Raw genomic sequence first — 114,420 nt, 5'->3', positions numbered from 1 at the left:
TCGAGGAGCGCGGGCAGGAACACGACTTCGCCGATGTCGGTCATGCCGATCGTCAGCGTGCGCGTGGCGCGCAGCGGATCGAAACCGGTCTCGGGATTGAGCGCGGCGTGCAGGGTCGCGAGCGCGTGCGACACGGGTTCCGCCAGGCGCAGCGCGAACGGCGTCGGCACCACGCCGCCCGGCCCGCGCACGAACAGCGGATCGCCGAGCCGGCGGCGCAGCTTCGCGAGCGCGTTGCTCACGCCCGGCTGGCTCATGTTCATCTGCTCGGCGACGCTCGACACGCGCCGTTCCTGCATCAGCCGCTGGAACAGCAGCAGCAGGTTGAGGTCGATATCGCTCAGTTCCATGGGTTTTGCCTCGCCCGGTTCATTGCATCCGGTGATGATGCAGATTCATTTCATTTTATTGTGGAATGAAAGTCGGCTCCCGAGAATACCGATACGGCCCATGCAATCGGCATGGCCGCTGCGCACGTCGCACACCCCACATCGGAATATCGGAGACACCTTCATCATGCAGACGAACCTGAAGATTGCGATCGTCGGCGCCGGGATCGGCGGCCTGACGCTCGCGCTCGCGCTGCGCGAGCACGGCATCGACGCGCAGATCTACGAACAGACGGAGGTGCTGCGCGAAGTCGGCGCGGCCGTCGCGCTGTCGGCCAATGCGACGCGCTTCTACGAACGCATGGGCCTGCGTGCGGCCTTCGACGCGGTGTGCGCGGACATCCCGGGGCTCGTCTATCGCGACGGCCGCAGCGGCGCGGTGATCGGTCATCATCGCGGCGAGCCCGACTATCGCCGGCAATTCGGCGGCGCGTACTGGGGCGTGCATCGCGCGGATCTGCAGGCCGTGCTGTCGAAGGCGGTCGGCCTCGACAGCATCCATCTCGGCCACCGGCTGACCGATCTCGTGCAGCACGCCGATCGCGTCACGCTGGCGTTCGACAACGGCGTGCGCATCGACGCCGATCTCGTGGTCGGCGCCGACGGCGCGCGCTCGATCACGCGGCGCTGGATGCTCGGCTACGACGATGCGCTGTATTCGGGCTGTTCGGGGTTTCGCGGCGTGGTGCCGGCCGCGCGGCTGAGCCTGCTGCCCGATCCCGAAACGCTGCAGTACTGGATCGGGCCGCACGGGCACCTGCTGCACTATCCGATCGGCGACGGCGGCGACCAGAATTTCCTGCTGGTCGAGCGTCATCCGTCACCGTGGCCGTCGCGCGACTGGGTGATGCCGTCGGAAGAGGGCGAGCAACTGCGTGTATTCAGGGACTGGCATCCGGCGGTGGTGCAGATGATCACCGCGGTGCCGATCAGCCAGCGCTGGGGCTTGTTCCATCGGCCGCCGCTCGGCCGCTGGAGCCGCGGGCGCGTGACGCTGATCGGCGACGCCGCGCATGCGCTGGTGCCGCACCACGGGCAGGGCGCGAACCAGTCGATCGAGGATGCGGTGGTGCTGGCGGCGCAACTGGCGCTGGCCGGGCCGGGCAACTGGCGCGAAGCGCAGGAAGCGTACGAGCGGCTGCGTCGCGGCCGCACGCGCAAGGTGCAGTACGCGTCGATTTCCGTGGCTGACGTGCTTCACCTGCCCGACGGGCCGGCCGCGCAGGCACGCAACGCGCGTCTGGCCGAGCGCGACAGCGTGCTGCATCACCTGGACTGGATTCACGATTTCGATGCGCTCGCCGGGGAGCCGGACGAGCGGCAGGGCGGCACGTGGCTTTGAGCCCGCCGTCAGGCCCGGGCGCGCCGGGACGGCGTGCGCAGCGCATGGGACGGGGCGACGGCCTGCGGCCGGCCGGTCACCGTCCGGCCGGGTGAAAACGGGCGGGGTCGCGCCCGCGCGCGATCACTTCACGCACTCGAGCGCGTACTTCAGTCCCGTCCCGAGCAGCCCGCGCCAGACGTCCCACGTATGCCCGCCGTCGACGATGCGCAGTTCGGCCGGGTTCTGCGCGCGGCGCAGGTGCGTGTACAGCACGCTCGATTCGGCCTGGATGGTCAGGTCGTCGTCGCCGGCCGCGATGAACATCGGGATTCGCCAGCTGCGCGCGAAATAGCCGCGCATCAGCGCCGGGTAGTTGAGTTCGTGCCACACGCGCGGATCGAACTGCCGGTCGCCGAACACGCCGACGTAGCGCGCGGCGGAATTGAGCGGCGGCTCGTTCGCGTAGATCGCGGGGCTCAGCAGCATCGCGCCGCAGAACAGCCCCGGTTCTAGCAGCGAGAAGCGCAGCGCGCCGAAGCCGCCCATCGACACGCCGCCGATCGCACGGCCCGCGCGCTGGTTCGACACCGCGAAGTGCGCTTCGACTTCGGGCAGCAGGTCGTTGAGGAACGCGCTCTGCATCTTCTCCTTGCGGTCGACGTACCAGTCGGTGCCGCCTTGCGGCATCACGATCACGACGGGCGGAATCTCGCGGCGCTCGATCAGCGTGTCGGCGGTGGCCTGCAGCCGGCCCTGCGTGACCCAGTCGTTCGCGTTGCCGGCATTGCCGTGCAGCAGGTACATCACCGGGTAGCGCGCGCCTTCCGGGTTGTAGCCGGGCGGCAGGTAGACCGTGTACGACCAGTCGCGCTTCAGCGACGCCGACCGGAACGTGCGCAGCACGACGCTGCTGCCCGGATTGAGCGCGGGCTCCTGGGCGGCCGACGGGGTCGTCGCGGTCTGGACGGCCGGCGGCGGCGCGGGCGGTGCCGCCGGCGCGGGCGGCGTGGCGCGGGCGGTGGCGATGGAGCCGGCGATCAGGGCGAGGGCGAACGGAAGGGCGAGTCGGCGCATGTCGAATCGTTTCAGGAGAGGCGCCGGCTATCGTAGCAGCGGCGCATGACGGCGCGGCGCGTCATCGCCGCGATCGGAACGGCAGCCGCGCGACGAGCGGCCCGTAGAGTTTGGCGACGAGATACAGCAGGCCCATCGCGACGACGTCGGCGGTCAGCCCGAGTTTCACGTCGAGATAGCCCTCGGTCGCCTGGTAAAGCAGCGAATCGACCGCGAGCGAGATGCCGGTGCCCGCGACGAAGCACAGCAGCCCCTGCCGGCCGATCGTGCCGATCCACGGCATCGCGTGCGCGACCTTCTTCATCCAGCCGAGGTGGACGAGCTTGGCCGCGAGCCACGCGATCGCGAGGAAGTTCGCGAGCCGCAGCGCGCCGAGGTTCTGCTTGATCGACGGATCGGTCGGGAACGGTTCGATGCGCAGCCGGTAGTACGCGCCGGCCGCGACGATCGCGAGCGACACGGCCGTCAGCAGCCAGCCCTGCGGCTTGGGCGCGAGCGTCTGGTAGACGGGCTGGCAGCGCGCGATCACGCCGAGCACGAACAGGAACTGCCACGCGAACGGGTTGAAGTCCCACGGCGCGCCTTCGACGGTCGGCAGGAAGCGCGCGACGTGCGGCGCCGCGAACCACAGCGAGCCGCTGAACGCGAGCAGCAGCCACGGCTGCGTGCGTGCGAGCGGCAGCGTGAGCGGGACGAGCAGCGCGAAGAACGCGTACATCGGCAGCACCGACGCGAGGTACGGCTGGCGGCGGAACAGCAGGATGTCGCGCAGCGCGGCGAGCGGCTTGTGGAGCAGGCCGTCGAGATCGTTGGTCGGCATGTTCGGGCCGTCGATCGCGAATGCGTTCAGCACGGCCGTGATCAGCAGCATCAGGCCGGCCGTCACGAGGAACGCACGGTAGATCTCGAACGCGCGCCGGATGAAGCGCTGGCGCGCGGCGGCTTCGTCGTGCCGCTCGGCGAGCGAGTTGTACGCGATCGCCGTCGCGAAGCCGCCGAGGAACACGAACACCTCGGCCGCGTCGCACAGCGCGTACGCGTGCAGCGTCACGCGCGACAGGATGCTGCCGCCGATGTGGTCGACGACGATGACGAGCAGCACGAGGCCGCGAAAGAAATCGAGCTCGGCGTAGCGGCCGGCCCGGGCCGGCGCGGTCATCGGGCCGCCTTCCGGCGCGGGCCGCGTGCACGGCCGGTGCGCGCCGCACATGAATCGGGGTGAAGCATGACTTCGTGAAGAAATGACGAACGGATGCGCATTGTGCCACCGATGCGCCAGGCCCCGGGTTTACGCGGATGGCGGCGCGTCCCGCCGCTGCCGATAAGCCGGGTCAGGTTGTCCGCGCGGCGGGGCAGTTGGACGAGCGCAACGTTTTGCGCAGGGTTCACATGCCCCGATGGACGGACGGTTTGCGACGTGACACCATTTTGTCCTCACGCGGCCGCACACCGCGTCGTCCGCCCTGCGGGCCACCCATACAACAGATCAAACATTCGCCGGGCGCGCGACTCGCCCGGCCCCGGCTCCGGAGATCCGTCATGAAGAAGCACGTCATTTTTGCCGCCGCGCTGGCCGCTTTCGCCGCGCCGGTCTTCGCCCAGAACAGCGTGACGCTGTACGGTGTGATCGACGAAGGCTTCAACTACACGAACAACGTGAATGTGAATGGGGTCGGAAAGTCGAACTACCAGCTCACGAGCGGTTATGCGCAGGGCAGCCGCTGGGGCCTGAAGGGCAGCGAGGATCTCGGCGGCGGGCTGAAGGCGATCTTCACGCTGGAAAACGGTTTTGACGTCAACAACGGCCGGCTCGGGCAAGGCGGCCGCATGTTCGGCCGCCAGGCGTTCGTCGGGCTCTCCGAGTCGCGCTTCGGCACGCTGACCTTCGGCCGCCAGTACGACTCCGTCGTCGACTACCTGGCGCCGCTCACGGCCAACGGCAACTGGGGCGGCACGCTGTTCTCGCACCCGTTCGACAACGACAACACGGACAACTCGTTCCGCGTCAACAACACGGTCAAGTATGCGAGCGCCGACTGGAACGGCCTGACGTTCGGCGGCACGTACAGCTTCAGCAACAGCACCGGCTTCTCGAACAACCGGCAGTACAGCCTCGGTGCGCAGTATTCGCTGGCCGGGCTGCAGGTCGCGGCCGCGTACCTGCAGGCGAACAACCCGGGGGTCGGCAACGCGGGCGCGATCGCCGCGGATGACGCGAACTTCGTCGCCGACCGCCTGCGGATCTTCGGCGGCGGCGTCAACTACACGTTCGGCCAGGCCACGGTCGGTTTCGTCTACACGAAGACGGACGTGAAGAATCCGGTATCGACGGTCTACCTGCCGGCTTCGACGTTCGCCGGCCTCGGGCTGACCGCGACGAAGTTCCAGAACTTCGAGATCAACGGCAAGTACCAGCTCACGCCCGATTTCTATCTCGGCGCGCAGTACGTGTACACGGACGGCAAGTTCGATGCCGCGGCCGGATCGTTCAAGCCGAAATACCACACGGTCGGCCTGATGGCCGACTACAGCCTGTCGAAGCGCACTGACGTTTACCTGCAGGGCGCATGGCAGAAGGTTGCGGGCGACAAGACCGGCACCGCGGCCGACGGCGGCTACGTGGTCGGGACGGACGGGCCGTCGGCATCGTCGAACCAGTTCGCGGTGCGCGCCGCGATCCGCCACAAGTTCTGAGCGGTTCGACCGGCCGGGGCCGGCGCCCCGGCCCCAGCCCGCGTCAGCCCGCCCGGTACGGGCCGCCGAGCGTCTCCGCGAGCCAGTCGACGAAAATCCGCACGCGCGGCGCGAGATGCCGCCCGGTCGGAAACACCACCGACACGGGCAGCGGCTCGGCATTCCATTCCGGCAGCACCTCGACCAGCGAGCCGTCCGCCAGCAGCGGCCCGAGCCCTTCGCGCGGCGCCTGGATCAGCCCGAGGCCCGCGAGACAGCACGCGAGATACGCCTGCGAGCTGTTGACCGACACGACGCTGCGCATCTTGACCGCGTGCAGCTCGCCCGTATCCATGTCCGCATATTCCCAGTCCAGCTCACGGCCCGTTCGGCTCGAGAAATAGCCGACCGCGACGTGGTCCGGCAGCTCGTCCGGCGAGCGCGGCGTGCCGTGGCGCGCCAGATACGCGGGCGCCGCGCAGTTGATCTGCGCCAGCTCGCCGATGCGCCGCGCGACGAGCGACGTGTCGGACATCGTGCCGACCCGCACCGCGCAGTCGATGCCGTCGGCGACGAGATCGACGAAGCGGTCGGTCGTGCCGATCACGACGCGCAGGTCGGGGTAGCGTGCGTGGAAATCCGGTAGCGCCGGAATCATCTGGTTCACCGCGAAGCGCTCGGGCAGGTCGACGCGGATCGCGCCGCGCGGCGTCGCGCCGGCGTCCTCGAACAGCGTTTCCGCATCGTCGAGATCGGCCAGCAACCGCATGCAGCGCTCGTAGTAGGTCGCACCCTCGGCCGTCAGCGCGACGCGCCGCGTCGTGCGCTGCAGCAGGCGGACCTTCAGGTGCTTTTCCAGATACTGGACGGCGTTGCTGACCGTCGGGCGCGGCAGTTGCAACTGCTCGGCCGCCTTCGTGAAGCTGCCGAGATGGGCGACGCGCGCAAAGATGCGCATTGCATGCAGATGATCCATGCGGGGCGGGGGTGTGGGCGGATGGACAGGCTCCATTGTTAATCAGCGTCGAATGGTTTGGTGGAGTGTTTCGCATTTATCGTGCGTCGCGATGCGCCCAGAATCCTGCCTGTTGATTCATCACTCGAGGAAACGGACATGGATAGGCGTGAACTGGGCCGGTCGGGCCCGCGGGTATCGGCGCTCGCGCTGGGCTGCATGGGAATGTCGGACTTCTACGGGCCGGCCGATCGCGCCGAGAGCATCGCGACGCTGCACGCGGCGCTCGACCACGGCATCACGATGCTCGACACCGGCGATTTCTACGGAATGGGCGACAACGAGATGCTGATCCGCGATGCGCTGCGCGGCCGGGCACGCGACCAGGTGCTGATCAGCGTGAAATTCGGCGCGCTGCGCGATCCGTCCGGCGGGTTTGCGGGCTACGACGCGCGGCCGGCGGCGATCCGCAACTTCGTCGCGTACTCGCTGAAACGGCTCGGCACCGACTACATCGACATCTACCGGCCGGCGCGCGTCGATCCGGCGGTGCCGATCGAGGAGACGATCGGCGCGATCGCCGATCTCGTGAAGGCCGGGTACGTGCGCCATATCGGCCTGTCGGAAGCCGGCGTCGACACGATCCGCCGCGCGGCGGCCGTCGCGCCGATCTCCGACCTGCAGATCGAATATTCGCTGCTGTCGCGCGGTATCGAGGCCGGGATCCTGCCCGCGTGCCGCGAACTCGGGATCGGCGTGACGGCCTACGGCGTGTTGTCGCGCGGGCTGCTCGGCGGGCGCTGGAGCACGGCGCGGCAGGGCGAGCGCGATTTCCGCGCGGCAAGCCCGCGCTTCCAGGGCGAGAACCTCGCGCACAACCTCGCGCTCGTCGATGCGCTGCGCGCCATCGCCGACGAGAAGGGCAGCAATCCCGCGCAGGTCGCGATCGCGTGGGTGCTGTCGCGCGGCGGCGATATCGTGCCGCTGATCGGCGCGCGCAAGCGCACGCAACTCCAGGACGCGTTACAGGCGGCTGAAATGCAACTAACGGTCAATGACATCATGCGCATCGAAGCGGCGGTTCCCGCCGGGGCGGCTGCCGGTGAGCGCTATCCGGCCGCACAGATGGCTCACCTCGACAGCGAGCAGTGACGGGGGGGCATTTCACGGGGACGGATCGGTCGGGCCGATAGCCGGCGCACGCGACCTGCGTTGAACGAAGGCGGGCGTGCGCCGGACGGTGGCGCGGTGTGCGAATGCGCACGTGCGCCGGCCGCGCCGGCTCCGCGCGGCAGGCCCGAGCCAGCCTCAGGCAAAGCCAGATGGCGGGCGGCGCGATCGGGGTTCACCATCGGCGCCGTACTCAACCGGACGGAATGCCTTTCATGCACATTCACACGCTGACGATCGTCGCGGTGGTTTTCCTGCTGGCCGGCGCGGTCAAGGGAATGATCGGGCTCGGCCTGCCGACCATCGCGATGGGCTTGCTGACGCTCGCGATGCCGCCGTCGGCCGCCGCGAGCCTGCTGCTCGTGCCGTCGTTCATCACCAACGTGTGGCAGTTGTGGCTCGGCCCGTCGTTCGGGCCGTTGCTGCGCAGGCTGTGGCCGCTGCTCGCCGGCCTGACGATCGGCACGCTGACGGGCGGACTGCCCGCGCTCGCGGCCGGCAGCACCTGGACGCATGCGGCGCTCGGCGTGGTGCTGATCCTCTACGGACTGTGGGGGCTCGCCGCCGCGCGGCTGCCCGCGCCGGGGCGCCACGAAAAATGGCTGTCGGCCGTGGTCGGCTACCTGACGGGTGTCGTGACGGCCGCGACCGGCGTGTTCGTCGTGCCGGCCGTGCCGTACCTGCAGGCGCTGCGGCTGTCGAAGGACGACCTGATCCAGGCGCTCGGGCTGTCGTTCACCGCCTCGACGATCGTGCTCGGCCTGCAGTTGCGCGTGACGGGTGCGCTGGAGACGGTCGATCTCGGCGTGTCGGCGCTCGCACTCGTGCCGGCGCTGGCGGGTATGGCCGGCGGGCAGTATGCACGGCGCGTGATGAGCGAGAAGGCGTTCAAGCGCTGCTTCTTCGTCGGGCTGATCGCGCTCGGCGCGTACATGGCGGCTTCGGGGTGGCGGTGAGCGGGCATCGCCGGCGAGCGTGATCCCCGCTGTCCGTGACGATCCCGAAGCCGGCTGACGAAACCGGCTTCGGGCGCATTCACCGGGCGCGGGTCACCCCGCTCAGGCCGGGTCGGCGTACTTCAGCGTCCATCCGAACGTACGGGTCGCGCCCGCGCCGAGTGCGAACGGCTTCGTCGTGCACGCGAAGTTCGAATGCAACTGGCCGATCGGCGTCGTCGACAGCGGATTCGTCGTGCCGTTCACCGTATCGAAGGCGGACAGCGCGCAGTTGTCGAACCCGGCCGCCGCATAACCGGTCGCGGGGCTGTTCGCGTACGCGACCGACACGCCGTCGCCGTTGGCCTGCGTCGACGCGAAATCCGCGAACGACGTGAAGTCCGTTTCGACCGACAGGTTGCCGGTGAGCGTGCCGGTGCTCAGCGTGTCGCTGCGCGCCACCGAGCCGTGCGCGAACGTCAGCACCGTGTGCACCTGGAGGTCGAGATCCGTCGTGTACGCCGCGTTCTTCGATGCGAGCCGGAACTTCGCGGTATCGAACGACACGATCACCTGCCCGTTGACTTGCTGGACATTCAGGTTCTTGTAGTACGTGACGGGAATGTAGGTCTTGCCGTTGTACGACACCTGCGGAATCAGCAACGCGTAGCCGAGATCGGTCGTGCCGTAGGTCAGCTTGTCGGAGGACGGCACCGGGTAGTACGGCGTGAACGAGTTGTAGTCGGGCGCCTGGCTGAGGTTCAGGTTGATCACGCGCCGGCCGTCGCGCACGGTCACCAGCGCCGCGCTGTACGGATGCGCGGGGTCGTTCGGCTGGTTGTACCAGGTGAGCGTGTAGTGCGGGCGCGCGTCGAGCCATGCGTTGTAGTCGGCGTCGGCCATCGGTGCCTTGCCGCCGAAGCCGAGCTTGTTCCACCACGCGTTCACGTACAGGTACTGGTGCAGCAGGCTGAAGTTCTCGCCCATCACGCGCGGCTTGCCGCGATACGCGTCCGTGCCGCGACCCTTGACCCACATGTTCACCGAGGGCGTCGGCAGCGACGGGTCGTACCAGAACGTGTCGAAGCGATGCGCCGCCTTCGTGATGAACGTGTAGGCGACCTGCTTCTCCTGGTCGGACAGCACGCCGGCGTTGGCCGCGGCCGTCAGCACTTCCATGAACGCGGAATCGCCGTACGGGCCGATCGAACGGCCGTAGTTGAAGCCTTCGCCGTCGCCGTTCAGCTGCGGCAGGATCAGGTCGACGGACTTGCGCAGATACCCCTTCAGTTCAGGCGTGAAATTCGCTTCGTTGCCCATCTCGAACGTGCGCTCGGTCACTTCGCCGATCAGCAGCGTGCTGTAGCGGTCGAAGCGCGCCTGGTCGTAGTAGGTCGTGTGCGTGTTCGACGCTTCGTCCGAGAACCCGCCCGACGAGTCGTTGCGGATATGGTTCGTGAGCGTGTACAGCAACGCGTCGCGCGCGCCCATCGTCGCGACCGACGGATCGGTCTTCGATGCGAACGACGGGCTGCTCCAGCCGAGCTTCTGGCGCAGCCCGGCGATTCCGTAGGACACCGCATAGTAGTTCTGTGCGGTGTTGAGCGACGCGATGTCGATCGGCGTGCCGGCGGCCGGGCACGTGTCGACCTTGCCGCTCGCGTCGGGGCCGAACATGTCGCAGAACCGCAGCCGCTGCTGCAGCGTCGCGAGCATCGCGTCGCTGAAGACTTCGTTGAGCATCCCGTGCGCCTGCAGGTTGTTCAGCGCGACGAGATAGTAGTACTCGCCCCACGACGTATTCGCATACGTATAGTTGCCGCCCGACTGCGCCATCATCGCGGTCGTGATCTTCTGGTAGGTCGCGAGGTAGCTCGCGTATTGCGGATCGTTCTTCGACTTCATGTCGATCAGGATGTACGACAGGCCGAGCGCGAGCTTGCCGGGCAGGAATTTGTCGCCGGTGTTCGTGTCGAGCACGTGGACGGGCGTGCCGTCGCCGAGATCCATCACGACCTGCGTGAAGTCGGGCGACTTCCGGATCAGGTCGAACAGCGCGCGCATCTGGCCCATCATCGTGATCGGCGTGTCCGTGCCGGCCGGCACGCTCGTGTCGGCCGCGCCGTAGACGAGCGCCTGCAGCGAGTTCGCCGCGAGCGCGGGCGGGGTGGACGAAGCGGGCGGCGACGGCGTGGCGGTCACGTCGTTGCCGCCGCACGCGCTGACGAGCACGACGGAAAGGGCGCTGAGCGCGGCGCCGAGCGCGAATCTGCTGCGCGAATGCATGGTGTCTCCAGTTTTGAATAGTGGTGAAGCACGGGCACGTGTGGCCGATACCGCGCTCGATGCCCGTACCCGGCCGTCGTCCTGCCACCTGATTCCCTGGGGACGGACGGCCTTGATTCACGGTCGAGCGGGCAAGCGTTTCCCCTGCACGGGCCGTGGCCGGCCTCGCGCGCAAGCAATGGAAAACGTTTTCCAAATTTAGGCATCGACCGGCGTGATGTCAATGAACTTTCACATCGGATGCGCCGGTAGAAACCCGGATGGCGGGAGCAGAGGGCGTGGGAGGGGAATCGGAATGATGCGTGAATCGCCGGGATTTTCCTGATGGTCGAGCGGTCATCGCGCGAGAGCGATCGCGCGTTGGCGTGGCGGGCGGAGCATGACACGGAAACGGGTTCTCGACACGTAATGAGAGAAAACGTTATCCATAAGAATCGAAGTGCATGGAGTCACCCCTGACCACCGGCCACCGCACGCCACGACCCGTCGTTTCGACGACGTTCAAAGCTGCTTTTCGATCGCCGCCTTGTCGATCACCGACCACACCTGGCGGATCTTGCCTGCGTGAAACTCGTAGAACACGTTCTCGGCGAACGTGACCTTGCGGCCGTCGACGGCGAGCCCCATGAACGTCCCTTTCGGCGAACACGCGAAGCGAAGGCGGCACGCGACGCGCGGCGGCTCGCACACGAGCAGCCGGATCTCGAAACGCAGATCGGGAATGTCGCGGAAATCCTGTTCCAGCATCGCGCGGTAACCGGCGAGGCCGAGCGGCCGGTCGTTGTGGATCACGTCGTCGGACACGTACTCGCCGAGCGACGTCCAGTCCTGCCGGTTCAGGCAGTCGATATACGCGCGATAGCGGGTGGCGAGATCGGTATCGGTCATGGCCAAGTCTCCGTCTGTCGATGGGGCGAGTCGGGCGCGGCGCGCGTTACGGCGGCGGTGCGTCGCCCGACAGAAACGCCACGAACTCCCGCGTGTACTTCGGCAGCGCGTCGAACGACCGCGCGCACAGCTTCAGGCGGCGGTGGCTCCACGGATCGGACAGCTCGACGAGCCGCACGTCCATCGTCTGCATCGCGCGCTCGGCCGCATGGCGCGACACGATGCCGATGCCCACGCCGCTGGCGATCACGCGGCAGATCGCGTCGAAGCTCTTCAGCTGCACGCGGTAGCGGATCCGCTTGCCGAGCGCGCGCGCCTGGTCGGCGAGATGCACCTGCAGCGCGCTGCCGTCGGTGAGGCCGATGAAGTCGGCGTCGGCGATCGTGTCGAACGCAACCTTGTCGTGTGACGCGAGCGGATGCGCGGCCGGCACGACGACGATCAGCCAGTCCTCGCGGAACGGCTTCTGTTCGAGCCCGCCGAGCCCGACCGAATCGGCGACGATGCCGACCTCGGCTGTCTTGTTGCGGATCGCATGCACGATCTCCTGGCTCGAGCGCTCCTCGACGCTGATCGACAGCTTCGGGTGATGCGGCAGGTAGTCGGCCAGCGCGTCGGGCAGGTATTCGCTCAGCGACGCCGTGTTGCACAGCAGCCGGATATGCCCGCGCAACCCCTGGCCGAATTGCTGCAGTTCGCCGCGCATGTGGTCGATCTGCTGCAGCACGGTGCGCGCGTGGTGTTCGAGCGCGCGGCCTGCGTCGGTGGCCTGCGCGCCCGCCTTGGTCCGGTGCAGCAGCGGTACGCCGAGCTCGTCCTCCATGCCGCGGATGCGTTCGCTCGCGGCCTGCAGCGTGATGTGGGTCCGCTCGGCCCCGCTCGTGATCGTGCCGGCCTCGCAGATGTTCAGGAAGAGCCGCAGGTCGGTCAGGTCGAAGCGCATGAGGGTGGGGGTGATCGTGTTGGAATGGCCGATAAGTTAGCAGGGAACCGCGGCCGGGGTCTCAGGCTTGGCCTGAGGCCCGATTCGCCGGTTCCGAATTTTCGGGGCACGATCGATGACGGATCATGGCCGCACATCAACCGGGGGAGCCTGTCATGCGGATCGATCCATCGTGGGGCGTGTCGTTCAAGATCGCGCTGCACGTGCTGTTCCTGTGCATCGGCATCGCGTGGGCCTGTTCCGAACTCGCCGCGTGGCTGCGTTGAGCGTCGCGGCGCGCCGCATTGGCACGCTGCGGCGCCTATCAAAATGAGTTCACCATAGTTTTATAGAACGAAAATTCTTCCGTTCCCGCGCGAAAAGACCATCAAGTTTTTCCGAATCGGACCGTATTACCGGTAGCGAATGCCGGCCGACATCCAGTTCGTGATCGTTTGTCATCATTGTTTTCATCCGGTTACACGTCGGCCGTTCCGTTTTTGAGATGCTTGAAAGATTGTCAAACCGGAGTCGGATCGTCCATGAAATCGCGCGAGATTCACCGTCACGCGGCGTGGCTGCCGGGCCTGGCCGCCGTGCTCGTCATGGCCGGTTGTGCAAGCACGCAGTCCGTTCCGCCGAGCGACACGCTGGCGGCACAGTCATTACCGTCGAGCCCGCCGGCCGTTGCGCCGGCGGCCGTCACCCCGCCTCCCGCGCCGATTCTCGTTGCGCAGAAGTACATCGTGAAGCGCGGCGACACGCTGACGGGCATCGCGTCCGCGAACGGCTGCAGCATTGCCGACCTGCGCACCTGGAACAAGCTGGGCGCGAACGGCAGGCTGTGTATGGGGCAGGTGCTGCGCATCGTCAGGCAGCAGCCGTTGCCGCCGCCGGGCGCAGCCGGCATGCAGGCCGCGTCGTCGGCTGCGAGCAATGGCGCGGGGAGCAGCCCGGCATCGGCGCAGGCCACCGCGTCGACCGCGAGCGATCGTCAGGTCGTCAAGGAAACGAAGCGGCATGCAGGCGGTGTCGCGCTCAAGTGGCCCGCCAACGGCAAGATCGTCGACGGGTTCCGGCCGGGGCAGAACCGCGGCATCCAGATCGCCGGCCGGCCGGGCGACCCGGTCCGCGCCGCGGCCGACGGCCGCGTGATGTACGCCGGCACCGGCCTGAACGATTACGGCAGCCTGATCATCGTCCAGCACAACGCGGATTTCCTGACCGCCTATGCGCATAACCGCAGGTTGCTCGTGAAGACAGGCGACATCGTGCGACAGGGCGACGAGATCGCCGAGATGGGCGACCTCGACAACTCGCGTGTTGCGTTGCTGTTCGAAGTGCGGCGCGACGGCAAGCCGGTCAATCCGATGCCGTACCTGCCTTCGTCGCAAGGGTGAGGCAGGGTCGTTTCGCTGGAACGTGGCGGCGGTCGCTGCTACGCTAGGGCCTGTTCATGCGAATCCCGTGCTTCACGCGGGGCCGACGGCCATCTTCAGGGGATGCGCGGTGAATGCCGTCGCGGGCCGGCCGCCGGCGCGAACGCGGGCGCTTCGTTGAAGCGCGCCCGCGTTGCTTCGTGCCACCGTTTCCGACAGAAGACAGAACACACCTCATCCATGGAACACTCTCCGACACGCCGCTCGCTGTTGCTTGCCGCCGTGGCCGCGCCGTTCGTCGCCGCGTGCACGTCCGCGCCGGTCGCCGACCAGGGGCGCGCCCATACCGCCCAGGCCGAATTGACCGCGCTCGAGAAGGCGTCGAACGGCCGGCTCGGTGTCGCCGCGCTCGATACGTCGAACGGCGTGCGCATCGCCCACCATGCGCGCGAACGCTTCCCGCTGTGCGGCACGTATGCGGTCGTCGCGGCTGCCGCGATGCTCGCGCGCGGCTCGCTCGACGCGTCGCTGCTGCCGCGCCGAATTCTTTACCGCCGCTATGAAATCGTGTCGGGCTCGCCGGTCACGGAAAGCCACGTCGACACGGGCATGACGATCGAGCAGCTGTGCGTGGCGATGCTGCAGTCGGGCGACAAGGGGGCCGGCAACCTGCTGATGGGTGTGCTGGGCGGCCCGCAGGCCGTCACGTCGTTCGCGCGCGCGAGCGGCGACACGTCGTTCCGCCTCGATCACTGGGAACCCGAACTGAATCACGCGGCGCCCGGCGACGAGCGGGACACGTCGACACCGGTCGAGATGATCGACACGCTGCAGCGGCTGCTGCTCGGCAACACGCTGCCCGAACCGCAGCGCGCGCAGCTGACGGAATGGATGGTCGGCGGCGCGCGCGGCGCGACCGGCATCGCGGCGGGCGTGCCGCCCGGCTGGCGCATCGCGGACAAGGCCGGCACGGGCGGTTACGGCACGACGACCGACGTCGCGGTGCTGTGGCCGCCGTCGCGTGCACCGATCGTGATGGCCGTGTCGTTCACGCAGCCGCAAGCCGCGGCGGCGGCCCGCGCGGACGTCGTCGCGTCGGCGGCGCGCATCGTGGCGGGCGCGCTCACCGCGACGGCCTGAGCGCGTCGCTCCTCGCGCAAAACCGGCGTTTGGCTTATCGTGTCGGACAGCGCGCGCCGGAGCCGGCGCGCGGCCCTTCCGCGCCGTTATTGCGTTTGCCTTCTTCATGCGCCGACTTCCGCCCCTGCACGCACTGCAGATCTTCTCGACAGTGGCCCGCCACCGCAGCTTCACGCGCGCGGCCGAACAGCTGTGCATCACGCAGGGCGCGGTGAGCCGGCAGATCCAGACGCTCGAGGCGCATTACGGCTTTCCGCTGTTCAAGCGGCATGCGAAGGGGCTCACGCTGACGGCGGAGGGCGAGCAGTTGCTGCCGGTCGTCAACGAGAGCTTCGCGCGGATCGAGGACATCTCGATGAAGCTCACGCGCCAGCGCACCGATCTCGCGCTGAAGGTGCCCACCTGCGTGATGCGCTGGATGCTGCCGCGCATCATGCGCTTCCAGGGCGAGCATCCCGATCTCCATGTGCAGATCACGACCGCGTGGCAGCACGTCGTCGATTTCTCGACCGAGCCGTTCGATGCGGCCGTCGTCTACGGCACGGCGCCGGGCCCCGGCGTGTTCGCACTGCCGCTGTTCGACGAGCGGCTGACGCCCGTGTGCGCGCCCGAGCTGCGGCAGGCGTCGCCGCTCGATGCGGTCGGCGATCTCGCGCGCCATACGCTGCTGCATCCGACGCGAGACCATCGCGACTGGCGTGCGTGGCTCGATCATGCGGGCGAGCGCAGTGTCGATCCCGCGCGCGGGCCGACGTTCGACACGCTCGATCTCGCGACGAACGCGGCGATGCAGGGCTTCGGCGTCGCGATCGGCGACGTGACGCTCGTCGACGACGACGTCAGTGCACACCGGCTCGAACGGCCGTTCGACATCGTGCTCGAAACCGGCGCGCGCTACTTCTTCGTGTATCCCGAGACCATCGGCAGCCAGCAGAAGATCCGCGCGTTCAGCGACTGGATCGCGCGCCATCGCGACTGAGCGGCGACGCGCGCACGTTCACCGAACCGGCGTGCGGAACCCGCCGTGCGTCGCGCCGGCGAACGGCTTTACTGGTATGTCACGACCGCGATCATCGGTGCGTGATTGTTGCCGGGACGGTTCGGTAAAACGATTGCGCGCGAGGCCTGAGTAAAGGTCGTGGTCTTGATCGCCTGCTGGCTCGCCGCGTCGACGAACGCGATCTGGCCGGTTGCCGGGCGTGGACAGTCGGCGCGTACGCGCCCGTTGGCGACATCGGCCGTATCGAGCGCGAACGAGCAGGGCGGCTCGACGATCATGCCGGAGAAGTGGATGATGCCGGACGCGCCGGCAGCGAAGGACGAGGAAGTGGCCAGAAGCGAGGCAGCCAGGGCGAACGAGGCGGCGATATGGCGATGCTTCATGACAGGCTCCAGAGAGGAAGCGCGTCGCAGCGGGGCCGCTCGGGTGGCAGTCCGTCAACGCCGCGATGCTGTATGCGTAAACGGCAGAACCATCGGACCTCTTGAATGAAAAAATCGAAATAATGGCTATGGGCAAACGATTGCGAATTGCTTGAACCAATGTAGGCCGAATCTGCGCAATCGCAAGTCAGGGAAAAGCCGGGGGAGATAAGATCGAACGGCGAACGGTCGCCGCGACCGTTGTGCGGGCAACGGCCTCGCGCCGCCCGGAAAGCAAAAACGCCGCTCGTCTCGAGCGGCGTTTTGCGTTGGGGCGAAGGTGCGCGGTTCAGTTCATGCGCTTGCGTACCGCGCCGACGATCACGAGCAGCACGATTGCGCCGACGATCGACGCGATCCAGCCCGCGCCCTGGCCCGGCGCATACCAGCCGGCCGCACGGCCGACGTAGCCGGCGACCAGCGAGCCGACGACGCCGAGCACGACGGTCATCAGGATACCCATCTTGTCGTCGCCGGGCTTGAGCGCGCGGGCGAGGAGGCCGACGATGAGCCCGACGACCAGGGTTTCGATGAATTGCAGCATGAACGCCTCCCTATTGCTGTTGAGCTGTTGACGAAAGTAAATTGACCCGTGCAGTGCACAAGGGTTCCATGCGGCGGCAAGCCGGCGCGCGGCCCGCCGAGTATCGCATGGCGGCGCGACGTGCGGATGTCACGCGGCCGGCGCGTCAGGCGCCGGCTCGAGACGGCGATAGCCTTCGGTCGCATTCAGCAGCGTGCGCGTGTAGTCGCGCGCCACTTGTCCGGCCCGCACGTCCTCGATCCGCAACTGCTCGACGATCTCGCCCTGCTGCATCACGGCGACGCGCTGGCACAGGAAGCCGATCACCGCGAGGTTGTGGCTGACGAGGATCATCGTCAGGTTGCGTTCGCGATGCAGCCGGCGCAGCAGGTTCAGGATCTCGGCCTGCACCGACACGTCGAGCGCGGACGTCGGCTCGTCGAGCAGCAGCACGCGCGGCTCGACGATCAGCGCCCGCGCGATTGCCACGCGCTGCCGCTGGCCGCCCGACAACTGGTGCGGATAACGAAACCGGAACGTGGGGCCGAGCCCGACCTCGGACAGCGCGCGTGCGATGCGCGCATCGGTGTCGCGCATGCCGTGGATCGACAGCGGTTCGCGCAGCGTCTGGTCGACCGTGAAGCGGGGATGCAGCGACGCGTAAGGGTCCTGGAACACCATCTGCACGTGGCGGCGAAATGCACGGTCGGGCGTGCCGCCGACCGGCCGTCCGTCGATCGACAGGCTGCCGGCCGCGAGCGGCACGAGGCCCGTCAGCGCGCGCAGCAGCGTCGACTTGCCGGAACCCGATTCGCCGACGAGCCCGAACACCTCGCCGTCGCGCACCGCGAAGCTCGCGTCGCGCACGGCGTCGACGTGACCCGTGCGGGTCGGGAAACGGATCGATGCGTGATCGACGTCGATCATCGTGCGGCCTCCTGTCGATCGGCGGGCGTGCCGGCATGCGGCGCGGGTTCGAGCCACGCCGGATCGCGCCGCAGCACGGGCAGTTCGTCCGGCGGATTCGCGAGCGGCGGATTCGCCGCGAGCAGCCCGCGCGTATAGGGATGGGAAGCGTTGCGCAGGTCGCGCGCGGCGCAGGTTTCGACCACGCGGCCCGCGTACATCACCGCGACGCGATCGCAGAACGACATCACGAGCGGCAGGTCGTGGCTGATGAACATCAGGCCCGTGCCATGGCGCGCGATCATCGCGTCGAGCACCGCGAGCACCTGCATCGACACGGCGACGTCGAGCGCGGAGGTCGGTTCGTCGGCGATCAGCAGGCGCGGGCCGGTCGACACCATCATCGCGATCATCACGCGCTGGCCCATGCCGCCCGACAGCTCGTGCGGATACGCATCGGCCACGCGCGCCGGGTCGCGGATCTGCACGGCCTCGAGCGCCTCGACGATCCGCTCGCGCAGCGCGCGGCCGCGCAGCCCGGGCTCGTGCAGCCGGAACGCTTCGCCCATCTGCTTCGCGACCGTCATCACCGGGTTCAGCGAATATTTCGGGTCCTGCAGGATCATGCCCATCTGGCTGCCGCACAGCCGCCGGCGTTCGCGCGGCGACATCGCGAGCAGGTCGTGGCCCGCGAAGCGCATCGTGCGCGCCGACCAGCGCGCGGCGTCGGGCAGCAGGCCGAGCAGCGCGCGGCCCGTCAGCGATTTGCCGGAGCCCGATTCGCCGACGATGCCGAGGCGTTCGCCGGGTGCGAGCGTCAGCGACAGGTCGCGCACGGCATCGGTGACGGTGCCGTCGTGCCCGCGAAAGCCGATCTTCAGCCCGTCGATCTCACAGAGCGGCGCGGGCGCGGTGGCGGTATTCGTCGGCATGTCACGCTCCATGGCGGGGATCGAAGACGTCGCGCAGCCCGTCGCCGAGCAGGTTGAACGCGAGGCTCACGAGCAGGATCGCGATGCCGGGCAGCGTCGCGACCCACCATGCGTCGAGCAGCACGTTGCGGCCCGACGCGACCATGAAGCCCCACTCGGGGCTCGGCGGCTGTGCGCCGAGGCCGAGGAAGCCGAGGCCCGCGACGGTCAGGATGATGCCGGCCATGTCGAGCGTCGCGCGCACGATCACCGACGACATGCACAGCGGCACGATGTAGCGCAGCAGGATGCGCGGGCCCGACGCGCCTTGCAGGCGGGCGGCGTGGATGAAGTCGGCCTGCGCGATGCGGATCGTCTCCGCGCGCGCGAGCCGCGCATACGCGGGCCATGCGGTGATCGAGATCGCGACGACCGCGTTGATCACGCCGGGCCCGAGCGCGGCCGCGAATGCGAGCGCGAGCACGATCTTCGGGAACGCGAGCGCGATGTCGGTGATGCGCATCAGCACGCTGTCGACGAAGCCGCCGCAATAGCCGGCCGTCGTGCCGATCGCGAGGCCGATTGGCACGACGATCACGACGACGAGCAGCGCAATGCCGAGCGTGAGGCGCGAACCGGCGATCAGCCGCGAAAGGATGTCGCGGCCGAGCTGGTCGGTGCCGAGCCAGTGCGACGGCGAGCCGGGCGGCAGCAGCCGGTCGGACAGCACCTGGCGCAGCGGATCGTGCGGCATGATCAGCGGGCCGACGATCGCGACGACGATCAGCGCGACGAGGATCGCGAGCCCGAACAGGTTGAGCGGGTTGGCGGCGAAACGGCGCCAGCGGCGATACGCGAGGCCGAGTGCGGCCTGCGAGCGCGACGCGGGCGCGTCGGACAGCAGCCACGCGCGCAGCGTGAGACGCTCGGCGTTCATGGTTGGACGACCTTCGGCATGGGCGATGAAAGAAGCAGGGTGGAAGCGGTCATGTCGTGTCGGCGCCTCAGCGCGCGCGCGGATCGAACACGCGGTACAGCGCGTCGGTCAGCAGGTTGACGGTGATGAACATCGCGCCGATCACGAGCGTCGCGCCGAGCACCGCGTTCATGTCGGCGTTCAGCAGCGCGCCGGTCAGGTACGAGCCGAGCCCCGGCCACGCGAACACGATCTCGGTCAGCACCGAGCCTTCGAGCAGGTTGCTGTACGTGAGCGCGATCACGGTGAGCAGCGGCACCGCGATGTTGCCGAACGCATGCCGCCAGATCACGCGGCGCTCCGGCAAGCCTTTCGCGCGCGCGGTGACGATGTATTCCTGGCTCAGCTGGTCGAGCATGAACGAGCGCGTCATGCGGCTGAGATACGCGACCGAGTAGTAGCCGAGGATCGCGGCGGGCAGCGCGATGTGTGACACCGCGTTGCGGAACACGTCCCACTCGCCGGCGAGCGCCGCGTCGATCAGCAGGCTGCCGGTGCGCGGGTCGACCATCCCGTCGTACACGGGATCGAGCCGGCCCGGGCCGCCGACCCAGTGCAGCCGCGCATAGAACAGCAGCAGCCCCATCAGCCCGAGCCAGAACACCGGCACCGAATTGCCGATCAGGCCGACGAAGCGTGCGATGTGATCGATCGGACGGTTGTGCTTCACGGCGGCCGCGACGCCGAGCGGCACGCCGATCGCGATGCCGATCAAGGTCGCGATCGTCGCCAGTTCGAGCGTGGCCGGGAACACGCGCTTGATGTCGTCGAGCACCGGGTTCGCGGTCAGCAGCGACATGCCGAGATTGCCGTGCAGCACGTCGCGCGCATAGATCAGGAACTGCGTGATGAGCGGCTTGTCGAGCCCGAGCGCAATGCGTTCGGCCGCATACGCGTCGGCCGACGCGCGATCGCCGAGGATCGCGAGCACGGGATCGATCGGCACCTTGCGGCCGATCACGAACGTCAGCGCGAGCAGCCCCGCGAACGTGACGGCGAGCGTGAGCGCCCAGCGCAGCACGCGCAGTGCCCAGCGCACGGCCGGGCGCCGCGCGGGCAGCGTGCGCAGGGCTTCGAGGGAGGAGGCGGGAGTCGACATGCGGTGAATCTCATTGCTTCTTCAGGTTGCGGTACGACACGAGATCGTTGATCGGCCCGACTTCGAGCCCGCTCACGCCGGGCCGCGTCGCGACCTGCGCGACTTTCTCGAACATGATCACGAACGGCGAGCGCGCGAGCATCTCCTTCTGCATCGCCTGATACCGTTGCGCACGTTTCGCGGCGGTCGGCTCGGCGAGCGCGGCGTCGGTTTCCTTCGTCAGTTGCGGAATGTCCCAGCTGTTGCGCCAGGCCAGCATTTTATAGCTCGACTTGTCGGAATTGTCGGGGTTCCACGCAAAACCCTGCGCGTTGCTGTGCGGATCGATGTAGTCGGCCGACCATTCGCCGATGTAGATGTCGTGCTGGCGCGCGCGGTATTTCGCGAGCGTCTGCTTGTTGTCGCCGGGGATCAGCTGCACCTTGATGCCCGCCTGCGCGAAGTTCGCCTGCACGGCCTGCGCGATTTCGGTGTACGGATAATCGTTGCGCACGTCCATCGTCACCGAGAAGCCGTTCGGCACGCCGGCCTTCGCGAGCAGCGCCTTCGCCTTCGCGCCGTCGAGCCGGTACGGGTTCGCGTTCAGCGTGCCGAGGAAACCCTCGGGCAGGAACGTCTGGTGGACCTTGTAGGTCGTCTTCACCACGTTGCCCTGGATGCCCGCATAGTCGACGAGCCACTTCAGCGCTTCCTGCACGTCGGGTTTCGCGAGCGTCGCGTTCTTCGTGTTCAGGCCGAGATACAGCAGCGTCGCCTGCGGCGATGCCGACACCTTCGCCTTGCCGGATTTCACGACGGACGCCAGATCGTCGGGGCTCAGGTCGCGTGCCGCATCGACATCGCCGTTCTCCAGCAGCAGGCGCTGGCTCGCGGCTTCGGGCACGTGGCGCAGCACGATGCGCTTCATCGCGAGCGGCAGCCGGTAGCCGTCGAAGCGCTGCAGCACGACGCTGTCGCCGGCGGTCCACTTGACCAGCTTGTACGCGCCGGAGCCGGCCTCGTTGGTCTTCAGCCACGCGTTGCCGAAGTCGCTGCCCTGCTGGTGCGACAGCAGCAGCTTGCTGTCGAGCACGGAGGCGGGCCAGGAGCCCAGCACATTCAGGACGAAGGTCGGCGCGTACTTCTGGTCGGTCGTGACCGACACCGTCAGGTCGTCGAGCTTCTTCACGTTGGCGACGACGTTCGCCTTCGTGAGCCCGATGCCGGTCAGCACGGCCGCAGGCCCCTTGTCGAGCAGCACCGCGCGCTGGATCGACCACGCGACGTCGTCGGCCGTCAGCGGGTTGCCCGAGTGGAACTTGAGGCCGGGGCGCAGCTTGAACGTGTAGGTCAGCCCGTCGGTGCTCACAGTCCACGACTGCGCGACGTCGCCGTTGAATTTCGACGGGTCGCGCAGGTCGACGCGCACGAGCCGGTCGTACGTGTTCGCGACGTATTCCTCCGGCACCAGCTCGTAGACCTCGCCCGGGTCCAGCGTCGTGAATTCGTCGAGCAGCGTGGCCATCACGAACATGTCCTTCGGCGTCTCCGCATGCGCGGCGGACAGCGGAACGGCGGCGAGAACGGATGCGGCGGCCAGCGCCGCGACGAGCCGGGATGTCAGGGGTTTCATCTGCGCTCCATGTGTCGTTGAAGTCGTTGAACGTGAACGTCGGGGGGGCATGCGCCGGGCCATCACATCAGGCGCCACGGGCCGCTTGCCGTATTGTCGATCTGCGGCAACGCGTGCGAGCCGGGCAGTTCGTAGTGCCACCATTCGCTGTCGATATGCGCGAAGCCGGCCGCGTGCATCACGCCGAGCAGCAGCAGGCGGTTGCGCTGCACGGCTTCGGGCAGCCCCGCGTGGAAGTGGCCGGATGCGGCGACCATCTCGTCGAAGCCGGTGCCCATGTCGAGCGGCTCGCCATCCGCGCCGACGAGCGTCAGGTCGAGCGCGGTGCCGCGGCTGTGATTCGAGCCGCGGCCGAGATCGGCGACGAAGTTCGGGTCGGGCAGGAAATCCCACAGCACCTGCTGCGCCTGCGGCGGCCGGTACGCATCGTAGATGCGCAGCGTGAAGCCGGCCTGCGCGGCGACGTTCACCGCGCGGCGCAACGCGGCCTCGGCCGGCGCCAGCAGCAGGCAGTGCGCGCGGCGGTAGATCGGCTTGCCGGTCAGGTTGCGGTCGGTCGCGTAGACGAGGTCGATGTCGACGCGATGGGTGGCGGGCGTGATTTCGACGAGGCGGTGGTCGTTCATTGGCGGTTCGGGTTCGGTCGGGCTCGCTCAGGATTCGAATTGGTCGAACGTGTGCTGCAGTTCGCGGTTGCGCGCGACGCGCCGGTCGATCGCGGGGCCGAGGCGGTCGACCACGGCCGTGATCAGCAGGTTGAACAGGCAGGTGAGCGGTGCGAGCGAATCCCAGAACTGGCCGACGTCGGTCTTCACCTGCAGCAGGTCGGCCGGCCAGTCGCGCGCCCACGGGCACGAGAGATCGGTGACCAGCGCGAACGGCTGCCCGCGCTCGGCGGCCGCCTGGCAATAGCGGCGCGCGCTGCGCGAATACGCGCGGGTGTCGGTGACGATGCAGTACGGCCGCTCGAATTCGGAGTTCAGCGAATCGACGTACGAGCCCGACTGGCCGTCGGAATAGAACACGCGCGGGCGCAGGTACTCGAGGTAGCTGCTGAACGCGTTGCTGATCCCGCGCGTCGACTGGATGCCGAGGATGAATACCGCGTCCGCATGCGCGATCCGGTCGGCCACCTGCGCGAACACCGGGCCTTCGGCGAGGCGGTACACGTGGCGGATCGCATCGAGCTCGCGCTCGAGCGAGGATGCGAGCGGGCTGTTGGCGGCATTGGCATTGCTGTTGCGGTGGGCCGGTTGCGTACCCGCGACGCGGCGGTATTCGTCGAGCCGGTCGGTGATCATCCACGGGCGATCGCCTCCGCCGCGCAGCTCGCGTTTCAGGTCGTCGAGATTGCGGTAGCCGACGCTGCGCAGGAAGCGCCCGACCGAGATGCCGCTCGTGCCGGCCTGCCGGGCGATCTGGTCGGCCGTTTCGAGCCCGAGCCGGTCGAGGTTCGCGAGCATGTAGCTCGCGATGCGCTTCGCGGTCGGCGTGAGCTCGGCGTAGCGGGATTCGACGGTACGGGCGAACGCACAGGTCATCGGCTGTTAGATCGTTGTCGTCTGATGATCGAATGTCATCCATCTAACGAAGCCAAAATCATTCGCGCCAGCGGATAAAAACTATGGTGTGAGGATAGGTGATAGGGTCGGAAGTGCGTTCGACGGCGGGGCGGTTCGCGCCGGAAGGGTATGGTTTTATCTCTGTCAGGCATATTTTGCGTTTATTCCTGACAGAGATAATTTGCGTTTATGTCTGTCAGGCATATACTGCATTTATTGTCTTCGGGGATCCATGCCGTGAACTTCATCGTCAATACGTCCGCGCAACTGGGCGAAATCCTGTCTTCCGCGCGTCAGGCAAAGGGCCTGACGCAAGCGGAAGCGGCCGGGAGAATCGGCGTGGGCCAGTCGCGCTTGTCGTCGCTCGAAACCACGCGTACCGAAAGCCTGTCGCTCAGCCAGTTGCTCGAGCTGACCGCGCTGTATGGTCTCGAACTCAGCATCCGCACGAAGGACGGACACGACGCAGCCGACGTCGAGTGGTAAGCGATGGGACGCAGAACGCACACGCGCGCCTTGTCGATCTGGACGAACGGCCAGCGGGTCGGCACGTGGCGGATTCCCGCGCGCGGCGACATGGAACTCCTGTACGACGCCGACTGGAAACAATCGGCCGTCGGCCGCCCGTTGTCGCTGTCGCTGCCGTTCGGTGTCGGCGAAGCACCGCTGCGCGGCGAACGCGTGAATCACTTCTTCGACAACCTGCTGCCGGACAGCGATGCCATTCGGCGCCGCCTGGCCGCCCGGTTCGGCACGGCGACGACCGAGCCGTTCGATCTGCTCGCCGCGCTCGGCCGCGACTGCATCGGCGCGGTGCAATTGCTCGGCGAGGACGATGCGCCGACCGGCCTGAATCGCATCGACGGTACGCCGCTGTCGGACGACGACGTGGCGCGCGTGCTCGATCAGGCGAGCGGGGTGGCGACGGCAGGCGGGGACGACGACGATTTCCGGCTGTCGCTGGCCGGCGCGCAGGAAAAGACCGCACTGCTGTTTCATGACGGGCGCTGGATGCGCCCGCACGGCGCGACGCCGACCACGCATATTCTGAAATTGCCGCTCGGGCTGGTCGGCAACAAGCGGGCCGATCTGACGGCCTCCGTCGAGAACGAGTGGCTGTGCCTCGCGATCCTGCGCGCGTACGGCCTGTCGGTCGCGCAGGCGGAAATCGTGCGTTTCGGCGCGCACAAGGTGCTGTCCGTCGCACGCTTCGATCGTGCGTTGCATCGCGATGGCGGGTGGCTGTTGCGCTTGCCGCAGGAGGACTTCTGCCAGGCGCTCGGCGTGCCGCCTCATCTGAAGTACGAGTCGCACGGCGGCCCCGGTGTGCCCGATCTCGCAGGCCTCCTGCGCCGCTCCGAAACGTCGCGGGAAGATCTCGACACGTTGTTCGCCGCCCTGATCGTGTTCTGGATGCTTGCCGCACCGGACGGGCATGCGAAGAACTTCAGCCTGCGCCTGCTGGCGGGTGGCCGTTTCCGGCTGACGCCGCTTTACGACGTGATGTCGATCTGGCCGGTCGAAGGCGACGGCGCGAACCAGTGGTCGTGGCACAAGGCGAAGCTCGCGATGGCCGTGCACGGCAAGCGCAAGCACTATGCGATGCGCGACATCACGCGACGGCACTTCAGCGCGATGGCCGAGCACTGCCTGCTCGGCGATATCGCGACGCCGATCGTCGAACGGCTCGTCGCGATGACGCCGCATGTGATCGAATCGGTCGCTGCGGCGTTGCCGCCCGGTTTTCCGGCACGGGTCGCGGAACGGATTCTGGGCGGCTTGAGGTTTGCCGCGCAACGGCTCGACGCGATGCCGCGAGAGTGAACCGCTTCCGGTCGCGGCGCAGGTCGCCGGGATCCGGCGTATCCGCATCCGCACGGGCCCGCTCGAAACGATCGGTGATTCGAGTCGCCCGCGTCGTTTCCCGATCGCGTGTTGTCGCCATGCAGGGTCGTCACGACCGGGCGCAATCGTCTCCCCTCATTCACCGAAATCCGTTCCCGTCCCGCCATCCCGCTGCACCGCAATAATTACAAAATTAAAGTCGATCAGCTTAAATCATTAATTCAGGTTAATAATTCATTTAATTTATTCGTCGAATTGTATTTAACTTGCGTGACGGGATGTTCGATTTTCGATAATCCGAAAAACGGCATGTGTTCCGTAATGGGAATTCACTTGATCGCAAGAATGAAGGAGAAGTCATGACGAATCTTTCTCGACGCAGGATGCTGGCGAATACGGCCGGCGCCATTGCCGCCGCCGGTATTGCGGTCTCGGCGAAGGCCGCCTCGTTCGGCAATCCGGACAGTCCGCCGGAAGGCGCGGTCAATGCGCGCAACCGCCAGAGCCTGACCGATCCGGGGCCCAAAAATCCGGCTATTGCCAACCAGTTTCCGTCCTTTCAGGATCCGCCGGCCACCGATGTCAACGGCATGCCGTTATTCTGGGCCTCGTTCAATAATGCGCATAAAAGAATTCAAAATGGCGGATGGGCGCGTGAAGTTACCCAGGACGATTTTGCGATTTCCGAAACCATTTCCGGCGTCAACATGCGCCTGACGCGCGGCGGCATTCGCGAGATGCACTGGCACCAGCAGGCCGAGTGGGCCATCATGCTCGACGGCCGGTGCCGGATCACGGTGCTCGACGAACTCGGGCGGCCATCGGTGCAGGACGTGAAAACCGGCGATCTCTGGTATTTCCCGCCCGGCCTGCCGCATTCGCTGCAGGGCCTCGGCACCGACGGCGCCGAATTCCTGCTCGCGTTCGATAACGGCCGCGCGTCCGAATTCAACACGCTGCTGCTGACCGACTGGGTCGCGCACACGCCGCCCGACGTGCTCGCACTCAACTTCGGCGTGCCGGCCGACGCATTCCGGAACATCCCGCTCGACAACCTGTGGATCTTCCAGGGCGACGAACCGGGCCCGCTCGCGGAAGCCCAGCGCGCGTCGGCGTCGGCGGCAGGGGCGCCGCCGCATCCGTTCATCTTCCCGCTCGGCGACATGAAGCCGGTCAGGAAGACCCGCGGCGGTGAAGTGCGGATCGCGGACAGCACGAACTTCAACGTGTCGACGACCGTCGCGGCGGCGCTCGTCACCGTGCATCCGGGCGGCATGCGGGAACTCCACTGGCACCCGAACGCCGATGAATGGCAGTACTACCTGCAGGGCGAGGCAAGGATGACCGTGTTCGACACGGGGCCGAAGGCGCAGACGGCCGATTTCCGCGCGGGCGACGTCGGCTACGTGAAGAAAAGCCTCGGGCACTACGTGCAGAACACCGGCAACACCGATCTGGTGTTCCTCGAGATCTTCAAGACCGACCGCTATGCGGAAGTGTCGCTGTCCGACTGGCTCGCGCATACGCCGCCGAAGCTCGTCGAAGCGCACCTGAACGTCGCGCCGGACGTGATCGCACAGTTTCCGCGCAACCGTCCCGACGTCGTGCCGCTGTAACGCCGCCGCGGGCGCCGCGGCCGGCAGCCGACATGCCGGCCGTGGCGCCTGACATTCAGGAATCCTTCCTCATTCGAACGGAACACCACCATGATTCCCGTCACGAACAAACCTGCCGGCGGCTTCGCGCTGCCGGGCCTGCCTACCGGGCACAACGACCAAACCGGCCACACCGACGGCGCGGCGCGTGCCGCGCTGGAAGGGCGCCGCACGGGCGTCGCCGCACTGCTGCCGTTCGTCGGCCCGGCCGTGATTGCGTCGATCGGTTATATGGACCCCGGCAACTTCGCGACCAACATCCAGGCCGGTGCCGCGTTCGGCTACCGGCTGCTGTGGGTCGTACTGGCCGCGAACGCGATCGCGATGCTGTTCCAGGCGATGTCGGCGAAGCTCGGCATCGTGACCGGCCGCAATCTTGCGGAGCTGTGCCGCGACCGGTTTCCCGCGCCGGTCGTATGGGGCATGTGGGTCGCGTCCGAGATCGCCGCGATGGCGACCGATCTCGCCGAATTCCTCGGCGGCGCGCTTGCATTCGGGCTGTTGTGCCACCTGTCGCTGTTCGCGGGGATGATCGCAACGGCGCTCGCGACCTGCGCGATCCTCGCGCTCGAAAAGCGCGGCTTCCGGCCGCTGGAAGCCGCGATCGCGGCGCTGGTCGGCGTGATCGGCGCGTGCTATCTCGGCGAACTGCTGATCGCGCCGCAGGACTGGCATGCGGCCGCGTTTCACCTGGTCGTCCCGCAGATTCCGGATCGCGCGGCGCTGACGATCGCGGTCGGGATCATCGGCGCGACGATCATGCCGCACACGCTGTATCTGCATTCGGGTCTCACGCAGGATCGCACCGCGCCGCGCGACGATACGGAGCGGCGGCGGCTCGTGCGCTTCTCGAATCGCGAGGTGGTCGTCGCGCTCGGGCTGGCCGGGTTCGTGAATCTCGCGATGGTGATGATGGCGTCGTCGGCGTTTCACGCGAGCGCGCCGGGCATGACCGACATCGGCGACGCGTATCACACGCTGATCCCGGTGCTCGGGCCGGCGGCCGGCGCGCTGTTTCTCGTCGCGCTGCTGACCTCGGGCGTGTCGAGTTCGGTGGTCGGCACGATGGCCGGGCAGGTCGTGATGCAGGGTTTCATCCACCGCCGCGTGCCGGTCTGGGTGCGGCGCGCGGTGACTGTCGTGCCCGCGTTCGCGGTGGTCGCGCTCGGCTGCGATGTCACGCGCGCGATGGTCGCGAGCCAGGTGGTGCTGAGTTTCGTGCTGCCGATGCCGATGATCGCGCTGCTGATGCTGTCGGCGCGGGCGGACGTGATGGGCGCTTACGCGATGCGGATGCCGCTGCGGATCGTCGCCGGCGCGGCGACGGTCGTGATCGTCGGGTTGAATGCGTACCTGGTGTGGGCGGCATTCCATTGACCGGCGGCGGGCCGCCGCCTGCTGCCTGCTGCCTATTGCTGCATGTCCGGCGCCTCGCGCAGCCGCCAGATCGCATCGCACTGCTGGCCGCCGAGGCTCGTCGAGCGCAGCGTGATGACGGTGCCGGGCGCGATCCGGTACGTGAAATGCGCCGTCAGCTCGGTGCCTTTTCGCTGCGGCTGCCCGTCGACCAGCACTTCGCACAGCAGCGGCGACGGCGACCCGGACGGGTGCGTGACGTAGACGTTCAGCCGCGCGATGTCGCGTGTCGCGGTGAACACGACCTCGTGGTTTCCGCTGCCGATCAGCATCGTGCCGCCGGGTTCGTCGATCGCCTGCAGGTAGGCGCCCGCGCTTGTCTCGATCGTTGCGGCCGCAACGGTCAGCCCGGCCGAGCGCACGTAGTCGGTCGCCGCGATGCGCGCGGCGACCGCGTCGGACTGTGCCCGCGTGCCGTCCGACAGCGCGAACGGCACGCCGTCGCGCAGCGCGGCGTCGACGTGGTTCGCGTAGTAGCGCCAGCGGTCGAGGAAGCGGATGTCGCCGGTCATGTGCAGCGCGCGGATCGGCTCGCCGTGATACCGGAGCGTCGTCGTGCCGGTGCCTGCATCGAATGCTTCGTGAATGCCGTACTTGCTGACGAAGTTCTGGACCGGATCGAGCAGCGCTGTTTCGCCCTGGGCGCTCCACAGGTGCAGGAACGTCGTATCGATTCCGAAGCATTCCTGGAAATCGGTGCCGATGCGGGCGGTGCAGTCGCGCAGGTGGCCGGCGTAGCGTGCCCACGCGTCGGCGGTCCCGGCGACGAGCCCGGCCTGCAACGCGCTGCCGTGGCGGGCGGAGACTTCGTCGACGACGAGGCGCCAGTGATGGTCGCGCCGCTCGCCGATCAGCGGCGTGACGACGAACGTGCAGAACAGCGGGTCGGGGCACGCGTGGAGCCGGTCGTCGCCGATCTGCGAGAACAGGTCGAACGGCGGCGCGCAGAACCAGATGTCGGCGTCGTACAGCGCGAGCTTGCGGATCTGCGGGTTGCGTGCGCAATACTCGGCTGCCTCGATGAAGCGGCCGACCGGCAGCGCATACGCGCTCGACGCGTCGATCACGTCGATCGACTGGCTCGCGAGGATCTGCCGCTTGCGTTCGGACAGCCCGTACCCGATCACCGCAATCCGGCCGTCGTAGCCGGTGTGCCGCAGCGACAGCAGGAACGGCACGAGCATCTCGTACCACGCGCGGTTGTTGTCGTTGATCGCCACGCAGACCGCGTGTTCGCTCGATTGCATGTTCGCCCCCCGTTGCGCGCGCCCGGCTCAGTAGCCGACGTGGCGCTCGCAGACGACCGCGCCGCAACCGCGGCTGTCGTGATACGTAATATGAAACTGCTTGTTGTCCCACAGCCACTGGAACACCGCCTGGTACACGCCGGCCACGGTCATGTCGTGCAGCACGATCTTCTTGCGCGCCAGCGGGCCGAAACGGTTCAGTTCGGCGAGCGTCTGCTCGTACGTGTGCGTGGTGTCGATGAACAGCAGGTCGGCGGCGAGCGGCTCCATCGCGAGATCGTCGGCGATCCGGAATTCGAAGTCGATCGACAGGTCTTTCGCCGCCTGCTCCAGTTCGGGCCGGATCTGGAAATACTCGTCGGAGATGTCGACCGACACGAGGCGCTTCGGCTGCGCGAGCAGGAAGGCCGTCGTGGTCAGCCCGGTGAACACGCCGAGTTCCAGGATGGTGTCGCATCCGGCGGCCGTTTGCGTATAGAAGTCGAAGCGGGAAGGGCTGTCGCCGAGCCAGCCGATCGGCTCGATCTTGTACTGAAGGAACTCCATTCGCAGTTGTTGTAGCGTGCGCATCCTGTTTTCCTTGGCGAAGCGGATTAGCGGATTCGGTGGTCCCCATCGTCGCCGGTCGCGGCCGGCGTCCGTGGCGTCGCGCATTGTAGATCGCCCGCGCCGCACGGCATAGCACCGCCGTGGCGGCCCGCGGCGATTACCCGCGCGCCGGCAGGGCCGGGCGCGCGGGCGGGCGCCATTATTTCGCGAGCGTGCGGTATGACACGAGGTCGTTGATCGGCCCGATTTCCGGCCCGGTCACGCCGGGGCGCGTCGCGACCTGCACGACCTTCTCGAACATGATGATGAACGGCGAGTTCGCGAGCACGGCCTTCTGCAGCGCTTCGTAACGCTGCGCGCGCTTCGCGGGCGACGGCTCGACGAGCGCGGCCTCGGTGTCCTTCGTCAGTTGCGGAATGTCCCAGCTGTTGCGCCACGCGAGCATCTTCGTCGGCGACTGGTCGGAGTTGTCCGGATTCCACGCGAAGCCGCGCGCGTTGCTGTTCGGGTCCATGTAGTCGGGCGACCATTCGCCGACGAAGATGTCGTGCTGGCGCGCGCGATACTTGCCGATCGCCTGCTTCGCATCGCCCGGAATCAGCTTCACGCGGATGCCGCCCAGCGCGAAGTTCGCCTGCAGCGCCTGCGCGATCTCGAGGTACGGATAGTCGTTCGGCATGTCCATCGTCACGTCGAAGCCGTTCGGCAGGCCGGCCTTGGCGAGCAGCGCCTTCGCCTTAGCGACGTCCTGCTTGTACGGGCGGGCGTTCGACGCGCCGAGGAAGCCTTCGGGCAGGAAGGTTTCATGCACCTTGTACGTCGTGCTGACGATGTTGCGCTGGATGCCGTCATAGTCGACCAGCCATTTCATCGCCTGCTGCACCTCGGGTTTCGCGAGGTTCGGGTTCTTCGTGTTCAGGCTCAGGTACAGCAGCGCGGACACCGGCCACGACGCGACCTTGATCTTGCCGGCCTTCGTCAGCGCGGCGAGGCTGTCGGGGCTCAGGTTGCGCGCGGCGTCGGCGTCGCCGTTCTCCAGCAGCAACCGTTGCGCGGACGCTTCGGGCACGTGGCGCAGCACGACGCGCTTCATCGGGTACGGCGTGCGGTATTTCTCGAAACGCTGCAGCACGATGTTTTCGTTGGGCGTCCACTTGACGAGCTGGTACGGGCCCGAGCCCGCGTCGTTGGTCCGGAGCCAGCCGCTGCCGAAATCGTTGCCCTGCTGGTGCGACAGCAGCAGCTTCTTGTCGAAGACCGATGCCGGGCATGCGCTCAGCACGTTGAGCACGAAGCTCGGTGCGTACTTGCGGTCGGTTTCGAGCACGACGGTCTGCGGGTCGACCGCGCGCACCTTCTGCGCCACGTTCGCTTTCGTGAGGCCGAGGTCGGCGAGCACGCCGGCCGGCCCCTTGTCGAGCAGGATGGTGCGCTGCAGCGACCACGCGACGTCGTCGGCGGTGACCGGGTTGCCGGAATGGAACGTGAGGCCGGGGCGCAGCTTGAACGTGTAGGTCACGCCGTCGGCGCCGACCGTCCACGATTGCGCGATCTGCCCGTCGAAGCGCGTCGGGTCCCTCAGGTCGACGCGCACCAGCCGTTCGTAGGTATTCGCGACGTACTCCGACGGCACCAGTTCGTAAATCCCGCTCGGGTCGAGGGTCGTGAATTCGCCGAGCTGCGTGGCGACGACGAAGATGCCGGGCGGCGTGGCCGCCTGCGCCGGCAGCGCCGGGACAAGAGCGACGAGCGCGGCGCTGACGAACAGCCGGGACAGCAGGTGCTTCATGCGGGCTCCGTTGAAAGGGAATCGTGGGTGCGATTCTCTCATCGACGGCCACCCGGATGAAAATATTCGGCGTGCGCGCCGGCGGGCCGGAGCGAGCCGGGCGGGCGCCCGGCATCGGCGGGGTTCGGATCAGATCAGGCAGCGTGCGAGCGCGAAGCGCATCGTTTCCTCGGGCGGCTCGCTGCCCGAGCCGCGCACGACCTTGACGACCGAACCGTTGCCCGACGGCGTCAGCGTGACGAAGTACGAGTTCGAGCCGACGGCGATATCGGTCACGCCGTTGTGCTGCGATTGCTCGGTGCCCGGCAGGCGGCTGTCGAGGCAGTTGGCGATCGCGTAGGCCGGACGTTGCGACGATACGTACATCATCGGCGCCGCGCCGGACGAGGCGGCCGAGTCGGACGACGGCGCGGAACCGCAGGCGGCGAGCAGGGCGGCGGGAAGGAGCAGCAGGAATCGTTTCATGGTGGGTCGTCGTGGGTCTCGTATCGAGGCTGGGGCGCGGGGTAGGCGAAACGCGAAGCTTCGCGACGAAACCGCCCGGAATCGGGCCATGTTTGACGGACGACGATGCGGCAGGCGGCTGACGACGGAGTATACCCGCAGCATTTGAAGCCGTTGGCGCGTTGAAACGATTCGATACACAACAAGCACCCGCTGCCGCACGGCGGCAGCGGGCGTTTCAGGTGGTGGCGAATGGGCACCTGCCGGTGTTGTCGATCTTATTGGCCGATCTGGTGGCTGACCGCATTTTCCTGCTGGTTCAGCACGTGCTGTTCGCTCTTCGTGATGTGGCTGCGGTCCTGCGCAGCCATGTCCCGCTCTTCCCGGCGGATCTTGCGGTCGTCACGGTGCAGGCGCGCGGCCTGTGCGTGCGACATCTCGCCTTCCTTCACTTCGTGATGGATCCGGCGATTCTGGTTTGCGAGGCGCTGGTTGACCTCTTCGCGGCGCGGATGCGCCTGTTGCCACGGCGTGTCGGCGAACGCGGTGCCGGTCAGTACCGACATCAGGGTGGCGGCAATCGCGAGATGGCGCGTCAAGGCTCGCATGGTGTTTTCTCCTGTCGTTGCGCACCCGGATCGTGAGCGCTTGTCCAGAAAACGCGGCGCGGGCACCGGCTGTTGACGTTTCCGCCTGTATCGATTGCAAGTCTTTATTACGCCGGCGGGTGACGACGCGAGGCCCGGCGTGCGCGACGCGGGGCCCGGCTGGCGCGCATGCGGATCAATGCGCGCCGGCCGCTGCCGCGTCGGCATCGCCGCCGCCCGAGCGCGACGGTTTCGTGATCCAGATCAGCGGAATGATCGCGACGAAGATGATCGCCGATACATAGAAGATGTCGTTCAGCCCCATCACGGCCGCTTGCGAATCGACCGACGTGTTGAAGAGCGCGAGCGCCGAATCGGGGCTCAGGTGCAGCAGCGAGCGCGTCGTGTCGACGTGTTGCGCGAAGGTCGGGTTGTCGATGCTCGCCTGTTCGGTGAGCCGCGCGTGGTGCAGGATCGTGCGGTCGTTCCAGGCGTTGCTGATCAGCGACGTGCCGACCGCGCCGCAGAACGTGCGGCCGAAATTCGACAGGCCGGCGGCGGCCGGGATCTTTTCCGGCGGCAGCCCGGACAGGATGATCGACGTCAGCGGCACGAAGAACATCGCCATCGGGATGCCTTGCAGCAGCGTCGGCAGCACGAGGTCCCAGCGCGACACGTCGGTGTAGAAGGTCGTGCGCATCATGAACACGACCGCGAAGCCGACGAACGCGAGCGTCGCGATGTAGCGCGGGTCGGTGCGCGGCAGCAGGCGCCCCATGACCGGCGTGAGCAGGATCGCGAACACCCCGAGCGGCGCGGTGGCGAGCCCCGAATCGACCGCGCGGTAGCCGAGATAGCCCTGCATCCATTGCGGCAGCAGCACGAGCGTGCCGAAGAACATCCCGTACGCGACCGAGATCGCGATCGTGCCGCCCGCGAAATTGCGCTGCGTGAAAAGCCGCAGGTCGACGATCGGGTTGGCCTCGTGCAGCTCCCACACGAGGAAGAACGCGAAGCCGATCAGCGCGACGATGCCGAGCGCGACGACGACGGGCGAGTTGAACCAGTCGAGATCCTTGCCTTTGTCGAGCATGATCTGCAGCGACGCGACCCACAGCACGAGCAGCAGCAGGCCGACCGTATCGATCGGCAGGCGGCGCGTGGCCGATTCGCGATCGCGGAACACGATCCACGTGACGGCGGCCGCGAAGAAACCCACCGGGATGTTGATGTAGAAGATCCACGACCAGTTGTAGTCGTACGTGATCCAGCCGCCGAGCGACGGCCCCGCGATCGGGCCGACGAGCGCCGTCATCGACCACAGTGCCAGCGCGCTCGACGATTTCTGCCGCGGCCACGCGCCGAGCAGCAGCGCCTGCGACAGCGGCGCGAGCGGCCCGGCGACCGCGCCCTGCAGGATCCGCGCGGCGAGCAGTGTCGGCAGGTTCGGCGCGATTCCGCACAGCCACGACGCGAACACGAACAGCAGGATCGACGTGACGAACAGGCGTACCTGGCCGAAGCGCTGCGTGAGCCAGCCCGTCAACGGAATCGACACCGCGTTCGCGGCCGCAAAGATCGTGATGACCCACGTGCCTTCGTCGACCGACACGCCGAGGTCGCCCGAGATGGTCGGAATGGCGACGTTCGCGATCGACGAGTCGAGCACGTTCATGAACATCGCGAGCGATACGGCGATCGTGCCGATCGCGAGCTTGCCGCCCGACAGCGGGGCGGGAGATGACGGAGTGGACATGGGTTTCCTGCGTAAGAAGCGTAAGGTGCTTGACGGCTGCGGCCCGTCGCGGCGGGCACGCGCCACCGCGCACGCACGCGTGCGAACGCGACGCAGGCGCGGCGCGGCTGCTGAACGGAAAGCGCACGGCGCGCGACGCGGCCCGGTAGCCGGGGCCGACGCGTGCGATGTGCGGCTCGATCGGATGCACGAAGCCGTGGCGGGCTTCGGAAGGCGGGATGCTGCCGGTCAGGAAGGCGGGACGCGCGTGACGCGTCTGCGGGCAGCGGTCAGGCGGCTGGCGTCGCCGGTGGAGTCGTTGTGCATCGCGACAGGCTAACGATGTGGCGAGCCGCCATCAACACGGGCCGGCTCATTAATCGATTTCGCACCGCGCAATAATCGGCGTGCGAACCGGGCCGAACGGTACCGGTTACGGGGCCGTTCGCCATGCGGTGAACAGTTCCGCGAGGAAATCGACGAACGCGCGCACCTTGCTGTCGAGCGTCGCGCGCCGCGGGTACAGCACGTGCAGCTCGACGTCGTCGGCCCGGTGCCAGTCGGGCAGCACGATTTCGAGTTCGTTCCGTTCGAGCCGGCGGGCCGTGTAGTGCGTCGATGCCAGCGCGATGCCACCGCCGCTCGCGGCCTGGCGCAGCACCGTCACCGATTCGTTGGTGATCAGCACCGGTCGCACCGGCACGTCGGCGACTTCGCCGGCCGCATTGGTGAGCCGCAGCGTCTGGCCGGGCGCGTCGCGGCCGACGAGCAGCAGGTCGTGCTGCGCGAGGTCCTGCGGCGTGGCGGGCCGGCCGACGCGGTCGAGATAGGCGGGGCTCGCCGCGAGCTTCGCCTGCGACCAGCCGAGCGAGCGTGCGATGTAGCTGGAGTCGGTCAGCACGCCCGCGCGCAGCGCGACGTCGAAGCCGTGTTCGACGAGATCGAGCGGGTTGTTGTCGTAGATCAGCACGAGCTGGACGAGCGGGTAGCGCCGGCGAAATTCGGCGAGCGCCGGCTCCAGTTCGAACAGGCCGATCGAGTAGGGCACCAGCACGCGCAGCGTGCCCTCCGGCGCCATGCGCAGCGCGCGGGCCTGGCGGTCCGCGTCGAGGAGGATGTCCTCGGCGCGCAGGCAGCGCTCGTAGTAGTCGCGTCCGGCCTCGGTGACGGACACGCGGCGTGTGGTCCGGTACAGCAGCTGGACGCCGAGATCGTCCTCGAGCTGCTTGACCTTGCGGCTCACGCGGCTGAGCGGCATGTCGAGTTGCGTGGCGGCGGCGGTGAAGTTGCCGCGCTCGACCACGCGCAGGAATATGCGGATGCTTTCGAAGTTCATACGGGGTGCTTCCGTGTTCGACCTGCGCGCATCTTACCTTCGCCGGCCGGATCGCTCCGTGCGGCGGCGATTATCCTGCCCGGTGCAATAACGCATCCCGTCCACGCGTCTTAGTGGCGGCGGCGCGCGCCCGTATGCTCGCCGCATGAAATTCGCCTTGCCCGATCTGCCGCCGCTTGCGGCCTTCCGCACCGTGCTGCGCGACGCACGGCCCACGCTGCCGCCCGGTGCGGTCGCCTTCGCGTTGCGCAACACGGCCGCGTCGCTGCTCGCGCTCTACATTGCCTTCCGGATGAATCTCGACGACCCGAAATGGGCCGCATCGACGGTGTGGATCGTCGCGCAGGGCAGCCGCGGGATGGGCTTGTCGAAGAGCCAGTACCGGATTCTCGGCACCGCGATCGGCGCGACCGTCGCGCTCGTGCTGACCGGTGCATTCGCGCAGACCCCCGAGCTGTTCCTGCCGGCGCTCGCTGCCTGGATCGGCCTGTGCGCGGGCGTCGCGACGTTCCAGCGGAATTTCCGCGCCTATGCGGCGGTGCTCGCCGGCTACACGGCCGCGATCGTCGCGATGGATGCGGTATCCGCGCCGCTGCACGCGTTCGACATCGCGGTCGCGCGGTTCCTCTACGTGGTGGTCGGCATCCTGTGCGGCGCGCTGTTCGATACGGTCTTCGCACCGGGCACGCCGCTGGACGATGTCCGTACGCGTCTCAGGCGCTATCTCGACCGCGCGGCGGCGGTCGGCGCGGGTGCGCTGCGCCGCGAGCCGAACGTCGCGGCCGTGCACCGGCTGTTCGCGGATGCGCTCGAACTCGACACGGCGGCCGAATACGCGGCCACCGGCGCGCCGCCGGTGCGCAACGCGATCGGCCATCTGCGCACGGCGGTGCTGGGCGTGCTGTCCGCGCAGGCCGCGGGGCAGGCGCTGCACGATCACGCGGCGCGCAGCGGCGGCACGCCGGACCCGCTGGTCGCCGAGGCCGCGCAGGTGCTCGACGGCGTGGCGGCGTCGGGCGAAGCGGGCGCCGCGCTCACCGCATTGCGGGCGCGCGTGGACGACGCGGTGCGCACCGAGGCCGCGGAGCCGTCCGGCCCGGACCCGTCGCGCCTGCTCACGCTCGACCGGCTGGCGGCGCTGCTTGCCGGGTTCGACGCCGCCTTTGCGGGCAACGCGCAGCTGGATCTGCCGAATCCGCCGGCGTCGCAGGTGCGTTATGCGTTCCACCACGATCCGGTGCTCGCGTGGCACAACGGGATGCGCGCGTTCATCGCGGTGCTGGTCGCCGCGGTGTTCTGGATCGTGACGGCGTGGCCGTCGGGCGCCGGGTTCGTCGCGATCACGGGGGTGGTCTGCGCGCTGTTCTCGACGCGCCCGAACTCGGTGGGCGCCACCGTCGGCTTCCTGAAAGGCGCCGCCTGCGCGGCGGTCGCGGGTGCTCTTTGCAACTTCGTGCTGCTGCCGGCGGTGTCGGGCTTCGAGATGCTCGCGTACATCCTCGGCGTGTTCACGATCGGCGCGGGCATCGCGATGCGCCATCCGCGTGCGGCCGGCATCGGCAGCGGCTTCTCGATCTTCTTCTGGAATTTCACGTCGCCGGACAACACGGCGCGCATCGGCGACGCCGCCTTTCTCAATTCGGCGCTCGCCACGCTGCTCGGCATCGCGTTCGGCGCGATGGTGTTCGCGCTCGTGTTCCCCGGCGATCCCGGCGCGAGCCGGCGGCGCCTGCATAGCGCGGTGCGCGGCGACCTCGCCCGCATCGCACGCAATCCGCGGGCGTGGCAGGCGAGCGCGTGGCTGAGCCGCACGGCCGACCGTCTCGGGCGCGAGCTCGGCTTCGCGGGCCGTCTGCCGGCCACCCTCATCGAGCGCGACCTGCGCGATTTGCTCGCGGCCTGGACGATCGGCGACAGCCTGTTGGCGCTGGCCGAACTGGCCGCGCGCGAGCCGGCGGCACGCCGTGCGGTCGCGTTGGTGCGGGGGCGGGTCGGGCGCGCGGATTTCGCCGGGCTGGAGCGGGCTTGCGGCGCGGCGGCCCGCGTGCTGCTGCGGCGCGTGACCGAGGTCGACAGCGACGACGGGCGCGCGCTGCTGCGCGGTGTCGTGCTGCTGCGGACGATCGCGGAGACGGCGGCCGCGCATGACCGCTTCCTGCGCGGCCGCCGGGATTGAGGGACTGAGGGACTGAGAGGCGGAGGGCGGACGGGCGGACGGGCGGACGGGCGGACGGGCGCGAGCGGCGGCCCGTGCGTCAACTGAGGCGATAGGCCTTGCCGGGCGTCACTTCCGCCGGTAGCGGCTCGCGGTTCAGTTCGAGCAGCGTGCGCTCGATCGTCCGCGTCATTGCATCGAGCGCGAGATGGTTCGGCCCGTCGCCGAACGGTTCGGCGATCGCATGCGCGATCGCGTCGAGCGCGATCAGCGTATAGGCGACGAACACGGAGACGAACGGCGTTGCCGCGCCGATCGAATCGACGAGGCCGAACGGCAGCAGCACGCAGTACGCATAGATCGTCCGGTGCAGCAGCACGTCGTACGAGAACGGGATCGGCGTCGACGCGATACGCTCGCAGCCGCTCACCATCGCGACGAGATCGTCGAGGCGTGCGTCGAGCATCCACAGTCGCGTATCGGCGAGACGCCCGGCGTCGGCGCGCGCGGCGAATGCTTCGCGCAGTTCGTGAACGATCGCGACCGGCGCATACCGGGCGGCGACGATGCGCGTACAGGTGGCGCCGTCGAGCAGCGTGCGCAGGTCGGCCGCCGGATCGGTGCCGCGCAGCTGATGCTTCAGCGCATAGACGAACGCGACGACCTTGCGCACGAACGCCTGCCGTGACGCGTCGTCGTCGTCGATCGCGCCGTAGCAGAGCGCCTGCGACACCAGCGTGCGCGTGGCGGTCAGCACGCCGCCCCACAGCTGACGGCCCTCGCGGTAGCGTTCGTAGCTCGCATTGTTGCGAAACCCTGCGAAGATCGCGAGCGTGAGGCCGATCAGCGTGAACGGCGTCGGGTTCAGCGGCACTTTCTCGCCGAGCACGCGGCCGCCGCCCCACACCGCGACGACGCTGATCGCGAGCGTCAGCACGAGTTGCGGCAGGATGGTCGGCAGCACCGACCCGTTCCAGACGAGCAGCATCCGCAGCCAGTGCTCGCGCGGACGAACGATCATCGCCGTGCTCCGTCAGGCGGCGATCGCTGCCGGCGCGGCCGCGCGATGCAGCAGCACGGGTACCGACTTCGACGTCGGCGTGTTGCACACGTCGCCGACGCTGTCGAGCGGCACCAGCGGGTTGGTTTCCGGGTAGTACGCGCCGATGCAGCCGCGCGGGATGTCGTATTCGACGAGCAGGAAACCGTCCGCGCGCCGCTCGATGCCGTCGTGCCACACGGTTTCCATGTCGACCCATTCGCCGGCCTTCAGGCCGAGCATCGCGAGATCGTCGCGGTTGGCGAACACCACGCGACGCTGGCCGAACACGCCGCGATAACGATCGTCGAGCCCGTAGACGGTCGTGTTGTACTGGTCGTGCGAGCGCGTCGTCATCAGCGTCATCAGGCGTTCGCCGTGCAGCGCGCGGGCGCGCTGGATCGGCGTGTCGGCGGGCAGCGGGTGCGCGATGAAGTTCGCCTTGCCCGTCGGCGTGAGCCATTCGCGGTCGCGCGACGCGACGCGCAGGTGGAAGCCGCCCGGCCGCGCGATGCGCGTGTTGTAGTCGTAGAAGCCGTCGAGGGTGGCCTCGATCGCGTCGCGAATCTTCGCGTAATCGTCCTTGTAGGCGAGCCAGTCGATCTTGCCGCTGCCGAACAGCGCATGGCCGATGTGCGCGACGATCGCGGGCTCCGACATCAGGTTCGGCGAGGCCGGCTTGTTCATCCCGTACGACACGTGGACCATGCTCATCGAATCCTCGACCGTCACGCCTTGCGCGACGTTGTCCTGCAGGTCGATCTCGGTGCGGCCGAGCGTCGGCAGGATCAGCGCGTCGCGGCCGTGGATCAGGTGGCTGCGGTTCAGCTTCGTCGTGATGTGCACGGAAAGATCGCAGCGGCGCATGCCTTCCCACGTGCGCGGCGTGTCGGGCGTCGCCATCGCGAAGTTGCCGCCGAGGCCGATCAGCACCTTCACGTGGCCTTCGAGCATGCCTTCGATCGTCTCGACGACGTCGTAGCCGTGGTGGCGCGGCGGTTCGAAATCGAACACGTGGCCGAGCCGGTCGAGGAACGCCTGCGACGGCTTTTCCTCGATCCCGACCGTGCGGTTGCCCTGCACGTTCGAGTGGCCGCGCACCGGGCACAGGCCGGCGCCGGGGCGGCCGATGTTGCCGCGCATCAGCATCAGGTTCGTCAGCATCTGCACGGTCGCGACCGAATGCTTGTGCTGCGTGATGCCCATCCCCCACGTCGCGATCACGCGTTCGCTGCGTGCATAGAGCTGCGCGAGGCTGTCGATCTGTTCGTACGGCACGCCGCTTTCGGCGGTCAGCGCGGACCAGCGTTCGTTGCGAAGATCGTCGGCAAACGCGTCGAAGCCGGCCGTGTGCTCGCCGATGAACGCGGTGTCGAGCACGCGCGGCGCACCGGCGGCGCGCGCGGCGTCGTCGAGTTCGAGCACGCGCTTCGCCATCCCCTTGATCAGCGCGAAGTCACCGCCGATCGTCGGCTGGATGAACGTCGATGCGATCTTCGTGCCCGACATCGTCAGCATCTCGATCGGGCTTTGCGGATCGGCGAAACGTTCGAGGCCGCGCTCCTTCAGCGGGTTGATCGACACGATCGTCGCGCCGCGCTTCGCGCATTCGCGCAGCTCGCCCATCATCCGCGGGTGGTTGGTGGCCGGGTTCTGGCCGAAGATCAGCAGCGTGTCGGCGTGCTCGAAATCGTCGAGCGTGACGGTGCCCTTGCCGACGCCGACCGACGGCGGCAGCCCGCGGCTCGTCGCCTCGTGGCACATGTTCGAGCAGTCGGGAAAGTTGTTCGTGCCGTACAGCCGCACGAGCAGCTGGTACAGGAACGCCGCTTCGTTGCTCGCGCGCCCGGACGTGTAGAACGCGGCCTGGTTCGGATCGGGCAGCGCGCGCAGGTGGCGCGCGATCAGTTCGAACGCGTCGTCCCACGCGATCGGCACGTAGCGGTCGGTCTGCGCGTCGTACACCATCGGGTCGGTGAGCCGGCCGTGCTGCTCGAGTTCGAAGTCCGTCTGTTCGAGCAGCTCGGTGACCGTGTGCGCGGCGAAGAATTCAGGCGTCACGCGTTTGCTGGTCGCTTCGGCGGCCACGGCCTTCACGCCGTTTTCGCAGAATTCGAACGTCGACGCGTGCTGGCGGTCGGGCCATGCGCAGCCCGGGCAGTCGAAGCCGTCCGGCTGGTTCTGGCGCAGCAGCGTGCGGTAGTTGCCGCCGGCGACCTTTTCCTTGATCAGGTTGATCGTGACGGCCTTCAGCGCACCCCAGCCGGCGGCCGGGTGGGTGTACGGTTCGATGCGCGCGGTAGCGGATTTCTTTTTCATGATGCAACGGGTGTCGGGGTCGATGGCCGCAGAGTACGCGCGGGCCCCGTCCGGCTGTGTGTACACCTGTTCGCTTCAAAAAAGAGTACAGTTGCGGCCATTCAGGCAGTGCGGATCGCAACTGTGTTGTTGAAGGGAAGTTGAAAGGGAGGCGCGTGAAGCGTTACGAACAACTGGCCGACGATCTCCAGGCGCAGATCGAGCGTGGCGTATACCGGCCGGGCGAGCGGATTCCGTCGGTGCGGCAGGCGAGCCGGCAGCAGCAGCTCAGCGTCACGACCGTGCTGCGCGCGTACCTCGTGCTGGAAAGCCGCGGCCTGATCGAGAGCCGGCCGCAATCGGGCTACTTCGTCCGTGCGCGCGCGTCGGCGCCCGCCGAGGCGGAGCTGCACATGTCGGCGCCGGCTGCGGAACCGTCGGCCGTGGACGTGAGCCGGCTCGTGCTGTCGACGCTGCGTTCGATCGCGCGCGACGACGCGGTGCCGCTCGGCTCGCCGTATCCCGATGCGTCGCAGTTTCCGGTGCAGCGTCTCGCGCGTTATGCGCAGACGATCGGCCGCCGCCGCACCCGCTGGGGCGTGATCGACGATCTGCCGCCCGGCAACCAGGAGCTGATCCGCCAGATCGCGCGGCGTTACGCGGAGCGCGGGATCGCGGTCGAACCCGGCGAGATCGTGGTGACGATCGGCGCGACCGAGGCGATCAACCTGTGCCTGCAGGCCGTCGCGCGGCCGGGCGACACGATCGCGGTGGAGTCGCCGACGTTCTACGCGATGCTGCACGCGATCGAGCGGATGGGCATGCGTGCGCTGGAAGTCGCGACGCACCCGGGTGACGGCATCGATCTCGACGCGCTCGAACGCATCCTCGAACGCGAGCGCATCGCCGCGTGCATGGTGATGCCGAATTTCCAGAATCCGCTCGGCTTCCAGATGCCCGACGCGCGCAAGCGCGCGCTCGTCGAGCTGCTGGCGAAGCACGACGTGCCGGCGATCGAGAGCGACGTCTATCACGAGCTGCACTTCGGCGACACGACACCGAGCGCACTGAAGTCGTTCGACCGCGACGGGCTCGTGCTGCATTGCGCGTCGTTCACGAAGAGCCTGTCGCCGCGCTACCGGATCGGCTGGGCGATGCCGGGCCGCTATCGCGACCAGGTCGAGAAGCTGAAATTCCTGAACACGCTCGCGACGCCCGCGATCGAGCAGCTCGCGATCGCCGAGTACCTGAAACACGACGGCTACGACTTTCACCTGCGGCGCATGCGCAAGCTGTATGCGCAGCAGGCGAGCCTGATGAGCGCGATGGTGCGGCGCTTCTTCCCGGAGGGTACGCGGCTGTCGCAGCCGCAGGGCGGGTATGTGCTGTGGGTCGAGCTGCCGAAGCAGGTCGACGCGATGAAGCTGTATGCGCTGGCCCTCGCGGAGCGGATCACGGTCGGGCCCGGGCACATGTTCTCGGCCGGCACCGATTACCGGCATTTCATCCGGCTCAACTACAGCTATCCGTGGTCGCGGCAGATCGAGGATGCGCTGAAGGTGCTCGGGCGGCTCGCGTCGGAGTGCGCGGCGCGGTGAGCGCCGCCATGCCCGGCGGCAGGCGGCCGATGACCGGCCGCCGTGTCGCGCGTCATCCCGCGTGCGGCGCCTGCAGCCCGGCTTGCACGGCTTGCCCGGCGCCGGCCATCTGCCGCATGTCGAAACCCGACGGGTGCTGGTACACGCGCAGCCCGAATTCCGGCAGCACCGCGATCAGGTGATCGAACAGGTCGGACTGGATGGCTTCATAGTCGACCCAGGTCGTCGTGTCGGTGAAGCAGTACAGTTCGAGCGGAATGCCTTCGGCCGTGAGCGGCAGTTGCCGCGCCATGCAGGTCATGTCGCGGCGGATGCGCGGATGGCCCTTCAGGTAGTTCGCGACATACGCGCGAAACGTGCCGAGATTCGTCAGCTGGCGGCGGTTCGCCGGGCAGTCGCCGGCCGCGCCGAGCGTGCCGTTCCATTGCTCGATCGCGTCGACCTTGTCCTCGAGATAGTCCTTCAGCAGCGTCAGGCGTTCGAGCCGTTCGATCTCGTCGTTCGACAGAAAACGCACGCTCGTCGCGTCGACGAACAGCGCGCGCTTGATGCGGCGCCCGCCTGCCTCGGTCATCCCGCGCCAGTTCTGGTAGCTCTCGGTGATCAGTTTCCACGTGGGCACCGTGATGATCGTGTGATCGAAGTTCGCGACCTTGACGGTATTCAGCGTGATGTCGATGACCGTGCCGTCCGCACCGGCCGACGGCATCGTGATCCAGTCGCCGATCCGCAGCATGTCGTTCGACGACAGCTGCACGCCCGCGACGAGGCCGAGCAGCGTGTCCTTGAAGATCAGCATCAGCACCGCCGACATCGCACCGATGCCGGACAGCAGCAGGCCGATCTGCTTGCCGGTTGCGTCGCCGATCACGACGAGCGCGGCCGTGATGAACATCACGAGCTTGACGAGCTGCATCGCGCCTTTCAGCGACAGGCGCGGCTGGTCGCGCTGGTACGTGCGATGCGCGTGTTCGAGCGCCGAAAGCGTCGCGCTCACGGTCATCGTCACGAGGAACACGATCAGCGCGAACAGCACCTTGTCGGCGACCTGCGCGGCCGTATCGGGAATGCCGGGCACCGCGCCGAGCCCGAGCTTGATCACGACGAACGGGACGATGCGGTTCAGCCACTTGAATGCGCCGAACTCGAACAGCGCGTCGTCGACGCGCGTGGCGGAAAGCCGCGCGAGCCGCGCGACCACGCGGAACAGCAGGAAATGGACGACGGCGGTGATCGCGCCGGCGGCGGCGAGCAGGATGAGGATGCCGACGAGCGGCTCAAACCAGGATTCGTTCAGGGTCATAGGGGCAAGCAGGGGCCTTCTCGTGCGTTGAATCGGCGCCGCGACGCGACGCGCGCCCGGTGAAGGGCACATGAAAGGGACCGTGATTGTGCCATCGGGTTCCAGGCACGTCGCCGTGAATGCGCGGCGCGCGGCTCCCGGATCGGCTCACCATTGCGCAGGTCTCCTCTGCAATCGGGGTGACGGCGGATGACGAAAGCGCGTCACCGCAAGCCGGTGCGCGTGCGGGTCCCCGGATGCGCCTCTGGTTCGTCCGGAATCGGCGCGACGCCGCTGCGGCGGGCCTGTGCGCTTCAGTGCGCGTGCACGGCGATCCATGCAATCATGCGGGCGTCGCAGGGTTGTCGACGTGCCGTCCGCCTTGGCGCGCGGGCCCTCCGTCGACGGTGAGCGACACGTGCCGCCTTCGCGCACTTGCCATGCGATGCCTGCCAGGGGCACGATGCGCGAACGACTTCGCGAACCACGTCACCCCGTATTCACGCACTTCACGCATGCAAGATTCCAACGAAAGCCGCCCGTCAGGCGTGCGGCTGCTGAAAGGCATCCTCCCGATCCGCCGTGGCGGGGCCGTCCGCGACATTCTCGCGGGCATTTCGCTCGCGTCGATGGACATCCCGCAGGTGCTCGGCTACGCGCGCATCGCCGGCATGCCTGCCGTCACGGGCCTCTACACGGTGTTCCTGCCGCTCGTCGCGTTCGCGATCTTCGGCGCGTCGCGGCATCTGGTGGTGGCCGCCGATTCCGCGACCGCGACGATCTTCGCGAGCCGGCTGTCGTCGATGGCGCCGGCCGGCAGCGCCGAATACGTGGCGCTGGCCGGCATGGTCGCGCTGCTGACCGCCGCGATGCTGCTGCTCGCGCGCATCTTCAAGCTCGGTTTTCTCGCCGATTTCCTGTCGCGCACGGTGCTGGTCGGCTTTCTCGCCGGCGTCGGCGTGCAGGTGTCGATCGCGATGCTCGGCGACATGCTCGGGCTGGCCGTACCGTACCCGGCGTCGCGCAGCCTCGCGCAGCTCGACTACGTCGTCACGCATCTCGTCCACACGAACCGGCCGACGTTCGCGCTCGCGGCGCTCGTCGTCGTCGCGATTCTCGCCGGCAAGCGGTTCCTGCCGCGCGTGCCGATGCCGATGATCGCGGTCGCGGGCAGCATCGCGGCGAGCGGCATGTTCGGATTCGCCGCGCACGGCATCGCGGTGCTCGGGCCGGTCGCGGGCGGGCTGCCGCCGTTGCGCTGGCCGTCCGTCACGTGGCAGCAGTTCCTCGATCTCGTGCCGGTCGCCGCATCGTGTTTCGTGATGATCATTGCGCAGAGCGCGGCCGCCGCGCGCGTGTTCGCGCAGCAGTATCGAGAGGACGTCGATACCAATGCCGACATCCTCGGCCTCGCGGCCGCGAACGCCGCGGCGGCGGTGGGGGGCGCGTTCGTCGTCAACGGCAGCCCGACGCAGACGGCGATGGCCGACGGCGCGGGCGTGCGCAGCCAGATCGGGCATCTCGCGTTTGCGGCCGTGGTGGCGGTGGTCCTGCTGTTCTTCAGTACGACGCTGCAGTATCTGCCGCATGCGGTGCTGGCCGGCATCGTGTTCACGATCGCGCTCGGGTTGATCAACGTGCGCAGCCTCGCCGCGATCCGCAAGGAAAGCCCCGGCGAGTTCACGCTTGCGCTGGTCACGGCCGTGGCCGTCGTGACGGTCGGCGTCGAGCACGGCATCCTGCTGGCCGTCGCGTTGTCGCTGATGCGGCACGTGCGCCACAGCTACCAGCCGCACACGATGGTGCTCGAACCGGTCGAAGGGAACGGAAGGTGGCAGCCGGTGCCCACGCGGCGGGGGGCGATGACGGCGCCGGGGCTGATCGTCTACCGGTTCGGCTCCGACCTGTTTTTCGCGAACGATCACCTGTTCGCCGCCGAAGTGACCGAGCTCGTCGATGCGGCGCCGGTGCCGGCGCGCTGGTTCGTCGTCGATGCGGGGGCCGTCACCGACATCGATTATTCGGCCGCACGCACGCTGACCGATCTCGTCAGGATGCTGCACGCGCGCGGGATCGGCGTGCTGTTCGGGCGTGTCAACCGCTACCTGCGCGCGGACATGGATCGCCACCGGATCACGGAGATCGTCGGCGCGTCGTGCATCTTCCCGACGCTGCACCAGGCGCTCGAGGCCGCCGGCACGACGCCGGCGCCGCAGGAGCCGGGCACCGTGTAGCGTCGGCCCTATGCGGCCGCACGCAAGCGCGCGAAGCCGTTGCGCAGGTGGCGCGCGAGTTCCGTCGCGGCCGGCGTGTGCTGGCCGCGCGGCAGATGAAGGTTGATCGCGAAGTTCGGCAGCACGGGCAGGCCGCTGCCGGCCGGCAGGATGTCGAGGTCGGCCGGCACGGTCGACGCGAGCCACGCGGTCACGGCGAGGTCGGAGCGCACGGTCGCGGTGGTGGCGTCGATGCTGCCGTTCTCGAACACGGTGCGCCACGCGCGATCGCAGCCGCGCAGCGCGTCGAGCACCGTCGGGCGGAACGCGCAGGTCGGCGCGACCATCGATACGGGCAGCGGCGTGTTCCGGTACGCGGTGCCGCCTTTCGCACCGACCCAGACCAGGCGGTCGACGGCGATGCACTCGCCGCGTGACGGCCCGACCGGCGCCTCGATCAGCGCGACGTCGAGTTCGCCCTGCGCGAGCCCCCGGTGCAGCTCCGGCGACGCCTCGCACACGAGCGTGAGCGCGACCTGCGGATGCGCCTGCGCATAGCCCTTCAGGATCGGCGCGAGACAGGTGCCGACGAGATCCTGCGGCGCGCCGAGGCGCACGGTGCCGTCGACCGCGCCGGCCGTCATGTCGGCCAGCAGCGCATCGTGCACGGCGAGCAGCCGGCGCGCCTGCCCGAGCAGCCGCTCGCCGTCCGCCGTGAGCAGCAGGTTGCGGTGCTCGCGGACGAACAGCGGGCCGGCCAGCGTTTCGAGCCGCGCAACCTGCTGGCTGATCGCGCCTTGCGTCAGGTGCAGCGCGCGGCTGGCCGCCGTCATGCTGCGATGATCGGCGACCGTGACGAAGGCGCGCAGCAGCGCGAGGTCGAGATGACGTGCCATGCGACGCATTATGAGCGCTAATGACAGGCATAAAAAGCTTTCGCTGTCGTAATGGCGGGATCGCGCGTAAAACAGGGCTTCGACGACGCCAACCGGGAGCTGCCGTGCCGTTCCGAGACTACCTGCCGCTGATGCTGTTCGTGATCGTGTCCACCGTGACGCCGGGCGGCGCGACGACGCTCGCCACTGCGTCGGGCGCGCATTTCGGCTACCGGCGTTCGCTGCCGATGATGGCGGGCATCGCGGCCGGCCTGGCGTCGATGGCCGCTGCGGCGGCGGCCGGGCTCGGCGGCGTGCTGCTCGCGCTGCCCGCGTTGCAACTCGTGATGAAGGCGGTCGGTTCGGTGTACCTCGCGTGGCTGGCCGTGCGCATCGGGCGCGGCGGCAAACCGCGGCTCGATGCCGAGGTGCACCGGCCGCAGGGATTTCTCAGCGGCGTCTGGATGCTCTGGCACAACCCGAAAGGCTGGGCGATGACGCTCGGCGCGGCCGCGTCGTTTGCCGCGCTCGCGTCCGGCCCGGCCCGCCTCGGCATATTGCTCGGGCTGGCGTTCGGCGTGGCCGCGATGGCGTCGCTGTCGCTCTGGTGTTTCGCCGGGCTGCTGTTCGCGCGGGTGCTACGCACGGAGCGGCAGTGGCACTGCCTGAATGCGGCGCTCGGCGTGCTGCTCGTGATCTCGATCGTGCCGATGTGGCTGCCGTAGCGGGTCGGCCGCACGTGTCGTGCGGCCGCCCGAAGGTCAGCGCGAACCGGCGCGCGCGGTGCCGGCCGGCTGCCCGCCCGCACCGGTCGACCACAACGGCAGGCGCAGCGTCGTGACGACGCTTGCCGCGTGCAGCACGCAAAGCAGGCCGAACGCCCACGCATACGCGTTCGCCGGCGTGCCGCCGCCCGCCGCCGATTCGACCTGCAGCCGCCATGCGAGGAACAGCGTGCACACGGTGGTGAACGTCGGGCCGCCGAGACGCTGCACGATATTGAGCGAGGTCGTCGCCATCGGCAGGTTGCGGCGCTCGACCGACGCATACGCGGCGGCGATCGACGGCGCGCCGATCGCGCTCTGGCCCATGCCGCGCAGGAACAGCGCCGGCACGAGCAGGTAAGGATCGTAGCCGGTCAGCGCGAGGAACACGAACGGCAGCGTCGCGGCGAGTGCGAGCAACGCGCCGGCCGAGGCCAGCCGGCGCACGCCGAACCGGCTCGTCAGCGCGCCCATCGACGGATACGTGACGAGCATGCCGAGGCCCATCGGCGCGAGCAGCCAGCCCATTTCGCCGGGCGTGCGCCCGCACGCCTGGATCAGGAACACCGGAATCAGCATCTGGCCCGCGAACAGCGCGCCGTTCGACAGGAACTGCGTCGACGCGGCCGCGCCGAACACCTTGCCGCGAAACAGCGCAAGGTCGATCAGCGCATCGTCGCCGTTGCGGGTCTCGACCCGCAGGAAGGCGGCGAGCAACAGCGCCGACACGACGATCGCCGCGACGCCGGGCGCTTCGTTGATCCGCTCGATGCCGTACAGGAACAGCACGAGCCCCGGCGACAGCAACGCGAGGCCGACCCAGTCGAGCGTGCGCCGTGGCGCGTCGTTACGGTCGGGCGGTAGGAACCGCGCGGCCAGCGCGAGCGCCAGCACGCCGACGGGCAGGTTCACGAGAAACAGCCAGCGCCACGACGCATGTTGCAGGATCGCGCCGGCCACGACCGGGCCGAGGATCGGCGCGAGCAGCACGGGCACGGCCGCGTAGCCGATCACGCGCGCCATCTGCTGGCCGGCGACACGCGCGATCATCATCTGCGCCATCGGCGCGAGCAGCCCGCCGCTGACCCCTTGCAGCACGCGGAACGCGATCAGCGACGGTGCGGACCACGCGAGCCCGCACAGCGCCGACGTGAGCGTGAACGCCGAGAAGCACCACAGATACAGCGCCTTCGCGCCGATGCGGTCGACGAGCCAGCCGCTCAGCGGCAACACCAGCGTCAGCGCGAGCAGGTAGCCGCTCGTCACCCACTGAATCGTCGACAGGCTCGCATGCAGGTCGGTCGCGAGGCTCGACAGCGACACGTTGACGATCGTCGCATCGAGCTGCGACAGCAGCGAGCCGAGCGTCGCGACCGTGCTGACTTTCCAGATCGACGGATCGAGCCGGCCGGCCGCGTGGCCCGGCGCCGGCTGGATGCGTTCGTCGCTCACGCGCCGCGCCGGTCGAGCAGCGCGACGATGTCCTGCGTCGTGCCCGTTTCGCCGAGGCGCGGGAACAGCCGCTCGACGCTGTTGACGTGGGCGTCCGCCTTGAGGTCGGTCATCGCGTCGATGGCGAGCGTCACGTTGTAGCCGAGCTCGTGCGCCTGTCGCGCGGTCGATTCGACGCCGATGCTCGTCGCGACGCCCGCCAGCACGATCTGCGTGACGCCGGCTGCCTTCAGGTGCGCGTCGAGACCGGTGCCGGTGAACGCGCCCCAGGTCCGCTTCGTCACGACGTGGTCGCTCGGCTGGCGGTTCAGTTCGGGCACGAGTTCGGTCCAGTCGGCGGGGAGCTGCGCCACGGGCGGCGATTGCTCGGTGCGGCCCGGTGCGCCGCCCGCGACGTTGACCAGCACGACCGGCAGGCCGCGGCTGCGGAAGGCGTCGAGCAGTTCGCGGGCGTGGGCGATCACCGGCGCGACCGGGTGCGCGGTGGGGAGGGCGACGATGCCTTTCTGCAGGTCGATGACGACGAGTGCCGTGTTCGTGTCGAGACGGGTTGCGCTCATGATGGGGGCTCCGTGGAAGGGACGAGGAAAGCCGTGCGCGCGAATGCCGCGGGGCGCGCGGGCCGGGTTCACTGCTCGCCGATGCGGCGGATCAGCGGGATTGCGGCGGCGAGCGTGTCGATGTCTGCGGGGTCGAGCTGCTCGATCGCGGCGCCGAGCCACTTGTGCTTGGCGGCGTTGCGCTTGAGCCGCGCGTCGAGGCCGGCCGCGGTCAGCCGGAACAGGATCTGGCGGCCGTCGGTCGGATGCGGTTCGCGCTCGACGAGACCGTCTTCCTCGAGGCTCGCGAGAATCGCCTTCATCGATTGAGGCTTCATCGCTTCGGCGCGCGCGAGATCGGCGGTCGTCATCGGCCCGTGCCGCTGGAGTCGCGCGAGCGCGCTCGTCTGGGACATGCCGAGCCCGTCGGATTCGATCGCGGAGCGGAGCCGGCGGATCAGCTGGCCGACCGCGAGGGTCAGGTCGGCAGCGACGATATCGGCGGAAACGCCGGATTTGCGTGGAGGGTTCATGCGGCGGATCATAGAACACGACAGTTAAACTTGCAAGTTTAACTGTCGAATTGACCGCCGGGTCGAGGTACGGCAGGGTGTGCGGTTACGCGCCGCGGAGCGGGACCGGTACGACCTCGTTGTATCTCGGGGTCGCGTTTTCGTGCAGCAGGTCGCCGAGGTATTGCGCGAGTTCGTCGGCGGCGAGCGCGGACGGAATGTGCAGGTTGGCCGCGCGTCGCTTGCCTTCGGTGCCGAGATCGAACACGGCCCAGCGGCCGTCCTTGCGCACGACGGCGAGTAGACGGCCGAAGGCGTTGAAGCGGTATTCGTCCTGCATGGCTGCGCTCCCGTAGGTGAATGCGCCGGCCGCCCGCGCGCTCACTGGATCGAGCAGGACAGCCAGCGATGGATCTTGATGGCATCGCTCGAGACGCCCGCACGCGTCGGTGCGCCGAGCAGCACGACCGTTTCGCGGCGGCCCTTCACACGCATGCGCATCACGACGCCGTGCCCGGACTCGTTGATGAAGCCGGTTTTCTGCAGCCGGATCGGCAGGCGGCGGTAGCGGACGAGCGGGTCGGAATTCACGTACACCAGCTCGCCGTCGCCCGGGCGCACGGTGGTCGACGTATCCGTCGAGAAATAGCGGATCAGCGGGTCCTGCGCCGCCGCGCCGACGAGCTTCGCGAGATCCTCGGCCGTCGACACGTTGTGCGGCGACAGGCCGGTCGGCTCGCGGAAGTGCGTATGGCGCATGCCGAGCCGGCGCGCTTCGCGATTCATCGCGTTGACGAACGCGGCGCGCCCGCCCGGATAGTCGCGGCTCAGCGCGGCGGCCGCGCGGTTTTCCGACGACATCAGCGCGATATGGAACATCTCGCGGCGCGACAGTTCCGAGCCCACCTGCAGGCGCGACCCGGTGAACTTGATCGTGTCGCGGTCGCGCGCGGTGACGCGCAGCACGCCGTTCAGCGGACGGTCGGCGTCACGCGCGACGACGGCCGTCATCAGCTTCGAGATCGACGCGATCGGCCGCACCGTGCGTGCGTTGCGCGCCAGCAGCGGCGTGCCGGAGTCGACGTCGAGCACGTAGGCCGCACGTGAATGCAGGGTATTGACCGCGCGCGGGGAGTAGCCGCAGCTTGCCATCAGGCGCGGTTTCGCGGCGGCCGGGCGCGGGCGGACGGCGTTCGTGCGCTTGGCGCGGCGATGCGGGGCCGGGGCGGCGTGACGCTTGATCGTCTGATGCTTCGCACTCGGGCGACGATGCTTGACCGCCTTGTGCTTGCGGTGGGGTTTCTTCTTGACGGCTTTCTTGTGCGGATGCGCGTGGGCCTGCGCGGTGCGATGCGGCTGCACGCGCTGTGCGGACACGTTCGCGGCGAACGCGAGCAGCAGGAACGAGAGGGCGAGGATCAGCGTGGTCCGGGCGCGAGGCACGCGCGCGATGAGGCCGGTCAAGCGAAAGTCTCCTTTCCACGCGCGAGGTGGCGGCGCGGAATGCATGGGCGGTCAGCGGGTGCGGGAAATTATAAGGTCGTTCGCGAGATGATGACGATAGCGGTTGGCCGTCGGCGCGCTGTTTTGCCGGCTGCCGCCGCGGTGTGCCGCGTTTTGCGTCGATATGCCGCGCCAGCGTGACAAACGATGGTACGGCCGGCAAGATGGCGAGCTCATCGTCAGGAGAACCCATGTCACGCCAACCGCACGCGCTGCCCGTGCTGCCGCTTGCATCGATCGACAGCCTGTCCGCGACAGGTGAACTCGTTGCCTTCAACGTCGGCGCGGACGATGCGTTGTACATGGCATTTGCACTGGAACCGCTCGATGACCGCACACGCTCCGACGGCGCTTCGTTCGCGATCACGACGCCCTCGGCTGCGCAGCGCCATCGCTTGATTGCGTGGCGGGACGGCGACACGCTGCTCGATCTCGTCGTCGACAACGAACCGTTCGATATTCACGAGATCCAGCCGGTGGGAGACGATCTGCTGGTGGTCTGTTGTCGATCCTCTTATCGCGGGCCGGACGATTTCGACCTGAACGGCCGCCTCTATCGCCGCGACGGCACGCGTTGCGGAGAAATACTGCTGGGCGACGGCATCCAGTCCGTGCAGGTCACGGGCACGGGAGAGATCTGGACATCCTATTTCGACGAAGGTGTCTTCGGCAATTTCGGCTGGGAGGCGCCGGTCGGGGCGCCCGGACTGGTCGCCTGGAGCCGGCGCGGCGAGCTGCTGCATGCGTTCTCGCCGCCCGAGGGGCTGGGCCCGATCGACGACTGTTATGCGCTCAACGTTCAAGGCGACCACGACGTCTGGCTGTATTACTACAGCGAATTCGCGCTCGTCCACTTGCGCGACCGGCAGCCTGTTGCGTCATGGCGTGTTCCGGTCAAGGGCGGTCACGCGTTCGCGGTGATGGAAGACCAAGCGCAACACGGTGAATGCGTGGCGCTGTTGTGCGGGGCATACGGCGATCGCGACGTGTTGCAGCTCGTGCGTCTGGGCACCGATGGCCAGGTACGGGTAGTACGCGCGTATCGCATGCTGAATGGTGGCTCGGCGCCGGTGGGCGTGGCACGCGCGGTCGGCCGTGGTCGTGCGCTGTACGTTGTCGGCACGGACGGCAACGTGTATCGGATCGACATGGCGGGGCTTTGCGCGGCCGATACCGCTTAACGCGGCCAGTTCCGCCGCGACACGACCGCGAAACTGATCGCGATCGACCCCGTTACCACGCGCGGCGGCGCGTCGTCGAGCGCATCGCCGAAGCGAAAACGGCGGCTGCGTCCGTCGCTGCGTTCGGCACGACGTTTCGGCGCACGCGTATCGGCCGCGGCGGTGCGTTCGTTCGCGACGGCCATATCGCACGGCTGGTCGGCCACGCAGTCGGCGGCATGATCGAGGGGCATGACAGTCGGTTCCGGGGAAGGGCATGCCCGTATTGAACGTCATTGCATTCGATCGGTAAAATGAATGTTTCAATCGTTACGATTCCTTTTAAGAATGGAATTGAAACTGCTGCGTACGTTCCTGACCGTCACCGAGCTGTGCCATTTCAGCCGCGCGGCCGATGCGCTGCACATGAGCCAGCCGGCACTGAGCAAGCAGATCGGCGCGCTGGAGGCGAGCCTCGGCGGCAAGCTGTTCGAGCGCGGGCGGCATGGCGCGGAACTGACGCCGTTCGGCGAGCGTTTCCTGCCCGACGCGCAGGCGCTCGTGCGCGATGCCGACGAGATCCTCGCGCGCGCACGGGAGGCGACCAGCGGGCAGCGCGGGCATCTGCGGCTCGGCATTTGCCTGTCGGTGCTGACGATCGTGCCGAAGCGGGTCGCGGAGTTTCGTCGCCGCAATCCGGGCATTGCGGTCACGTTGAGCGACCTGTCGTCGTCCGAGCAGACACGCCGGCTGCGCGCGGGCAAGCTCGATGCCGGGTTTCTGCGCCTGCCGTCCGACGAAGGTTTGTCGTCGTTCAAGGTGATCGACGAGGGGCTCGCGCTGGCGGTGCCGCCGCATCTCGGCTTCAAGCGCGTGCCGGCCGATCTCGACGTGCTCAACGAGATCGGCTTCATCGCGCTGCAGCGTGCGCGGGGCCCGGGGCTCGCCGCGCAGATCGATCGATGGTGCGTCGAGCGCCGCTTCGTGCCGCACGTGACGCAGCAGGCCGAGGACGTGCAGTCGGTGCTGACGTCGGTCGCGGCCGGTGTCGGCGTCGCATTCATTCCGTCGCGCGCGCAGTACCTGCTGCGCGATGCGACAGTGCTGCCGCTCGATGGCCGGGATGCAAAGTGGCGCGTCGGGCTTGCGTGGCGGTCGGATCGCGACGATCCCGTGACCACGCGCTTCGTGTCGTTCATGCGTGCCGCGATCAAGGAAGCCTGACGGACGAAGCGATATAGTCTCCGCAATCGGCGCTGAATGCGCGAATGAATACCTGTCTGCTACGGACCGAACCGATGACCTCAGAATCCGACGAATCCCCGCTCGATCCCGCACTCGTCGCGACGCTCGCAACGCTGAACGACGCCGCGAGCGATCCGGCCGGCAAGACCTGGTCGCTGCCGAAGATCGCGAAACGCGCGCAACTGCCGATGAGCACGCTGCGCCGCGTGCTGACGCAGCTCGACGCCGCGGGCCTGAGTGCGACGACGCTGAACGAAGACGGTACCGGCAGCGCCGCGCTGACCGACGAAGGGCGCGCCGTGTGCGCGCAACTGTTCGGCGCGAACGACGCGCAATGAAAAACGGGCCGCTGGAAGCGGCCCGTCGTCTGGCGGTTCGGTATGCGGTTCGATGCCGCACACCTGCGTGTCACCAGCGCGCCGTCACGCCGCCCATCACCGAATGACGATAGGTCTGGTCGTTCAGCCCGCGCCGGTAGCCGATGTCGAGATCGAGCCACGGCTTCGGCGAATAGATCGCGCCCGCGATCGCGAATGCGGGATTCGCGCCGGCGCCGCGCTCCGTGTTGCGCGACGTGCCGATGTCGGCCACGATCTGCAGCTTGTCGGTCGCCTTGTAGATCGCCGCGCCCGACACGGCCCAGATCGACGTCAGGTCGCCCTGGCGATTCGGCTGGTAAGCGAGGCCCGCATTCGCAAGCAGCGAGAAGCGAGCGATGTCGGCTTGCGCGAGCAGCGTCGCGCCGGTGCCGACGCGGCCGGTGCCGAGCCCGCGGCCGTCGTTGCCGGTCGGCATCGTCACCTTCGGTTTCAGCGCGAGCGACAGCGGCCCGCGTTCGACGAAGCGCCATTTCATGCCGATCTCGACATCGCCGATTCCCGCGCCGTTCTCGTCGGTCCGTGTTTGCAGATGCGTATAAGGCGCGTTGACGTAGAGGTCGACGTGTTCGCCGAACCCGCGCGTGAGCGTCGCGTTCCATAGCTGGTGGCGGCCGTTGTCGTCCTGCTTCGAGGTTTCCTCGCCGTTGAACTCGAACTGCCAGTTCGCATTGCCCTGCGTGCCCGTATCGTCGCTGACGAGCGGGTGAGCCGGATAGGCGTCGAACGGTGCGAGGAGTGCGCTCGCGGCGGCGAGCGGAAGGATTCTTTTCATCACATTACCGATAGAGCGTCGTGAAAGGCCGGCCCGCGCGCGTTGCGCGGGCCGGTACATCGTCATCCGAACGGAATCAGAACCACTGCTTGTAGCGGCGCACGTAGATCGTCTTGACGATCTGCGCGAGCAGGATATAGCCGACCATCGTCGCGGCGAGCCACAGCCAGAAGGTGCCCGTCAGGTGCATGAAGCCGAGCGACTCCGCGAACGGCGAGAACGGCAGCCAGCAGCCGATCGCGATCGCGGTGAACGTCGACAGCAGCACCGGCAGCGCGGCCGTGCTCTGCAGGAACGGAATCTTCTGCGTGCGCAGCAGGTGCACGACGAGCGTCTGCGACACGAGGCTCTCGATGAACCAGCCCGAGTTCATCACGATCTGGCCGCCCGAACCGCCGTTCAGGTGATACATCGCACCCGCGCCGAATACCGTCCACATCAGGATGTACGTCGTGATGTCGAACACCGACGACGTCGGCCCGACCCACAGCATGAAGCGGCTGATGTTGCCGGCTTCCCACTTGCGCGGCTTCTTCAGGAACTCGGGGTCCATCTTGTCCCACGGCAGCAGCATCTGCGACGTGTCGTAGATCAGGTTCAGCACGAGCAGCTGCGTCGCGAGCATCGGCTCCCACGGCAGGAACGCGCTGGCGACGAGCACCGAGAACACATTGCCGAAGTTCGAGCTCGCGGTCATGTTCAGGTACTTCAGGATGTTGCCGAACGTCTCGCGGCCCTTGATCACGCCTTCCTCGAGCACCATCAGGCTCTTTTCGAGCAGGATGATGTCGGCGGTTTCCTTCGCGATGTCGGCGCCGCTGTCGACCGAGATGCCGACGTCGGCGTCGCGCAGCGCGGGGGCGTCGTTGATGCCGTCGCCGAGGAAGCCGACCGTGTGGCCGTTCGCCTGCAGCGCCTTGACGATGCGAGCCTTCTGCAGCGGCGTCAGTTTCGCGAACACCGTCGTGCGTTCGACGACCTGCGCGAGCGTCGCGTCGTCGAGCGCTTCGATCTCCGTGCCGAGGATCGGCTTGCCGGGTTCGAGGCCGACCTGGCGGCATACCTTCATCGTGACGATCGGGTTGTCGCCCGTCAGCACCTTCACCGCGACACCGTTTTCGCGCAGCGCGGCGAGTGCCGGCGCAGCCGATTCCTTCGGCGGGTCGAGGAAGGTCAGGAAGCCGCGCACGACGAGGTCGTGTTCGTCGGCGGTGCGGTACTGCTCGCGCTCGTCGCCGCGCGGGATCGTGCGCGTCGCGAGCACGAGCACGCGGAAACCGTCCTCGTTGTACGCGCTGGCCTGTTCGAGCAGCCGCTTGCGCGCGACGAAGTCGAGCGGACGCACGCCGTCTTCATCCTGCACGTGCGTGGAGACGGCCAGCATCTCCTCGACCGCGCCCTTGCAGATCAGCAGGTGCGTGCCGCGCGTATCCTCGACGACGACCGACAGGCGGCGCCGGACGAAGTCGAACGGCAGTTCGTCGATCTTCTTGTAGCCCTGCGGCTTCACGCGCTCGCCGATCTCGTCGGCACGTGCGACGACCGCGATGTCGATCAGGTTCTTCTGGCCGCTCTGGTGGAAGCTGTTCAGCCAGCCGAGCCGCAGGATGTCCTCGTTCTTGTGGCCCGACAGGTCGAGGTGATGCTCGAGGATGATCTTGTCCTGCGTGAGCGTGCCGGTCTTGTCGGTGCACAGCACGTCCATCGCGCCGAAGTTCTGCACCGAGTTCAGGCGTTTCACGACGACCTTGCGGCGCGCCATCGCGACCGCGCCGCGCGCGAGGTTCGCGCTGACGATCATCGGCAGCATCTCGGGCGTGAGGCCCACGGCCACCGCGAGCGCGAACGTGAGCGCGCTCAGCCAGTCGCCCTTGGTCAGCCCGTTGATCATGAACACGATCGGCACCATCACGAACATGAACTTGATCAGCAGCCAGCTCACGCTTGCGACGCCGCGGTCGAAGCTCGTCTCGATGCGCTTGTGGCTCACGACGTTGCGCGCGAGCGAGCCGAAGTACGTATCTTCGCCGGTCGCGACGACGACGGCCGTCGCCGTGCCGCTGACGACGTTGGTGCCCATGAAGCAGACGTTCTCGAGATCGAGCAGCGATGCCGATGCATCGTTCGCCGCACCGTCCGCGGGCGAGCTCGCGGATTTGCCGGCCACCGCGCCGAGCGTGTCGTATTTCTCGACGGGCAGCGCTTCGCCGGTCAGCACGGCCTGGCTGATGAACAGGTCGCGCGATGCGAGCAGGCGCACGTCCGCCGGGATCATGTCGCCGGCCGACAGGTGCACGATGTCGCCGGTCACGACTTCGCGCATCGGCACTTCGCGGCGCGCCGGCTCGGACGTGTCGGTCACGGAACGCTGCACGGTGGCCGTCGTGCGGACCATCGCCTTCAGCTTCTCGGCCGCGCGCAGCGAGCGGAATTCCTGCACGAAGCGCAGCAGCGCGCTGATCGTGACCATCGTCAGCAGGATCGTCATGCCGACGTAGTCGCGATCGTCGGGTGCGGCGAACCAGACGTCGGTGAAGAAGCTGATGGCGGCCAGCACCAGCAGCACGTAGACGAACGGGTTGTGGAAGGAAAGCAGCAGCTGGCGCGTCCAGTGCGGCGGCTTGTCGTGCGCGATTTCGTTCGGGCCGTAGTGCTGCAGGCGATCGGCGGCCTGGTCGTAGGTGAGGCCGCGCGTGCTGGTATGCAGCGCCTTCAGCGTGTCTTCGAGCGGACGGGCCGCTTCCTGCGCGACGCGCATGATGCGCGGTTCGTTCTGCTGGCCTGCGCCGGTCTTGATGAAGCCGCGCTGTTTCTTCTGCGAGGTGTTGTGTCGTGTCGTCATGAGTCGCTCCTTGCGCACGAGGCGGCGGGCGGGGAGCGACCGTGACGTTATCGACGCACGAGCGCTCCCCGCCGCGTCGCGTCAGGCGCGATCGGCTGTGGATCGGTGAGGGATGGAACGCTCGCCGGCGCGTGCGGTGCAGCCGGAGGGGCGATGCGCAGCGTCGCACCGGCGAGCGGTAATCGACTACTGTCGTCTGAGTTCATCTGCACTCCTGTCGGTTGCGGATAGGCGGCACGGGCGATCGGCAGCCGCGCACGCACGAGGGCGCGCGGCCGGACGGCACGCGAACGGAGGGCGCACGCGGCTGGCGCCGCGCGCGACACGAACGCACACGCGCGACGGCGCGTCGCGTGCATTCGACAACATCGAAAATTCGGCGGGAGATCCGGCCCGTGGTCAGGCCGGAAAGACGCCGCATCCTGCTTCCCGGGATGCGGCAGAAGACGAGGCTCTGCGCGTTTTCCTCAGGCAGCAGTCAAGTTGGTCAAGCACCAACTACAACTCGCATCGGTGTTCACAGAACACTCCATGTAATTTGACGGGAGCGATGGTAATGGCTCGCTGTACGAAGCGTCAACCCTTTTGTCAGGTGTTATTTCGAGATGCGTAATCGGGGTGATGTGTGCGTGGCGCGGCCCCGGATTGCCGCGAATGAAACGGCCGCGCGCATGCGTGATCGGCATGCGCGCGGCCGCGTGGAAGCAGGGGCGGGTTACTGGCCCGCTGCCGCGATGGCGGCCCCTGCGTCGACAATGCCCGAGCCTGCCGGCATCGCGGTGCACGACGTGCCGGCCGCGAGCTTGGTCGTGCGCGCGCCGCCTTGCAGCTTCTGCTGGATCTGCGCGGGCGTGAGGTTGCCGTTCACCGACAGCATCAGCGCGGCGACGCCCGACACCTGCGGCGTCGCGAGGCTGGTGCCGTTCGCGAGGCCGTAGGTGTCCGAGCCCGGCGTCGTGGTGCCGGTGTTCGACGTCGACAGGATGTTGACGCCCGGCGCGCTCAGCGAGACATCGGCGCCGAAGTTGCTGAACGACGCGCGGCGGCCCGTCGCGTCGGTGGCGCCGACGCTGATCACGCCGCGGCAGTTCGCGGGCTGGTCGAGCCCGGTCGACAGGCCGTCGTTGCCGGCCGCGACGACGACGGTCACGCCCTTCGCGGTCACGTCGTCGATCGCCTGCTGGAACGTCGTGCTGCATGCGCCGACGCCGCCGAGGCTCAGGTTGATGACCTTCGCGGGGCGCGGGTTCGTCGGCACGCCGTTCACCGGGATGCCGGCTGCCCAGCGCATCCCGTCGGCGATGTCGCTCGTCACGCCGCCGCACTTGCCGAGCACGCGCACCGGCAGGATCTGGCCGAGCCACGACACGCCGGCGATGCCGGTGCCGTTGTTGGCGGTCGCGCCGATCACGCCCATCACGCGCGTGCCGTGCCAGCTGCTGTCGCTCGGCTGGCTCGCGCAGTGATAGTACGGGCCGTTTGCGTTGTCGAGTTCCTGTTGCGTGACCCAGTCGCCCGGATCGGTCGCGTCAGGGTTGCGCGTCAGGCCGTTGTTGCTGGTGTTGACGTTGCTGATGAAGCTGTAGCCGGACAGCAGGTTGCCCATGAGGTCGGCATGCGGCCGGTAGCCGGTGTCGAGCACGGCCGTGACGACGGTCGGCGAACCCTTGGTCACGTTCCAGGCGGGCGGCAGGTCGATGCCGGCGGTCAGGTCGGACAGGTACCACTGCTGGTTGTAGAGCGGATCGCTCGGCGTGTCGCGGATCTGCATCGGGTGATCCGGTTCCGCGTAGTCGACGTCCGAATCGGCCGCGAATGCCTGCGCGAGCGCGGCTGCGTCGGTGGCGGCCATGCGCTGGCCGAGCGACAGCACGGCCGCGCCGTTCGAGATCGTCCGTTCGACCTGCACGTTCACCGGGGCTTGCCCGACCGTGCTCGCATAGGCACGTGCACTGCCGGCGACCGGTGCCGTCCAGCGCGTCATCGAGCGCTGGATGACCGCGTCGAGCCGCGTCCCGTTGTCGATGGCCGCCATCGCACGCGTGGCCGTCAGCGTCTTCAGCTTGACGATCAGGTGATCGATCGGCCCTTCTGCCGGGGCGGCCTGCGCCGCCATCTGCACGGCGGCCTGCTGCGTCGCGCATGCATTGCTGCCGGCCGAGGCGGGCGGGGTCGTCGGTGTGCCGGGAGCGGGCGTCGGGGCGGGGGCAGGTGCCGGTGCCGGTGCCGCGTTGGAAGAAGACGGGTTGCTGCCGTCGCCGCCGCCTCCGCCGCCGCAACCGGCGAGGGGCAGGAGGGCGGCGGCAGACAGCATGCCGGCGAGCATGCGCGCATGTGCGGAGCGCGCCAGCGCAAGATTGAAACGCTTGGTTCTCATGTTGAAACTCGATCCTCGTAGATAACCGTCGTGCCGGCGGTGGCGCTGGTCCGGCTGACCCGGACCTTGTCGTTTTTGTCTGGCGGCCGCGGCAAGCTTGCTGCGACGCGCCATGCACTGGGTAACGGCTGGCGCGGCGGCTTCTTGAGTGCGTTTCACGAGAAAAACCGGGGCTGGCGCAAACGATTACGTTGCCGCGTCGCAGCATGAACACGTGTTTGGAACGTGTGGCACAGAAGGCGGGGCGAGCCCGCGTGCGGCCGGTCGGGCGAAATGTGCGGCACGGGCCGGTTTGCGCGGCACGGCATACGTCTTTCAATGCGCGGCCACGGTGGAAGGTTGCTTACGCTTTCCCTGATGCGACGCGAATTTTGTCGGGCGTAGGATCGCGATTCGATCAACGTTTCGTCAGGAGAAAAGCATGGATCGCCGCTTAGGCTGGCTGGCCGTCGCGCTGTCCTGTGCGCTGGCGGGTACCGCGCACGCGCAGGCCCTCACCGGCACGCTGAAGAAGATCAAGGACACGGGCGTCGTGTCGCTCGGCATTCGCGAATCGTCGGTGCCGTTCTCGTATTCGGACAACCAGCAGAAGAACATCGGCTATTCGCGCGACATCGCATCGCGCATCGTCGACCAGCTGAAGGCGGAATTGAACCTGCCGAATCTCTCGGTGAAGGAGATCTCGATCACGTCGCAGAACCGGATTCCGCTGCTGCAGAACGGGACGATCGATTTCGAATGCGGATCGACGACGAACACGCTCGAACGGCAGAAGCAGGCTGCGTTCTCGAACAGCATCTTTCTTTATGGGATCCGCTTCAGCACGCGCAAGGATTCGGGCGTGAAGGATTTCGCGGACCTGGCCGGCAAGACGGTCGCGACGACGGCCGGCACGTCGGATGAGCGCCTGCTGCGCAAGCTCAACGAAGAGAAGGCGATGAACATGACGATCATCAGCGCCAAGGATCACGCCGAGGCGTTCATGAACGTCACGACCGGGCGCGCGGTGGCGTTCGTGATGGACGAGCCGTTGCTGTACGGCGAGATCGCGAAGGACCGCAACCCGGGCGCGTACACGGTGGCGGGCACGCCGCTGGTTCACGAGAATTACGCGTGCATGATGCGCAGGGACGATCCGGCGTTCAAGCGCGTGGTGGACGGCGTGATCGCGAAGATGCAGACCTCGGGCGCGGCCGAGAAGCTCTACGACCAATGGTTCATGCAGCCGATCCCGCCGAAGGGCGTGAGCCTCAACTATCCGCTGTCGGCGGAGATGAAGCAGCTGTTCAGGAATCCGACGGATCAGGCGCAGTATTGATCGCCGCGTCATGGTGGTATCGCACCACAAATGAAAAACCGCCGGCACATGCCGGCGGTTTCGCTTTGCAGCCCGGTCGCTCGTGCGCCGGAAGTGCGCGTCAGGCCTTGATTTCAGGCCCGCGCGCGGCCGGCCGTGCCGGCGCCGCCGGGGCAGGTGCGATCGAACGCGCCGAAGGTTGCGCCGGCACGATCACGACGACCGGTTCCGGCATCGCCCACGCCGGTATCGCGAACCCGACGGGCTGCGGCATCGGCATCGGCATCGCGAACGCGTTGGCGAGCGCGATGTGCTGCAGCGCCATCATCTGCTGCTGCATCGCGACCATCTGCGCCTGCGCCGCCTGCATCCGGTACTGCGCGGCCTGTATTTGCCGCAACGCCGCCGCGGGCGGCATGCCGCCCGACGACGACGTCTGCATCTCGAAGCTCGCGCCGCCTTGCGGGCTGTGCCAGCTCCACGTGCTGACCTTCATCGGGCCGACCGCGGTCTGGACGACGCGCGTTTCGGCTTTCACGGGCACGGCCTGCCCATCGACATTGACGAACATCGGTTGGGCAGCGGCCGCCGCGCCGTCCTGCCCGGCCAGGGCGAACAGAGGCACCAGCGCCAGCGCGCCCGCCGCCATATACGAACGGAATCGCATCTTCGTATCTCCATCAAACGAGACTGATCGAGTCAACAATGACGTGCGGCTCACGGAGTGAGCCATCCGAGACAATGCGGCCCTCGGCTTAAATCAATATTAAAACCGCGTCCGGCCGGTCCGGCTAACGCATTTCAGGGCGAGCCGCAATCGGCATTCAACCTCGTCCACGCCAGGGGAATCCGGCGGCACGGCGCGACAACGGGCACAATACGGAATTCGCCACGACCGCACGCATGTTCGACTCTCGAACATTGACGGTGCGGCACTGCCGCCCCGATCTCTTTCCCAGTCGTCATGACCGCCACGCCCATTCCCGCGCGCGAGTCGAACTCGCCGCGTTTCCTGTTGTTCCTGATCTGCCTGTTCGCGTCCGCCGGCCAGCTCGCGATCGACATCTACGTGCCCGCGCTGCCCGACATGGCACGTTCGTTCGCGACCACGCCGCAGGCGATCCAGTCGAGCGTGTCCGGCTACATGGCCGCCTATGCGCTCGGCCAGCTCATCTTCGGGCCGGTCGCCGACGCATACGGGCGCAAGCGCGTGCTGGCGTTCGGGCTCGTGATCTACACGATCGGCTGCCTGCTGTCGCTCGGCGCGCAGAACCTGGAGACGTTCGTGCTGGCGCGCTGCCTGCAGGGTTTCGGGATCGCGACCACCAACCTGCTCGCGAAGGCGATCATCACCGATTCGTTCTCCGGCCAGGCGCTGATGCACGCGTTCACGTACATGTCGATCGCGTGGGGGCTCGCGCCGATCATCGCGCCGGTGATCGGCGCGCACCTGCAGGAATGGTTCGGCTGGCGCGCGTGCCTCGTGTTCCTGCTGGTGTACTCGCTGGTGATGTGGGCGCTGCTGTGGCGATACCGCGAAACCTTGCCGAAGCCGGTGCATCTCGAGCCGCGCACGCTGATGACGAACGCGGGCAAGGTGCTGGCGAGCCCGGTGTTCCAGAGCTGCTTCCTCGCCCAGGGGCTGTGCTACAGCATCCTGCTGGTGTTCAACATCGTCGGGCCGTTCATGGTGCAGACCACGCTGCACAAGCCGCCGACCTTCTTCGGTTATCTCGCGCTCGGCATCGGGCTCATGTATTTCCTCGGCGGGCTGTCGAACCGCATTCACGGGCGCGGGCTGCCGAGTGCCGAGCAACGGCTGCGTATCGGCGCGCGCGTGATGGCGGGGGCGTCGGTCGCGATGCTGGTGCTGGCGCTGACCGTCGGGCTGCGCGTGTGGACGCTCGCGACGCCGGTGCTCGTGATGGGTTTCTGCGCGGGCGCGATGTACCCGACGCTGATGGCCAAGGGCAATTCGCTGTTTCCGCATATCGCCGGCCTGACGAGCGCGATCCTCGGATGCGCGCTGCTGCTCGTGTCGTCCGCGATGATGGGGCTGGCCGGTTTCGTGTCGATCCATGTCCTGACGCCGCTCGCGGTCTTCTTCGTCGCGCTGTCCTGCATCGTCGTGTGGATGGTCACCAAGCTGCTGCGGTACCTGTCGCAGCAGCAGGCCCAGGCCGCGCCCGTCGCGTGCGGGCGTGGGGAGGCCGCGTAAATGCCGCCTGTCGACTGCCCCATGAACCCGATCCTGCTGAACCGCGTCGCCCGAACCGATGCCGCCGACCTGATCGCCGCCAATCGCGCGAGCCGGAACCATCATCTGCCGTGGGTCGACTCGTTCACCGACCAGGCGGGATTCGACCAGTGGTTCGGGCGCTGCCTGACGGGGCCGAACGTCGGCTTCGTCGCGCGCGAGCGCACGTCCGGGGCGGTGGTCGGCGTGGTGAACCTCAACGAGATCGTCGGCGGCGTGTTCCAGAGCGCGTATCTCGGGTACTACGGGATGGTGGCGTTCAGCCGCAAGGGGCTGATGACCGACGCCATGCGCGCGGCGATCGGTGTCGCGTTCGGCGAACTCGGGCTGCATCGGCTCGAAGCGAACATCCAGCCGGGCAACCATGCGTCGATTGCGCTGGTTCGGCGGCTCGGCTTCACGAAAGAGGGGTTTTCTCCGCGTTATCTGCGCATCGACGGCGCATGGCGCGACCACGAACGGTGGGCGCTGCTGGCCGACGACGCGCCCGAAGCGCGCGCCTGACGCGCGATACCGGGCAATAGCGAGCGACCTTCTTCCCGCCGCCGGCCGCTTGTCAAAGCGGATGCGCCGCGCCGGCCTGCGTGAGCAGCGTAACCGCGGCCGGATCCGGCATCCCGTTCGTATCGATCGCGCCGGCTTTCGCGAGCGCGACGAGATCGCTGTCGACACCCGGTTGCCCGACCGTAAACGACGTGGTCAGGAACGCCGGCGCCGTGAGCGTGACCGAATAGCGCTGCTGCAGGCTCGTCACCACGGCCGATTGCGCGGCCTGTACGGTGTTCGGGCTGTTCATCGCCTGCTGGTAGCGCGGATTGCCCTGGAAATTGCCGATCAATGCGGCGGTGTTCGTGCCGAGCTGGGCGGCGAGATAGACCAGCATCAGCTCGGTCTCGGGCGTCGTATTGAACGTACCGCCCGCGTACGCGAGCGAATGCAGGCTCGTGCCGCCCGACGTCACGGTGACGACGCACGGCAGCGCGGCATTGACCGTCACGCGGTAGTTGCCGCCGCCGTCCGTCAGCGTCGTCGCCGAGCCCGTCACGCAGCTGACCGTCACCTGCGCGCTCGCGAGCGCGTCGCCCGTCGCGGCCGTGCCCGACAGCGCGACGGTTTGCGTGTTGTTGTTGTTGAAGCAGACATCGACGCCGAAGCAGGCATCGCCGTTGCACGCCTGAAGCGCTGCGAGGGTGGCGACGCAGAGCGTGCCCAGCGCGGGGCGGATGAAACGCCTGGGGTGCAGGTTCATGGTCGCTGGCCTTGAGGAGAGTGGGGCAACCGGTAGGCGCTTACAGTGCGGCGCCGTTCACATTCTATGTCCCGAAGCGGGGCGCTGCTTGCCCGTTTCGTTCGCCTGGCCGGCCTGCGGCTGGACGCGGCCTGGCGACGAGCGCGTCGTGCAGCGGCACGCTGAAATGACGAGATCCGGAAGTCGGCCGGAAACCTTTCAGTTCCTTTCACAATTGGTTATGCTGCGGGACGATTAAAAACGACGAGAGAACGTGCCGTTCCCGATGGAGCCGGCGCGCCGTTTCCGACATGAATTCGAAACGACAGACGGGCCGGCCGTGCGCGCCGGGCGGCGAAGGCGATCCGGCATCGCGGGCAGGCACGGCCCGAACCGGCATTCGGCACACACGCGGCACCAAGGGCGTGACCGGCAGGTCCGGCTTCCGGAAGGCCACTGCGTTGCTCGCGGGCGCGATCCTGCTGTTCGGCGGCACGGCCATCGCGGCGCCGGCCGAAGAGGGCAGCGTCGCCGTCGCGGCGTCCATGGCCACCACATTTTCCACCCCGGCCCGGTCGGCCTGCACACACGTGGCCGCCGCGGCAGCCTATCCGGTCGCCCCGAAGCCGGAAGCCGCGCCGCCGTTGCAAGGCCGCGTGACGGACACGACGGGCGTGCTGAGCGCGGCCTGCGCCTCCGAGCTGACCGACCGCCTCGCCGCGCTCGAACAACGGCTCGGCGTACAGGTCGCGATCCTGCTGGTCGGGTCGACCGGGCAATCGACGATCGAACAGTTTGCGACCACCGTGTTCGACCAATGGAAACTCGGCAAGGCCCAGGTCAACAACGGCCTGCTGCTCGTCGCCGCGCTCAACGACCATACCGTGCGGATCGAAGTCGGCTACGGCCTCGAAGGCACGATTCCGGACATCGTCGCGGGCCGGATCATTCGCGAGCGGATCGTGCCGGCATTCCGCGAGAACCGCATTGAAGCCGGCATCAGCGATGCGCTGGACGCGCTGACGCACGAAATGATGCCGGCCGACGTCGCCGCGCCGGAGCAGCCCGCACCCGCCACGGCGCTCGACGGGCGCGACGAAGCATACGAAACGGCCGCGGCGACCGCGGCGAGCGCGACGAATTCCGCGAACCCGCCGCCCCGCGACGCGCGAGCCGGCGGCGAAAAATACCAGTCGAACGGCCTGCCCGAGCGGAAACGCCCGAACGCGGGCGGCGTGCGGTTCTGGTTCCTGCTCGGGGTTGCCAATGTCGTGCTCGGCGTGGTCGCGCAATGGCGCAAGCTGCGCCGCAGGGTGGCGCTCCTGGCCGCCTGGCTCGTGGCGGCCGTCGTGCCGGTCGTGGTGCTGCCGGTCGGCGCGATCTTCAACGGCAATCTCGAAGCCATGCTGGGCGCCGCGGCGTTCGTTCCGGCGGCCGCCGGTGTCGGGCCGTGCCTGCTTGGCATCAACCTGTTCCTGTCGGCGCGCGTGCGCAAAATCACCGCGATCGTGGGCGGGACGCTGTTCATGATCGTCGCGATCGGGCGCGAAATGGACTATTCGGTCGGGGAAGTGCTGTCCGGCATCTTCGGCGTGCTGTGCGTACTCGCCGTGATCTGGGCGAAGCTGACGGGCGGCGGCTCGTCTTCGTCGTCATCCTCGTCCGGCTCCCGGTCGTCATCGAGTTCCGATTCGTTCCGCGGCGGCGGCGGATCGAGCGGCGGTGGCGGCGCATCGGGCCGCTGGTAGCGTCCGCGCGCAGCCTGCCTGCGCACCTGATTCCTTTCACCTGCCGCTCCGCCCGGAGCGTTCAACCGGAAACAACCCCATGATGAAATGGTTTCGAATCCTGCTCGTGTGCTGCGTGCTGGCCCCGCTCGCGGGGTGCGGCTACAACGCGATCCAGTCGTCCGACGAGGACATCAATGCCGCATGGTCCGAAGTGCTGAACCAGTATCAGCGCCGCGCGGACCTCGTGCCGAATCTCGCCGCGTCGGTGAAGGGCTACGCGTCGCACGAGGCGCGCGTGCTGACCGAGGTGGCGTCGGCCCGTGCGCGCGTGGGCAGCGTGCAGATGACGCCGGAGATGGCGAAGGACCCGGCCGCGCTCGCGGCGTTCGACCAGCGGCAGGGCGAGTTGTCCGGGGCGCTGAGCCGGCTGATGGTGGTGTCCGAGCGTTATCCGGAGCTGAAGGCGAACGAAGCGTTCCGCGACCTGCAGACTCAGCTCGAAGGCACGGAAAACCGCATCGCGGTCGCGCGCGGCCGCTACATCAAGACGGTGCAGCACTACAACGTGCAGATCCGCCAGTTCCCGGGCGTCGTGATCGCGAAGATCTTCGGCTACCAGCCGCGCCCGAATTTCAGCGTCGCGAACGAAGCGGCGGTTTCGACCGCGCCGACACTCGATTTCTCCGCGCAGCCGCAGCCGGCGAAGGCAAACGCGGCCGGCGAGTAAGGCCGGAGCGTCAGGTCGGAGCGTCAGATCTGATTGTCAGGTCGAAAAGCCCGACCGAAGCGCGCGTTCACGGCTTGCGCGCAGCCGCCTTCGCGAACGCGCCGCGCACCTCGAAGCCGATCGCGTCGGCAACATTGCCGCGCGCATCGACGAGTTCGAGCCGGTGCCGGCCCGGCCACGGCATCCACGCGATGCGGTCGGCATGCCCGATCACCTTGTCGTCGAGCCGCCACGCGAACTTCGCGGCGTGCCCGGCCGAGCGCTCGAACCAGATCCGCTGATTCTTCGGCGGAATGTCCGGGTCGATCGCGAAGATCGTGCCGTCGGTCGGCGTGCCGATCGTCAGCGGCGCGCGCGCGCCGTCCTTGCCCGGCGTGACGGGGGCGGCGAGCCGGATCGTGTCGACCGCCGTGCCCGCGACGAACCACTCGTTGCGTGACGGTTCGATCTCGCGCTCGAAGGTGATGCGGCGCGTCTCGACGCCGGCCGGCGCGCGCGGCGCGCGGCTCGGCACGTCGCGGTGCAGGTAGCCGACGACGGCCGACCACACCGGCGACGCGCCCGTGACGCCTGACACGTCCCACATCGGCGAGCCGTCCGCATTGCCGACCCACACGCCGACCGTATAGCGCGACGTGAAACCGACGGTCCAGTTGTCGCGCATGTCCTTGCTCGTGCCGGTCTTGACTGCCGAGAAGAAGCGCGTCGCGAGCGGATTGTCGAAGCCGAACGTGCGCACGCGCGCGTTGTTGTCGGACAGGATGTCGGTCACGACGAAGCTGGCTGCCTCGCTGAACACGCGCGTGCCGTCGGCCGCGCGGGCGGGCGACGCGGCCGATGCGCCGGATGCGCCGGAGGCCGGTGCCGGCGTTGGCCGGTCGACGACCTGGCGGGCGACGCCGCCGTTCGCGAGCGCGCGGTACGCGTTGGTCAGCGACAGCAGCGTGACGTCCGCACTGCCGAGCGCGAGGCTGAAGCCGTAGTAGTCGCCTTCCTGCGCGAGTGGCAGGCCGAGCGCGGTCAGCGTGCGCACGAAGCGGTGCGGCGTGACGAGCACGAGCGTGCGCACGGCCGGCACGTTCAACGAGCCGCCGAGCGCGCTGCGCACGCTCACCCAGCCCTTGAAATCCTTGTCGTAGTTCTGCGGGATGTACAGGCCGCCGCCGGCGGCGAGGTTGATCGGCGCGTCGTCGAGTAGCGACGCGGCCGTCAGCCGTTTCTCGTCGATCGCCTGCGCGTACAGGAACGGCTTGAGTGTCGAGCCGGCCTGGCGCGGCGCGAGCACGGCGTCGACGTCGCGCGCGCTCGACAGCGCGCCGGACGAGCCGACCCACGCACGAATCTCGCCGGTCGCGTTGTCGATCACGACGACCGCACCGTCCTGCACGTTGCGCCGGTGCGCGGGCGCGTTGAGTTCGGTCAGCGCGCGCATCAGCGTGTCGCGCGCGAAGCGCTGCAGCGGCGCATCGAGCGTCGTGCGCACCTGCGCGCCGGCCGCCGGCCGGACCTCGGCCGCGATGCGTCGCGCGAAGTGCGGGGCGAGGGCGGCGCCGTCGTCGCGCGCGGCGCTGGCCGGCCGCGCGGTGACCAGCTGCACGTAGCCGTCGAGCGAAGCACAGGCCTGCTCCGCATGCATGTCGCGCAGGATCCGGCACGCACGCTCGGCGACTTTCGCGGGCGTGGCGTTGGGCGCACGCACGAGTGCGGCCGCGATCGCGGCTTCGCGTGCGTCGAGGCCCGACGGCGCCTTGCCGAACAGCACCTGCGACAGCGCGGCGAGGCCGATCGTCTCGCCGCGGAACGGCACGAGATTCAGGTATGCCTCGAGCACCTGGTCCTTGCGCCAGCCGCGTTCGAGCAGCAGCGCGTTGACGGCCTGCGAGGCCTTCTGCGGCAGCGAGCGCTGGCCCGACCGGCGTGGCGAATCGCTGAGCAGCCCGGCGAGCTGCATCGTGACGGTCGACGCGCCGCGCGTGCGTTCGTTCCACAGGTTGCCCCACGCGGCGCCTGCGATGCCGCGCCAGTCGACGCCGCTGTGTTCGTAAAAGCGCTTGTCTTCCGACACGACGATCGCCTCGCGAAACGCGGGCGACACGTCCGCGAGCGACACCCAGTCGCCGCGCCGTTCGGTGAGGTCGACGCGCGTGCGCTGCAGCGGCGTGCCGTCGCGCGCGAGCAGCACCCAGTCGGAGCTGCGCCAGTTGCGGCGTACTTCGTCGTAGCCCGGCAGCGCATGCGCGACGAGCGGCGCGGCCAGCACGACGGCGACGAATACGCGGCCGGCGAAACGCGCCGGCCGCGGCAATACCTGATCGATCATCGCGTACTCGTTACTTGCCCGCTTCGGCCGGCTTCACGGTCATCGGCGGGTTCGGCCACAGGCCGTACACGGACGGCGCGTACAGCGCCTCGACACGCGTCGGCGGCAGCCCGAACGTGCCGACGTTGTTCAGCCGCACCGTGTACTCGACCGAGAATTTGCCCTTCGGCAGATAGTCGTAGTACGCACGGTAGCCGTCGAAGTCGCGCTCGATGAACGCCGGCCAGGCGCCGTCCGGCGTCTTCTCGCCCTGCGTCGCGGCTTCGGAGTCGCGGCCGAGGCCCGAACCGAGGATCGTCGAACCGGCCGGAACCGGATCGTTGACGACGACCCACGTCATGTCGCTCTGCGCGTCGATGTCGAGATGCACGCGCACGACGTCGCCGCGCGTCAGCACGCCCTTGACGGCGGGCGACACGGGCGTGACGGTCTTCGTGATCCGGTAGCCGGCCGCGAACGGCGAACGCAGCGGCACGGCCGCGAGGCTTTCGATCGTGGCCCACGGGCGGCCGGTGCCGTCTTGCGTGACGGACAGCGTGGCCGGTGCCTGCGACGCGCGCGGCCACGGCAGCATCACGCTGCGGGCCGCGGCGGCGCGGGTGGCCGGGGTGGCGGGGGCGGCCGAGGCAGCCGGGTCGGCGGGCGCGGGTGCCGGCGCCTGCGACCACGAGATCGTGCGTTCGTCGCCGCCGAGCGCGACCTTCGTCGCGCCGGCAACCGGCGTGCTCTCGTAGGTGCGCGAGAAGCGCTCGACCGCGAGCAGGCCGAGCGCGTTCGACGTGGTCGTCTGCCATGCGCCCTGGCGCTGCAGGGCGAGCAGGCCGGCCGTCACGCGCGGCATCTCGTCCTTCCACGCCGGATCGCCGGCGAATTCCAGCGCGAGGCGGGCCGCGTTGGTCTCGTTGCTGGTCATCAGCCACCACAGGTCGTCGTCGCGCGCGGTCGAGAACACGAGCTGCGTGCCCTGGTACGTGAGGCGTGCCCGCAGGATCTGCTCGACCTGCGCGCGTTTCTCGTCGCGTTGCGGGATGTCCTTCACGCGCGTGAGGATCGCGTGATAGTCGATCACCGCCGACGTCGGCCACTGGTTCGGCGCGATCTCGATCGAGCCGAGCATGCGTCCTTGCGCGGCACCGTAGCGCGACAGCGCCTCGATCGCGGCGAGCTTGCGGAGGTCGCGATCCTGGCGCGGCGCCCACGTGTTGCGCTCGAGGCGGCCGTCGACGAAGCGCGCGAGCCCGGCTTCGAGCTGCGTGCGGAGGTCTTCCGGCAGCGCGAAGCGCGGGTCGAGACGGCTCGCCTCGTCGGACACCACGAGCAGGTACGACGACAGCGTCGCGCTGCCGGCGTGCGAATCGTCGGACGACGGCGGGAAGTAGCTCGCGAGCCCGTCGCTGTCGAGATAGACGGGCATGCGGGCGATCAGCGCCTGCCATTGCGCGGGATCGCGCAGGCCGATCGCGCGCGACGTCTGCTGTTCGAGGCAGCGGTACGGATAGCGCTCGAACCAGCGCTTCACGCCGGGCAGCCCGTCGGCGAGCTTCGACTGCAGCGACACGGCGATGCCGCCGCGCGGCACGCCTTGCGCGTTGTTCGCGGCGCCGGCCGGGGAGGCGACCGGCACCGTCAGCGTGCCGTCGACCTGCGCGAGCGTCGCCTGCTGAACCGTGACCGGCAGCGCGGGCACGACCTTCTGCGCGACCGCCAGCGCGTCGGACGCGCGCTTGCCGCCTTGCTCGGCCGCTTCGATGCGCCAGTTCAGCGCACCGGCCGCGTCGAGCGCCTGCTCGGGCACGGTGATCGTCCAGGCGACTTCGGTTGCCGTATTGGCCGCGAGCGATATGGTTTGCGGTGCGACATCGAGGCCCGTCACGCGCGGCGTCACGACGACCTGCATCGCGCGGTCGGTCGTGTTGCGCAGCGTGACTTGCGCGCGGAACGCGTCGCCTTCGCGCACGAGCGGCGGCAGGCCTGAGATCAGCTGCAGATCCTGCGTACTGCGGATCGACGTGCTGCCGGTGCCGAAGCGGTCGGGGCCGACCGCCGCGATCGCGACGATCCGGAAGCGCGTGAGCGCGTCGTTCAGCGGCACCTCGACGGTCGCGCTGCCGTTGGCGTCCAGCGTCACGCGCGGATTCCACAGCAGCAGCGTGTCGAACAGCTCGCGCGTCGGCGCGCTGCCGCCGCCGCCGCCGGCCGGCACGGCCTTGCGGCCGAAGTGGCGGCGGCCGACGATTTCCATCTGCGCGGTGGCCGTCTCGACGCCGTACGCGCGTCGCCGCAGCATCGCGTCGAGCAGGTCCCAGCTGTTGTTCGGCATCAGTTCGAGCAGCGCCTCGTCGACGGCCGCGACCGCGATCTGCGTGCCGGCCGGCGCGGGCTGGCCGTTCGGCAGCGTGACCTTCACGTGTGCCTGAGCCTTGCTGCGCACGGTGTAGCGCGTCGCGTCGGTCGTCACGGTCACGCCGAGACGATGCACGCCGGTGCCGACCTTGATCTCGCCGAGGCCGTAGCGGAACGCGGGTTTCGACAGGTCGACGAACGCGGTCGGCGCTTCATAGTGACGGCCCTCGCGCCAGAATGCGCGTGCCCATTCGACCGGTGCCTTCCAGCCCCACGTGAAGAACGAGTACCACGGCACCTCGCGAATCCGGCCGCGCAGCGCGAGCACCGACACATAGACGTTCGGCCCCCACGTGTCGCCGACCTTCAGGTCGACCGTCGGGTTCTTGCCGTTCAGTTCGACGATGTGCGTTTCCATCACGCCGCCGCGCTCGACCGCCACCAGCGCGGTCGCGTAGCGGAACGGCATGCGCACCTGGAAGCGGGCGGTTTCGCCCGGTTCGTACGAGGTTTTCTCGGGGATCACGTCGATCCGGTCGGTGTTGTCGCCGCCGAACCAGAGTTCGTCTTCGCGCGTGACCCATACCGAGGTCGACGCGTTCGACGTGCGGCCGTCGCCGTCCTTCGCCACCGCGATCAGCTGCACGTTGCCGGCCTGTTCGAGCGTCGCGTCGCAGGCCATGCGGCCCTTGTCGTCGGTCTTGCCCGAGCACAGCACGCCGAGGTCGCGGGTGTCGCTCTTGTTGTCGTACGCATAGAAGCCGCCGACCATCCGCTTGCGCGACGACGTCGTGATGCGCGCGACGCCCTTGATCTCGATCGGCACCGACGCGCGCGGCTTGCCTTGCAGGTCGACCGCCAGCGCCTGCACGGGCACGCGCTGGCCGACCGAGACCCAGCGGCCCGCCTTGATGCCGGCCACCACCGCGGCCGGCCACAGGATCGTGTCGCCGCGAATCGTCTGCACTTCGCCGTTCGGGTCCGCGAACGTCGCTTCGAGCGCGATGCGCTTCGGTGCGTCGACGTCGGGCAGGCCCTTCAGCGTGACCGAACCCGCACCGTTGCGGTCGAGCGTCAGCGGCAGCTTGTCGGCGATCAGCTTCGTCGCGTCGGGATCGTTGCTCGACGCCGATGACGACGCGTTGTCGCCGTCCTGCGCATCGTCGTCGGCATTGCCGTCGCTCGTGTCGGGGCGATACGGCGTGAAGCTGAAATCCTCGAAGCGATCGGCGAACGGCGGCGATGCCCACTTCATCAGCGCCGACACCTGCACGGGCAGGTTCGATGCGCCACCGCCCGACACGTAGTCGATCTGCACCGCGAGCGGCGCTTCCTTAACGGCGACGAGCGGGCTCTTCTGCGCGTCGCGCGCACCGATCGAGCCTTTCAGCACCGGCAGGCGGAACGCCTCGACGCGGAAGCTGCCGCTGTAGTAGGTGGACGTGGGCGAGTCTTCCGGGCCGCCTTCGAGCTCGACGCTGTATTCACCGAGCTTCGCGGCGGCCGGCAGCGTGAACTGCGAGTCCGCGCTGTGGTCGGCCGCCCACGTGAGCGGCAGCTTGTAGGTCTGGCCCGTGCCGAGATGGCGGATCGTCACGCGCGTCGGGTATTGCGACGGGAACGCGAGGCTCTGCAGCGTCTCGGACCGGATGAAGTGCTTCATCGACACGGTTTCGCCCGCGCGCAGCAGCGTGCGGTCGAACACCGTATGCGCGCGCACGGTCCGTGCGCTGTCGGTATCGGTCGGCACGTTGAAGCGCCACGATTCGATCCCGCGGTTCCAGCCCGAGCTGACGAACGCCATGTCGGGGCCCGTCTTCGGATCGTTCACGCGGGCCGACACGAAGTAGTCGTCGAAGCGTTGCTCCGAGTCGGACGAACTGCATGCCCGCTTCGATTCGAACGCGCCGTCGATCTTCAGCAGCCCCTGCGCGTCGGTCGTGCCCGATGCGATTTCGTCGCCGTTGCAGTCCGACACGCGGATCTGCGCGTTCGGCACGGGCTTGCCCTTGTCGAGCGTCGTGACCCACACGAGGTTGTTTTCGCGGCCCTGTTTCAGGTGCACGCCGAGGTTGGTGACGAGCACCGTGGTGCGCACGTACATGCTCGACGGCTTCGCGAGCAGCGAGCGGCCGAGCGCGGGCGACGCGAGTTCGAGCACGTAGAAGCCGGGCTTGTCGATCGGCACGCCGACGACTTCGAACGGGCGCAGCGCCTTCGGGTCCGCCTTCGGCAGCGTCAGCGCCTGCACGCCGGGCTGGCCCTTGAGCAGCGTCAGCGAGCGCACGTCGATGCGGCGATCCTTCGGTGCGGGCGCCTTCTCACCGGCCTCGCGCGGCACGTAGACGGGGTGCTGGCCCTTGCGTTCGAGCAGCCCGGGAATCTGGCTGTCGATCGAGCCGGCCGTCATCGACCAGTTGTCGAAGCGGTCGACGGTGCGCATCCACTGACGAATCGCGGTGTCGTCGTCGACCTTCAGGTTCGAGAACTGCGCGCCCTGGGTGTTGAGGCCGTCGATATGCAGGTCGGCCTCGACGTTGCGCAGCGTGACGGGCACGAGCGCGGGCGTATCGGGTTCGGCGAAGCGCTCGACGATCCCGAAGGTGCCCGACGAGAACTTCGCGAGCGGCGGCATCGGCGCGGTGCGCGTCGCGAGCGGGAACAGGTCGGCGTTCGACAGCGGTCGGTCGGTCACGTCGCGCAGGCCCGACGGCAATTCGATCGTCAGGCCGGCCTGCTCGGGCAGCGGCGGGTTGAACGTGACGGTGGTGACTTCCTCGCTCTTGTCGTCGGCCGCGAAGGTCGGCGACAGCGAACCGTCAGGGCCGCGCAGCTTGATTGCCTCGGCGTTCTTGCGCGAGATCGGCGCGTTGAACGACAGCGTGAGCGGGCGCAGCGGCGTGCAGGGCGCTTTCGCGTTCTCGCGCTCGCACGAGAAGCTCGCGGCGAACGGTGCGCGCACGGTGAAATCGAAGCGCCGTTCCGTTTCGTTCGGAATCCCGCTCGGGCTCGTGACACCCTTGCCGTACACGAGCTGCATCTTTGCGCTCGCGGGCAGCGCCTGCGCGCACGACAGCGTCAGCACGCGCGCGGCATCCTTCTTCAGCCCGAAGTGATCGAGCAGCGCGTTGCGCGCATCGTCGTCGGCGGCCGTGACGGGAATGCGGTTGCCGATGCCGGCCGCTTCGCACCAGATGTTCGCGAGCGCCGAGCGCGGTTCGGCCGGGCCGTTCAGCTTGAGCACGAATACCTGGTGTTCCTCGATCTCGCGCGAGCCGGGGCGGACGTTCACCGGGAACGGGCCGCCCGTCTGGAACGTGAAGCGGCGCGGGCCGCTGGCCGCATTGCCGGCGACCGAACGCAACGTGTCGTTGAGCGCGACCGAGCAGCGCACGCCGGGCGGCAGGTCGTTTTCGAAATCGTAAACCCAGGTCTTGTCGTCGAGCCAGTGACCCTGGCCGCGCGCGGCCGCGGAATCGTTGCAGGTGACGCGTGCGGGATTCGGCGCGGACGCCGAGCCGAACGCGACCATCGGTTCGTCGAACTTGACGACGCTCTGCCGGACTTCGGTGACGGTGCCTTGCGGCGAGACGCTCACCGTGCGGGCCGCGCCCGCATGCAGCGACAGTGCCGTGGCGCCGCCGAGCGCCGCGACGGCGCCAAGGCGCCAGAGCAGCCGGGTGGTGTGGTGGATGCGTTCCGTTTTGTTCTGTTTGTCGTGCTGCTTCATCGCTCGATTGCCCTCGGAGGGAAGCTTTCTGTTTGATTGCACGCGATTCTAACCGACCGACATGCGCATGCATCGTCGCGTGCAGTCAGTGTGTCGTCGGTGTACGACATGGGTGCGTCGGCCGCAACTTTGTCGCGCCGACGATACAAAAAAGCATCGAAATGTCGATTGTCTCGGATTGCGGAACATTTAATGGACTATAAAAAGATTGTTCGATCCGATTTGTGCGCGTACATTTCAGGTCCGCGCCAATGTTTGAGAAATATCAAGCGTGGTTTTCCCGAATCCGGTGTTCGAGAGAAAAGGAAACATGCACAACGACAACACTCCCCACTCGCGTCGCACTGGCGACGCAGCCGTAACAGGCATCACTCGGCGTCAATGGCTGCAGGGCGCACTGGCGCTGACGGCGGCGGGCCTCACGGGCTCGCTGGCGTTGCGGGCCCTGGCCGACGATCCCGGCACCGCGCCGCTCGATACGTTCATGACGCTCTCCGAAGCATTGACAGGCAAGAAGGGGCTGAGCCGCGTGCTCGGCCAGCGCTTCCTGCAGGCCTTGCAGAAGGGTTCGTTCAAGACGGCCGACAGCCTGCCGCAACTCGCCGGCGCACTCGCGTCCGGTTCGCTGAATCCCGATCAGGAAACACTCGCGCTGAAGATTCTTGAGGCGTGGTATCTCGGCGTCGTCGACAACGTCGTGATTACCTACGAAGAAGCATTAATGTTCAGCGTCGTGTCCGATACGCTCGTGATCCCGTCGTATTGCCCCAACAAACCCGGCTTCTGGGCCGACAAACCGATCGAGAGGCAAGCCTGATGGCCGATACCGATACGCAAAAGGCCGACGTCGTCGTCGTCGGCTCGGGTGTCGCAGGCGCGATCGTCGCACACCAGCTCGCGATGGCGGGCAAGTCCGTGATCCTGCTGGAAGCCGGCCCGCGCATGCCGCGCTGGGAAATCGTCGAGCGCTTCCGCAACCAGGTCGACAAGACCGATTTCATGGCGCCGTATCCGTCGAGCGCATGGGCGCCGCATCCGGAATACGGCCCGCCGAACGACTACCTGATCCTGAAGGGCGAGCACAAGTTCAACTCGCAGTACATCCGCGCGGTGGGCGGCACGACGTGGCACTGGGCCGCGTCGGCGTGGCGCTTCATCCCGAACGACTTCAAGATGAAGACCGTGTACGGTGTCGGCCGCGACTGGCCGATCCAGTACGACGACATCGAGCATTACTACCAGCGCGCCGAGGAAGAGCTCGGCGTGTGGGGCCCGGGCCCCGAGGAAGACCTGTACTCGCCGCGCAAGGAGCCGTACCCGATGCCGCCGCTGCCGTTGTCGTTCAACGAGCAGACGATCAAGAGCGCGCTCAACGGCTACGACCCGAAGTTCCACGTGGTGACCGAGCCGGTCGCGCGCAACAGCCGCCCGTACGACGGCCGGCCCACTTGTTGCGGGAACAACAACTGCATGCCGATCTGCCCGATCGGCGCGATGTACAACGGCATCGTGCACGTCGAGAAGGCCGAGCAGGCCGGCGCGAAGCTGATCGACAGCGCGGTCGTCTACAAGCTCGAGACCGGGCCGGACAAGCGCATCACCGCCGCGGTCTACAAGGACAAGACGGGTGCCGACCATCGCGTCGAAGGCAAGTACTTCGTGATTGCCGCGAACGGTATCGAGACGCCGAAAATCCTGCTGATGTCCGCGAACCGCGATTTCCCGAACGGTGTCGCGAACAGCTCGGACATGGTCGGCCGCAACCTGATGGACCACCCGGGCACCGGCGTGTCGTTCTACGCGAACGAGAAGCTGTGGCCGGGCCGCGGCCCGCAGGAGATGACGTCGCTGATCGGCTTCCGCGACGGCCCGTTCCGCGCGACCGAAGCCGCGAAGAAGATCCACCTGTCGAACATGTCGCGCATCAACCAGGAGACGCAGAAGATCTTCAAGGCCGGCAAGCTGATGAAGCCCGAGGAGCTCGACGCGCAGATCCGCGATCGTTCCGCGCGCTACGTGCAGTTCGACTGTTTCCACGAAATCCTGCCGCAGCCCGAGAACCGCATCGTGCCGAGCAAGACGGCCACCGACGCGATCGGCATCCCGCGCCCGGAGATCACCTATGCGATCGACGACTACGTGAAGCGCGGCGCCGTGCACACGCGCGAGGTCTACGCGACGGCCGCGAAGGTGCTGGGCGGTACCGAAGTCGTCTTCAACGACGAGTTCGCGCCGAACAACCACATCACGGGCGCGACGATCATGGGCGCGGATGCACGCGACTCGGTCGTCGACAAGGACTGCCGCACGTTCGACCATCCGAACCTGTTCATCTCGAGCAGCTCGACGATGCCGACCGTCGGTACGGTGAACGTGACGCTGACGATCGCGGCGCTCGCGCTGCGGATGTCGGACACGCTGAAGAAGGAAGTCTGACCGTGCGGAAATCTACTCTCACCTTCCTCCTCGCCGGCTGCCTCGCGCTGCCGGGCCTCGCACGCGCGGCCGATGCGGCCGATCCGGCGCTGGTCAAGCGCGGCGAATACCTCGCGGTCGCGGGCGACTGCATGGCCTGCCACACCGCGAAGGGCGGCAAGCCGTTCGCGGGCGGTCTCGGCATGCCGATCCCGATGCTCGGCAAGATCTATACGAGCAACATCACGCCCGATCCCGAGACGGGCATCGGCAACTGGTCGGCCGAGGACTTCGAGCGCGCGGTGCGCCACGGGGTGTCGAAGAACGGCGACAACCTGTATCCGGCGATGCCGTACGTGTCGTACGCGAAGATCAACGACGACGACGTGCAGGCGCTGTACGCGTACTTCATGCACGGCGTCGAGCCGGTCAAGCAGGCGCCGCCGAAGAACGAGATCCCCGCGCTGCTGAGCATGCGCTGGCCGCTGAAGATCTGGAACTGGCTGTTCCTGAAGGACGGCGTCTACCAGCCGAAGCCGGCGCAGAGCGCCGAGTGGAACCGCGGCGCGTATCTCGTGCAGGGCCTCGCGCACTGCAGCACGTGCCACACGCCGCGCGGCATCGCGATGCAGGAGAAGTCGCTCGACGAAACCGGCGGCAGCTTCCTGTCGGGCTCGGTGCTCGCGGGCTGGGACGGCTACAACATCACGTCCGACCCGAACGCCGGGATCGGCGGCTGGACGCAGCAGCAACTCGTCCAGTACCTGCGCACCGGTACCGTGCCGGGCCTCGCGCAGGCGGCCGGGCCGATGGCTGAGGCGATCGAGCACAGCTTCTCGAAGATGACCGAAGCCGACATCGGCGCGATCTCGACGTACATTCGCACGGTGCCGGCAGTTGCCAGCGGCGACGCGAAGCAGTCGCGCTCGTCGTGGGGCAAGCCGGCCGAGGACGGCCTGACGCTGCGCGGCGCCGCGCTCGCGTCGTCGGGCATCGATCCGGCGCGGCTGTATCTCGGCAACTGCGCGACCTGCCACCAGATGCAGGGCAAGGGCACGCCGGACGGTTATTACCCGCCGCTGTTCCACAACTCGACGGTGGGCGCACCGAATCCGACCAACCTCGTGCAGGTGATCCTGAACGGCGTGCAGCGCAAGGCCGGCAGCGAGGACGTCGGGATGCCGGCGTTCCGCCACGAGCTGTCGGATGCGCAGATCGCCGCGCTGACGAACTACCTGACCGGGCAGTTCGGCAATCCGGCTGCGAAGGTGACCGAGCAGGACGTCGCGAAGCTGCGCTGATGCGGCGCGCGACGAAGCAGGGCGATAACTGACAAGAGGAGGAGCACAGCACATCGGGTTGTTGCCCGATGCCGGTTGTTGCAGAGCGGGACGGGCGGCGCAGGCGGCCGCCCGTCCTGGTTCATTCGCAATCCGGTGCGCCGCGCGTATTTGCGCCATGCGCATCGCTTTCGTTGATCGACACCATGACACCGAATCAACCGTTTCTCGCGTCCCAGCGCGATGTGCTGCTGCTGCTTGCCCGGATCCTGCTCGTGATCCTGTTCGTGATGTTCGGCTGGAAGAAGATCGTCGACTTCCCCGGTACCATCGCGTTCATGGGTTCGGAAGGCGCGCCCGCGCCGATCATTTCCGCCGCGATCTCCGTCGTGATGGAACTGTTCGTCGGGGTCGCGATCCTGGTCGGCTTCCAGACGCGCGCGCTCGCGCTGCTGCTGGCGCTCTATACGATCGGCACCGGCATCATCGGCCACCATTACTGGACGATGACGGGCGGCGAGCAGATCAACAACATGATTCATTTCTACAAGAACATCGCGATCTCCGGCGGCCTGCTCGCGCTTTGCGCGGCGGGCCCCGGGCGTTTCTCGATCGATCGCGGATAAGCAGACCCGGGGCGCGCGCATGGGGCGCGCGCGGGAAGGTCGAGACTCCGAGGGGGCATCATTTTGCGACTCAAACATTTCGCATGGCTGATCGCGGCCGCCACACCGGCGGCTGCCTTTGCACAGACGAGCGTGACGCTGTACGGCCGGATCGACGGCGGCATCGAATACCTGAACCACATCGCGCAGCCGAACGGCGGCAGCGCGACCCGCTGGAGTGCCGAAGGCGGCGACTGGGGCACCAGCATGTTCGGCTTGAAGGGCTTCGAGGATCTCGGCGGCGGGCTGTCGACGGTCTTCAACCTGGAGACCGCGTTCCAGGTGATGAACGGCACGACGGGCGGCGGGCGCATGTGGTCGCGGCGCGCGTATGTCGGGCTCAAGAGCGACACGTGGGGCCAGCTGCAGGCCGGCCGAAACCTGTTCATCGACAGCGACGGGGTGTGGGAATTCGACCCGTTCGTCCAGCAGGCGTTTTCGTCGGCATCGCTCGTGCGCGGCCGCAACTGGCAGCAGACCAGCAACAACATCGAATATCACAGCCCCGTGATCGGCGGCTTCGACGTGCAGGCGCAATATGCGTTCGGCAACCAGTCGCGCGGCTTCAACTACGGCGCGGCCGACGATTTCGGCCGCTCGGACGGGATCATGATCTCGTACCACTCGCCGTTGCTCGACGTACGCGGCATCTATGATGAGCTGCGCGACAACAACGGCAAGTTCAGCAACATCTTTACCGCATCGCGCGAGTATTTCGTCGGTGCGAACGTGAAGGTGTCGAAGTTCAAGATCCAGGGCGCGTATACGCACTACCAGGCGCCGGACAGCCCGGCCGGGGTGGCCGATCGCGCCGATCACTACTGGCTCGGTGCGACCTACACCGCGACGCCGCAATGGGCCGTGACGGGCGGCGGTTACTACGTGAAGGTGGGTGATGGAGGTGGAGACGCGTCGCACGATCCGTCGGGGCACGCGATGATGTACGTGCTCGGCACCACGTACAACCTGTCGAAGCGCACGTTCCTGTACGGCACGGTCGCGTATGTGCGCAACGGCGGGAATTCGAACTTCTCGCTGCTCGCGACGCCGCGTGATGCGACGTCGGGGACGAGCCCGATGACGGGCGAGTCGCAGACGGGGGCGTATGTGGGGATGATGCATACGTTCTGAGCGGCGAAGGTATACCCTTGCACGCAACGACGCACGAACGGTTGCCGCCCGTGTGTTGTTGCTTCGACGGCGCGTGCCCGTTGCCGGTCAGAACACGCATGCGTCGGTCGTGGTGAGCGTCGCGAACGGGCCCCCAAGCGTCGCATTGTGATGCGCGACGATCCGCTCGGCCGGCAGTTCGGGCGTATCCATGCAGGTATGCCCGTCGGTCACGAGCACCGCACGAAAACCATGATCGGCGGCCGCACGGCACGCCGTGTCGACGCAGTACTGCGTCTTCATCCCCGCAATCACGATCTCGCCGATGCCGGCCGCATGCAGCCATGCGGCGAGCGGCGTGCCGGTGAAGCAGCTCGACTGCGTTTTGGCGAACACGGTATCGCGTGCGGCATCGATTGCGAGTTCGGGCAACAGTGCGGTCAGCGGCGAGTCCGGCGCGATCGGCGAACCGGCGGGGCCGGTGTGCCGCACCGCGAACACCGGTGCATCGGCTTCATGCGCGCGGCCGATCAACCGGTTGATGTTCGCGAGCACGCGTTCGCCGTCGTACGGCCGATCGGGGCCGTGATACAGGCCGACCTGCATGTCGACGACGAGCAGTGCGCGTTTCGTGGAAGAGACTTCGGGCATGGCGTTTCTCCTGAATGACCGATATGGACGGAGAAACGACAAGACCCCGTCCGGAACCGGCGGGGCCTGTGAGGAATCGTGGCGCTACGACCTTGCGCGCACTCGCTGCACGAGCCCGCCGAAGGCGGTCGTGCGTGTCGTGTTCGCGGAGGTGGTCGTGGTGTGGCGCATGGAGCGATCATGCCCGATGCGCACGTACTGCGTCAATCGCGCATCCGGCATCGCCCACCGGTCAGTCGAGTGCCTTCCCGGCTTTTTCGTCCATGCAGCGAATCGCGAGCAGCGTGAACGCGCCGCAACCAATCGCGTACCACGCCGGCGCATTCGGGTTGCCGGTTGCCGCGATCAGCCACGTGACGAAGAACTGCGCGAAGCCGCCGAAGATCGCAACGCCCACGCTGTACACGAGTGCGCCGCCCGTCGCGCGCACCGCACGCGGGAACAGCTCGCCGAGCATCGCACCTGTCGCACCGACGTTGATCGCATGCACGATCGACAGCGCGGCGATGATCGACAGCAGCGACACCGCGCCCGGCCAGCGGTTCAGCGCGATGAATGCCGGATAGATCGCGACCATCAGCACGATGCGCGTCCACCAGACGATCCGGTTGCGTCCGTAGACGTCGGACAGGTGGCCGCCGATCGGCGTCACGAGCATCAGGATCGCGCCCGCGACGCAGCCGGCCGTCATCGACAGCCAGGTCGGCAGATGCAACACCTGCACACCGTAGATCGCCATGTAGAACACGATGATGTAGTGGATCGACGTGCCGCCGATCGTCACGCCGAGGCCCGCGAACACGGCCTTGCCGTGATGGCGCAGCACGTCCGCGAGCGGCAGCGATGCGACCGGCTCGTCGTGCGTGGCGGCGGGCGCGGCGGCCGGCACTTCCTCGACGGTGCGGCGCAGCCAGTAGCCGAGCGGCACGAACAGCGTGCCGATGATGAACGGGACGCGCCAGCCCCAGCTTTCGAGCTGCGCGGCATTCAGCGTCGACGTCAGCGCGACGCCGGTCAGCGCACCGGCGAGCGCGGCGAGTCCCTGGCTCGAGAACTGGAACGATGCGTAGAAGCCGCGACGATGCTGCGGCGCCTGTTCAAGCAGCAGCGTGGTCGACGCGCCGACTTCGCCGCCCGACGCGAACCCTTGCAGCAGGCGCGCGAGCACGAGCAGCAGCGGGGCGGCGAGGCCGATCTGCGCGTAGGTCGGCGCGACGGCGATCGTCGCGGTGCCGAGCGCCATCAGCAGCAGCGTGAGGATCATCGCCTTCTTGCGGCCGGCACGGTCGGCATACATGCCGATCACGAGCCCGCCGAGCGGGCGCGTGACGAAGCCGACACCGAAGCTCGCGACCGCGAGCATCAATTGCCCGAACGACGAATGCACGGGAAAGAACAGCTTGCCGATCAGGATCGCGAAGAAGCTGTAGACCGTGAAGTCGTAGAACTCGAGCGCGTTGCCGACGGCGGCGGCCGCGATCAGCCGGCGTTTCTTCGCGGCGGCGCGAGCATCGACCGGCGTGCCGGCGAGCGAAAGGACGGACGTTTCCATGTGGGGTTCCCCCGGTTGGCGCGAAACGATGGGATGAAGGGCCGTCAGGCCGCGAGCCAGGCTTCGGCGATGCGAACCCAGTAGCTCGCGCCGATCGCGAGGATGTCGTCGTTGAAGTCGTAGCCGGGGTTGTGCACCATGCAGCCGCCCTTGCTGCCGATCCCGTTGCCGATGAATGCGTAGCAGCCGGGGCGCGCTTCGAGCATGAACGCGAAATCCTCGCTGCCCATCAGCGGCGCGGCGTCGGTTTCGACACGCTCGGCGCCGAGCATCCGGCGCGCGATGTCGGCCGCGAATGCAGTCGGCTCCGCGTGATTGACGAGCACCGGGTAGCCGTAGTCGTAGTCGACTTCCGCCGTGACGCCGAAGCTTTCCGCCTGGCCTTTCGCGAGCGCTTCGATGCGGCGCGCGAGCAGCGCGCGCACGTCGGCGTTCAGCGCGCGCACCGACAGCTTCATCACGACGGTTTCGGGAATGATGTTGAAGGTCTCGCCGGCCTGCACGCTGCCGACCGTGATCACGGCCGCATGCTGCGCATCGACCTCGCGCGCGACGATCGTCTGCAGCGCGACCATGATGCTGCCCGCGGCCGACATCGGATCGCGCGCGAAATGCGGCATCGCGCCGTGCCCGCCGACACCGCGCAGCGTGATCGTCACGCGGTCGGCCGATGCCATCGCGGCGCCGGTGCGGAAGGCCATGTCGCCGGCCGCGCGGCCCGGCATGTTGTGGATCGCGAAGATCGCGTCGCACGGGAAACGGTCGAACAGGCCGTCGTCCATCATCGCCTTCGCGCCGCCGAAGTTTTCCTCGGCCGGCTGGAAGATCAGGTTCAGCGTGCCGGAGAACTGGCGCGTTGCCGCGAGGTGGCGGGCCGCGCACAGCAGCATCGCGGTGTGGCCGTCGTGGCCGCACGCATGCATCTTGTTCGCATGGCGGCTCGCGTACGGCAGGCCGGTGGCTTCCGCGAGCGGCAGTGCATCCATGTCGGCACGCAGCCCGACCGTGCGTGTGCCTTGCCCTTCGCGCAGCACGCCGACCACGCCCGTCTTGCCGATGCCGCGATGCACGTCGTAACCCCAGCCGGCGAGCAGCTCGGCGACGAGGTCGCTCGTGAGCGTTTCCTCGAATGCGAGTTCGGGGTGAGCGTGGATGCGGTGGCGCACCTCGACCAGCTCGGGCGCGATCGCGGCGATACCGGGGATGACGGGGTTCACGGCTTGCAGCATGGTCTCTCCTGTGGGGCGGCGGGGGCGTTTGACGCACATATGACGAGCAAGCATATAAATTTCTTTTGCGTACCAGAAGCTGATAAATTGCTTTGGTGCTCACCGCCGGTTGCCGCTCGGGAATACCCTGAGCCGGTGTGTGCCGTGCAGCACAGGGTTTCCACGGATCACGCGTCGCCGCCATGAAATACCATCAGCTGAAAGCGTTCGTCACCGTCGCGGAAGAGGGGAGCATTCGCGCGGCCGCGCGGCGCCTGAACGTGTCGCCGGCGGCATTGACGAAGGCGGTCAAGGAACTGGAGATCGCGCTCGGCGTGTCGCTCGTCGTGCGCACCGCGCGCGGCGTCCAGCTCACCGCATTCGGCCAGCAGCTGCAGGTGCGCGCGCGGCTGATCGTCGCCGAAATGCAGCGCGCCCGCGACGACATCGAGCAGGCGCAGGGGGCGATGACGGGCTCCGTCGCGGCGGCGGTCACGCCGGCCGCCGCGGTGACGATCCTGCCCGATGCGTTTCGCGCGTTCCGGCGGCGTTTTCCGGTGGCGCGCGTCAGTATCGTCGAAGGGTTTCCGGGCGTCGCACTGCCGCGGCTGCACGACGGCTCGCTCGATTTCGCGGTGGCCGTCGTCGTGCCCGAACTGCTGGCCGCCGAGTTCGATCACGCCGAACTGTATTCGAGCCGTTCGCTGATCGTTGCGCGCAAGGGGCATCCGCTCGCATCGGCCACGTCGCTCGCCGATCTCGTCGAAGCCGACTGGCTGATGAATCCGTCGCCCGAAAGCTCGACGCAGGTGCTGTTCAATTCGTTCGTCGCCTACGGGTTGCCGGTGCCGGCGCGCGTCGTCGAATGCCCGAGCTTCGGGCTCGCGCGCAGCCTGATGATGGGCTGCGACCTGATTGCCTCGATGCCCGAGCAGCTATTGCAGGGCGAGTGGGCGCGCGACCAGTTCGCGGTCCTGCCGATCCGCGAGCGGTTGCCGGCCGTATCGGTGCAGGTCATCACGCGTCGCGACAGCCCGCTGACGCCGGCAGCGGCCATGCTGCTCGATTGCCTGCGCGATTCCGCGAGGCGCAAGGGGCTGCTGTGAACCTGCACCGGCAGCCAGCGACCGTCATGTGTCGTTATCCTGACGATCTGGCGTGCGGCGTTGCGGTCGCCCGGCAGGCACGTGGCTTGCGCGGCGCGCACGTCATCGCGGCGCCCGCCGCGCGAGCCGGTATCATAGCGGCCGGCCCGCCGCTCCGGCCGGCCTCCAACAACATCGCCATCCGGCATCCAGCAAGCAGAGGCATTTCATGACCAGTGCAACCCAATTCGACAACGTATCGATCGTCAAGCGCGCGAACGTCTATTTCGACGGCAAGTGCGTGTCGCATACCGTGCTCTTCCCGGACGGCACGCGCAAGACGCTCGGCGTGATCCTGCCGTGCGCGCTCAACTTCGGCACAGATGCGCCCGAATTGATGGAAGTGCAGGCCGGCAAGTGCCGCGTGAAGCTCGACGGCAGCAGCGAATGGCAGACCTACGGCGCCGGCGAATCGTTCTCGGTGCCGGGCAAGAGCCGCTTCGACATCGAAGTGCTCGAGACGCTCGATTACGTCTGCAGCTACCTGTAAGACGCGCGCAGCAAAAGAAAAGCCCCGCCGAAGCGGGGCTCGTCACAAGCGGATGGCGCAAGGCCATCCGGAGCGCCTGTTCTCTTACAGGCAGGCGTTGATGTCGCCGGCCGACGATGCGTCGCCGCCGCGGAAACCGACCCACGTCTTTGCATTCGCGGCGTTGGCCGGGCGCACGACGGCCGCGGCGCCGTTCGGCGGCTGCTGGCCCGGCGCATACACGGCCATGGCGAGGCCGTTCGCGAGTTCATACTGCGACGTCACTTGTTGCTGCGACTTGTCGGCCCAGGTCTTGGCGATGCATTGCGCGACCTGGTCGGCGGGCTTCTGGCTTTGTCCCACGTTTTGGAGGGCAGAATCGGCTGCATGAGCAGAAAATGCCACGGTCAATGCGATGAGCGGTAAGTATTTCGCGTTCACGTTATCTCCCTCGAGTCGTGATTGATTGAGTGGGATGCGCAGCAGGACTGCGTGCAAGTGAGATCGCATCGAACAAGCACGGTTCCGGCTATTCCGAAACAAGTTGTTAACGCGCTTGCCAAATGGCGACTCCGATGCTGTGCACTTTGCTGCGGCACGGCATGCATCGTGTGCGGCTCGACGTCATGCGCGGCGTGGTCGGCGCGCTGCCCGGTCGTGTGGTGAAGGGATGGTCGCGGCGAGCGGCATGCGTGTGCATGCCGTGCCGCAACTCTTTATTTGATTGTGCGCAGTGGAATGGCTGATGGTTGGCCCCGTCGCATGAGCACCATGATGACAAACTTTCGGCCGTCGAATTGTTAACCAACTTTAAACAGGGGAAGCGACGGAACGCGAGGCGGCACGCGACGGGCGTGCCGCGTCGTGCGCAGAGGTGACGCGAGCGGCGCGTGCGCGGCGAGGGTGCCGCGCGGTGCAGTGGGTCAGCCGGCCTTGCGCGTACCGATGTCGCGCAGGTTGGCCGGGACGATCGGGCGGAAGCGCTCGCGCTTCTGTTCGTCGTCGAAGTGCTGCAACGCGGGCTTGATGAGGTCGCTGCGCGACACGATGCCCGTGATGCGCATCGATTGCTCGTCGGCGACGACGGGCAGGCGCTCGAGCCCGAGCATCGCGAGTCGCGACGCGACGACGCGGCACGTTTCGTGCGCTTGGGCAACCGCCGGCGCACGATTGGCGAACGCGCGCGAGATCGGCGTGTCGGCTGCAGCCTGCGCGCGCTGCGCATCGAGCGTCGCGCGATCGACGAGACCGAGCAGGCGCCCGTTCTGCACGACCGGGTACGCACGGTGCGTCTGCTTCGCGCCGAAGTACCGCGACTCGACGGCATCGAGCGTCGCCGCGCCGTCGATCGTGACGAGCAGGTCGGCGGACGTCATCACTTCGCCGATGTCGTGCCGTTCGAGCGGATCGACGCCGTATTCGCGATAGATGTGATAGCCGCGGCGTGCGATCTTTTCCGTCATGATCGAGCGTTTCATCACGATGGTTGCGAAGCCGTGCGCGACGAGCGTCGCCGCGAGCAGCGGCAGCAGCGCGTTCGCGTCATGCGTGAGGCCGAACGCGAACACGATCGCGGTGAGCGGGGCGCCGAGCGTCGCGCCGAGGGTCGCGGCCATGCACACGAGCGGCCACAGTATCGGGTCGCCGCCCGGCAGCATCGGCGACAGCACGGTGCCGAGGCCGGCGCCGAGCATCAGCAGCGGAGCGAGCACGCCGCCCGACGTGCCCGAGCCGAGCGCGATCACCCACATCACGGCTTTCACGATCAGCAGCGCGAGCGCGATCTTCAAGGCGATGTGCTGGTGCAGCAGGTCGCCGATCACGTCGTAGCCGACGCCGAGCGCGCGCGGCTCGAGCCAGCCGCCGATGCCGATCACGATCGCGCCGAGCGCGGGCCACCACATCCAGTGCACCGGCAGCTTCGCGAAGGTGTCCTCGACGCGGTACAGCGCGGCCGACAGCCCGCATGCGAGCAGGCCCGACAGCAGGCCCGCGACGATGCACGACAGCAGCGCGACGGGTGTCGGCGCGGCCGTCGTCAGCGGAAACAGCGGATCGGCGCCGAAGAACACGGCGCGGGCGAAACCCGCCACCGCGCATGCCAGGGCGACCGGCAGGAAACTGCGCGGACGCCATTCGAACAGCAGCAGTTCGACCGCGAGCAGCACGGCGGCGACCGGCGTGCCGAACACGGCCGTCATGCCGGCGGCCGCGCCGGCGACGAGCAGCGTCTTGCGCTCGGCGGCGGTCACGTGCACGCACTGCGCGATCAGCGAGCCGAGTGCGCCGCCCGTCATGATGATCGGGCCTTCGGCGCCGAACGGGCCGCCGCTGCCGATCACGACGCCGGACGACAGCGGCTTGAGGATCGCGACCTTCGGCGACATGCGGCTCTTGCCGAACAGGATCGCCTCGATCGCTTCCGGAATGCCGTGGCCGCGGATCTTTTCCGAACCGAAGCGCGCCATCAACCCCACGATCAGCCCGCCGATCACCGGCACCACGATCACCCACGCGCCCAGCGTGTTGTTCGCGGGCGAGCGGTCGACGAACGAGAACTGCTGGAAGAAGAACAGGTTCGTGAACAGATGGATCAGGCTCAACAGCACGAACGCGGCAAGCGTGCTGAGCAGGCCGATCCCGGCGGCGAGCAACGCGATCCTGGGCAGGCGTTCGTTGGTCGAGAAATCGCGTTTGTGTGGGGCGTTCATCGGCGTGGAAAAGGAAAGGGTCAGAAATCGATCTGCGGAACCTGGAACGCGCCCTTGAGCGACTTCAGCTCGGCGCGATGCATGGCCGCGAGGCGGGCGAGCAGCGTCTCGCCGGCCGGCTCGAGGTGAACCTCGACCTGCCGGCGATCCGCTTCGCTGGTCTTGCGCTTCACGAGGCCGAGCGCTTCGCAGCGCGTGACCAGCGCGACGACTCCGTGATGCTGCGCCTGCAGGCGTTCCGCGAGTTCGCCGATGGTCGCCCATTCGCGATGCGGGTAGCCCTTGATGTGCAGCAACAGCAGGTATTGCAGCGGCGTCACGCCCTCGCTTTGCGCGGCGCGCTCGGAGAAGCGCTCGAAGCGGCGCATCTGGTAGCGGAACTCGGACAGTTGCTGGAAATCGCTTTTCGTCAGCGCGCGTCGGGTATCGTTCATCGAGGTCGGTCGGGCAGTCGGTTACGGTGACGTTTAATATATCACAACATGATATAAATGGCCGAATTCGTGCGGATTGGATGCGCTCCGCGTTGCACCGGCCGCTACATGGCGTTACGTGCGCGGCATACGTCAGGCGGCATCGAGCATTTGCGTCTGCCGATAGAGGCCCGTGACGAGATCCGTCTGGGTAATGATCCCGACGAGCCGGTGCGATTCATCGACGACCGGAATGTGGTGGTGGCCCGAATGCGTCAACAGCGGGACGAGCGCGGTGATCGGCATCGTTTCCGGCACGCACGCGACGTCTCGGGTCATCACGGAGGCGACGCTCGCCGGCTGGCCGCCGAACGATTGCGGCAGCCGCGCGGACAGGCGTTGCCACAGCGGGGTCGGGCCGCGCGGCTGGCGCGTCAGGTCGGCGCGCGTGACGATGCCGGTCAGGCGGCCTTCGCCGTCGACGACGGGCAGCGCCTTCACGCGATGGCGGTCGAGCAGCGTGAGCGCGGCCATTACCGATGTCGACGGCGCGACTTCGATCGCGTTCTTCGTCATCAGGTCGGCGCACGAGAGCTGGCCGAACGTGCGTGAGTAGGCCTGCATCTCGGTTTCGCGCAGCAGTGCTTCCAGGTCGTCCGGATCGACGTCGAGCCATTCGCCGCGGCGCTTGAGCACCGCGTCGAGGTCGCCGCGTGTGAAGCGGCCGCGCGCCGGAGTGGCGCCGCCCGCCTGCGGTTTCGCTTCGGGGCGCATGCCGCCGTGCGGGTAGCGGTGCCCGGTCAGCGTGTGATAGGCGAGTGCGGCGGACAGCAGGATGGCCGATTGCAGCGCGATCGGCTCCAGCACGAAGCGGAACCCGAGCGAATGGATCGCAGGGCCGCCGACCACGGCCGTGAGCGCGACGGCGCCCGACGGCGGGTGCACGCAGCGCAGCGCGAACATGCCGCCGATCGCGCACGCGATCGCGACCGCGGCGGCCGTGATCGGATCGGCGATCCATTGCGCGCAGGCGACACCGACCGTCGCCGCGACGAGATTGCCGCCGATGATCGACCACGGCTGCGCGAGCGGACTCGCCGGCACCGCGAACAGCAGCACGGCCGACGCGCCCATCGGCGCGACGAGCAGCGGCACGAGGCCCGGTACGCCGGGCAGCACGCGCATGGTCACGCCGACTGTCGCGATGCCGACGAGCGCGCCCATGCACGAACGCAGGCGCTCGCGCCAGCCCAGCGACATCGGATGGGGAATGAAGCTGTGCAGCCATTGCCGCAACGTGCGGCGCGACGGAGGTGAGCCTGACGACATGGACGGTAAGGGGTAAAGATGATAGCGCGGGCGCGCGCAGCGACGAGCCGCGAATTATATCTCGTTGTGATATAAATTGTCGCGCCGCATCAAGGCGTTGCATGTGCGTGACACGCGTGTCTTGCAAAAACCTTTCATCCGATGAAAGGTTGCGGTCCTGGCAATAGCGCAAATTTGTCTGTAGCGGCGTACAATTCGGGCCACTGAATCCCCCCTTCATGCCAGAACCACGTACGCGATGCCCGCTCTCCCGCCTTTCTCCCGGCACGGTGATCGATTCGACGTGGTTCGCGGCTGCGTTCCGTTCCTCACCTGACGCGAGCGCTGCCGACGCCTCCCCACTGACTCTCCCCAAGCCAATTCAATGGACATGCTCGAAAACATGCGCCTGTTCGTGCGCGTTGTCGAAGCCGGCAGTTTTACTGCGGTCGCGAAGGAAATCGACGCGACCACCGCGCAGGTGTCGCGCGCGGTTTCGAACCTCGAAGCGCACGTACAGACGCGCCTGCTGCATCGCACGACGCGCCACCTCGGCCTCACCGAAAGCGGCGAACGCTATTTCGAGCGCGCGAAATCGATCCTCGCGGAAATCGACTACGCGAACGCGGAGGCGCGCAACGCGCTGCTGCGGCCGAGCGGCAAGATGCGCATCCACGCGATGACGGGGCTCGGGCAGAGTCATGTCGTGTCGTCGATCGTCCGCTACCAGGAGGACAACCCCGATGTGTCGGTCGAGCTGACGCTCGCGCAGCGGATGCCGAATCTCGTCGAGGAGGGTTATGACGTCTCGATCGTGACGGCGTCGCAACTGCCCGATTCGGGCTACGTCGCGCAGACCTGCGGCACGAGCTGCAGCGTGCTCGTCGCGTCGCGCGAATACCTGGCGCGCCACGGCACGCCGCAGTCGCCCGACGAATTGCCGAACCACGTGTGCCTGCGCCTCGACACGCCCGCATCGCCGGCCGGCGAATGGCGGCTCGAGCGCAACGATGGCGAGGAGGCCGTCTACGAGCTGCAGCCCGCGCCGTTCCAGGTCAACGTGCCGGACGCGCTGTGTGTCGCGGTGCGCGCCGGGCGCGGGATCGCGTGCGTCGCGCTGTATACGGTGCTCGACGACATCCGCGAAGGGCGGCTGATCCGCGTGTTGCCCGATTATCGGCTGCAGACGGTGAGCGTGTATGCCGTCTACGCGACGCGCCGTTATCTCGACGCGAAGATCCGCACGTTCCTCGACCACCTGCGCACGACGCTCACGCCCGCGCTGGAGGACGACCTGCGCGAACTCGACCGGCTGACCACCGAACAGTCGCCGGGCGGCCGCAAGCGCGCCTGACGTCCTGCGCGGCCCCGGCCGTGCATCGGGTGCAATCGAGTATGGAAATCGTATCGATATCGGTCTAACGTCCAGAGACGATCGATCGATTCAAGAATTGCATGATTGAACTGCACCAGCTTCGCTGCTTCGTCGCGGTCGCCGAGGAACTGCATTTCGGTCGCGCGGCCCGGCGGCTCTTCATGACCCAGCCGCCGCTCAGCCGGCAGATCCAGCTGCTCGAGCATGCGCTCGGCATCGCGCTGCTCGAACGCAGCAGCCGGCAGGTCAGCCTGACCGCGGCGGGCGAGCGGTTCCTGCGCGACGCGCGGCACATTCTCGAATTCTCCGCACGGGCCGAGCAGGCCGCGCAGCGCGTCGCGCATGGCGGCGCCGGCCGCATCACGCTCGGCTTCACGGCGGTCAGCGCGTACCGGATGATCCCGATGCTGCTGGCGCATGCCGCGCACGCGCTGCCGGACGTCGACGTCGAATTGCGCGAGATGGTGTCGACCGTGCAGATCGATGCGCTGGCGTCGCGGATGCTCGACGCGGGCTTCGTGCGCCAGCGGGCTGCCCGCCAGCCGCTCGAATACCGGCTCGTGCAGCGCGAACCGATGCTGGTCGCGGTCGCGGAGGGGGCGCCGCTCGCCGCGTGCGAGCGCATCGGCCCCGACGATCTCGACCGGCAGCCGTTCATCGCGTATTCGCCGAACGAGGGGAAATACTTCCACGACCTGATCTCGGGCCTGTTCGCGAACGCGGGGCGGCTGCCGAACTACCTGCATTACGTCGGGCAGACGCATACGATCCTGGGCCTCGTGCGCGCGGGCCTGGGCGCCGCCCTCGTACCGGCGTCGGCGCGTGAACTGCATGTCGACGGCGTGGTGTTCCGGCCGCTGGCGGGCACCGACGTGGCGGCCGAGCTGTATCTCGCATGGCGCACGGACAACGACAATCCTGCGTTGCCGGTGTTCAATGCGATGGTCGAGCGGTTTCTCGCGCAGGAGCGGGGCGGCGCGGCGACGTGATGCGCCGGGGCATCCGCCCGGCGATGTGACAAGCTTTCAGTCCGGAAGGGGGCGTATGCGATGACAAGCAATCCTGACCGAGCACGACGGGTCGCGGTCCTGCGAATCCTTACCGTACTGAAAGCCGTTTCGCTGCCGGTGTTCCAGCGGAGGAACGCAGCGCTTCGCTGCACTGCGACAACTGCTTGACGCTGCATGCCGGTCGGCGCAGGATACGCTCGTGCATGTGGAGCGGGACGCGCCGGCCGCGCGGTTCCTGCACCCGCGATACGCAGAAGAACAACGATGAGCCTTTACGCACTCGTACCGGAATACCGGCCCCGCGTCTGTCGGCCCGCCGGAACCACGCTTCTCCCGACGCCCGTCGCGTCACGTATCCGTCATCCCGTTTCGTACCGTGCCTCGGTAGGCTTTCCCGTTCGCGCGCGAGCCGCGACGACGAACGGCGCCCGTCCGGCGCGCCGCATCGCGGCACCGTCCGCCTTCCTTCATGACCGCATCCTGAACGGCGCCTACACCGGCGTCTCGTGACGCCCGTCGCGCCCGTCCTTGTATTGCGCCGCCGGTTTTGCCTGGCTGCCCGGCGGCACCGAAGTCCGAAGCATTTCGATTGAGCTTGAAAGAGCACACGCAAGCAGTTCGGTTCGAGGTTCAAGGAGAAAAACTCATGTCGCAGCTTTCGAATGAAGAAGCAAACGGCAGTTCGGGGAGTAGCAAGGTCAAGCTGGTCAAGTGGGCGATCATCATCGCCGGCGTCGCGATCGCGGCCCCGGCCGCGCTGTTCATCCTGAAGGGGGTGATCGCGCTGGTCACGGCGGGCGTGATCGGTCTCGGCGCGATCTACTTGGCGCCGGTCATCGCGATGAAGTTCGCGAACCAGAAGGTGAAGATGATCGTCGAGGAGGCGCAGGCGAATCCGATCGAGACGCTGATCAACCAGCTCGCGGAAAAGCGCCAGGCGGCACAGAAATTCGCGGACAGCATCACCGCGTTCCGTACCGAGGTGAAGAACTTCGAGAACAAGACGGAACTGTTCGAGAAGCAGTATCCGGACGATGCGCCGCGCTTCAGGCAGCAGCTCGACACGATGAAGCAACTGCTCTCGTTCCGTGAGGGGCGCTACAAGCAGGTGCAGGCCGAGCTGAAGAACTTCGCGTCGGCGATCGACCGCGCGAAGGCGATGTGGGACATGTCGCAGGCCGCGCAGCAGATGAACAAGCTCGCGGGCCGGCAGGCGTCCGACACGTTCGAGCAGATCAAGACCGACGTGGCCGTCGATTCGGTGATGCGCTCGGTCAACAAGGCGTTCTCCGAAATGGAGACGTCGCTGATGGATAACCCCGAGGTCAAGCAGGCGCAGCAGCAGGCGGTGGCGAACGCACCGCACGCGCCCGGGCTCGATGCGGCGAACCCCGCGCAGCTGCCGTCGAAACAACAATAACTTCCTGCAGGCACGCAATCATGAAAAAACTGCTTGGCGCCATCGCGTTTCTGGTAGTGCTCGTCGGCGTATGGATCGTTCATCAGGGCGGCCTGTCGACGCTGATTCCCGCGCATGACGCGGCCCCGGCCTCGACATCCGCGCAAAACGGCGACAGCGGCCAGTCGGCGCAGACGCCGCCGTCGGCCAGCGTGCTGCCGGCCGGCTTCACGCCGCAGGCCAGCACGCTGAAATCGATCGCCGAAAACGGCATCGTGCGGATCTCGGTGCAGAACCCGAGCGAACCGTTCTTCGGCGAGGACAAGGGTTCGCCGCACGGCTTCAACGTCGAGTTCGCGCGGCTGCTGTTCGCGGACCCGTCGTTCTCGCACGGCGGCAAGCCGGTCGTCGTCGATACGCGCCACGAGGTCGACACGTACCCCGGCGTGCCGAAGCAACTGCTCGATACCGACGCGAAGGGGAACCACGTGGTCGACGTGGCGATGGACGGGCTGACGTTCCCGGACAACACGCCGGCCGGCGTCGTCTATTCGGTGCCGTACGTCGACGATTTCGGCTATTCGCTGATCGTGCGGCAAGGCTCCGCGATCCGCTCGACCGACGATCTCACGGGCAAGACGGTCGGCATCCTGAAGGGCGACCCGGACGTGCGTGCGTTCGTCACGCGCCAGTACCCGAACGTGAAGTTCGTCGAAGTCGACGATTCCGATCCGGCGTTCATCGCGAAGAGCATCGACGGCCATGCGGTCGATGCGTTCATCTACGACTATCCGTTCGCGGTCAGCTCGATCAAGGGCACCGACCTGAAATTCGCGGTGACCAAGCTCGACGGCTCGAACATCGCGTACAAGATCGGCGTGCGTGCGGATGACCAGGATCTGCTGATCTACCTGAACGCCGCGATCGCGAAGCTCAAGCAGTCGCCGCAGTATCTCGAGCTGCTGCGCAAGTACTTCGTCAGCGACCAGGCGGTAACGACCGCGGCCGCGTCAGGCGAACACACGTACGTGGTGAAGGCGGGCGACACGCTGAACATGATCGCGGCGAGCAAGCTCGGCAGCGGCCAGCGCTATCGCGAGATTCAACGCCGCAACAACCTCGCCAACCCGAACCTGATCCTGACGGGCCAGCATCTGGTGATTCCGGTGCGCTGACGGCGGCGTGAAGTGAGCGAAATGGAACGGACGTGAAGGACCGCGCGCGGCCCGGCGGAGGTGATTCGCCGGGCCGCGCGCAGGCGGGCGTCAGTGGGTGATCGACAGGAACAGGTACGCGGCGAACAGCGACAGGTGCACGACGCCGTGCAGCACCGTCGTGCGGCCCTGGCTGAGCGTCAGCGTGCTGACGAGCAGCGTCAGTGCCAGCAGCACGGTTTCCATCGGGCCGATGCCGAGCGTGAGCGGCTGGCCGACCCAGATGAACACGGCCGCGACGGTCGGGATCGTGAGCCCGATACTCGCGAGCGCCGACCCGAGCGCAAGGTTCATGCTGGTCTGCAGGCGATTCGCGCGTGCGGCGGTGACGGCCGCGAGCCCTTCCGGCAGCAGCACGAGCGCGGCGATCACGATACCGACCGCGGCTTCGGGCGCACCGAGCCGCAATACGGCATGCTCGACGGCCGGCGACAGCAGCTTCGCGAGCAGCACGACCGCGACGAGGCTCGCGAACAGCAGCAGCAGGCTGATCAGCGCGGTGCGGCTGCTCGGCGGCGCCGCGTGCACCGATTCGTTCGCGCTGTCGTGCGCGGTGAGGAAGTAGTCGCGGTGACGCACGGTCTGCACGAACACGAATGCGCCGTACAGCACGAGCGACGACACGCCGGCGAACGCGAGCTGCGATTTCGAAAAGAACGGGCCCGGTGCGGCGTTCAGGTAGTTCGGCATCACGAGCGACAGCACGGACAGGGAAGCCAGCACCGCGAGCGCCTTGCTCGCGCCGCGCCCCTGGAAGTCCTGCTCGCCGTGCTTCCACGCGCCGACCAGCAGGCAGATGCCGACGATACCGTTGCAGATGATCATTACGGCGGCGAACACGGTGTCGCGTGCGAGGCCCGATTTCTCGGGGCCGGCGCCGAGCATCACCGACACGATCAGCGCGACTTCGATGACGGTCACGGCGACCGCGAGCACGAGCGTGCCGAACGGTTCGCCGACCCGATGGGCGACGACTTCGGCATGGTGGACGGCGGCGAACACGGCGCCGGCGAGTGCGGCGGCGAACACCGCGATGACGAGGCCTTCGGCCGGCACGACGCGCGACAGCGCGAGGACCAGCCACGCGGCAAGCGGGGCCACGAGGGTCCAGCGCGGGAGCTGGTTGGACGAGAGCGGCATGGAGGGTTTCCTTATGCGAGTGGCGACGCGCGACGCGCCGTCACGGGTTGACGAAGCCCGGCCGTACTATCCGCCGAACGAGGGTGATGAAACCGAAGGGCGGCAGCACGCAACGGTGCTGCCCTGGGTTCGCTGCCGCGCGGCAGCGAGGGGCGCGGGCGGGCCGGAGCCCGTCGCGGGATGAAACGATTCGATGCGGCCGCCGCAAACGGCGAGGCGGGCGCGTGAGACGACGCGCGTGCCGGAGGCTCGGTTCCGACCCCGGAAGGGCGGCCGGCAATGGACGGCGGTGGCGGCGTGACACGCGGTTTCCCCCTGAAATCCGGCGGTTTGCCGAATTTTATCAGGCGTTCGGGGGTCACTATCTCATATTCGAGTGCTTTCATTGACCTTTCTGTTTACAAAAAGTGCCCCGATCGTTCGAATTTTTTGTCTTTGCAGTTTCCGTAACGGTCTCTTGCACGACAAATTCGGGCACGCCCTGACATAAATCTACCGACCGGTCGGTTTATAATCGCTCGCACTTCCACTTCATGACGGATCGCAAGCGATGGCTGTTTCTTCTGCACATTCGGTGAACTCGGGCGCGCTGGCGCCGTCGGCCGTCGTCGGCGTGATCGGTGCCGGCGCGATGGGCGCGGGCATTGCGCAGGTCGCGGCGGCCGCCGGCCATACGGTGCTGCTGTACGACCTGAACGAAGCCGCTTGCGACAAGGCACTGGCCGGCATCCGCGCGCAGTTCACGCGGCTCGCGGAGAAGGGGCGGCTCGAACCGGCCCAGGCCGATGCGGCCGGCAGCCGGCTCCGCGCGGTGCGTGCGCTGGCCGATTTCGCAGGGGCCGCGCTGATCGTCGAAGCGGCCGCCGAGCGGCTCGACGTGAAGCGCGAGATCTTCGCGACGCTCGAGCGCCATGTCGACGACGCGTGCCTGCTGGCGACCAACACGTCGTCGATCTCGATCACGTCGATCGCGGCCGGGCTGCGCGCGCCGCAGCGCGTCGCCGGCCTGCATTTCTTCAACCCGGCGCCGTTGATGGCGCTCGTCGAGGTGGTCAGCGGGCTCGCGACCGCGCCCGAAGTCGCACAGGTGCTGGTTGCGACCGCCGCCGCGTGGGGCAAGCAGCCCGTGATGGCCAAATCGACGCCGGGCTTCATCGTGAACCGCGTCGCACGGCCGTATTACGCGGAGGCGCTGCGCGTGCTGAACGAACAGGGTGGTGCGCCGGCGTCGATCGACGCGGTGATGCGCGAGGCCGGCGGCTTCCGGATGGGGCCGTTCGAGCTGATGGACCTGATCGGCCACGACGTGAACTTCGCGGTGACCGAATCGGTGTTCCGCGCGTACTTCAACGACCCGCGCTACACGCCGTCGCTGATCCAGCAGGAACTCGTGAACGCGGGTTTCCTCGGGCGCAAGTCGGGGCGCGGTTTCTACTCGTATGCGGACGGCGCGACGCCGCCCGCGCCCGATCTCGAAGCCCCGCGCGACGCGCCGGCCGACGTCGCACTGTTTGCGCAGGACGGCCCGGCCGCCGCGCTGCATACGCGCTTCACCGCACGCATCGCGGGCGCCCGGCAGGCCGGCACGCATGCCGACGACCTGCTCGCGACGGCCGGCCGTGCATCGATCGCGCTGACCGACGGCCGCACCGCGACCGCGCGCGCCGCGCAGACGGGCGTGGCCGATCTCGTGCTGGTCGACCTCGCGCGCGATTACACGCAGGCCGGGCTCGTCGCGCTGACGCGTGCGCTCCAGTGCAGCGATGCGGCCTATGCGGATGCGGTCGGCCTGTTCCAGCAGGCGGGTTTTCGCGTCGTCGGCGTCGCGGACGTGCCGGGCATGGTCGCGATGCGCACCGTCGCGATGCTCGCGAACGAGGCGGCCGACACGGTGAACCAGGGCGTGTGCTCGCCCGCCGATCTCGATCTCGCGATGGAGAAGGGCGTGAACTACCCGTGCGGCCCGCTCGCGTGGGCCGATGCGATCGGCATCGGCCGCGTGTTTCGCGTGCTGTCGAACCTCGCGGCGAGCTACGGCGAGGACCGCTATCGCGTGTCGCCGCGCATCGCCGCACTGCATGCGGCCGGCCGCACGTTCCGGTCGTAACGCCGGCTTCGTCACCTCGAACACGATAACGACATCACTCCATTGGAGGAGCACCCCGATGACCCACCCGACGCATCCCGCCGCCGCCCTCGAGCCGATCGAGACCGCCAGCCGTGACGAACTGCAGGGACTGCAGCTCGAGCGCATGAAGTGGTCGCTGCGCCACGCGTACGACAACGTCCCGCACTATCGCCGCACGTTCGACGCGGCGGGCGTGCATCCGGACGACCTGAAGTCGCTCGCCGATCTCGCGAAATTCCCGTTCTCGACCAAGAACGATTTGCGCGACAACTATCCGTTCGGGCTGTTCGCGGTGCCGCGCGAGCAGGTCGTGCGCGTGCACGCGTCGAGCGGCACGACGGGCAAGCCGACGGTGGTCGGCTACACCGCGCGCGACATCGATACCTGGGCGAACGTGACCGCGCGCTCGATCCGCGCGGCCGGCGGCCGCCCGGGCGACACGCTGCACAACGCGTTCGGCTATGGCCTCTTCACGGGCGGCCTCGGGATTCACTACGGCGCGGAGCGGCTCGGCTGCATGGTCGTGCCGATGTCGGGCGGGCAGACCGAGAAGCAGGTGCAGCTGATTCGCGATTTCGAGCCGAAGATCATCCTCGTCACGCCGTCGTACATGCTGAACCTGATCGACGAGATGGTGCGGCAGGGGATGGACCCGGCCGAGTCGTCGCTGAAGATCGGCATCTTCGGTGCCGAGCCGTGGACGCAGGCGCTGCGCGAGGAAGTGGAGACGCGCGTGGGCATCGACGCGCTGGACATCTACGGGCTGTCGGAAGTGATGGGGCCGGGCGTCGCGTGCGAATGCGTCGAGACGAAGGACGGCCCGGTGATCTGGGAAGACCATTTCTATCCGGAGATCATCGATCCCGTCACGGGCGAAGTGCTGCCCGACGGCAGCCAGGGCGAGCTCGTGTTCACGTCGCTGACGAAGGAGGCGATGCCGGTGATCCGCTACCGCACGCGCGACCTCACCGCGCTGCTGCCGCCCACCGCACGCGCGATGCGCCGTCTCGCGAAGATCACCGGCCGCTCCGACGACATGCTGATCGTGCGCGGCGTGAACGTGTTCCCGAGCCAGATCGAGGAGATCGTCGTCGCGCTGCCGCAGCTGTCGGGCCAGTTCCAGATCACGCTGTCGCGCGACGGTCACATGGACCGGCTCGACCTCGCGGTCGAACTGCGCTCCGAAGCGGCCGCGTCCGTCACCGAAAGCGATCGCGCGGCGCTCGCGCGCGAGCTGCAGCACCGGATCAAGACGATGGTCGGCGTGTCGTCCGGCGTGACGGTGCTGGCGGCCGGCGGCATTCCCGCGACCGCGACCGGCAAGGCCCGGCGCGTGATCGACCGCCGCCAGGCCGCGTAATTCCGATGATTGCCGTTCTACCCGAGGAAACCTGTTCGATGGATGGATTGAAGACCCTGGCCGTCACGGTCGATGCGCGCGGCATCGCAACCGTCGCGTTGCAGCGCGGCGACGTGCTCAACGCGTTCGACGAGACGATGATCGCCGAACTGACCGCCGCGTTCACCACGCTTGGCTCGCGCGACGACGTGCGCGCGATCGTGCTGCGTTCGGACGGCCGCGCGTTCTGCGCGGGCGCCGACCTGCAGTGGATGCAGCGCGCGAGCGCGAACGACGCGGCCGCGAACCTGCGCGATGCGGAGCGGTTCGCCGCGATGATGCGCGCGATCCGGCAATGCCCGAAGCCGACGGTGGCGCGCGTGCAAGGTCACGCGTTCGGCGGCGGCGTCGGCCTGTGCGCGGCGTGCGACATCGTGATTGCGAGCGATCACGCGCGCTTCTCGGTCAGCGAGGCACGCTTCGGGATCCTGCCGGCCGTGATCGGGCCGTATCTGGTCGAGGCGGTTGGCCAGCGCCAGGCGCGGCGGCTCGCGCTCACCGCGACGCAGCTCGCCGCCGGCGAGGCGGTCGCGATCGGCCTGATCCACCAGGCCGTGCCGCTCGATTCGCTCGACGAAGCAGTCGACCGGACGCTCGCCGAACTCGGCCGGAACGGCCCGAACGCGCTGATGGAGATCAAGCGCTTCTTCGACACGATCGGCGAGTATCCGTCGCCCGACGAGCGCGCGGCGTTCACCGCGCAGACGATCTCCCGCGTGCGGGCGACGCCGGAAGCGAAGGAAGGCTTCGCCGCGTTCTTCGCGAAGCGGCCTCCGGCATGGGAGGCGGGCGCCGAATAAGCGCAAGCGGAGACGATCGGCGGCGCAACGGGCGAGCCCGCATTTTGCGCCGCGGGCGCTTGCTCTACAATGCGTGACCCCCGGCGCCCCGCCGGCCCAGCCCCGACCGATTCTTCATCCGATGATCGTCAACCGCCTTATCTCCGAGATCCTGTTCGGCTTCACCGGCCTGATCGGCATCATCAACCCGATCGGCATCGCGTTCCTGTTTCTCGAACGGACCGAGGCGCTCACCGAACACGAGCGGGACCTGCTCGCCCGGAAGGTCGCGTTCAACTCGTTCATCGTGCTGCTGGTCGCGTTTTTCGCCGGCACGCCGGTGCTGCATTTCTTCGGGATTTCGATGGAAGCGCTGCGGATCGGCGGCGGCTTCGCGGTTGCCGTGGCCGGCTGGCAGATGCTGAACGAACCCGACGGGCCGGGCGGCGGCGACACGCCGGTCAAGCCGATCGACGCGAACGCGATCATGACGCGCGCGTTCTTCCCGCTGACCGTGCCGCTGACGGTCGGCCCCGGCTCGATCGCGACCGCGATCGCGCTGAACGCGAACCGCACGCACAAGCTGTCGGAGTTCATGCTGTCGAGCATCGTGTCGATCGCCGTGTCCGTGCTGGTCGCGGTCGTGATCTGGCAGGTCTACAGCCGCTCCGCGCTGCTGTCGCGCTACCTCGGCAGCGAAGGCACCAAGGTCGCGAAGCGCGTGTCGGCGTTCCTGCTGCTGTGCATCGGCGTGCAGATCATGCTGACCGGCTTTTCCGCGTTCCTGCAGCCGATCGCCGACCAGGCCAAGTAAGCGGCCCGCGCCGCAGCGCACGTCCCGCGCGGCCGGTGCCCTGCGCGGCCTCGCGTGACCACGCACGACCACGCACGACCTCGCACGACCTCGCACGACCACGCACGACCACGCACGACCACGCACGGCCTCACGCCGGCGAACGCCCCTTCGTCCGATACGGCGACGCCGCACGTCTTTTTGCCGCCCGGGATACCATGCGACGGTCCGGCGGATGCGCGGCGCGCATCCGGCCGTCAGCTCAACTTCAATCGCGAGGCGTGCAATGGAATACGTGAAATTCGGATCGACAGGGCTGGAAGTGTCCAGACTGGTGCTGGGTTGCATGACGTTCGGCGAACCGTCACGCGGCTCGCACCCGTGGACGCTGCCGGAAGCGGAGAGCCGCCCGATCATCCAGCGGGCGGTCGAAGCCGGCATCAACTTCTTCGATACCGCGAACATCTATTCGGACGGCACGTCGGAGGAGATCGTCGGCCGCGCGCTGCGCGATTTCGCGAAACGCGACGAGATCGTGATCGCGACCAAGGTGTTCTACCGGATGCGGCCGGGGCCGAACGGCGCGGGGTTGTCGCGCAAGGCGATCATGACCGACATCGACCAGAGCCTGAAGCGGCTCGGCACCGATTACGTCGATCTCTACCAGATTCACCGCTGGGATTACGGCACGCCGATCGAGGAGACGCTCGAGGCGCTGCACGACGTCGTGAAGGCCGGCAAGGCGCGTTATATCGGTGCGTCGTCGATGTTCGCGTGGCAGTTCGCGAAGGCGCTGCATACGTCGAAGCAGCACGGCTGGACCCGCTTCGTCAGCATGCAGAACCACCTGAACCTGCTGTATCGGGAAGAAGAGCGCGAAATGCTGCCGCTGTGCGCAGACGAGGGGATCGCGGTGATTCCATGGAGCCCGCTCGCGCGCGGCCGCCTGACGCGCAACTGGGACGAGTCGACCGAGCGGCAGCAGAGCGACGAGGTCGGCCAGCGGCTTTACGACGCGACGGCGCAGTCGGACAGGGCGGTCGTCGACGCCGTTGCGACGATCGCGGCCGCACGGAACGTGCCGCGTGCGCAGGTGGCACTCGCGTGGGTCGCGCAGAAGGCCGGGGTCACCGCGCCGATCGTCGGTATTTCGAAGCCGCGGCAACTGGACGACGCACTGGCCGCGCTCGAACTGAAACTGACCGACGACGAGATCGCCACGCTCGAACGCCCGTACGTGCCGCACGCGATCGCCGGGTTCAACTGAGCGGCGGTGCCGCGCGGCCGTCAGCGCGCGGCGGCGAGCATTGGGTAGGTGAACAGTCCGAAGTGGATGACGTTGAGCCCCGCATGCGCGAGCGCGGACGCGAGCAGTCCGCCGCGCCGCCATGCGAGGCCGTAGCCGACGCCGGCCACCGTGCCGAGCACGATCCATGACCAGCCACCGGCCGCATGCGCGGCGCCGAACAGCGCCGCGCCGATCGCCAGCGCGGCCCACGGCCCCCACGCGAACGCACCGAACGCGCGCGTCAGCCCGCCCTGCACGTAGCCGCGGAACAGCGCTTCCTCGGCGAGCGTCACGAGCAGCAGGTTGTTGACGAGCCACAGCCAGCCCGACGCCGGCCACTTGGGCGCCCAGCCGACCATGCCGAACGCGAGCGCGCCGGCCAGGCACGCGGCCGCCGTGGCGACGGCCGCCACCGCGCCGGTGCGCAGCGCGCGCGACAGCGGGACGTCGGGGGCGACCCACGGCAGCACCCACACCAGCCACAGGCCGACGAGCGGCTTGTCGAGGTTCAGGTACATCGTGAACGGGACGGCATCCGGCGTGAAGCGCGTCGGGGCGATCACGAGGGGATTGTGGAAGCCGGGAAGCAGGTGCAGGCTGAGCGCGATCGCGAGTGCGGCGAAGACGGCGTGCGCGGCGATGCGCACCGCGCGCGGGCGCCCGGGCATCACGCCCCAGGCGGCCGCGGCCAGCAACGCGAGCGGCGCCAGCGCGAGCGGCGCGAGCTTGCCGAACGCCAGCGCGCACGCATAACCAAGCGCGGCAAGGCCGACGCTCAGCCCGTGCTGCGGGCGATGCCACGCAAACGCGGCGGCCGCGAACAGGGCGAGCCAGATCGTGGCGGATGGAAGAAGCGAGAGGGACATGACAGGAGCGGCATTCGTCGGACGAGACGCCGCGCATCATACAGCAGCCTTCCGGTCATGCCGGCCGGGAGCCGTCAGCGGCCGGCGGTTTCGGTGACGCCGTCGCGGCCCGGGATGTGGACGCTGTTGCGCACGCGCATCCGCCGCCGGTACCAGAACGTCCACGTCAGCAGACAGCCGAACACGGTATAGCCGATGATCGGCGACACGACCAGCACGCGTTCGACCGGCCAGGTCATGACCATCCAGCAGCGCAGCAGCATTTCCAGCGTCATGAACCCGCCCCAGACGAAGGTCATGCGCCGGAGCATCTGCCGCAGCCCCGGCTGCGCGTTCCAGACCGCTTCGAAATGCGCGGCACCGCCATCCATTTCGCGGGCGATGGTGGCGCGGGCGAGATAGAAGATCAGCGGGCGTTCGCGGAACAGCGACAGCAGGAACACGACGCCGATCGTGCCCGACGCGAGCGATTCGCGCATCAGCAGCGTGCGCGCGCTGCCGCCGAACGCCATCCCGATGATCGACAGCGCGATGCCGAGCAGCACGATGGCCGCCACCGCATCGACGCGGCGCGAGCGGATGAATTCGACGATCGACCAGATGACCGGCGGGACCGCCGACGCGTACAGCGCGCCGGTTTCGCCGAAATACGGCTGCGCGGCCCGGTAGGCAACCCAGGGCAGCACCAGGTTGACGAAGAGTTCGAGAATCAGTCCGGCTCGCGGTTTCACGGTGAGCAATTCCACGCAGGTTGGGGCGAACGCGCAATGGGTGTGGTGGCCACCGGTTGCCCCGAAAAGGGTTCGGTCCAGTATATCGAAGAATCGCGCAGGGCTGCGGCACGGCTTCGGCCGCTGTCCGCCGGCCGCGGCGGCACCGTCGTCATGGCGCCGCCGCGGCCGGCAGCGTGATCGTGATGGTGGTGCCCTGCAGCACGACGCTGTGCACGTGGATGTGGCCTCCGTGCCGTTCGACGACGGCCTTGACGAACGCCATGCCGAGCCCGACGCCGCTGGTTTCCGGCTGGCCGGCGGTGCGAAAGCGCCGGTAGCGCTCGAACAGCCGCGTCTGGTCCCCGCTGCTGATTCCGCACCCGCTGTCGCGGATCGTGCAGCGCACGGTCTTGCCGTCGGCGCCCGGCTCGACCTTGCATTCGACGCTCGTCAGCGGCGCGCTGTACTTGATGGCGTTGTCCAGCAGGTTGATCAGCGCGCGCGACAGCAGCGCCGGGTCGCCCCGCACGATCGTGTCGTCGCGCCGCGGCACGTCGTCGATCGACATGGATTTCCGGTGCGCGAGCGGCCACACCGCGTCGCGTGCCTCGTTCATCAGGTCGGCGAGGTTGACCGGCACGCGTTCGTATTCGCTCGCCTCCGCACGCGACAGCTGCGCGAAGCCGTCGGCCATCGCCAGCGTGTGCCGCGCCAGCCTGGCGATTCTCGCGAACTGCTGCTTCATCTGCGCGTCGGCTGCCCGCTGCGCCTGCGTGTCGATCAGGATGATCAGCGATGTCAGCGGGGCGCGCATGTCGTGCGAAAACAGCGTCAGCATGTCGTTGCGCTGGCGCTCGAGCATGTCGCGGCGGACGGTCGCGTTGCGCAACGTTTCCAGCGACGCGTGGATTCGCGCGATCTCGGGCCCGACGCCGCGCGGCATCGCGACGTGCGACGTATCGCCTTCGCTGAGCGCGACGATCCGGCGGCCGAGCACATCGAGCGGCTTCGACAGCAGCCGCTGCATGCCGCGCGCGAGCGAGGCCAGGATCGCGATGCACAGCGTCGTGGCGAACGCCGACACCCCGACCCTGACCCGCGCGGCGTTCCGGTCGCCGATCGCGCGATGCCGGGCAAGGTCGATCACGCGGTCGCGCAGCAGCTCGCTCGGCCGGAAATGCGGCACGATCGCGCGGGAGAAATCGGCGGCGCTCATGGCATACGCGCCGTCCCGGCCGCCGGCGACGGTCGCGTCGACGAGCGGCAGGATGTGCGCGTCGAAGGCCGCGTTGAGCTGTGCATATTCGCGTGCGACGTCGGGGTCGTCGAGCTGCGTGCCGATCGCGCCGTCGATCAGCGCACGCAACTGCTCGATGCGGCCGCGCATCCGCATGATGTCCGCGAACTGCGCGCGATCTAGCGCCTGCCGCGCGAACATCGGCGCGATCAGCAGGGAACCCGTGCGCCCCGCGTATTCCCGGAGATCGCCGAGGAGCCGCGCGAGCAGGATCGCACCGGACGTGCGCGGGTCGCGCATCGCCGTGTCGCTCATCGCGCCGTCGATCAGCAGCGACAGCGTGTCGACGATCCGGAACAGGCGCGCCTGCGCGTGCTGGATATCGTGAACGGTGCGTGACGCTAGCGGCCGCGCGTCGAGCGCGTCGACTTCGGCACGCGCATCGGCAAGCATCATCCGGACGGAGTCGAGTGCATGCAGCAGGTTGCCGCGTTCGCGGTCGTCGAGCACGGCCGCCTGCGCGATGCCGGCGCGAAACCGTTCGAGCGCGTTGTCGGAACGCGCGCACGCGGCGAGCAGGTTGCGGATCTCGGCGGCGCCGTCGTCCTGCAGGCGTACCAGCAGGTCGTTCGTCGGGCCGCGTTCGGCCGAGATCACGTTGGCGGCGCTCATCGCGCCGCGGACGAATTCGAAGCTCTGCAGGTCGGCGTTTTCCTGCCGGTATTGCCGGAAACTCCCCCAGATGATCGTGCCGCAGAGCAAGGCCAGCAGCGTGGTGACGAGCGCGAAGCCGATATGCGTCTTCTGCAGGATCGTCAGCGATCGAATGTTATATGCGTGTTCCCGGCTAAACGAGAATGAACGATTCATGACACACCATGTTTGCAAGCTATCCCGGGTGGGCCCGTATTCTCGGCCTGTCGGCGCCGTGACGCCGTAAGGTTTTGTGGGGGGGCGCGGCCGCCTTCACGGGGCCGCCACGATCCCGGCCGGGAGGCCGGATCTCGCGTTGCACAGGATCGCCTTGCGTCAATGCCCTGTCGACATCGGGCGAATCGCGCTTGATCCGGAGAAACCCTGATCGCGTATCGAACTCTTTGCGTGCTACGGCAGATGGTTTGGATAACGAATATTTTTTGATCCGCGCGTCTGCCGTGAGGTGCGGCATCAGGTCCGCTTAGGACGACGGCGGCAAGGAGGGAGCTGGACGGGAATGGAACGCAGGTGCGCCGCCCGTGTACGGGCGACGCTTCAGGACGATGCGGCAGCAGGCGTGCCGCGGCGCGAATCGGTGCCGCGGCCGCGCGAGCGGTCAGGCGGCGGCGGGCCGAACGATGATCTTCACGTTACGGTCCTTGTGATTGACCAGTTCCTCGAAGCCGTGCGAGACGATGTCGCCGAGCGCGATGCGCCCGGTGATGAGCGGCTGTACGTCGATGCGGCCGTCCGCGATGAAGCGGATCACGTCCGCGAACTCGCCGTTGTACGCGAGCGAGCCGATCACTTCCTTTTCGGTCGACACGATGTCGAAGAAGTTGAACGGTGCCGGCTCCTCGAAGATGCCGACCATCACCGACTTGCCGGCCTTGCGGATCACGTCGATCGCGAGCTTCGCCGTGGCCGTGTGCCCGATGCACTCGAACGACACGTCGGCGCCGTAGCCGTCGGTCAGCGCCTTGACTTCGGCGATCGCGTCGGACGTCTTCGGATCGATGACGACGCTCGCGCCGACCTCGAGCGCCTTCTGCTTGCGCGCGGCCGACATCTCCAGCGCGATCACGCGCCCGGCGCCCGCGGCCTTCGCGCACATGATCGTGCACAGGCCGATCGTGCCCGCGCCGACCACGACGACGGTCTGCCCGACGATGTTGCCGGCCTTCTTGACCGCATGCAGCCCGACTGCGAGCGGCTCGATCAGCGCGCCGGCCTCGGTCGGGAAACCGTCGGGCAGCTTGTACAGCAACTCGGCCGGCACGTTCACGTATTCGGCGAACGCGCCGTTGTTCATCAGCCCGGTGAACGCGAGGTTCTCGCAGATGTTGTACAGCCCGTGCCGGCAATACCAGCAGGTGCCGCAATGCTGGCATGCGTCGGCCGTCACGCGGTCGCCGACCGCGAAGCCCGTCACGCCCGCGCCGAGCTCGGCGATCTCGCCACTGAACTCGTGGCCGAGGATGCACTGGCCCTTCAGGCCCGTCAGCGGATGCGGCGCGTCGACCGGGATGAAGACGGGGCCGGCGACGTATTCGTGCAGGTCGGAACCGCAGATCCCGCACCAGTGCACGCGAATCGTGACCCAGCCGGCCGGCGGGCGCGCCGGAACGGGAACCTGTTCGACGCGGATGTCGTGGCGGCCGTGCCAGACGGCGGCTTTCATGCTGGGGGCGGTGGTCGATGCCGGTGTACTCACGTTGCTGTCTCCGTCAGGTTGTCGTCGGGCACGCGGCATGGCTGCCGGTGCGCCCGTTGCGCGATTGCGCGATCGACCGGTATGCAGGAACGGGGCCAGCTCGAGCGGGTACGCCGGGTGGCGATTCAACGGAACGTGCGTGATGCGATGCACCATTCGCCTGTTCCGTTGACAGGAAACGATTCGACGGGGGAAATGCACGAATTTTGCTGCAATCGCTGCACGGCACGCCGGTGAGACGCTGGGACGTTCGTCTCAGTGCAATGAGACGAATCGCGAGACGCGCGGCGATGGACGGCGCCGTTCGACGCGCGGTCAGGCGACGATTTCGTCGACCGCGACCGATGCGAGCCGCGTGAATCCGGCGGCGCGGTACAGCGGCAGGCCGGCCTCGGTCGACACGAGCCACACGCGCCGCGCGCCGCGTTGCCGCGCGTGCGCGACGATCGCGGCGAGCAACTGCATCGCGAGACCCCGGCGGCGGTACGCATCTGCCGTCGCGACGCGGTCGACGACGATATCGTGCGCCGACGCAAAACCGTAGCGCGCGGTGGCGGCGATCTGCCCGTCCAGGCGGTGCGCGAACAGGAACGCGGCCGGATTCGGCTGGAATGGCGGGAACGGGGCGTCCGCATTGAACGTTTCGACGTCGCGCGGCGTGTGGCAACCGAGCGCCTGCGCGAGTGCATCGTCGCCGGACAGCGTGTCGATATCGGCGGCCATGAAATGCTCGTCCGACAACCGGCGTGTCCTGCCTTCCAGCGCGGGCGGCAGCGGCGCGGCGCCGAAGCGCGTGATCCATGCGCCGACGGTGAACGGGCCGTCGCCATACGCGGGCGCGCCCTCGATCACGAAGTGCTCGAAAGGCCGCCCCATGCCGGCGTCGAACCGCACGACCTGGCCGTCCGGGCTGTCGTGCAGCGGCGCATCGCGCCGGTCGCGTGCGGCGCAGTAGCCGGCGACGAAGATGCGCACGGCGGCCTTGCGGCGGGGGAAGGTCGACCAGGCTGCGTCGAGCGGAAGCGGGGCGGCGGGAGCGGGAGAGGCGGTCGGCATGCGGGCGCAACGTGGTCGGGGCGAAGCTGACAGCTTAAATCAGGCGGCCGCTCGCCGCCGCGCGGGCCCATTGCCGCGATCGGCGAAACGGATCGTTGCGCGCGATACCCCTTTACTTGAAGTTAACTTCAATTTGTATCATGTGCGCCAGTCCGATCGCGGACGCGTGACGCACCCCGTTGCACGCGGCCGCTCCAACGGAGGTGGAGATGACCGAATCGCCTGTCGCGGCCGATGCCGCGACGCTGCCGCCGCGCAGCTACCGGGCCGCCGTCGCGAACGTCGTGCTGGCGAGCATCGTGTCCGCGTTGCATGTCGGCAAGGCGACGATCGCGTTGCCGTCGCTGCAGCACGAGTTCGGCGGCTCGCTCGCTTCGCTGAGCGGGATCATGTCGGTGTTTCCGTTCGTCGGCGTGTTCGGCGGCATCGCGGCCGGGCTGCTGGTACGGCGCTGGGGCGACCGGCGGATGCTGATCGCGGGCCTGGTGATCCTCGGCCTGTCGAGTGTCGCCGGCGCGTCGGCCGGCAGTTTCGCGCTGCTGCTCGCCACGCGCTTCGCGGAGGGGCTCGGTTTCGTGATCGTGGTAGTCGCCGCGCCGGCGGTGCTGAATCGCGTGACGCCGCCCGAGCGGCGCAATCTCGCGTTCGGGCTGTGGAGCACGTTCATGCCGGCCGGCATGGCGCTGTCGATGCTGGTCGGGCCGCTGCTCGGCGGCTGGCGCAACGGCTGGCTCGCGGCCTCGGCGCTGACGCTCGCCGCGGCCGCCGCGGTGCCCGTCACGACGTCCGCCCAAACGCCGGCCCGGCAGGCCGCGGCACCGCGCATCGGGCCCGCGCTGCGCGACGTGCTCGCGTCGCGGTCGACCACGCTGCTCGCGCTGGGTTTCGCCACCTACAACGTGCAGTTCTTCGCGGCGATGACGTTCCTGCCGGTTTTCCTGATGCAGCGCCTCGGCGTCGCGGTCGGCGCGGCGGGGCTGATCAGCGCGGCGATCGTCGCCGCATGCGTGATCGGCAACCTGACGGCCGGCTGGTTGCTGTCGCGCGGCGCACGGCCGGGGGTCGTCATGGCTGCGACGTCGGTCGCGATCGGCGCGGCGGGCGCGGGACTCTTCAGCGCGGCCACACCGGCACCGCTCGCGGTCGCGCTGGGTTTCGCGTTCTCGGCGATCGCGGGGATGCTGCCGGCGACGATCCTCGCGTGCGCACCGGGCTCCGCGCCGACGCCGTCGCTGGCGCCGCTGAGCATCGGCTGGGTCGTGCAGGGCAACTATCTCGGTCAGGTGATCGGACCGCTGTCGATCGGCGCGATCGTCGGTGCATTCGGCTGGTCGGGCGGCATCGGACTGATGCTCGCGGCCGCCGTCACCGGCGCGGCGATCGGCCTGTCGCTGCTGCGCGAACCGATGGGCCGGCGCTGAGCGCGGCGCCGTTCAACCTGCACGGAAATCCGTCAAGCATGCTCAACACCATGGAAAGCCTGATTTGCGAAGAAGACGTGCCGTGCGATGCGCCGGCACGGATCGAACACGATGCGATGCCGCCGCGCAGCGGCGCCGCGCATCCGCTCGTGACGCCCGGCGGAGCGCCTGCTCCCGAGCATGCCGCGGCGGCCGTCTCGCCGTTGCGCCCGCAACTGTTCGTCACGGTGCTGGAGGCCGGCGACGACGCGTTGCTGGTTCGCTGGGTCGAGAGCGGCCGTTGCCATTACGGCGAACAGCGCTGGCGCTTGCGCGTCGCGCTGCAGCCGGGCCGTTGCGCGATCTCGGGGCAGCCGATCGAGCCGGGCGAGCCGGTGTTCCGGCCGGTGCGACGGCCCGTGCCGGCCAATGGCGACGAGATGATCTGCCCGGCGTCGGTGCCCGGTGCAACCGGCGTGGTGCGTGGCGCCAGGGCGGAGGGTGACGACGACGCATACGCGCCGGCCGACGTTCGCGGCTGAACGCAGGCCGGCCGCGGCATCCCGTCATTTCTTCACGTCGTGCCGGTACTGGATGAACCCGGCGTTGTTCGCGAGCTTGTCGTACAGCGCGCGCGCGGTCGTGTTGGTTTCGTGCGTGAGCCAGTACACGCGGCTCGCGCCGGCGTCGCGGGCATGGTCGTACACGGCTTCGATCAGCGCACCGCCTGCGCCTTGCCCGCGTGCGTCGGGCGCGGTGTACAGGTCCTGCAGGTAGCAGTACGGCCCTTCGGTCCAGCACGAGCGGTGGTAGATCGAATGCACGATCCCGACCAGCGCCCCCGATGCGTCGAATGCGCCGAGCACGAACATCGGCTCGGCAGGATCCATCAGGCGGGCCCACGTCGTCGCGAACACCGCGTCGCTCAGCGCGGTGTCGTAAAACTTCTGATAACCCTGCCACAGCGGGCGCCACGCGGCTTCGTCGGCGGCGACGAGCGGGCGCACCGTGACGCGCGTCGCGTCGTGCGCGCGGCCGGCCGCATCGCGCGCGCGCGCCTGCGCGTGGCGGATCGCGGTGAGCGACTGGCGCTGCTTGCCCTGCGCGTCGAAGTTTTCCGGTGCGAGCCACGCGTCGAACGCGGCGCGGACATCCGGCCATTCGCCGTCGATGATCGAGAACCACGCGGTGTCGCGATTGCGGCCGCGGTAGATGATCGCCTGCCGGAACGTGCCTTCGTAGCGGAAGCCGAGCCGTGCGGCGGCCTTGCGCGACGGCACGTTCAGGTCGTCGCATTTCCATTCGTAGCGCCGGTAGCCGAGTGTGTCGAACGCGTATTTCATCAGCAGGAACTGCGCTTCGGTCGAGACGGGCGTGCGCTTGAGCAGCGGCGAGAACGTGACGGAGCCGACCTCGATCACGCCGTTGGCCGGATCGATGCGCATCAGCGCGAGGGTGCCGACCGCGCGGCCCGTGGCACGGTCGATCACCGTGTAGTGCAGCGGATCCGCGCTCGCCTGCGCGCCGCGCGCGTAGTCGCGGTAGCTCGACTCGTCGGTGTACGGGCCGTGTGCGAGATAGGTCCAGTCGCTGCCGTCCGGCGCCTGGGCGTAGGCGGCGTACAGGTCGGCCGCGTGGCGCTCGGCGTCGAGCGGTTCGAGCCGGCAGTAGCGGCCTTCGAGCACGATGCGCTCCGGGCGCGGGCGCGCGGACCAGTCGGGGACGGGGTGGCCGACGGATTGCTGGAAATCGTTGGTGAGCGTGGACAAGGTCGATCTCGCTTCGGTTGGCGGCCGGCGACATGCCGGCATGCAGACGATCGTAGTCGCGGCGAGGTACCATGAGAAGCGCCAGGGATTGGCAAATTTATGGTGCCACGAGCCGAGAGCCGAGAGCCGA

At 68.0% G+C, this 114,420-nt stretch carries 96 protein-coding genes (1 of these 96 only partly in view); 42 read left to right on the top strand and 54 right to left on the bottom strand.

Features of this window, described 5'->3' with window-relative positions; genetic code table 11:
• A protein-coding gene (locus FOZ70_RS18970; RefSeq protein ID WP_021156934.1) for a LysR family transcriptional regulator crosses the window boundary here: on the bottom strand, nucleotides 1–350 show its 5' portion. Its footprint begins 595 nt before the window's first position; 350 of the gene's 945 nt are visible here — the first part of the coding sequence; the start codon lies at nucleotides 348–350; its stop codon lies off the left edge, out of view.
• Between the two features lie 166 nt (nucleotides 351–516).
• Between FOZ70_RS18970 and FOZ70_RS18965 the strand changes: the two genes are divergently transcribed.
• Nucleotides 517–1,731: an FAD-dependent monooxygenase gene (locus FOZ70_RS18965; RefSeq protein ID WP_060375446.1), complete on the top strand. Its 1,215-nt coding sequence runs from the start codon at nucleotides 517–519 to the stop codon at nucleotides 1,729–1,731.
• Nucleotides 1,732–1,854: 123 nt separating this feature from the next.
• Here the strand turns inward: FOZ70_RS18965 and FOZ70_RS18960 are convergent, their stop codons facing one another.
• Together FOZ70_RS18960 and FOZ70_RS18955 are read right to left on the bottom strand one after the other, a co-directional pair.
• Nucleotides 1,855–2,787: an alpha/beta hydrolase-fold protein gene (locus tag FOZ70_RS18960; protein WP_059568824.1), complete on the bottom strand. Its 933-nt coding sequence runs from the start codon at nucleotides 2,785–2,787 to the stop codon at nucleotides 1,855–1,857.
• A 61-nt stretch (nucleotides 2,788–2,848) separates the two neighbouring features.
• Nucleotides 2,849–3,946 carry an OpgC domain-containing protein gene (locus FOZ70_RS18955; RefSeq protein ID WP_042973026.1) on the bottom strand — a complete coding sequence of 366 codons (1,098 nt, stop codon included), beginning with the start codon at nucleotides 3,944–3,946 and terminating at the stop codon, nucleotides 2,849–2,851.
• A 380-nt stretch (nucleotides 3,947–4,326) separates the two neighbouring features.
• On the opposite strand from FOZ70_RS18955, the gene FOZ70_RS18950 reads away from it, so the two are divergent.
• Nucleotides 4,327–5,481, top strand: coding sequence for a porin (locus FOZ70_RS18950; RefSeq protein ID WP_219706454.1), 1,155 nt, complete (start codon nucleotides 4,327–4,329; stop codon nucleotides 5,479–5,481).
• Between the two features lie 43 nt (nucleotides 5,482–5,524).
• Here the strand turns inward: FOZ70_RS18950 and FOZ70_RS18945 are convergent, their stop codons facing one another.
• Complete coding sequence (locus FOZ70_RS18945) at nucleotides 5,525–6,436, bottom strand: LysR family transcriptional regulator (protein ID WP_048022506.1); 912 nt, start codon at nucleotides 6,434–6,436, stop codon at nucleotides 5,525–5,527.
• Nucleotides 6,437–6,574: 138 nt separating this feature from the next.
• Between FOZ70_RS18945 and FOZ70_RS18940 the strand changes: the two genes are divergently transcribed.
• Entirely contained in the window at nucleotides 6,575–7,567 is a 993-nt protein-coding gene (locus FOZ70_RS18940) for an aldo/keto reductase (RefSeq protein ID WP_219706452.1), read from the top strand.
• A 233-nt stretch (nucleotides 7,568–7,800) separates the two neighbouring features.
• The gene (locus tag FOZ70_RS18935; RefSeq protein ID WP_059488219.1) at nucleotides 7,801–8,541 is read left to right on the top strand and encodes a sulfite exporter TauE/SafE family protein; all 741 of its coding nucleotides are present in this window, start codon (nucleotides 7,801–7,803) and stop codon (nucleotides 8,539–8,541) included.
• 102 nt (nucleotides 8,542–8,643) lie between these two features.
• Here the strand turns inward: FOZ70_RS18935 and FOZ70_RS18930 are convergent, their stop codons facing one another.
• The 3 genes from FOZ70_RS18930 to FOZ70_RS18920 form a co-directional block, all read right to left on the bottom strand.
• Entirely contained in the window at nucleotides 8,644–10,806 is a 2,163-nt protein-coding gene (locus tag FOZ70_RS18930; RefSeq protein WP_059707178.1) for a hypothetical protein, read from the bottom strand.
• A gap of 501 nt (nucleotides 10,807–11,307) precedes the next feature.
• The gene (locus FOZ70_RS18925) at nucleotides 11,308–11,694 is read right to left on the bottom strand and encodes an ester cyclase (RefSeq protein ID WP_021156942.1); all 387 of its coding nucleotides are present in this window, start codon (nucleotides 11,692–11,694) and stop codon (nucleotides 11,308–11,310) included.
• A 46-nt stretch (nucleotides 11,695–11,740) separates the two neighbouring features.
• Nucleotides 11,741–12,637, bottom strand: a complete 897-nt coding sequence (locus FOZ70_RS18920; protein WP_021156943.1) for a LysR substrate-binding domain-containing protein — start codon at nucleotides 12,635–12,637, stop codon at nucleotides 11,741–11,743.
• A 521-nt stretch (nucleotides 12,638–13,158) separates the two neighbouring features.
• Here FOZ70_RS18920 and FOZ70_RS18915 point away from each other — a divergent pair.
• From FOZ70_RS18915 to FOZ70_RS18905, 3 genes are all read left to right on the top strand, one after another.
• Nucleotides 13,159–14,016 (top strand): peptidoglycan DD-metalloendopeptidase family protein, encoded by an 858-nt coding sequence (locus tag FOZ70_RS18915; protein WP_219706450.1) that lies wholly within the window; start codon nucleotides 13,159–13,161, stop codon nucleotides 14,014–14,016.
• A gap of 219 nt (nucleotides 14,017–14,235) precedes the next feature.
• The gene (gene bla, locus FOZ70_RS18910; RefSeq protein WP_219706448.1) at nucleotides 14,236–15,135 is read left to right on the top strand and encodes a class A beta-lactamase; all 900 of its coding nucleotides are present in this window, start codon (nucleotides 14,236–14,238) and stop codon (nucleotides 15,133–15,135) included.
• Between the two features lie 106 nt (nucleotides 15,136–15,241).
• Nucleotides 15,242–16,114, top strand: coding sequence for a LysR substrate-binding domain-containing protein (locus FOZ70_RS18905; protein WP_048022502.1), 873 nt, complete (start codon nucleotides 15,242–15,244; stop codon nucleotides 16,112–16,114).
• Between the two features lie 68 nt (nucleotides 16,115–16,182).
• On the opposite strand, the gene FOZ70_RS18900 is transcribed toward FOZ70_RS18905, so the two are convergent.
• The 9 genes from FOZ70_RS18900 to FOZ70_RS18860 form a co-directional block, all read right to left on the bottom strand.
• Nucleotides 16,183–16,518 (bottom strand): hypothetical protein, encoded by a 336-nt coding sequence (locus FOZ70_RS18900; protein WP_048022501.1) that lies wholly within the window; start codon nucleotides 16,516–16,518, stop codon nucleotides 16,183–16,185.
• A 328-nt stretch (nucleotides 16,519–16,846) separates the two neighbouring features.
• The gene (locus FOZ70_RS18895) at nucleotides 16,847–17,101 is read right to left on the bottom strand and encodes a GlsB/YeaQ/YmgE family stress response membrane protein (RefSeq protein ID WP_021161357.1); all 255 of its coding nucleotides are present in this window, start codon (nucleotides 17,099–17,101) and stop codon (nucleotides 16,847–16,849) included.
• A 129-nt stretch (nucleotides 17,102–17,230) separates the two neighbouring features.
• Nucleotides 17,231–18,007 carry an ABC transporter ATP-binding protein gene (locus tag FOZ70_RS18890; protein WP_021161356.1) on the bottom strand — a complete coding sequence of 259 codons (777 nt, stop codon included), beginning with the start codon at nucleotides 18,005–18,007 and terminating at the stop codon, nucleotides 17,231–17,233.
• Nucleotides 18,004–18,918, bottom strand: a complete 915-nt coding sequence (locus tag FOZ70_RS18885) for an ABC transporter ATP-binding protein (RefSeq protein ID WP_059622699.1) — start codon at nucleotides 18,916–18,918, stop codon at nucleotides 18,004–18,006. The genes FOZ70_RS18890 and FOZ70_RS18885 overlap by 4 nt, the downstream gene beginning before the upstream one ends.
• 1 nt (nucleotide 18,919) lies before the next feature.
• A complete protein-coding gene (nikC, locus tag FOZ70_RS18880) occupies nucleotides 18,920–19,834 on the bottom strand; it encodes a nickel transporter permease (protein ID WP_021161354.1) in 915 nt (304 codons plus the stop codon).
• 67 nt (nucleotides 19,835–19,901) lie between these two features.
• Nucleotides 19,902–20,972, bottom strand: coding sequence for an ABC transporter permease (locus FOZ70_RS18875; RefSeq protein WP_219706446.1), 1,071 nt, complete (start codon nucleotides 20,970–20,972; stop codon nucleotides 19,902–19,904).
• Nucleotides 20,973–20,982: 10 nt separating this feature from the next.
• Complete coding sequence (locus FOZ70_RS18870) at nucleotides 20,983–22,584, bottom strand: ABC transporter substrate-binding protein (RefSeq protein WP_219706444.1); 1,602 nt, start codon at nucleotides 22,582–22,584, stop codon at nucleotides 20,983–20,985.
• Between the two features lie 62 nt (nucleotides 22,585–22,646).
• The gene (gene ddpX / locus FOZ70_RS18865; RefSeq protein ID WP_219706440.1) at nucleotides 22,647–23,210 is read right to left on the bottom strand and encodes a D-alanyl-D-alanine dipeptidase; all 564 of its coding nucleotides are present in this window, start codon (nucleotides 23,208–23,210) and stop codon (nucleotides 22,647–22,649) included.
• A gap of 27 nt (nucleotides 23,211–23,237) precedes the next feature.
• On the bottom strand, nucleotides 23,238–24,125 hold the full coding sequence (locus tag FOZ70_RS18860) for a MurR/RpiR family transcriptional regulator (RefSeq protein ID WP_219706438.1): 888 nt from the start codon (nucleotides 24,123–24,125) through the stop codon (nucleotides 23,238–23,240).
• 258 nt (nucleotides 24,126–24,383) lie between these two features.
• Here FOZ70_RS18860 and FOZ70_RS18855 point away from each other — a divergent pair, with 258 nt between their 5' ends.
• The 4 genes from FOZ70_RS18855 (at nucleotide 24,384) to FOZ70_RS18840 (ending at nucleotide 29,023) form a co-directional block, all read left to right on the top strand.
• Entirely contained in the window at nucleotides 24,384–24,632 is a 249-nt protein-coding gene (locus FOZ70_RS18855) for a helix-turn-helix transcriptional regulator (RefSeq protein ID WP_021161351.1), read from the top strand.
• 3 nt (nucleotides 24,633–24,635) lie between these two features.
• Nucleotides 24,636–25,970: a type II toxin-antitoxin system HipA family toxin gene (locus tag FOZ70_RS18850; protein WP_059496887.1), complete on the top strand. Its 1,335-nt coding sequence runs from the start codon at nucleotides 24,636–24,638 to the stop codon at nucleotides 25,968–25,970.
• Between the two features lie 380 nt (nucleotides 25,971–26,350).
• Nucleotides 26,351–27,607 carry an oxalate decarboxylase family bicupin gene (locus FOZ70_RS18845; protein ID WP_219706436.1) on the top strand — a complete coding sequence of 419 codons (1,257 nt, stop codon included), beginning with the start codon at nucleotides 26,351–26,353 and terminating at the stop codon, nucleotides 27,605–27,607.
• Nucleotides 27,608–27,697: 90 nt separating this feature from the next.
• Nucleotides 27,698–29,023: an Nramp family divalent metal transporter gene (locus FOZ70_RS18840; protein ID WP_219706435.1), complete on the top strand. Its 1,326-nt coding sequence runs from the start codon at nucleotides 27,698–27,700 to the stop codon at nucleotides 29,021–29,023.
• A gap of 32 nt (nucleotides 29,024–29,055) precedes the next feature.
• Here the strand turns inward: FOZ70_RS18840 and FOZ70_RS18835 are convergent, their stop codons facing one another.
• From FOZ70_RS18835 to FOZ70_RS18810, 6 genes are all read right to left on the bottom strand, one after another.
• Nucleotides 29,056–30,309: a hypothetical protein gene (locus tag FOZ70_RS18835; RefSeq protein WP_219706433.1), complete on the bottom strand. Its 1,254-nt coding sequence runs from the start codon at nucleotides 30,307–30,309 to the stop codon at nucleotides 29,056–29,058.
• A 27-nt stretch (nucleotides 30,310–30,336) separates the two neighbouring features.
• Nucleotides 30,337–30,879, bottom strand: a complete 543-nt coding sequence (locus FOZ70_RS18830) for a class I SAM-dependent methyltransferase (protein WP_021161346.1) — start codon at nucleotides 30,877–30,879, stop codon at nucleotides 30,337–30,339.
• Nucleotides 30,880–31,057: 178 nt separating this feature from the next.
• Nucleotides 31,058–32,647 carry an ABC transporter substrate-binding protein gene (locus FOZ70_RS18825; RefSeq protein ID WP_219706431.1) on the bottom strand — a complete coding sequence of 530 codons (1,590 nt, stop codon included), beginning with the start codon at nucleotides 32,645–32,647 and terminating at the stop codon, nucleotides 31,058–31,060.
• Between the two features lie 129 nt (nucleotides 32,648–32,776).
• Nucleotides 32,777–33,112: a hypothetical protein gene (locus tag FOZ70_RS18820; protein WP_021161344.1), complete on the bottom strand. Its 336-nt coding sequence runs from the start codon at nucleotides 33,110–33,112 to the stop codon at nucleotides 32,777–32,779.
• A gap of 257 nt (nucleotides 33,113–33,369) precedes the next feature.
• The gene (locus FOZ70_RS18815) at nucleotides 33,370–33,699 is read right to left on the bottom strand and encodes a hypothetical protein (protein ID WP_021161343.1); all 330 of its coding nucleotides are present in this window, start codon (nucleotides 33,697–33,699) and stop codon (nucleotides 33,370–33,372) included.
• 175 nt (nucleotides 33,700–33,874) lie between these two features.
• Nucleotides 33,875–35,434, bottom strand: coding sequence for a DHA2 family efflux MFS transporter permease subunit (locus FOZ70_RS18810; protein ID WP_021161342.1), 1,560 nt, complete (start codon nucleotides 35,432–35,434; stop codon nucleotides 33,875–33,877).
• On the opposite strand from FOZ70_RS18810, the gene FOZ70_RS18805 reads away from it, so the two are divergent.
• Nucleotides 35,433–35,753 carry a hypothetical protein gene (locus FOZ70_RS18805; RefSeq protein ID WP_124466778.1) on the top strand — a complete coding sequence of 107 codons (321 nt, stop codon included), beginning with the start codon at nucleotides 35,433–35,435 and terminating at the stop codon, nucleotides 35,751–35,753. The two genes, FOZ70_RS18810 and FOZ70_RS18805, sit on opposite strands and share 2 nt — an antisense overlap.
• Before the next feature lie 93 nt (nucleotides 35,754–35,846).
• Here the strand turns inward: FOZ70_RS18805 and FOZ70_RS18800 are convergent, their stop codons facing one another.
• On the bottom strand, nucleotides 35,847–36,749 hold the full coding sequence (locus FOZ70_RS18800; protein ID WP_021161341.1) for a LysR family transcriptional regulator: 903 nt from the start codon (nucleotides 36,747–36,749) through the stop codon (nucleotides 35,847–35,849).
• A gap of 145 nt (nucleotides 36,750–36,894) precedes the next feature.
• On the opposite strand from FOZ70_RS18800, the gene FOZ70_RS18795 reads away from it, so the two are divergent.
• Nucleotides 36,895–38,925 (top strand): FUSC family protein, encoded by a 2,031-nt coding sequence (locus FOZ70_RS18795; RefSeq protein WP_219706429.1) that lies wholly within the window; start codon nucleotides 36,895–36,897, stop codon nucleotides 38,923–38,925.
• A 79-nt stretch (nucleotides 38,926–39,004) separates the two neighbouring features.
• Here FOZ70_RS18795 and FOZ70_RS18790 read toward each other — a convergent pair whose 3' ends face one another.
• Nucleotides 39,005–39,925 (bottom strand): bestrophin family ion channel, encoded by a 921-nt coding sequence (locus FOZ70_RS18790; RefSeq protein WP_219706427.1) that lies wholly within the window; start codon nucleotides 39,923–39,925, stop codon nucleotides 39,005–39,007.
• Between the two features lie 12 nt (nucleotides 39,926–39,937).
• On the bottom strand, nucleotides 39,938–42,262 hold the full coding sequence (locus FOZ70_RS18785; protein ID WP_219706426.1) for an FdhF/YdeP family oxidoreductase: 2,325 nt from the start codon (nucleotides 42,260–42,262) through the stop codon (nucleotides 39,938–39,940).
• 155 nt (nucleotides 42,263–42,417) lie between these two features.
• Between FOZ70_RS18785 and FOZ70_RS18780 the strand changes: the two genes are divergently transcribed.
• The gene (locus tag FOZ70_RS18780) at nucleotides 42,418–43,839 is read left to right on the top strand and encodes a PLP-dependent aminotransferase family protein (protein WP_059650396.1); all 1,422 of its coding nucleotides are present in this window, start codon (nucleotides 42,418–42,420) and stop codon (nucleotides 43,837–43,839) included.
• Between the two features lie 52 nt (nucleotides 43,840–43,891).
• Here the strand turns inward: FOZ70_RS18780 and FOZ70_RS18775 are convergent, their stop codons facing one another.
• Entirely contained in the window at nucleotides 43,892–45,142 is a 1,251-nt protein-coding gene (locus FOZ70_RS18775; protein ID WP_021162634.1) for a mechanosensitive ion channel family protein, read from the bottom strand.
• Nucleotides 45,143–45,636: 494 nt separating this feature from the next.
• Here FOZ70_RS18775 and FOZ70_RS18770 point away from each other — a divergent pair, with 494 nt between their 5' ends.
• The gene (locus FOZ70_RS18770; RefSeq protein ID WP_219706424.1) at nucleotides 45,637–47,355 is read left to right on the top strand and encodes a SulP family inorganic anion transporter; all 1,719 of its coding nucleotides are present in this window, start codon (nucleotides 45,637–45,639) and stop codon (nucleotides 47,353–47,355) included.
• An 8-nt stretch (nucleotides 47,356–47,363) separates the two neighbouring features.
• Here FOZ70_RS18770 and FOZ70_RS18765 read toward each other — a convergent pair whose 3' ends face one another.
• The gene (locus tag FOZ70_RS18765) at nucleotides 47,364–48,239 is read right to left on the bottom strand and encodes a LysR substrate-binding domain-containing protein (RefSeq protein ID WP_124466766.1); all 876 of its coding nucleotides are present in this window, start codon (nucleotides 48,237–48,239) and stop codon (nucleotides 47,364–47,366) included.
• Nucleotides 48,240–48,334: 95 nt separating this feature from the next.
• On the opposite strand from FOZ70_RS18765, the gene FOZ70_RS18760 reads away from it, so the two are divergent.
• Nucleotides 48,335–48,934, top strand: coding sequence for a LysE family transporter (locus tag FOZ70_RS18760; protein WP_082160829.1), 600 nt, complete (start codon nucleotides 48,335–48,337; stop codon nucleotides 48,932–48,934).
• Between the two features lie 36 nt (nucleotides 48,935–48,970).
• Here FOZ70_RS18760 and FOZ70_RS18755 read toward each other — a convergent pair whose 3' ends face one another.
• The 5 genes from FOZ70_RS18755 to FOZ70_RS18735 all read right to left on the bottom strand — a co-directional run bounded on the left by FOZ70_RS18755 (nucleotide 48,971) and on the right by FOZ70_RS18735 (nucleotide 52,940).
• Complete coding sequence (locus tag FOZ70_RS18755; protein WP_175849878.1) at nucleotides 48,971–50,425, bottom strand: DHA2 family efflux MFS transporter permease subunit; 1,455 nt, start codon at nucleotides 50,423–50,425, stop codon at nucleotides 48,971–48,973.
• On the bottom strand, nucleotides 50,422–50,985 hold the full coding sequence (locus FOZ70_RS18750) for an isochorismatase family protein (RefSeq protein ID WP_048022483.1): 564 nt from the start codon (nucleotides 50,983–50,985) through the stop codon (nucleotides 50,422–50,424). Before FOZ70_RS18750 ends, FOZ70_RS18755 begins: the two co-directional genes overlap by 4 nt.
• A 68-nt stretch (nucleotides 50,986–51,053) precedes the next feature.
• The gene (locus FOZ70_RS18745) at nucleotides 51,054–51,509 is read right to left on the bottom strand and encodes a MarR family transcriptional regulator (protein WP_021162055.1); all 456 of its coding nucleotides are present in this window, start codon (nucleotides 51,507–51,509) and stop codon (nucleotides 51,054–51,056) included.
• Nucleotides 51,510–51,582: 73 nt separating this feature from the next.
• Entirely contained in the window at nucleotides 51,583–51,816 is a 234-nt protein-coding gene (locus tag FOZ70_RS18740) for a hypothetical protein (protein ID WP_021162054.1), read from the bottom strand.
• Between the two features lie 41 nt (nucleotides 51,817–51,857).
• Nucleotides 51,858–52,940 (bottom strand): serine hydrolase, encoded by a 1,083-nt coding sequence (locus FOZ70_RS18735; protein WP_021162053.1) that lies wholly within the window; start codon nucleotides 52,938–52,940, stop codon nucleotides 51,858–51,860.
• A 230-nt stretch (nucleotides 52,941–53,170) separates the two neighbouring features.
• Here FOZ70_RS18735 and FOZ70_RS18730 point away from each other — a divergent pair, with 230 nt between their 5' ends.
• Nucleotides 53,171–54,160: a hypothetical protein gene (locus FOZ70_RS18730; RefSeq protein WP_219706423.1), complete on the top strand. Its 990-nt coding sequence runs from the start codon at nucleotides 53,171–53,173 to the stop codon at nucleotides 54,158–54,160.
• Here FOZ70_RS18730 and FOZ70_RS18725 read toward each other — a convergent pair.
• Nucleotides 54,157–54,393: a hypothetical protein gene (locus tag FOZ70_RS18725; RefSeq protein ID WP_219706422.1), complete on the bottom strand. Its 237-nt coding sequence runs from the start codon at nucleotides 54,391–54,393 to the stop codon at nucleotides 54,157–54,159. The genes FOZ70_RS18730 and FOZ70_RS18725 overlap by 4 nt on opposite strands.
• Before the next feature lie 94 nt (nucleotides 54,394–54,487).
• On the opposite strand from FOZ70_RS18725, the gene FOZ70_RS18720 reads away from it, so the two are divergent.
• Both FOZ70_RS18720 and FOZ70_RS18715 read left to right on the top strand, forming a co-directional pair.
• Nucleotides 54,488–55,363 (top strand): LysR substrate-binding domain-containing protein, encoded by an 876-nt coding sequence (locus FOZ70_RS18720; protein ID WP_048022479.1) that lies wholly within the window; start codon nucleotides 54,488–54,490, stop codon nucleotides 55,361–55,363.
• Between the two features lie 74 nt (nucleotides 55,364–55,437).
• Nucleotides 55,438–55,722: a hypothetical protein gene (locus tag FOZ70_RS18715; protein WP_021162049.1), complete on the top strand. Its 285-nt coding sequence runs from the start codon at nucleotides 55,438–55,440 to the stop codon at nucleotides 55,720–55,722.
• Between the two features lie 70 nt (nucleotides 55,723–55,792).
• Here the strand turns inward: FOZ70_RS18715 and FOZ70_RS18710 are convergent, their stop codons facing one another.
• From FOZ70_RS18710 to FOZ70_RS18700, 3 genes are all read right to left on the bottom strand, one after another.
• Complete coding sequence (locus tag FOZ70_RS18710) at nucleotides 55,793–56,536, bottom strand: transporter (protein WP_104766822.1); 744 nt, start codon at nucleotides 56,534–56,536, stop codon at nucleotides 55,793–55,795.
• Nucleotides 56,537–56,612: 76 nt separating this feature from the next.
• Complete coding sequence (gene mgtA / locus FOZ70_RS18705) at nucleotides 56,613–59,378, bottom strand: magnesium-translocating P-type ATPase (protein ID WP_219706421.1); 2,766 nt, start codon at nucleotides 59,376–59,378, stop codon at nucleotides 56,613–56,615.
• A gap of 715 nt (nucleotides 59,379–60,093) precedes the next feature.
• Nucleotides 60,094–61,755 carry a S8 family peptidase gene (locus tag FOZ70_RS18700; RefSeq protein WP_219706420.1) on the bottom strand — a complete coding sequence of 554 codons (1,662 nt, stop codon included), beginning with the start codon at nucleotides 61,753–61,755 and terminating at the stop codon, nucleotides 60,094–60,096.
• A gap of 421 nt (nucleotides 61,756–62,176) precedes the next feature.
• Here FOZ70_RS18700 and FOZ70_RS18695 point away from each other — a divergent pair, with 421 nt between their 5' ends.
• Nucleotides 62,177–63,073: a glutamate/aspartate ABC transporter substrate-binding protein gene (locus tag FOZ70_RS18695; protein ID WP_219706419.1), complete on the top strand. Its 897-nt coding sequence runs from the start codon at nucleotides 62,177–62,179 to the stop codon at nucleotides 63,071–63,073.
• 100 nt (nucleotides 63,074–63,173) lie between these two features.
• Here the strand turns inward: FOZ70_RS18695 and FOZ70_RS18690 are convergent, their stop codons facing one another.
• Nucleotides 63,174–63,719 (bottom strand): hypothetical protein, encoded by a 546-nt coding sequence (locus tag FOZ70_RS18690; RefSeq protein WP_059496859.1) that lies wholly within the window; start codon nucleotides 63,717–63,719, stop codon nucleotides 63,174–63,176.
• A 297-nt stretch (nucleotides 63,720–64,016) separates the two neighbouring features.
• Here FOZ70_RS18690 and FOZ70_RS18685 point away from each other — a divergent pair, with 297 nt between their 5' ends.
• Entirely contained in the window at nucleotides 64,017–65,270 is a 1,254-nt protein-coding gene (locus tag FOZ70_RS18685) for a multidrug effflux MFS transporter (RefSeq protein ID WP_059488072.1), read from the top strand.
• 21 nt (nucleotides 65,271–65,291) lie between these two features.
• On the top strand, nucleotides 65,292–65,813 hold the full coding sequence (locus tag FOZ70_RS18680) for a GNAT family protein (protein ID WP_048025544.1): 522 nt from the start codon (nucleotides 65,292–65,294) through the stop codon (nucleotides 65,811–65,813).
• Between the two features lie 52 nt (nucleotides 65,814–65,865).
• On the opposite strand, the gene FOZ70_RS18675 is transcribed toward FOZ70_RS18680, so the two are convergent.
• On the bottom strand, nucleotides 65,866–66,558 hold the full coding sequence (locus FOZ70_RS18675; RefSeq protein ID WP_021162040.1) for a hypothetical protein: 693 nt from the start codon (nucleotides 66,556–66,558) through the stop codon (nucleotides 65,866–65,868).
• Between the two features lie 290 nt (nucleotides 66,559–66,848).
• Between FOZ70_RS18675 and FOZ70_RS18670 the strand changes: the two genes are divergently transcribed.
• The gene (locus FOZ70_RS18670; RefSeq protein ID WP_258025659.1) at nucleotides 66,849–68,285 is read left to right on the top strand and encodes a TPM domain-containing protein; all 1,437 of its coding nucleotides are present in this window, start codon (nucleotides 66,849–66,851) and stop codon (nucleotides 68,283–68,285) included.
• An 82-nt stretch (nucleotides 68,286–68,367) separates the two neighbouring features.
• A complete protein-coding gene (locus FOZ70_RS18665) occupies nucleotides 68,368–68,994 on the top strand; it encodes a LemA family protein (protein ID WP_122982903.1) in 627 nt (208 codons plus the stop codon).
• A 67-nt stretch (nucleotides 68,995–69,061) separates the two neighbouring features.
• Here FOZ70_RS18665 and pbpC read toward each other — a convergent pair whose 3' ends face one another.
• Nucleotides 69,062–71,314 carry a penicillin-binding protein 1C gene (pbpC, locus tag FOZ70_RS18660; RefSeq protein ID WP_219706418.1) on the bottom strand — a complete coding sequence of 751 codons (2,253 nt, stop codon included), beginning with the start codon at nucleotides 71,312–71,314 and terminating at the stop codon, nucleotides 69,062–69,064.
• 10 nt (nucleotides 71,315–71,324) lie between these two features.
• Nucleotides 71,325–77,387 (bottom strand): MG2 domain-containing protein, encoded by a 6,063-nt coding sequence (locus FOZ70_RS18655; RefSeq protein ID WP_219706417.1) that lies wholly within the window; start codon nucleotides 77,385–77,387, stop codon nucleotides 71,325–71,327.
• Nucleotides 77,388–77,697: 310 nt separating this feature from the next.
• On the opposite strand from FOZ70_RS18655, the gene FOZ70_RS18650 reads away from it, so the two are divergent.
• From FOZ70_RS18650 to FOZ70_RS18630, 5 genes are all read left to right on the top strand, one after another.
• Nucleotides 77,698–78,204: a sugar dehydrogenase complex small subunit gene (locus FOZ70_RS18650; RefSeq protein ID WP_042976747.1), complete on the top strand. Its 507-nt coding sequence runs from the start codon at nucleotides 77,698–77,700 to the stop codon at nucleotides 78,202–78,204.
• On the top strand, nucleotides 78,204–79,823 hold the full coding sequence (locus FOZ70_RS18645; protein ID WP_021162033.1) for a GMC family oxidoreductase: 1,620 nt from the start codon (nucleotides 78,204–78,206) through the stop codon (nucleotides 79,821–79,823). Before FOZ70_RS18650 ends, FOZ70_RS18645 begins: the two co-directional genes overlap by 1 nt.
• 2 nt (nucleotides 79,824–79,825) lie before the next feature.
• On the top strand, nucleotides 79,826–81,103 hold the full coding sequence (locus FOZ70_RS18640) for a cytochrome c (protein WP_021162032.1): 1,278 nt from the start codon (nucleotides 79,826–79,828) through the stop codon (nucleotides 81,101–81,103).
• A gap of 185 nt (nucleotides 81,104–81,288) precedes the next feature.
• Entirely contained in the window at nucleotides 81,289–81,708 is a 420-nt protein-coding gene (locus tag FOZ70_RS18635; RefSeq protein WP_027791849.1) for a DoxX family protein, read from the top strand.
• A gap of 63 nt (nucleotides 81,709–81,771) precedes the next feature.
• Nucleotides 81,772–82,878, top strand: a complete 1,107-nt coding sequence (locus FOZ70_RS18630) for a porin (protein WP_021162030.1) — start codon at nucleotides 81,772–81,774, stop codon at nucleotides 82,876–82,878.
• Between the two features lie 87 nt (nucleotides 82,879–82,965).
• Here the strand turns inward: FOZ70_RS18630 and FOZ70_RS18625 are convergent, their stop codons facing one another.
• The 3 genes from FOZ70_RS18625 to FOZ70_RS18615 all read right to left on the bottom strand — a co-directional run bounded on the left by FOZ70_RS18625 (nucleotide 82,966) and on the right by FOZ70_RS18615 (nucleotide 86,289).
• Entirely contained in the window at nucleotides 82,966–83,508 is a 543-nt protein-coding gene (locus tag FOZ70_RS18625; RefSeq protein WP_219706416.1) for a cysteine hydrolase family protein, read from the bottom strand.
• A gap of 232 nt (nucleotides 83,509–83,740) precedes the next feature.
• Entirely contained in the window at nucleotides 83,741–85,060 is a 1,320-nt protein-coding gene (locus FOZ70_RS18620) for an MFS transporter (protein ID WP_219706415.1), read from the bottom strand.
• Nucleotides 85,061–85,104: 44 nt separating this feature from the next.
• Nucleotides 85,105–86,289 carry a M20 aminoacylase family protein gene (locus tag FOZ70_RS18615; RefSeq protein WP_042976746.1) on the bottom strand — a complete coding sequence of 395 codons (1,185 nt, stop codon included), beginning with the start codon at nucleotides 86,287–86,289 and terminating at the stop codon, nucleotides 85,105–85,107.
• Between the two features lie 182 nt (nucleotides 86,290–86,471).
• Here FOZ70_RS18615 and FOZ70_RS18610 point away from each other — a divergent pair, with 182 nt between their 5' ends.
• Nucleotides 86,472–87,374 (top strand): LysR substrate-binding domain-containing protein, encoded by a 903-nt coding sequence (locus FOZ70_RS18610; RefSeq protein ID WP_027791844.1) that lies wholly within the window; start codon nucleotides 86,472–86,474, stop codon nucleotides 87,372–87,374.
• Between the two features lie 208 nt (nucleotides 87,375–87,582).
• A complete protein-coding gene (locus FOZ70_RS18605) occupies nucleotides 87,583–87,903 on the top strand; it encodes a pyrimidine/purine nucleoside phosphorylase (RefSeq protein WP_021162026.1) in 321 nt (106 codons plus the stop codon).
• An 84-nt stretch (nucleotides 87,904–87,987) separates the two neighbouring features.
• Here FOZ70_RS18605 and FOZ70_RS18600 read toward each other — a convergent pair whose 3' ends face one another.
• From FOZ70_RS18600 to FOZ70_RS18585, 4 genes are all read right to left on the bottom strand, one after another.
• Nucleotides 87,988–88,323: a hypothetical protein gene (locus tag FOZ70_RS18600; RefSeq protein WP_021162025.1), complete on the bottom strand. Its 336-nt coding sequence runs from the start codon at nucleotides 88,321–88,323 to the stop codon at nucleotides 87,988–87,990.
• A 482-nt stretch (nucleotides 88,324–88,805) separates the two neighbouring features.
• Nucleotides 88,806–90,593, bottom strand: a complete 1,788-nt coding sequence (locus tag FOZ70_RS18595) for a chloride channel protein (RefSeq protein ID WP_219706414.1) — start codon at nucleotides 90,591–90,593, stop codon at nucleotides 88,806–88,808.
• Nucleotides 90,594–90,613: 20 nt separating this feature from the next.
• Nucleotides 90,614–91,027: a helix-turn-helix domain-containing protein gene (locus tag FOZ70_RS18590; RefSeq protein ID WP_021162022.1), complete on the bottom strand. Its 414-nt coding sequence runs from the start codon at nucleotides 91,025–91,027 to the stop codon at nucleotides 90,614–90,616.
• 132 nt (nucleotides 91,028–91,159) lie between these two features.
• Nucleotides 91,160–92,335: an HPP family protein gene (locus FOZ70_RS18585; protein WP_219706413.1), complete on the bottom strand. Its 1,176-nt coding sequence runs from the start codon at nucleotides 92,333–92,335 to the stop codon at nucleotides 91,160–91,162.
• A 364-nt stretch (nucleotides 92,336–92,699) separates the two neighbouring features.
• On the opposite strand from FOZ70_RS18585, the gene FOZ70_RS18580 reads away from it, so the two are divergent.
• The 4 genes from FOZ70_RS18580 to FOZ70_RS18565 all read left to right on the top strand — a co-directional run bounded on the left by FOZ70_RS18580 (nucleotide 92,700) and on the right by FOZ70_RS18565 (nucleotide 97,273).
• Nucleotides 92,700–93,668, top strand: a complete 969-nt coding sequence (locus tag FOZ70_RS18580) for a LysR family transcriptional regulator (protein WP_021162020.1) — start codon at nucleotides 92,700–92,702, stop codon at nucleotides 93,666–93,668.
• Between the two features lie 101 nt (nucleotides 93,669–93,769).
• Nucleotides 93,770–94,678 (top strand): LysR substrate-binding domain-containing protein, encoded by a 909-nt coding sequence (locus FOZ70_RS18575; protein WP_021162019.1) that lies wholly within the window; start codon nucleotides 93,770–93,772, stop codon nucleotides 94,676–94,678.
• A gap of 667 nt (nucleotides 94,679–95,345) precedes the next feature.
• Nucleotides 95,346–96,119 (top strand): hypothetical protein, encoded by a 774-nt coding sequence (locus FOZ70_RS18570; RefSeq protein WP_059496838.1) that lies wholly within the window; start codon nucleotides 95,346–95,348, stop codon nucleotides 96,117–96,119.
• Nucleotides 96,120–96,139: 20 nt separating this feature from the next.
• Nucleotides 96,140–97,273 carry a transporter substrate-binding domain-containing protein gene (locus tag FOZ70_RS18565; RefSeq protein ID WP_219706412.1) on the top strand — a complete coding sequence of 378 codons (1,134 nt, stop codon included), beginning with the start codon at nucleotides 96,140–96,142 and terminating at the stop codon, nucleotides 97,271–97,273.
• Between the two features lie 90 nt (nucleotides 97,274–97,363).
• Here FOZ70_RS18565 and FOZ70_RS18560 read toward each other — a convergent pair whose 3' ends face one another.
• Nucleotides 97,364–98,452, bottom strand: a complete 1,089-nt coding sequence (locus FOZ70_RS18560; protein ID WP_021162015.1) for a hypothetical protein — start codon at nucleotides 98,450–98,452, stop codon at nucleotides 97,364–97,366.
• Between the two features lie 550 nt (nucleotides 98,453–99,002).
• Between FOZ70_RS18560 and FOZ70_RS18555 the strand changes: the two genes are divergently transcribed.
• From FOZ70_RS18555 to FOZ70_RS18535, 5 genes are all read left to right on the top strand, one after another.
• The gene (locus FOZ70_RS18555) at nucleotides 99,003–100,559 is read left to right on the top strand and encodes a 3-hydroxyacyl-CoA dehydrogenase (protein WP_219706411.1); all 1,557 of its coding nucleotides are present in this window, start codon (nucleotides 99,003–99,005) and stop codon (nucleotides 100,557–100,559) included.
• Nucleotides 100,560–100,617: 58 nt separating this feature from the next.
• The gene (paaK, locus tag FOZ70_RS18550) at nucleotides 100,618–101,940 is read left to right on the top strand and encodes a phenylacetate--CoA ligase PaaK (protein WP_219706410.1); all 1,323 of its coding nucleotides are present in this window, start codon (nucleotides 100,618–100,620) and stop codon (nucleotides 101,938–101,940) included.
• A 38-nt stretch (nucleotides 101,941–101,978) separates the two neighbouring features.
• Nucleotides 101,979–102,779: an enoyl-CoA hydratase-related protein gene (locus FOZ70_RS18545; RefSeq protein ID WP_219706409.1), complete on the top strand. Its 801-nt coding sequence runs from the start codon at nucleotides 101,979–101,981 to the stop codon at nucleotides 102,777–102,779.
• Between the two features lie 121 nt (nucleotides 102,780–102,900).
• Entirely contained in the window at nucleotides 102,901–103,572 is a 672-nt protein-coding gene (locus FOZ70_RS18540) for a MarC family protein (RefSeq protein ID WP_021162011.1), read from the top strand.
• Nucleotides 103,573–103,837: 265 nt separating this feature from the next.
• Nucleotides 103,838–104,818 carry an aldo/keto reductase gene (locus FOZ70_RS18535; protein ID WP_060341221.1) on the top strand — a complete coding sequence of 327 codons (981 nt, stop codon included), beginning with the start codon at nucleotides 103,838–103,840 and terminating at the stop codon, nucleotides 104,816–104,818.
• 20 nt (nucleotides 104,819–104,838) lie between these two features.
• On the opposite strand, the gene FOZ70_RS18530 is transcribed toward FOZ70_RS18535, so the two are convergent.
• From FOZ70_RS18530 to FOZ70_RS18510, 5 genes are all read right to left on the bottom strand, one after another.
• Nucleotides 104,839–105,705: a CPBP family intramembrane glutamic endopeptidase gene (locus FOZ70_RS18530; RefSeq protein ID WP_219706408.1), complete on the bottom strand. Its 867-nt coding sequence runs from the start codon at nucleotides 105,703–105,705 to the stop codon at nucleotides 104,839–104,841.
• Between the two features lie 74 nt (nucleotides 105,706–105,779).
• Entirely contained in the window at nucleotides 105,780–106,436 is a 657-nt protein-coding gene (locus tag FOZ70_RS18525; RefSeq protein ID WP_021163924.1) for a VC0807 family protein, read from the bottom strand.
• A 151-nt stretch (nucleotides 106,437–106,587) separates the two neighbouring features.
• Nucleotides 106,588–108,525 (bottom strand): HAMP domain-containing sensor histidine kinase, encoded by a 1,938-nt coding sequence (locus tag FOZ70_RS18520; RefSeq protein ID WP_219706407.1) that lies wholly within the window; start codon nucleotides 108,523–108,525, stop codon nucleotides 106,588–106,590.
• Nucleotides 108,526–108,967: 442 nt separating this feature from the next.
• Complete coding sequence (locus FOZ70_RS18515; protein WP_060308072.1) at nucleotides 108,968–110,032, bottom strand: 2,3-butanediol dehydrogenase; 1,065 nt, start codon at nucleotides 110,030–110,032, stop codon at nucleotides 108,968–108,970.
• A 348-nt stretch (nucleotides 110,033–110,380) separates the two neighbouring features.
• Nucleotides 110,381–111,121: a GNAT family N-acetyltransferase gene (locus FOZ70_RS18510; RefSeq protein ID WP_193095069.1), complete on the bottom strand. Its 741-nt coding sequence runs from the start codon at nucleotides 111,119–111,121 to the stop codon at nucleotides 110,381–110,383.
• Between the two features lie 209 nt (nucleotides 111,122–111,330).
• On the opposite strand from FOZ70_RS18510, the gene FOZ70_RS18505 reads away from it, so the two are divergent.
• Together FOZ70_RS18505 and FOZ70_RS18500 are read left to right on the top strand one after the other, a co-directional pair.
• Nucleotides 111,331–112,542 (top strand): MFS transporter, encoded by a 1,212-nt coding sequence (locus tag FOZ70_RS18505; protein WP_219706406.1) that lies wholly within the window; start codon nucleotides 111,331–111,333, stop codon nucleotides 112,540–112,542.
• A gap of 38 nt (nucleotides 112,543–112,580) precedes the next feature.
• Nucleotides 112,581–113,063 carry a DUF3331 domain-containing protein gene (locus FOZ70_RS18500; RefSeq protein ID WP_219706405.1) on the top strand — a complete coding sequence of 161 codons (483 nt, stop codon included), beginning with the start codon at nucleotides 112,581–112,583 and terminating at the stop codon, nucleotides 113,061–113,063.
• Between the two features lie 24 nt (nucleotides 113,064–113,087).
• On the opposite strand, the gene FOZ70_RS18495 is transcribed toward FOZ70_RS18500, so the two are convergent.
• Nucleotides 113,088–114,290 (bottom strand): GNAT family N-acetyltransferase, encoded by a 1,203-nt coding sequence (locus tag FOZ70_RS18495; RefSeq protein WP_219706404.1) that lies wholly within the window; start codon nucleotides 114,288–114,290, stop codon nucleotides 113,088–113,090.
• Nucleotides 114,291–114,420: the final 130 nt, after the last annotated feature.

The organism is Burkholderia sp. COPS (genome assembly GCF_019425585.1).
Lineage (GTDB): Bacteria > Pseudomonadota > Gammaproteobacteria > Burkholderiales > Burkholderiaceae > Burkholderia > Burkholderia cepacia.
The sequence above is the reverse complement of the archived record's forward strand: the minus strand, read 5'-3'. Positions and strand labels throughout refer to the sequence as shown.

Coding starts and splice junctions, on each gene's coding strand:
- FOZ70_RS18965 (WP_060375446.1), top strand. CDS start 517: ATGCAGACGAACCTGAAGATTGCGATCGTCGGCGCCGGGATCGGCGGC.
- FOZ70_RS18960 (WP_059568824.1), bottom strand. CDS start 2,787: ATGCGCCGACTCGCCCTTCCGTTCGCCCTCGCCCTGATCGCCGGCTCC.
- FOZ70_RS18955 (WP_042973026.1), bottom strand. CDS start 3,946: ATGACCGCGCCGGCCCGGGCCGGCCGCTACGCCGAGCTCGATTTCTTT.
- FOZ70_RS18950 (WP_219706454.1), top strand. CDS start 4,327: ATGAAGAAGCACGTCATTTTTGCCGCCGCGCTGGCCGCTTTCGCCGCG.
- FOZ70_RS18945 (WP_048022506.1), bottom strand. CDS start 6,436: ATGGATCATCTGCATGCAATGCGCATCTTTGCGCGCGTCGCCCATCTC.
- FOZ70_RS18940 (WP_219706452.1), top strand. CDS start 6,575: ATGGATAGGCGTGAACTGGGCCGGTCGGGCCCGCGGGTATCGGCGCTC.
- FOZ70_RS18935 (WP_059488219.1), top strand. CDS start 7,801: ATGCACATTCACACGCTGACGATCGTCGCGGTGGTTTTCCTGCTGGCC.
- FOZ70_RS18930 (WP_059707178.1), bottom strand. CDS start 10,806: ATGCATTCGCGCAGCAGATTCGCGCTCGGCGCCGCGCTCAGCGCCCTT.
- FOZ70_RS18925 (WP_021156942.1), bottom strand. CDS start 11,694: ATGACCGATACCGATCTCGCCACCCGCTATCGCGCGTATATCGACTGC.
- FOZ70_RS18920 (WP_021156943.1), bottom strand. CDS start 12,637: ATGCGCTTCGACCTGACCGACCTGCGGCTCTTCCTGAACATCTGCGAG.
- FOZ70_RS18915 (WP_219706450.1), top strand. CDS start 13,159: ATGAAATCGCGCGAGATTCACCGTCACGCGGCGTGGCTGCCGGGCCTG.
- bla (WP_219706448.1), top strand. CDS start 14,236: ATGGAACACTCTCCGACACGCCGCTCGCTGTTGCTTGCCGCCGTGGCC.
- FOZ70_RS18905 (WP_048022502.1), top strand. CDS start 15,242: ATGCGCCGACTTCCGCCCCTGCACGCACTGCAGATCTTCTCGACAGTG.
- FOZ70_RS18900 (WP_048022501.1), bottom strand. CDS start 16,518: ATGAAGCATCGCCATATCGCCGCCTCGTTCGCCCTGGCTGCCTCGCTT.
- FOZ70_RS18895 (WP_021161357.1), bottom strand. CDS start 17,101: ATGCTGCAATTCATCGAAACCCTGGTCGTCGGGCTCATCGTCGGCCTC.
- FOZ70_RS18890 (WP_021161356.1), bottom strand. CDS start 18,007: ATGATCGACGTCGATCACGCATCGATCCGTTTCCCGACCCGCACGGGT.
- FOZ70_RS18885 (WP_059622699.1), bottom strand. CDS start 18,918: ATGCCGACGAATACCGCCACCGCGCCCGCGCCGCTCTGTGAGATCGAC.
- nikC (WP_021161354.1), bottom strand. CDS start 19,834: ATGAACGCCGAGCGTCTCACGCTGCGCGCGTGGCTGCTGTCCGACGCG.
- FOZ70_RS18875 (WP_219706446.1), bottom strand. CDS start 20,972: ATGTCGACTCCCGCCTCCTCCCTCGAAGCCCTGCGCACGCTGCCCGCG.
- FOZ70_RS18870 (WP_219706444.1), bottom strand. CDS start 22,584: ATGAAACCCCTGACATCCCGGCTCGTCGCGGCGCTGGCCGCCGCATCC.
- ddpX (WP_219706440.1), bottom strand. CDS start 23,210: ATGAACGACCACCGCCTCGTCGAAATCACGCCCGCCACCCATCGCGTC.
- FOZ70_RS18860 (WP_219706438.1), bottom strand. CDS start 24,125: ATGACCTGTGCGTTCGCCCGTACCGTCGAATCCCGCTACGCCGAGCTC.
- FOZ70_RS18850 (WP_059496887.1), top strand. CDS start 24,636: ATGGGACGCAGAACGCACACGCGCGCCTTGTCGATCTGGACGAACGGC.
- FOZ70_RS18845 (WP_219706436.1), top strand. CDS start 26,351: ATGACGAATCTTTCTCGACGCAGGATGCTGGCGAATACGGCCGGCGCC.
- FOZ70_RS18840 (WP_219706435.1), top strand. CDS start 27,698: ATGATTCCCGTCACGAACAAACCTGCCGGCGGCTTCGCGCTGCCGGGC.
- FOZ70_RS18835 (WP_219706433.1), bottom strand. CDS start 30,309: ATGCAATCGAGCGAACACGCGGTCTGCGTGGCGATCAACGACAACAAC.
- FOZ70_RS18830 (WP_021161346.1), bottom strand. CDS start 30,879: ATGCGCACGCTACAACAACTGCGAATGGAGTTCCTTCAGTACAAGATC.
- FOZ70_RS18825 (WP_219706431.1), bottom strand. CDS start 32,647: ATGAAGCACCTGCTGTCCCGGCTGTTCGTCAGCGCCGCGCTCGTCGCT.
- FOZ70_RS18820 (WP_021161344.1), bottom strand. CDS start 33,112: ATGAAACGATTCCTGCTGCTCCTTCCCGCCGCCCTGCTCGCCGCCTGC.
- FOZ70_RS18815 (WP_021161343.1), bottom strand. CDS start 33,699: ATGCGAGCCTTGACGCGCCATCTCGCGATTGCCGCCACCCTGATGTCG.
- FOZ70_RS18805 (WP_124466778.1), top strand. CDS start 35,433: ATGGGTTTCCTGCGTAAGAAGCGTAAGGTGCTTGACGGCTGCGGCCCG.
- FOZ70_RS18810 (WP_021161342.1), bottom strand. CDS start 35,434: ATGTCCACTCCGTCATCTCCCGCCCCGCTGTCGGGCGGCAAGCTCGCG.
- FOZ70_RS18800 (WP_021161341.1), bottom strand. CDS start 36,749: ATGAACTTCGAAAGCATCCGCATATTCCTGCGCGTGGTCGAGCGCGGC.
- FOZ70_RS18795 (WP_219706429.1), top strand. CDS start 36,895: ATGAAATTCGCCTTGCCCGATCTGCCGCCGCTTGCGGCCTTCCGCACC.
- FOZ70_RS18790 (WP_219706427.1), bottom strand. CDS start 39,925: ATGATCGTTCGTCCGCGCGAGCACTGGCTGCGGATGCTGCTCGTCTGG.
- FOZ70_RS18785 (WP_219706426.1), bottom strand. CDS start 42,262: ATGAAAAAGAAATCCGCTACCGCGCGCATCGAACCGTACACCCACCCG.
- FOZ70_RS18775 (WP_021162634.1), bottom strand. CDS start 45,142: ATGACCCTGAACGAATCCTGGTTTGAGCCGCTCGTCGGCATCCTCATC.
- FOZ70_RS18770 (WP_219706424.1), top strand. CDS start 45,637: ATGCAAGATTCCAACGAAAGCCGCCCGTCAGGCGTGCGGCTGCTGAAA.
- FOZ70_RS18765 (WP_124466766.1), bottom strand. CDS start 48,239: ATGCGTCGCATGGCACGTCATCTCGACCTCGCGCTGCTGCGCGCCTTC.
- FOZ70_RS18750 (WP_048022483.1), bottom strand. CDS start 50,985: ATGAGCGCAACCCGTCTCGACACGAACACGGCACTCGTCGTCATCGAC.
- FOZ70_RS18745 (WP_021162055.1), bottom strand. CDS start 51,509: ATGATCCGCCGCATGAACCCTCCACGCAAATCCGGCGTTTCCGCCGAT.
- FOZ70_RS18740 (WP_021162054.1), bottom strand. CDS start 51,816: ATGCAGGACGAATACCGCTTCAACGCCTTCGGCCGTCTACTCGCCGTC.
- FOZ70_RS18730 (WP_219706423.1), top strand. CDS start 53,171: ATGTCACGCCAACCGCACGCGCTGCCCGTGCTGCCGCTTGCATCGATC.
- FOZ70_RS18725 (WP_219706422.1), bottom strand. CDS start 54,393: ATGCCCCTCGATCATGCCGCCGACTGCGTGGCCGACCAGCCGTGCGAT.
- FOZ70_RS18720 (WP_048022479.1), top strand. CDS start 54,488: ATGGAATTGAAACTGCTGCGTACGTTCCTGACCGTCACCGAGCTGTGC.
- FOZ70_RS18715 (WP_021162049.1), top strand. CDS start 55,438: ATGACCTCAGAATCCGACGAATCCCCGCTCGATCCCGCACTCGTCGCG.
- FOZ70_RS18710 (WP_104766822.1), bottom strand. CDS start 56,536: ATGAAAAGAATCCTTCCGCTCGCCGCCGCGAGCGCACTCCTCGCACCG.
- mgtA (WP_219706421.1), bottom strand. CDS start 59,378: ATGACGACACGACACAACACCTCGCAGAAGAAACAGCGCGGCTTCATC.
- FOZ70_RS18700 (WP_219706420.1), bottom strand. CDS start 61,755: ATGAGAACCAAGCGTTTCAATCTTGCGCTGGCGCGCTCCGCACATGCG.
- FOZ70_RS18695 (WP_219706419.1), top strand. CDS start 62,177: ATGGATCGCCGCTTAGGCTGGCTGGCCGTCGCGCTGTCCTGTGCGCTG.
- FOZ70_RS18690 (WP_059496859.1), bottom strand. CDS start 63,719: ATGCGATTCCGTTCGTATATGGCGGCGGGCGCGCTGGCGCTGGTGCCT.
- FOZ70_RS18685 (WP_059488072.1), top strand. CDS start 64,017: ATGACCGCCACGCCCATTCCCGCGCGCGAGTCGAACTCGCCGCGTTTC.
- FOZ70_RS18680 (WP_048025544.1), top strand. CDS start 65,292: ATGAACCCGATCCTGCTGAACCGCGTCGCCCGAACCGATGCCGCCGAC.
- FOZ70_RS18675 (WP_021162040.1), bottom strand. CDS start 66,558: ATGAACCTGCACCCCAGGCGTTTCATCCGCCCCGCGCTGGGCACGCTC.
- FOZ70_RS18670 (WP_258025659.1), top strand. CDS start 66,849: ATGAATTCGAAACGACAGACGGGCCGGCCGTGCGCGCCGGGCGGCGAA.
- FOZ70_RS18665 (WP_122982903.1), top strand. CDS start 68,368: ATGAAATGGTTTCGAATCCTGCTCGTGTGCTGCGTGCTGGCCCCGCTC.
- pbpC (WP_219706418.1), bottom strand. CDS start 71,314: ATGATCGATCAGGTATTGCCGCGGCCGGCGCGTTTCGCCGGCCGCGTA.
- FOZ70_RS18655 (WP_219706417.1), bottom strand. CDS start 77,387: ATGAAGCAGCACGACAAACAGAACAAAACGGAACGCATCCACCACACC.
- FOZ70_RS18650 (WP_042976747.1), top strand. CDS start 77,698: ATGCACAACGACAACACTCCCCACTCGCGTCGCACTGGCGACGCAGCC.
- FOZ70_RS18645 (WP_021162033.1), top strand. CDS start 78,204: ATGGCCGATACCGATACGCAAAAGGCCGACGTCGTCGTCGTCGGCTCG.
- FOZ70_RS18635 (WP_027791849.1), top strand. CDS start 81,289: ATGACACCGAATCAACCGTTTCTCGCGTCCCAGCGCGATGTGCTGCTG.
- FOZ70_RS18625 (WP_219706416.1), bottom strand. CDS start 83,508: ATGCCCGAAGTCTCTTCCACGAAACGCGCACTGCTCGTCGTCGACATG.
- FOZ70_RS18620 (WP_219706415.1), bottom strand. CDS start 85,060: ATGGAAACGTCCGTCCTTTCGCTCGCCGGCACGCCGGTCGATGCTCGC.
- FOZ70_RS18615 (WP_042976746.1), bottom strand. CDS start 86,289: ATGCTGCAAGCCGTGAACCCCGTCATCCCCGGTATCGCCGCGATCGCG.
- FOZ70_RS18610 (WP_027791844.1), top strand. CDS start 86,472: ATGAAATACCATCAGCTGAAAGCGTTCGTCACCGTCGCGGAAGAGGGG.
- FOZ70_RS18605 (WP_021162026.1), top strand. CDS start 87,583: ATGACCAGTGCAACCCAATTCGACAACGTATCGATCGTCAAGCGCGCG.
- FOZ70_RS18595 (WP_219706414.1), bottom strand. CDS start 90,593: ATGAACGCCCCACACAAACGCGATTTCTCGACCAACGAACGCCTGCCC.
- FOZ70_RS18590 (WP_021162022.1), bottom strand. CDS start 91,027: ATGAACGATACCCGACGCGCGCTGACGAAAAGCGATTTCCAGCAACTG.
- FOZ70_RS18585 (WP_219706413.1), bottom strand. CDS start 92,335: ATGTCGTCAGGCTCACCTCCGTCGCGCCGCACGTTGCGGCAATGGCTG.
- FOZ70_RS18580 (WP_021162020.1), top strand. CDS start 92,700: ATGGACATGCTCGAAAACATGCGCCTGTTCGTGCGCGTTGTCGAAGCC.
- FOZ70_RS18575 (WP_021162019.1), top strand. CDS start 93,770: ATGATTGAACTGCACCAGCTTCGCTGCTTCGTCGCGGTCGCCGAGGAA.
- FOZ70_RS18570 (WP_059496838.1), top strand. CDS start 95,346: ATGTCGCAGCTTTCGAATGAAGAAGCAAACGGCAGTTCGGGGAGTAGC.
- FOZ70_RS18565 (WP_219706412.1), top strand. CDS start 96,140: ATGAAAAAACTGCTTGGCGCCATCGCGTTTCTGGTAGTGCTCGTCGGC.
- FOZ70_RS18560 (WP_021162015.1), bottom strand. CDS start 98,452: ATGCCGCTCTCGTCCAACCAGCTCCCGCGCTGGACCCTCGTGGCCCCG.
- FOZ70_RS18555 (WP_219706411.1), top strand. CDS start 99,003: ATGGCTGTTTCTTCTGCACATTCGGTGAACTCGGGCGCGCTGGCGCCG.
- paaK (WP_219706410.1), top strand. CDS start 100,618: ATGACCCACCCGACGCATCCCGCCGCCGCCCTCGAGCCGATCGAGACC.
- FOZ70_RS18545 (WP_219706409.1), top strand. CDS start 101,979: ATGGATGGATTGAAGACCCTGGCCGTCACGGTCGATGCGCGCGGCATC.
- FOZ70_RS18540 (WP_021162011.1), top strand. CDS start 102,901: ATGATCGTCAACCGCCTTATCTCCGAGATCCTGTTCGGCTTCACCGGC.
- FOZ70_RS18535 (WP_060341221.1), top strand. CDS start 103,838: ATGGAATACGTGAAATTCGGATCGACAGGGCTGGAAGTGTCCAGACTG.
- FOZ70_RS18530 (WP_219706408.1), bottom strand. CDS start 105,705: ATGTCCCTCTCGCTTCTTCCATCCGCCACGATCTGGCTCGCCCTGTTC.
- FOZ70_RS18520 (WP_219706407.1), bottom strand. CDS start 108,525: ATGAATCGTTCATTCTCGTTTAGCCGGGAACACGCATATAACATTCGA.
- FOZ70_RS18515 (WP_060308072.1), bottom strand. CDS start 110,032: ATGAAAGCCGCCGTCTGGCACGGCCGCCACGACATCCGCGTCGAACAG.
- FOZ70_RS18510 (WP_193095069.1), bottom strand. CDS start 111,121: ATGCCGACCGCCTCTCCCGCTCCCGCCGCCCCGCTTCCGCTCGACGCA.
- FOZ70_RS18505 (WP_219706406.1), top strand. CDS start 111,331: ATGACCGAATCGCCTGTCGCGGCCGATGCCGCGACGCTGCCGCCGCGC.
- FOZ70_RS18500 (WP_219706405.1), top strand. CDS start 112,581: ATGCTCAACACCATGGAAAGCCTGATTTGCGAAGAAGACGTGCCGTGC.